Origin of the sequence: Bacillus basilensis (genome assembly GCF_050630465.1) — a bacterium.
GTDB classification, from domain to species: Bacteria; Bacillota; Bacilli; order Bacillales; family Bacillaceae_G; genus Bacillus_A; species Bacillus_A basilensis.
The window spans coordinates 57672-171563 of sequence record NZ_JBNTQO010000009.1 but is presented as its reverse complement, the minus strand read 5'-3'; the positions used below and the strand labels follow the sequence as shown (position 1 = coordinate 171563).

General features: G+C 34.4%; 107 protein-coding genes, 3 pseudogenes and 1 riboswitch (1 of these 111 cut by a window edge). Of the genes and pseudogenes, 26 read left to right on the top strand and 84 right to left on the bottom strand.

What is annotated here, in order from left to right:
* Together ACQVV1_RS18385 and ACQVV1_RS18380 are read left to right on the top strand one after the other, a co-directional pair.
* A partial coding sequence (locus ACQVV1_RS18385; protein WP_431169333.1) for an IS3 family transposase occupies positions 1 to 764 on the top strand: 764 nt, incomplete at its 5' end.
* Between the two features lie 195 nt (positions 765 to 959).
* Entirely contained in the window at positions 960 to 1736 is a 777-nt protein-coding gene (locus tag ACQVV1_RS18380; protein ID WP_242251523.1) for an alpha/beta fold hydrolase, read from the top strand.
* 122 nt (positions 1737 to 1858) lie between these two features.
* Here ACQVV1_RS18380 and ACQVV1_RS18375 read toward each other — a convergent pair whose 3' ends face one another.
* The 5 genes from ACQVV1_RS18375 to ACQVV1_RS18355 form a co-directional block, all read right to left on the bottom strand.
* On the bottom strand, positions 1859 to 2479 hold the full coding sequence (locus tag ACQVV1_RS18375; protein WP_242251521.1) for a YcnI family copper-binding membrane protein: 621 nt from the start codon (positions 2477 to 2479) through the stop codon (positions 1859 to 1861).
* 182 nt (positions 2480 to 2661) lie between these two features.
* Positions 2662 to 4311 (bottom strand): copper resistance CopC/CopD family protein, encoded by a 1650-nt coding sequence (locus ACQVV1_RS18370; RefSeq protein WP_242251519.1) that lies wholly within the window; start codon positions 4309 to 4311, stop codon positions 2662 to 2664.
* Between the two features lie 328 nt (positions 4312 to 4639).
* Entirely contained in the window at positions 4640 to 5059 is a 420-nt protein-coding gene (locus ACQVV1_RS18365; RefSeq protein ID WP_060630450.1) for a VOC family protein, read from the bottom strand.
* A gap of 83 nt (positions 5060 to 5142) precedes the next feature.
* On the bottom strand, positions 5143 to 6501 hold the full coding sequence (gene brnQ / locus ACQVV1_RS18360) for a branched-chain amino acid transport system II carrier protein (protein ID WP_063224234.1): 1359 nt from the start codon (positions 6499 to 6501) through the stop codon (positions 5143 to 5145).
* 234 nt (positions 6502 to 6735) lie between these two features.
* Positions 6736 to 7428, bottom strand: a complete 693-nt coding sequence (locus ACQVV1_RS18355; protein ID WP_063224235.1) for an FMN-dependent NADH-azoreductase — start codon at positions 7426 to 7428, stop codon at positions 6736 to 6738.
* Between the two features lie 293 nt (positions 7429 to 7721).
* On the opposite strand from ACQVV1_RS18355, the gene ACQVV1_RS18350 reads away from it, so the two are divergent.
* The 5 genes from ACQVV1_RS18350 (at position 7722) to ACQVV1_RS18330 (ending at position 14096) form a co-directional block, all read left to right on the top strand.
* The gene (locus ACQVV1_RS18350; RefSeq protein ID WP_431169331.1) at positions 7722 to 8687 is read left to right on the top strand and encodes an arsenic resistance protein; all 966 of its coding nucleotides are present in this window, start codon (positions 7722 to 7724) and stop codon (positions 8685 to 8687) included.
* A 560-nt stretch (positions 8688 to 9247) separates the two neighbouring features.
* Positions 9248 to 10414, top strand: a complete 1167-nt coding sequence (locus ACQVV1_RS18345) for an S-layer homology domain-containing protein (RefSeq protein ID WP_431169330.1) — start codon at positions 9248 to 9250, stop codon at positions 10412 to 10414.
* Positions 10415 to 11077: 663 nt separating this feature from the next.
* Complete coding sequence (locus tag ACQVV1_RS18340; protein ID WP_431169329.1) at positions 11078 to 12229, top strand: S-layer homology domain-containing protein; 1152 nt, start codon at positions 11078 to 11080, stop codon at positions 12227 to 12229.
* 181 nt (positions 12230 to 12410) lie between these two features.
* Positions 12411 to 13616, top strand: a complete 1206-nt coding sequence (locus ACQVV1_RS18335; RefSeq protein WP_431169328.1) for a WXG100 family type VII secretion target — start codon at positions 12411 to 12413, stop codon at positions 13614 to 13616.
* A gap of 21 nt (positions 13617 to 13637) precedes the next feature.
* The gene (locus ACQVV1_RS18330) at positions 13638 to 14096 is read left to right on the top strand and encodes an SMI1/KNR4 family protein (RefSeq protein ID WP_431169327.1); all 459 of its coding nucleotides are present in this window, start codon (positions 13638 to 13640) and stop codon (positions 14094 to 14096) included.
* Between the two features lie 48 nt (positions 14097 to 14144).
* Here ACQVV1_RS18330 and ACQVV1_RS18325 read toward each other — a convergent pair.
* Positions 14145 to 14272, bottom strand: a pseudogene (locus ACQVV1_RS18325) (N-acetylmuramoyl-L-alanine amidase); the annotation flags it as partial.
* 58 nt (positions 14273 to 14330) lie between these two features.
* Here ACQVV1_RS18325 and ACQVV1_RS18320 point away from each other — a divergent pair.
* Entirely contained in the window at positions 14331 to 14639 is a 309-nt protein-coding gene (locus ACQVV1_RS18320; RefSeq protein ID WP_431169326.1) for a hypothetical protein, read from the top strand.
* Between the two features lie 133 nt (positions 14640 to 14772).
* Here ACQVV1_RS18320 and ACQVV1_RS18315 read toward each other — a convergent pair whose 3' ends face one another.
* The 20 genes from ACQVV1_RS18315 to ACQVV1_RS18220 all read right to left on the bottom strand — a co-directional run bounded on the left by ACQVV1_RS18315 (position 14773) and on the right by ACQVV1_RS18220 (position 34559).
* A complete protein-coding gene (locus tag ACQVV1_RS18315) occupies positions 14773 to 15579 on the bottom strand; it encodes a GH25 family lysozyme (RefSeq protein ID WP_431169325.1) in 807 nt (268 codons plus the stop codon).
* Positions 15579 to 16004, bottom strand: coding sequence for a phage holin family protein (locus ACQVV1_RS18310; RefSeq protein ID WP_431169324.1), 426 nt, complete (start codon positions 16002 to 16004; stop codon positions 15579 to 15581). The genes ACQVV1_RS18315 and ACQVV1_RS18310 overlap by 1 nt, the downstream gene beginning before the upstream one ends.
* A 38-nt stretch (positions 16005 to 16042) precedes the next feature.
* Positions 16043 to 19909 (bottom strand): phage tail spike protein, encoded by a 3867-nt coding sequence (locus ACQVV1_RS18305; protein ID WP_431169323.1) that lies wholly within the window; start codon positions 19907 to 19909, stop codon positions 16043 to 16045.
* Positions 19906 to 21396 carry a distal tail protein Dit gene (locus ACQVV1_RS18300; RefSeq protein ID WP_431169322.1) on the bottom strand — a complete coding sequence of 497 codons (1491 nt, stop codon included), beginning with the start codon at positions 21394 to 21396 and terminating at the stop codon, positions 19906 to 19908. Before ACQVV1_RS18300 ends, ACQVV1_RS18305 begins: the two co-directional genes overlap by 4 nt.
* Before the next feature lie 14 nt (positions 21397 to 21410).
* Positions 21411 to 25262, bottom strand: a complete 3852-nt coding sequence (locus ACQVV1_RS18295; protein WP_431169320.1) for a phage tail tape measure protein — start codon at positions 25260 to 25262, stop codon at positions 21411 to 21413.
* Positions 25263 to 25483: 221 nt separating this feature from the next.
* Positions 25484 to 25801, bottom strand: a complete 318-nt coding sequence (gene gpG / locus ACQVV1_RS18290; RefSeq protein WP_042513010.1) for a phage tail assembly chaperone G — start codon at positions 25799 to 25801, stop codon at positions 25484 to 25486.
* Positions 25802 to 25851: 50 nt separating this feature from the next.
* The gene (locus ACQVV1_RS18285; protein WP_431169319.1) at positions 25852 to 26460 is read right to left on the bottom strand and encodes a major tail protein; all 609 of its coding nucleotides are present in this window, start codon (positions 26458 to 26460) and stop codon (positions 25852 to 25854) included.
* Complete coding sequence (gene gp17 / locus ACQVV1_RS18280) at positions 26461 to 26820, bottom strand: tail completion protein gp17 (protein ID WP_431169317.1); 360 nt, start codon at positions 26818 to 26820, stop codon at positions 26461 to 26463. It lies immediately after the preceding gene.
* On the bottom strand, positions 26817 to 27254 hold the full coding sequence (locus tag ACQVV1_RS18275) for an HK97-gp10 family putative phage morphogenesis protein (RefSeq protein ID WP_431169315.1): 438 nt from the start codon (positions 27252 to 27254) through the stop codon (positions 26817 to 26819). Before ACQVV1_RS18275 ends, gp17 begins: the two co-directional genes overlap by 4 nt.
* Positions 27247 to 27570, bottom strand: coding sequence for a phage head closure protein (locus ACQVV1_RS18270; RefSeq protein ID WP_001068020.1), 324 nt, complete (start codon positions 27568 to 27570; stop codon positions 27247 to 27249). The genes ACQVV1_RS18275 and ACQVV1_RS18270 overlap by 8 nt, the downstream gene beginning before the upstream one ends.
* Positions 27557 to 27844 (bottom strand): head-tail connector protein, encoded by a 288-nt coding sequence (locus tag ACQVV1_RS18265; protein ID WP_431169314.1) that lies wholly within the window; start codon positions 27842 to 27844, stop codon positions 27557 to 27559. Before ACQVV1_RS18265 ends, ACQVV1_RS18270 begins: the two co-directional genes overlap by 14 nt.
* 20 nt (positions 27845 to 27864) lie before the next feature.
* Positions 27865 to 29037, bottom strand: a complete 1173-nt coding sequence (locus tag ACQVV1_RS18260) for a phage major capsid protein (RefSeq protein WP_431169313.1) — start codon at positions 29035 to 29037, stop codon at positions 27865 to 27867.
* Between the two features lie 37 nt (positions 29038 to 29074).
* Entirely contained in the window at positions 29075 to 29785 is a 711-nt protein-coding gene (locus ACQVV1_RS18255) for a head maturation protease, ClpP-related (protein ID WP_431169312.1), read from the bottom strand.
* Complete coding sequence (locus ACQVV1_RS18250) at positions 29772 to 31025, bottom strand: phage portal protein (protein ID WP_431169311.1); 1254 nt, start codon at positions 31023 to 31025, stop codon at positions 29772 to 29774. Before ACQVV1_RS18250 ends, ACQVV1_RS18255 begins: the two co-directional genes overlap by 14 nt.
* 188 nt (positions 31026 to 31213) lie before the next feature.
* The gene (locus tag ACQVV1_RS18245) at positions 31214 to 32908 is read right to left on the bottom strand and encodes a terminase large subunit (RefSeq protein WP_431169310.1); all 1695 of its coding nucleotides are present in this window, start codon (positions 32906 to 32908) and stop codon (positions 31214 to 31216) included.
* A 1-nt stretch (position 32909) separates the two neighbouring features.
* Positions 32910 to 33413: a phage terminase small subunit P27 family gene (locus ACQVV1_RS18240; RefSeq protein ID WP_000242929.1), complete on the bottom strand. Its 504-nt coding sequence runs from the start codon at positions 33411 to 33413 to the stop codon at positions 32910 to 32912.
* A gap of 129 nt (positions 33414 to 33542) precedes the next feature.
* Complete coding sequence (locus tag ACQVV1_RS18235) at positions 33543 to 33920, bottom strand: HNH endonuclease (protein ID WP_001139457.1); 378 nt, start codon at positions 33918 to 33920, stop codon at positions 33543 to 33545.
* On the bottom strand, positions 33910 to 34164 hold the full coding sequence (locus tag ACQVV1_RS18230) for a hypothetical protein (protein ID WP_431169309.1): 255 nt from the start codon (positions 34162 to 34164) through the stop codon (positions 33910 to 33912). Before ACQVV1_RS18230 ends, ACQVV1_RS18235 begins: the two co-directional genes overlap by 11 nt.
* 18 nt (positions 34165 to 34182) lie before the next feature.
* The gene (locus ACQVV1_RS18225; protein ID WP_431169308.1) at positions 34183 to 34389 is read right to left on the bottom strand and encodes a hypothetical protein; all 207 of its coding nucleotides are present in this window, start codon (positions 34387 to 34389) and stop codon (positions 34183 to 34185) included.
* Positions 34389 to 34559, bottom strand: a complete 171-nt coding sequence (locus ACQVV1_RS18220; RefSeq protein WP_000398646.1) for a hypothetical protein — start codon at positions 34557 to 34559, stop codon at positions 34389 to 34391. Before ACQVV1_RS18220 ends, ACQVV1_RS18225 begins: the two co-directional genes overlap by 1 nt.
* A 126-nt stretch (positions 34560 to 34685) precedes the next feature.
* On the opposite strand from ACQVV1_RS18220, the gene ACQVV1_RS18215 reads away from it, so the two are divergent.
* Positions 34686 to 35066, top strand: coding sequence for a DUF2513 domain-containing protein (locus tag ACQVV1_RS18215; protein ID WP_098229203.1), 381 nt, complete (start codon positions 34686 to 34688; stop codon positions 35064 to 35066).
* Here ACQVV1_RS18215 and ACQVV1_RS18210 read toward each other — a convergent pair.
* The 7 genes from ACQVV1_RS18210 to ACQVV1_RS18180 form a co-directional block, all read right to left on the bottom strand.
* Positions 35063 to 35296, bottom strand: coding sequence for a hypothetical protein (locus ACQVV1_RS18210; RefSeq protein WP_416503500.1), 234 nt, complete (start codon positions 35294 to 35296; stop codon positions 35063 to 35065). The two genes, ACQVV1_RS18215 and ACQVV1_RS18210, sit on opposite strands and share 4 nt — an antisense overlap.
* Positions 35297 to 35670: 374 nt before the next feature.
* Positions 35671 to 36567, bottom strand: a complete 897-nt coding sequence (locus ACQVV1_RS18205) for a hypothetical protein (protein ID WP_431169307.1) — start codon at positions 36565 to 36567, stop codon at positions 35671 to 35673.
* Positions 36568 to 36872: 305 nt separating this feature from the next.
* Positions 36873 to 37379: a hypothetical protein gene (locus ACQVV1_RS18200; protein ID WP_431169306.1), complete on the bottom strand. Its 507-nt coding sequence runs from the start codon at positions 37377 to 37379 to the stop codon at positions 36873 to 36875.
* Positions 37380 to 37737: 358 nt separating this feature from the next.
* Positions 37738 to 38280: a site-specific integrase gene (locus ACQVV1_RS18195; protein WP_001012146.1), complete on the bottom strand. Its 543-nt coding sequence runs from the start codon at positions 38278 to 38280 to the stop codon at positions 37738 to 37740.
* Complete coding sequence (locus tag ACQVV1_RS18190; RefSeq protein ID WP_242253380.1) at positions 38280 to 38762, bottom strand: ArpU family phage packaging/lysis transcriptional regulator; 483 nt, start codon at positions 38760 to 38762, stop codon at positions 38280 to 38282. Before ACQVV1_RS18190 ends, ACQVV1_RS18195 begins: the two co-directional genes overlap by 1 nt.
* 27 nt (positions 38763 to 38789) lie before the next feature.
* Complete coding sequence (locus ACQVV1_RS18185) at positions 38790 to 38960, bottom strand: hypothetical protein (protein ID WP_431169305.1); 171 nt, start codon at positions 38958 to 38960, stop codon at positions 38790 to 38792.
* A 382-nt stretch (positions 38961 to 39342) separates the two neighbouring features.
* Positions 39343 to 39468 (bottom strand): hypothetical protein, encoded by a 126-nt coding sequence (locus tag ACQVV1_RS18180; RefSeq protein ID WP_277930136.1) that lies wholly within the window; start codon positions 39466 to 39468, stop codon positions 39343 to 39345.
* Positions 39469 to 39731: 263 nt separating this feature from the next.
* Here ACQVV1_RS18180 and ACQVV1_RS18175 point away from each other — a divergent pair, with 263 nt between their 5' ends.
* The 3 genes from ACQVV1_RS18175 (at position 39732) to ACQVV1_RS18165 (ending at position 43341) form a co-directional block, all read left to right on the top strand.
* Complete coding sequence (locus tag ACQVV1_RS18175) at positions 39732 to 40640, top strand: NTTRR-F1 domain (RefSeq protein WP_431169304.1); 909 nt, start codon at positions 39732 to 39734, stop codon at positions 40638 to 40640.
* 54 nt (positions 40641 to 40694) lie between these two features.
* On the top strand, positions 40695 to 42290 hold the full coding sequence (locus ACQVV1_RS18170) for an NTTRR-F1 domain (RefSeq protein ID WP_326042345.1): 1596 nt from the start codon (positions 40695 to 40697) through the stop codon (positions 42288 to 42290).
* Between the two features lie 265 nt (positions 42291 to 42555).
* Positions 42556 to 43341, top strand: a complete 786-nt coding sequence (locus tag ACQVV1_RS18165) for a sulfotransferase family 2 domain-containing protein (protein ID WP_242253377.1) — start codon at positions 42556 to 42558, stop codon at positions 43339 to 43341.
* A 129-nt stretch (positions 43342 to 43470) separates the two neighbouring features.
* Here ACQVV1_RS18165 and ACQVV1_RS18160 read toward each other — a convergent pair whose 3' ends face one another.
* From ACQVV1_RS18160 to ACQVV1_RS18115, 10 genes are all read right to left on the bottom strand, one after another.
* Positions 43471 to 43926 carry a nucleoside triphosphate pyrophosphohydrolase family protein gene (locus ACQVV1_RS18160; protein ID WP_242253375.1) on the bottom strand — a complete coding sequence of 152 codons (456 nt, stop codon included), beginning with the start codon at positions 43924 to 43926 and terminating at the stop codon, positions 43471 to 43473.
* A gap of 15 nt (positions 43927 to 43941) precedes the next feature.
* A complete protein-coding gene (locus tag ACQVV1_RS18155) occupies positions 43942 to 44367 on the bottom strand; it encodes a hypothetical protein (protein WP_242253373.1) in 426 nt (141 codons plus the stop codon).
* A gap of 11 nt (positions 44368 to 44378) precedes the next feature.
* Positions 44379 to 44633: a hypothetical protein gene (locus tag ACQVV1_RS18150; RefSeq protein ID WP_242253372.1), complete on the bottom strand. Its 255-nt coding sequence runs from the start codon at positions 44631 to 44633 to the stop codon at positions 44379 to 44381.
* 14 nt (positions 44634 to 44647) lie between these two features.
* Positions 44648 to 44821, bottom strand: coding sequence for a DUF3954 domain-containing protein (locus ACQVV1_RS18145; protein WP_000805171.1), 174 nt, complete (start codon positions 44819 to 44821; stop codon positions 44648 to 44650).
* A gap of 25 nt (positions 44822 to 44846) precedes the next feature.
* Positions 44847 to 45041 (bottom strand): hypothetical protein, encoded by a 195-nt coding sequence (locus ACQVV1_RS18140; protein WP_326042347.1) that lies wholly within the window; start codon positions 45039 to 45041, stop codon positions 44847 to 44849.
* Positions 45042 to 45056: 15 nt separating this feature from the next.
* The gene (locus ACQVV1_RS18135; RefSeq protein ID WP_242253369.1) at positions 45057 to 45860 is read right to left on the bottom strand and encodes an ATP-binding protein; all 804 of its coding nucleotides are present in this window, start codon (positions 45858 to 45860) and stop codon (positions 45057 to 45059) included.
* The gene (locus ACQVV1_RS18130) at positions 45829 to 46545 is read right to left on the bottom strand and encodes a DnaD domain protein (protein WP_431169303.1); all 717 of its coding nucleotides are present in this window, start codon (positions 46543 to 46545) and stop codon (positions 45829 to 45831) included. The genes ACQVV1_RS18135 and ACQVV1_RS18130 overlap by 32 nt, the downstream gene beginning before the upstream one ends.
* Before the next feature lie 209 nt (positions 46546 to 46754).
* On the bottom strand, positions 46755 to 46919 hold the full coding sequence (locus tag ACQVV1_RS18125) for a hypothetical protein (RefSeq protein WP_242253365.1): 165 nt from the start codon (positions 46917 to 46919) through the stop codon (positions 46755 to 46757).
* Positions 46919 to 47185 (bottom strand): helix-turn-helix domain-containing protein, encoded by a 267-nt coding sequence (locus tag ACQVV1_RS18120; protein ID WP_063224929.1) that lies wholly within the window; start codon positions 47183 to 47185, stop codon positions 46919 to 46921. Before ACQVV1_RS18120 ends, ACQVV1_RS18125 begins: the two co-directional genes overlap by 1 nt.
* Before the next feature lie 40 nt (positions 47186 to 47225).
* Positions 47226 to 47450, bottom strand: coding sequence for a helix-turn-helix domain-containing protein (locus ACQVV1_RS18115; RefSeq protein WP_326042349.1), 225 nt, complete (start codon positions 47448 to 47450; stop codon positions 47226 to 47228).
* A gap of 185 nt (positions 47451 to 47635) precedes the next feature.
* Between ACQVV1_RS18115 and ACQVV1_RS18110 the strand changes: the two genes are divergently transcribed.
* Positions 47636 to 47986 (top strand): helix-turn-helix transcriptional regulator, encoded by a 351-nt coding sequence (locus ACQVV1_RS18110; protein ID WP_242253362.1) that lies wholly within the window; start codon positions 47636 to 47638, stop codon positions 47984 to 47986.
* Positions 47987 to 48249: 263 nt separating this feature from the next.
* Here ACQVV1_RS18110 and ACQVV1_RS18105 read toward each other — a convergent pair whose 3' ends face one another.
* Both ACQVV1_RS18105 and ACQVV1_RS18100 read right to left on the bottom strand, forming a co-directional pair.
* Positions 48250 to 48405: a hypothetical protein gene (locus tag ACQVV1_RS18105; protein ID WP_000791796.1), complete on the bottom strand. Its 156-nt coding sequence runs from the start codon at positions 48403 to 48405 to the stop codon at positions 48250 to 48252.
* Positions 48406 to 48431: 26 nt separating this feature from the next.
* Positions 48432 to 49628 (bottom strand): AimR family lysis-lysogeny pheromone receptor, encoded by a 1197-nt coding sequence (locus tag ACQVV1_RS18100; protein WP_242253360.1) that lies wholly within the window; start codon positions 49626 to 49628, stop codon positions 48432 to 48434.
* Between the two features lie 769 nt (positions 49629 to 50397).
* Here ACQVV1_RS18100 and ACQVV1_RS18095 point away from each other — a divergent pair.
* The gene (locus ACQVV1_RS18095; protein WP_242253358.1) at positions 50398 to 51507 is read left to right on the top strand and encodes a site-specific integrase; all 1110 of its coding nucleotides are present in this window, start codon (positions 50398 to 50400) and stop codon (positions 51505 to 51507) included.
* 130 nt (positions 51508 to 51637) lie between these two features.
* Here ACQVV1_RS18095 and ACQVV1_RS18090 read toward each other — a convergent pair whose 3' ends face one another.
* Together ACQVV1_RS18090 and topB are read right to left on the bottom strand one after the other, a co-directional pair.
* Entirely contained in the window at positions 51638 to 52885 is a 1248-nt protein-coding gene (locus tag ACQVV1_RS18090; protein WP_242251517.1) for a DUF4153 domain-containing protein, read from the bottom strand.
* A 271-nt stretch (positions 52886 to 53156) separates the two neighbouring features.
* Positions 53157 to 55301 carry a DNA topoisomerase III gene (topB, locus tag ACQVV1_RS18085; RefSeq protein WP_431169302.1) on the bottom strand — a complete coding sequence of 715 codons (2145 nt, stop codon included), beginning with the start codon at positions 55299 to 55301 and terminating at the stop codon, positions 53157 to 53159.
* 333 nt (positions 55302 to 55634) lie between these two features.
* On the opposite strand from topB, the gene ACQVV1_RS18080 reads away from it, so the two are divergent.
* Positions 55635 to 56180 carry a hypothetical protein gene (locus ACQVV1_RS18080; protein WP_431169301.1) on the top strand — a complete coding sequence of 182 codons (546 nt, stop codon included), beginning with the start codon at positions 55635 to 55637 and terminating at the stop codon, positions 56178 to 56180.
* 181 nt (positions 56181 to 56361) lie between these two features.
* Here ACQVV1_RS18080 and ACQVV1_RS18075 read toward each other — a convergent pair whose 3' ends face one another.
* The 3 genes from ACQVV1_RS18075 to ACQVV1_RS18065 all read right to left on the bottom strand — a co-directional run bounded on the left by ACQVV1_RS18075 (position 56362) and on the right by ACQVV1_RS18065 (position 61757).
* Positions 56362 to 58056 (bottom strand): SH3 domain-containing protein, encoded by a 1695-nt coding sequence (locus ACQVV1_RS18075; RefSeq protein WP_431169299.1) that lies wholly within the window; start codon positions 58054 to 58056, stop codon positions 56362 to 56364.
* Positions 58057 to 58694: 638 nt separating this feature from the next.
* Positions 58695 to 60350: a multicopper oxidase family protein gene (locus ACQVV1_RS18070; protein WP_309260011.1), complete on the bottom strand. Its 1656-nt coding sequence runs from the start codon at positions 60348 to 60350 to the stop codon at positions 58695 to 58697.
* 117 nt (positions 60351 to 60467) lie between these two features.
* On the bottom strand, positions 60468 to 61757 hold the full coding sequence (locus tag ACQVV1_RS18065; protein ID WP_242251474.1) for an aminopeptidase P family protein: 1290 nt from the start codon (positions 61755 to 61757) through the stop codon (positions 60468 to 60470).
* Between the two features lie 221 nt (positions 61758 to 61978).
* On the opposite strand from ACQVV1_RS18065, the gene ACQVV1_RS18060 reads away from it, so the two are divergent.
* Positions 61979 to 62971 (top strand): F510_1955 family glycosylhydrolase, encoded by a 993-nt coding sequence (locus ACQVV1_RS18060; protein WP_242251472.1) that lies wholly within the window; start codon positions 61979 to 61981, stop codon positions 62969 to 62971.
* 15 nt (positions 62972 to 62986) lie between these two features.
* Entirely contained in the window at positions 62987 to 63706 is a 720-nt protein-coding gene (locus ACQVV1_RS18055; RefSeq protein WP_242251471.1) for an urease accessory protein UreH domain-containing protein, read from the top strand.
* 52 nt (positions 63707 to 63758) lie between these two features.
* Here the strand turns inward: ACQVV1_RS18055 and ACQVV1_RS18050 are convergent, their stop codons facing one another.
* Positions 63759 to 64676, bottom strand: coding sequence for a hypothetical protein (locus tag ACQVV1_RS18050; protein WP_431169298.1), 918 nt, complete (start codon positions 64674 to 64676; stop codon positions 63759 to 63761).
* 244 nt (positions 64677 to 64920) lie between these two features.
* On the opposite strand from ACQVV1_RS18050, the gene ACQVV1_RS18045 reads away from it, so the two are divergent.
* Complete coding sequence (locus tag ACQVV1_RS18045) at positions 64921 to 65151, top strand: DUF896 domain-containing protein (protein ID WP_063224254.1); 231 nt, start codon at positions 64921 to 64923, stop codon at positions 65149 to 65151.
* A gap of 47 nt (positions 65152 to 65198) precedes the next feature.
* Here the strand turns inward: ACQVV1_RS18045 and ACQVV1_RS18040 are convergent, their stop codons facing one another.
* From ACQVV1_RS18040 to ACQVV1_RS17995, 10 genes are all read right to left on the bottom strand, one after another.
* Positions 65199 to 65681 (bottom strand): CcdC family protein, encoded by a 483-nt coding sequence (locus ACQVV1_RS18040; protein WP_242251469.1) that lies wholly within the window; start codon positions 65679 to 65681, stop codon positions 65199 to 65201.
* 234 nt (positions 65682 to 65915) lie between these two features.
* The gene (locus ACQVV1_RS18035; RefSeq protein WP_000358520.1) at positions 65916 to 66311 is read right to left on the bottom strand and encodes a cytidine deaminase; all 396 of its coding nucleotides are present in this window, start codon (positions 66309 to 66311) and stop codon (positions 65916 to 65918) included.
* A 33-nt stretch (positions 66312 to 66344) separates the two neighbouring features.
* Entirely contained in the window at positions 66345 to 67646 is a 1302-nt protein-coding gene (locus ACQVV1_RS18030; protein ID WP_242251468.1) for a pyrimidine-nucleoside phosphorylase, read from the bottom strand.
* 36 nt (positions 67647 to 67682) lie between these two features.
* Complete coding sequence (locus tag ACQVV1_RS18025) at positions 67683 to 68864, bottom strand: NupC/NupG family nucleoside CNT transporter (RefSeq protein ID WP_063224257.1); 1182 nt, start codon at positions 68862 to 68864, stop codon at positions 67683 to 67685.
* Positions 68865 to 68966: 102 nt separating this feature from the next.
* Positions 68967 to 69638, bottom strand: coding sequence for a deoxyribose-phosphate aldolase (deoC, locus tag ACQVV1_RS18020; protein WP_001017444.1), 672 nt, complete (start codon positions 69636 to 69638; stop codon positions 68967 to 68969).
* Between the two features lie 307 nt (positions 69639 to 69945).
* Positions 69946 to 70893, bottom strand: coding sequence for a DNA-binding transcriptional repressor DeoR (deoR, locus tag ACQVV1_RS18015; protein ID WP_063224258.1), 948 nt, complete (start codon positions 70891 to 70893; stop codon positions 69946 to 69948).
* Between the two features lie 783 nt (positions 70894 to 71676).
* Positions 71677 to 72714 (bottom strand): serine hydrolase domain-containing protein, encoded by a 1038-nt coding sequence (locus ACQVV1_RS18010; RefSeq protein WP_309260263.1) that lies wholly within the window; start codon positions 72712 to 72714, stop codon positions 71677 to 71679.
* A 645-nt stretch (positions 72715 to 73359) separates the two neighbouring features.
* Positions 73360 to 75150: a helix-turn-helix transcriptional regulator gene (locus ACQVV1_RS18005; RefSeq protein WP_242251467.1), complete on the bottom strand. Its 1791-nt coding sequence runs from the start codon at positions 75148 to 75150 to the stop codon at positions 73360 to 73362.
* Between the two features lie 4 nt (positions 75151 to 75154).
* A complete protein-coding gene (locus ACQVV1_RS18000) occupies positions 75155 to 75745 on the bottom strand; it encodes a sensor domain-containing protein (protein WP_242251466.1) in 591 nt (196 codons plus the stop codon).
* A gap of 771 nt (positions 75746 to 76516) precedes the next feature.
* Positions 76517 to 77677: a serine hydrolase domain-containing protein gene (locus tag ACQVV1_RS17995; RefSeq protein WP_098296498.1), complete on the bottom strand. Its 1161-nt coding sequence runs from the start codon at positions 77675 to 77677 to the stop codon at positions 76517 to 76519.
* 567 nt (positions 77678 to 78244) lie between these two features.
* Here ACQVV1_RS17995 and ACQVV1_RS17990 point away from each other — a divergent pair.
* The gene (locus ACQVV1_RS17990) at positions 78245 to 80275 is read left to right on the top strand and encodes a serine hydrolase domain-containing protein (protein WP_242251465.1); all 2031 of its coding nucleotides are present in this window, start codon (positions 78245 to 78247) and stop codon (positions 80273 to 80275) included.
* Between the two features lie 355 nt (positions 80276 to 80630).
* Here the strand turns inward: ACQVV1_RS17990 and ACQVV1_RS17985 are convergent, their stop codons facing one another.
* The 5 genes from ACQVV1_RS17985 to ACQVV1_RS17965 all read right to left on the bottom strand — a co-directional run bounded on the left by ACQVV1_RS17985 (position 80631) and on the right by ACQVV1_RS17965 (position 87519).
* Positions 80631 to 81257, bottom strand: coding sequence for a LysE family translocator (locus tag ACQVV1_RS17985; protein ID WP_063224263.1), 627 nt, complete (start codon positions 81255 to 81257; stop codon positions 80631 to 80633).
* Between the two features lie 234 nt (positions 81258 to 81491).
* On the bottom strand, positions 81492 to 82571 hold the full coding sequence (nheC, locus tag ACQVV1_RS17980; protein WP_431169295.1) for a non-hemolytic enterotoxin NHE subunit C: 1080 nt from the start codon (positions 82569 to 82571) through the stop codon (positions 81492 to 81494).
* Positions 82572 to 82689: 118 nt separating this feature from the next.
* A complete protein-coding gene (nheB, locus tag ACQVV1_RS17975; protein ID WP_242251462.1) occupies positions 82690 to 83898 on the bottom strand; it encodes a non-hemolytic enterotoxin NHE subunit B in 1209 nt (402 codons plus the stop codon).
* Positions 83899 to 83929: 31 nt separating this feature from the next.
* Positions 83930 to 85090, bottom strand: coding sequence for a non-hemolytic enterotoxin NHE subunit A (nheA, locus tag ACQVV1_RS17970; protein WP_431169294.1), 1161 nt, complete (start codon positions 85088 to 85090; stop codon positions 83930 to 83932).
* A gap of 602 nt (positions 85091 to 85692) precedes the next feature.
* On the bottom strand, positions 85693 to 87519 hold the full coding sequence (locus tag ACQVV1_RS17965; protein WP_242251458.1) for an APC family permease: 1827 nt from the start codon (positions 87517 to 87519) through the stop codon (positions 85693 to 85695).
* A gap of 144 nt (positions 87520 to 87663) precedes the next feature.
* Positions 87664 to 87810, bottom strand: a riboswitch (cyclic di-AMP (ydaO/yuaA leader).
* Between the two features lie 140 nt (positions 87811 to 87950).
* Between ACQVV1_RS17965 and ACQVV1_RS17960 the strand changes: the two genes are divergently transcribed.
* Positions 87951 to 88079 (top strand): hypothetical protein, encoded by a 129-nt coding sequence (locus ACQVV1_RS17960; RefSeq protein WP_255446740.1) that lies wholly within the window; start codon positions 87951 to 87953, stop codon positions 88077 to 88079.
* A 54-nt stretch (positions 88080 to 88133) separates the two neighbouring features.
* Here the strand turns inward: ACQVV1_RS17960 and panE are convergent, their stop codons facing one another.
* Entirely contained in the window at positions 88134 to 89078 is a 945-nt protein-coding gene (gene panE, locus ACQVV1_RS17955; RefSeq protein WP_242251456.1) for a 2-dehydropantoate 2-reductase, read from the bottom strand.
* A gap of 175 nt (positions 89079 to 89253) precedes the next feature.
* Here panE and ACQVV1_RS17950 point away from each other — a divergent pair, with 175 nt between their 5' ends.
* Positions 89254 to 90729, top strand: a complete 1476-nt coding sequence (locus ACQVV1_RS17950; protein ID WP_242251455.1) for a hypothetical protein — start codon at positions 89254 to 89256, stop codon at positions 90727 to 90729.
* Between the two features lie 227 nt (positions 90730 to 90956).
* Here ACQVV1_RS17950 and trhO read toward each other — a convergent pair whose 3' ends face one another.
* Positions 90957 to 91916, bottom strand: a complete 960-nt coding sequence (gene trhO / locus ACQVV1_RS17945; protein WP_063224270.1) for an oxygen-dependent tRNA uridine(34) hydroxylase TrhO — start codon at positions 91914 to 91916, stop codon at positions 90957 to 90959.
* A 494-nt stretch (positions 91917 to 92410) separates the two neighbouring features.
* Here trhO and ACQVV1_RS17940 point away from each other — a divergent pair, with 494 nt between their 5' ends.
* Complete coding sequence (locus tag ACQVV1_RS17940) at positions 92411 to 93706, top strand: Nramp family divalent metal transporter (RefSeq protein ID WP_242251453.1); 1296 nt, start codon at positions 92411 to 92413, stop codon at positions 93704 to 93706.
* Between the two features lie 58 nt (positions 93707 to 93764).
* Here the strand turns inward: ACQVV1_RS17940 and ACQVV1_RS17935 are convergent, their stop codons facing one another.
* The 3 genes from ACQVV1_RS17935 to ACQVV1_RS17925 all read right to left on the bottom strand — a co-directional run bounded on the left by ACQVV1_RS17935 (position 93765) and on the right by ACQVV1_RS17925 (position 96463).
* Positions 93765 to 94625, bottom strand: a complete 861-nt coding sequence (locus ACQVV1_RS17935; RefSeq protein ID WP_242251452.1) for a M23 family metallopeptidase — start codon at positions 94623 to 94625, stop codon at positions 93765 to 93767.
* A gap of 82 nt (positions 94626 to 94707) precedes the next feature.
* Positions 94708 to 95775, bottom strand: coding sequence for a HAMP domain-containing sensor histidine kinase (locus ACQVV1_RS17930; protein WP_242251451.1), 1068 nt, complete (start codon positions 95773 to 95775; stop codon positions 94708 to 94710).
* Entirely contained in the window at positions 95765 to 96463 is a 699-nt protein-coding gene (locus ACQVV1_RS17925) for a response regulator transcription factor (protein ID WP_242251450.1), read from the bottom strand. The genes ACQVV1_RS17930 and ACQVV1_RS17925 overlap by 11 nt, the downstream gene beginning before the upstream one ends.
* A gap of 142 nt (positions 96464 to 96605) precedes the next feature.
* Here ACQVV1_RS17925 and ACQVV1_RS17920 point away from each other — a divergent pair, with 142 nt between their 5' ends.
* Positions 96606 to 97136, top strand: coding sequence for a GNAT family N-acetyltransferase (locus ACQVV1_RS17920; RefSeq protein WP_063224275.1), 531 nt, complete (start codon positions 96606 to 96608; stop codon positions 97134 to 97136).
* A gap of 117 nt (positions 97137 to 97253) precedes the next feature.
* Here ACQVV1_RS17920 and ACQVV1_RS17915 read toward each other — a convergent pair whose 3' ends face one another.
* The 6 genes and pseudogenes from ACQVV1_RS17915 to ACQVV1_RS17890 form a co-directional block, all read right to left on the bottom strand.
* A complete protein-coding gene (locus ACQVV1_RS17915; RefSeq protein WP_242251449.1) occupies positions 97254 to 98387 on the bottom strand; it encodes a TIGR04053 family radical SAM/SPASM domain-containing protein in 1134 nt (377 codons plus the stop codon).
* A 290-nt stretch (positions 98388 to 98677) separates the two neighbouring features.
* A complete protein-coding gene (locus tag ACQVV1_RS17910) occupies positions 98678 to 100708 on the bottom strand; it encodes a class I SAM-dependent methyltransferase (protein WP_431169292.1) in 2031 nt (676 codons plus the stop codon).
* Between the two features lie 344 nt (positions 100709 to 101052).
* Positions 101053 to 101433 carry a BA_1872 family lipoprotein gene (locus tag ACQVV1_RS17905; protein WP_000838924.1) on the bottom strand — a complete coding sequence of 127 codons (381 nt, stop codon included), beginning with the start codon at positions 101431 to 101433 and terminating at the stop codon, positions 101053 to 101055.
* A gap of 68 nt (positions 101434 to 101501) precedes the next feature.
* A pseudogene (locus ACQVV1_RS17900) lies at positions 101502 to 101719 on the bottom strand (DUF4176 domain-containing protein).
* 76 nt (positions 101720 to 101795) lie between these two features.
* Positions 101796 to 102005 carry a hypothetical protein gene (locus ACQVV1_RS17895; RefSeq protein WP_431169291.1) on the bottom strand — a complete coding sequence of 70 codons (210 nt, stop codon included), beginning with the start codon at positions 102003 to 102005 and terminating at the stop codon, positions 101796 to 101798.
* Positions 102006 to 102527: 522 nt separating this feature from the next.
* Positions 102528 to 104156: a peptide ABC transporter substrate-binding protein gene (locus tag ACQVV1_RS17890; RefSeq protein ID WP_431169290.1), complete on the bottom strand. Its 1629-nt coding sequence runs from the start codon at positions 104154 to 104156 to the stop codon at positions 102528 to 102530.
* A gap of 422 nt (positions 104157 to 104578) precedes the next feature.
* Between ACQVV1_RS17890 and ACQVV1_RS17885 the strand changes: the two are divergent.
* Positions 104579 to 104659 (top strand): annotated as a pseudogene (locus ACQVV1_RS17885) (hypothetical protein); the annotation flags it as partial.
* A 64-nt stretch (positions 104660 to 104723) separates the two neighbouring features.
* The gene (locus ACQVV1_RS17880; protein WP_431169289.1) at positions 104724 to 106112 is read left to right on the top strand and encodes an alpha/beta hydrolase; all 1389 of its coding nucleotides are present in this window, start codon (positions 104724 to 104726) and stop codon (positions 106110 to 106112) included.
* A 202-nt stretch (positions 106113 to 106314) separates the two neighbouring features.
* Here the strand turns inward: ACQVV1_RS17880 and ACQVV1_RS17875 are convergent, their stop codons facing one another.
* The 7 genes from ACQVV1_RS17875 to ACQVV1_RS17845 form a co-directional block, all read right to left on the bottom strand.
* Positions 106315 to 107640 (bottom strand): bifunctional S-methyl-5'-thioadenosine deaminase/S-adenosylhomocysteine deaminase, encoded by a 1326-nt coding sequence (locus ACQVV1_RS17875; protein WP_242251444.1) that lies wholly within the window; start codon positions 107638 to 107640, stop codon positions 106315 to 106317.
* A 53-nt stretch (positions 107641 to 107693) separates the two neighbouring features.
* The gene (locus ACQVV1_RS17870; RefSeq protein ID WP_431169288.1) at positions 107694 to 108053 is read right to left on the bottom strand and encodes a YunG family protein; all 360 of its coding nucleotides are present in this window, start codon (positions 108051 to 108053) and stop codon (positions 107694 to 107696) included.
* Positions 108054 to 108080: 27 nt separating this feature from the next.
* A complete protein-coding gene (locus ACQVV1_RS17865; protein ID WP_242251440.1) occupies positions 108081 to 108524 on the bottom strand; it encodes a GNAT family N-acetyltransferase in 444 nt (147 codons plus the stop codon).
* A 236-nt stretch (positions 108525 to 108760) separates the two neighbouring features.
* Positions 108761 to 110275 carry a succinyl-CoA:acetate CoA-transferase ScpC gene (scpC, locus tag ACQVV1_RS17860; RefSeq protein ID WP_242251438.1) on the bottom strand — a complete coding sequence of 505 codons (1515 nt, stop codon included), beginning with the start codon at positions 110273 to 110275 and terminating at the stop codon, positions 108761 to 108763.
* A 127-nt stretch (positions 110276 to 110402) separates the two neighbouring features.
* Positions 110403 to 111047, bottom strand: coding sequence for a LytTR family DNA-binding domain-containing protein (locus ACQVV1_RS17855; protein WP_242251437.1), 645 nt, complete (start codon positions 111045 to 111047; stop codon positions 110403 to 110405).
* Positions 111048 to 111258: 211 nt separating this feature from the next.
* Positions 111259 to 111948: a 5'-methylthioadenosine/adenosylhomocysteine nucleosidase gene (locus ACQVV1_RS17850; RefSeq protein WP_242251436.1), complete on the bottom strand. Its 690-nt coding sequence runs from the start codon at positions 111946 to 111948 to the stop codon at positions 111259 to 111261.
* Positions 111949 to 112071: 123 nt separating this feature from the next.
* Positions 112072 to 112995 carry an alpha/beta hydrolase gene (locus tag ACQVV1_RS17845; protein ID WP_242251435.1) on the bottom strand — a complete coding sequence of 308 codons (924 nt, stop codon included), beginning with the start codon at positions 112993 to 112995 and terminating at the stop codon, positions 112072 to 112074.
* 207 nt (positions 112996 to 113202) lie between these two features.
* Between ACQVV1_RS17845 and ACQVV1_RS17840 the strand changes: the two genes are divergently transcribed.
* Positions 113203 to 113892, top strand: partial view of a DODA-type extradiol aromatic ring-opening family dioxygenase gene (locus ACQVV1_RS17840; protein WP_098557105.1) — the 5' portion only. It continues 72 nt past the right edge of the window; 690 of the gene's 762 nt are visible here — the first part of the coding sequence; the start codon lies at positions 113203 to 113205; its stop codon lies beyond the right edge, outside the window.

The window sequence follows — 113892 nt, the reverse complement described above, 5'->3', positions numbered from 1 at the left end:
GGATAAAGCGACACGCAGTGCCTTCTAAAAAACAATTAGCGGACACTGAATTCAAGAAAAAAATATTGGAGTGTCATGCAAAACTAAGAGGGATTTATGGATATAGAAGAATACAAGTGTGGCTGAAAGCCACATATAACCTTCATTTGAATCATAAGCGTATCCAAAGATTGATGAATGAATTAGGTATCAAAGCTATAATTAGGAAAAAACGACCTTATTACGGAAAAAAAGAGGCGTATGTGATTTCAGAGAACCATCTAAATAGAGACTTTCAAGCTTCAAGACCAAATGAGAAATGGGTAACTGATATTACCTACTTAATTTTCAATGGACAGCGCTTGTACTTATCCGCCATTAAGGATTTATATAATAATGAGATTGTTGCCTATGAAATCAGTCGTAGAAATGACTTAAAGCTTGTTTTAGATACACTTAAAAAGGCAAAGAAAAAACGAAATGTGAAGGGAATCCTCTTGCATAGTGATCAAGGATCCCAGTACACATCTCGTCAATATAATCAATTACTTAAAAAATATCAGATGAAGGCAAGTATGTCTCGAAGAGGCAACTGTTGGGATAATGCTTGCATGGAAAACTTCTTCAGTCACTTTAAGGCAGAGTGTTTTCATTTAACCTCCTTCCGTAAAGCGAATGAGGTTAAACTTGCCGTACGCAAATATATACATTTTTATAATCATCAAAGATTTCAAAAGAAATTAAATAACCTGAGTCCATATAAATATAGAACTCAGGTTGCTTAGTTGCGCTTTTTAAATACTGTCTACTTGACAGGGGTCACTCCATTTGTAGGCTCTTTCTTATCATTTCATGAGTAAAGTCACTTAGAATTTTAACAGATGAAAATTTTTTATTGTATGATGATAATTAAGTAGCAAAAATATTATCTCTAGTACAGATGGGTGGATTTACAATTCCAATTATAAGGGGGGAGTTATATGGTTTTACACTATAAAGAATTTGGAGATACAAGTTCTCCACTTATGGTTTTTATTCATGGGGGCGGAGTCAGTGGATGGATGTGGGACAAACAAATTAAACATTTTACTAACTTTCACTGCCTTGTTCCTGATTTACCTGATCAAGGAAAAAACAGAAATAAAGATCATTTCTCAATACATTTTAGTGCTAAAAAAATCATTGAACTAATTGAAGAAAAAGGACAAGGTAAAACTATTATAGCAATTGGGTTTTCATTAGGTGCTCAAGTGTTAATTGCGATGCTTAGCATGAAACCTGACTTAATCCAATATGCTATGATAAACAGTGCCTTAGTCAAATCCATTCCTTTTGCTAGCACATTTATAAAATCTATTGGGCTAACCTACCCTCTTATAAAGAGTAGGACGTTTTCGAAAATACAAGCCAAATCAATATACATAGATAAAGAATACTTTGACCACTATTATCATGACAGTTGTCAAATAAGTAAAAATACCTTCATAAGGATGCTAAAAGAAAACATGTCGTTTACAATACCAAAAAACTTTGAGAATGCTAATGGTAATATATTAGTAACTGTTGGAGAAAACGAAAAAAGAATCATGAAAGACTCGTTGACTGAAATCCTTGAAAGTAATCCCAATTGCACAGGTGTTATTATTTCTAAAATCGGTCATGGAATTTCTTTAGCGGACCCTAAGTTATTTAATACTTTAATTGAAAACTGGCTAGAACATGATTCCGTGCCGGAAGACGTAATGACCATCAATTGATTTCCACGTATCAATAAATTTTGTTATATAGTGACTACAACAATGTTGCTATCCTCATTTTACTAATCCCTAAAACTAATAAAAAAGGTCTCATTACTTTCAATGAGACCTTTCAATGTTACTTATTTTTTACGACGTACTACAAAAACACACGTACCTACCGACGATACAATCGCCAAAATAGATAAAACAATTGCTATTACTTGTACATTACTAGTACCTTCATTCTTTTCTACACTAGACACTTCACCATGTTCTCCTGTTAATGACGTACCTTTTGCAATTGTAGTAAGTGAATGCGGTTTTTCAGCTTTTTCATCGCCTGTCCATTCAACAATTTCTCCGTCTTTATATTGTTGATATGCATCCCAAGCTATTTTTTGTTCTTTATCCGGATTTTTAGCGACGAAAGTAAATCGCTGGAACTGACCAGGTGAAATTCCTTCTCCTGTTGCTTCCCATACTACAGTTTTCACTTTTCCAGCATTATCTTTTTGCTCTTCCACTTTCCATCCTGGCACTGGTTCATACTGTTGGAATTCCACACCAGACGGTATTTTCAGTGTAACTTTTGTTGTTGCTATATTCTTTTCAACTGGTACTTTTATCGTGTAAGTCTCCCAAGAGCCAATGTCAGAAGTTGCTGGCTTCACAGTTACGTGCGCACTAACAGGTAACGAAAACATTCCCATTGCAATTATTGTTGCGATCATTATTGTTCCTAATTTTTTTATACGTTTCATTTTCTATTTACTCCCTTTTATCTATAATGCCTCTTTACCCCGCTATTCGCCGGGCAGTATGACCCCTATTTCAAAATTCAGCGAAGGCAAAGAAGTTAGGCGGGGATCAACTGCCCGTAAAAGCACAATTGGGGCGGGCTAATAATCAGTGGGGGATACCCCCCACTGATTAAAGTTTCACTTTATCTGCCACCTACAATAAATTTATAATCTGTATCAAAGCTATCAAGCGATTTTGTTAATCCGTGTACTTGTATATTCCAGTTACCTGTCATGTTAATATACATACCTTCTGCTTCATATTCTCCCGGTGAAACTGCCGAAACTTTAAATGATCCTTTTCCCATATTCATATCTAACGATTGAGTCGTTAGTGTAATTTGCTCCATATCAGTAACAGGTTGGCCATTCTCATCCTTCACAGTAACATGAAATGTATTCTGTCCTACCTTATTAGGACTCACATTTAGCGTAATTTCATATCCATTATCTACTTGTTTACTCTCTGTAAAAGGTCCAGTAGGAGGCATCGGTGGTGTTTGTACGTTTGTCATAAAAGCTACGATTACAAAAATGATAATTCCAATGATAAACTCTACTTTCAACGTAGCGCCTAATCCTTGCTCCGCTCTCATTTTCCCTTTCACATAATGAACAATTCCCAATATCCCCATGAAAATGAATAAAAGTATCTTTACTAATAAAGCTAATCCATACTTTGTATCAAATAACGAGTGGATTGTTGGAATAAAAAATGTACTGTTAAAAAGACCTGTTATTAAAATCACGATGACAGCACCTGTTGCCCACGGTGAAAAACGCTTAATCATATCCCAATACATATTCCACTTGTTATCCTCTTTACGTAAAAGAAGAATAATAGATGATAAACCACCCACCCATAATGAAGCTGCGAATAAATGTAGAAAATCCATAACGACAGCAATATCTTTAAACTTTAAACCATATGCGTGACTATTAAAGGCTTTCATAACAAGTATCCCGATAAACAATAGCAATGGAATGCTCCATACTTTAAACGACGAAAGCTTCTCACGCTTCATCGCAAAATACGAAGCGATTATAAGTACACTTATAAGAGCCATTTGAGTAATCCATACATAACCAAAAACAGAAAGCTGTAACGTTTCTTTTAATAATAAAGGATTGAATGCTTCTAGCCATGAAACATCAGCATTTATTTTCGCTTGCAGTGGTAGATTGAATAATAAACTAACGAATATACCAATTAATGAAATCCATATTATTTTTTTACTTCTTAATTGAACTTCTATTACGTTCCCTTTATACATAATAAGATTAAAGAATAGAACTCCTATAAATAGTGAGAAACTTGTATATAAAATTCCACGTTCCATAATCATATCAATTTGCGGGACATACCCCATCTCTTCTACTTGTACATCGTCTGCTCCCACTTCAGCTAATCCAATACGGAATGGAATAACTCCTTGAATTGGATGTCCATCAGCTGAAATCACTTTCCACTGAATAGAGTAGAGACCTTTTTTGAGATTCTCTTTTAATCCAGCTTCTAATAGCTTTTTATTTTTTTTATCAATATGAGCATCTTTTAAATCGACCCTTTTACCTGATGTATCTCTCACGTACAATATATTAAAACTTGAAACTTGTATGTCCTCATCGAATTCGATTTTCACAATAGATGGTGCTTTCTTCAATGTTTCATTTTCAGCAGGGTTTGATTTCACAACGTACGCATGAGCAGATGCACTTTTCGGTATTAATATGATAAGCACACACGCAAGTAATAGCCATGCCCCTAACCTTCTCATTACTTTCACAATCATTTCACTTCTTTCTTCCTCATTGCTATACTTTTATTACATCTACTTCCAAATTCAATCCATCGGCGAAATATTAACTTGATTAAATATAAACTTCTATACAGTATAACTCTTTATTTCTCTCTCACCTCTAAACTTCTAATATAATAGTAACTACCTTCATAGATACTACTTACATTTTTAAAGCCGATTGTTATTATATCATAAAATATATTTACGTAAGTTCCTGAAGAAGAAAAGTTATCGTGAATCATTTGTGAAGAAAGTGTGAAATACATAAATAAAAAGGTATTACGTTATTATGTAACACCTTTTTAAAAATATCTTTCTTCTATTTCTCTTCCGGATAATCACAATACTCTATGATTGTTCCCTCTGTATCCGCTGGGTTAAGATAGATTAATCTTCTGCCGTGTTTATTAATTCGAAGTGTATGCTCTAACGTTCGAATTCCTTGTTCTTTTAATTCTTCTAAAGCTATATCTAAATCATCTACACGATACGCAACGTGATGTACACCTTTACCTTTTTGTTTTATAAATCGGGCAATTGGTGAAGTAGTGTTATTTGTCGGCGCAAGTAATTCAATTCTATCTCCATCCACTTCAAGAATAGCTACTTCACTTTCCACACCCGGTGCTTCACTTACGTAACGATCTATTAATGTCCCTAACAATACCTTTTCATAAAAACGTATCGTACTATCTATATCTCGAACTGCGATTCCTATATGATCAATTGTTTTTTTCATTTTATTTCCCCTACTACTTTATTTTCTTTCATTATTAATAGTAACAAAAAAAGCTATAGAAACAAGTTCTATAACTTTTTTACTTAACCTATTTTCTTATTCGTATTTGCTGCTGGTTGAATTTGATTTTTTGGTTTTAAAACGCTAATGCCATATCCGATAAATCCACCGATAATCGCTGGGAAGATCCAGCCTAATCCTACTTCCTGCATCGGAAGGAATTTAGTAAACACTTGGCTTACTACTTCAATGTTAACTCCAGCTGCACTTAATCCATCAAATAAGCTGATAATAAATGTTACGATTAAGCTCACTTGATAAACTTCAGCTCTTCCTTTGAATAATGAATGGAAGAATGTTAAGAAAATCAATACGATTGCTAGTGGATAAATTGCTGTTAATACTGGAACAGAAACTGCGATTAATTGTGTTAATCCTACGTTTGCAACAATTGCACTAAATACACATAGCGTGACTGCAATTGCTTTGTAAGGAACATTTGGGAATAACTTATGGAAGAATGAAGAACATGCTGATACAAGTCCTACACTAGTTGTTAAACAAGCTACTGTAATCATTAATCCTAATAATACTCCACCATATGATCCAAAATAGTAGTTAGAAACTTTCGCTAATACTTCTCCGCCGTTCTCTAAATGTCCAAGCTTTGCAACACTTGAAGCACCCATATAAGAAAGAGCTGTATAGATAATTGCTAAAATAGATGCTGCAATGATTGTCGCTTTTGCACAAACGACCATAATTTGCGTTTTCGTTTTCGCACCTTTTTCTTTAATTGCATTAATGATGATGATTCCGAATACGAATGATGCAAGCGTGTCCATCGTTAAGTATCCTTCTTGGAATCCTTTAAAGAATGCGTGTGATGTATAAGCTTCAACTGGTGCTTGCATTTCTCCAATCGGGTGAATAAAAGCAACGATTACTAAAATACCGATGAATGTTAATTTAATTGGCGTTAAGATTTTTCCAACAATATCGACAATTTTCGCGGGATTTAGCGAAAAAAAACAAGTGATGCTAAAGAATACAATTGTGAAAAGAATTAAAGGTGTAGAACCTAATCCCTCTGGCATAAACGGCTTAAGACCAATTTCATAAGATACATTTCCTGTTCTCGGTATTGCAAATAACGGACCGATTGCTAAGTATAAAACTGTTGTAAACACAATCCCGAACACTGGGTGAGCACGACTTGCTAATGACTGTAAATCATCTTTACCTGAAAAACCAAATGCTAGTACACCTAGTAACGGTAATCCAACACCAGTTACTAAAAATCCAGCGTTAGCAATCCACACATTCTCTCCTGCCGATTGACCAAGCATTGCCGGGAATATTAAATTTCCTGCTCCAAAAAATAGTGCAAATAACATTAATCCAATAACTACTATGAACGAAAACGGTACTTTATTCGCCATAATATAACCCCCATTCAAATTTCCTTATCTCATTTTCCATTTTTAACTAATTGAATTTTCTGAATATTTAATTCGATTATCAACTATTCTTGAACTCATTATAGTTTGATATATAATATTTTGCAATACTATTTTCAAACTTTTCATTTATTTTATAAATATACATTTTTTAACATAGAAATAGACTAAAAAACCAACATGGTCATCCATGTTGGTTTTTACATTTACTATTAATTAAAATTTCGCCGCTACTTTCTTAACGTTCTCTAAACCTTCTTCAACAATTTGTTGTGAGCGATCTGGATATTGATTGTGTCCTTCAATTACAACTGTCTCTGGATTTGTAATTCCCCAGAATCCAAGTACAGTTGTTACGTAATTCACTGCCATTTCCATAGGAGCCATTTGTTCTGAAGAGTAATCTGAACCACGTGCACCTAATACAACTACTTTTTTACCACCAGCTAAACCTTCTGGACCATTAGCTGTATATTTAAATGTTTTTCCAGCTTGAGATAAGTATGAAATATATGTGATTAATGGTGCTGGTACTGTAAAGTTCCATAGTGGGAACGCAAATACAACTTTATCAGCTTCTAAAAACTGATTTAAATATTGATCTACTGTAGCAACAGCCTTCTCTTCTTCAGCTGTTAACTCCATACCTTGACTACGTTTGTATCCACCTGAAATAGCGACATTTCCGTAATAAGGAAGATCTAATGCAAATAAATCTAACTCTGTAATTTCTGTATTCGGATTAGCTTCTTTATAAGTACTTACAAATGTTTCATACATTTTTGAACTAATTGCTTGCTCCGCTGGACGATCGTTTGCTTTTACAAATAATACTTTTGACATTGTTTTATTCCCCTCTACTTTTGTATTTTCTTCTTTTTTACCAAATAACGAGCTAAATAATCCCATTTTCTTCACCTAAACTTTCTTATCATATTCATTATTCATCATCATAAAAATTCTTATTCTAATAAAAAGTTCCAATTGATACCTTAAGTAAAGGTAATTAAAACTTTTTGTTATTTAATTACCTTATGTAAGTGATTGTAATATATCTACTTACTTTAGTCAAGTAACTTTGAATATAAAATAATATCTCGGATTAAAAACATTAACCGAAACTCAATTGAACACCAAATACCTCTATATTACTTGTATAATAAACTTAGAAAGGAAAATTCATATTTAGAAAGGTTTTACTCATGAGCACTATAGAAAAGATTCAAACTTTTATTATTCTTTTTGCTGTTACATGCGGCATCATACTCGGGCAATTTAATTTCATACATATGTATTCAGAGCAATTTATTGTCCCCTTCTTATTTTTCATGCTATATGGATTATTCCTCAGCATACCATTGAAAGAAATAAAAAATGGATTTCGCAACTTAAAATTTGCTGGAACAAGTCTTACTATTAACTTTTTATGGACACCTTTACTCGCTTGGGGATTAGGAGCACTATTTCTTCCGGATCACCCAGCGCTTTGGATTGGATTTATCATGTTAATGGTTACTCCATGTACAGATTGGTACTTAATCTTTACTGAAATAGCGAAAGGAAATGTAGCACTTTCTACTGCGATTTTACCGGTAAATTTAATTTTGCAAGTACTACTCCTTCCAATTTATTTATTTTTATTCGCTGGTGTCATGAAGACTGTAGCGGTTTCTGTTTTAGTAGAAAGTATTATTATCGTAATCGTCTTACCATTTTTACTTGCACACGCTACAAAATTCATTATGAATAAATTGCAAAAAGCTGAAACACTTGAGAATAAACTCATTCCGTTTTTCAGCTCTATCCAAATTGTATTTTTAAGTTTAGCAATAGTAGCGATGTTTGCATCACAAGGGAAATATTTACTACAAAATATGAATGTCGTTTTATTATTACTCATTCCTGTTCTATTGTTCTTCATCATTAATTTTGTACTAGGACAATTTATCGGTCGTATTATGCGTTTATCTTATAAAGATACAGTAAGTCTAAACTTAACAACATTAGCAAGAAACTCGCCTGTTGCACTCGCTATTGCCATAACAGCTTTTCCAGACGAACCACTTATCGCTCTTGCGTTAGTTATTGGACCATTAATAGAACTACCAGTACTTGCTTGTGTGTCACAAGTGTTATTACTTATTAAGAAAAAAAAGCAATATACATAATAAAAAAACGTCCTACTTTGGGACGTTTTTTTATTTTCGAGAACTTATAGAAGTAACGATAATTATCGGCTCTAAGGATTTTATACGTGATATTAAGTCTATTTTTATTAGCATTTCGTATAAGTGTGATTTAACTGATTAAAGCTATTTTCAAAGACGACATATCAGCGATAAATTATGTCTATTTTGTATAGGTGTTAGCAAGTTCGTTTGCAAACTTGTTAGCACTTTTTATAACTCTTCGATTACATAAACCCTCACAAACATAATAGCTCCAATTAATTTTCATTATAAAAAAGGCTTAGCTAAGTAACCGAACTATTCTCTTGTCAAAAAATCACTTCACATGCATCTGTTCTTCATTTGCAATTACATAATATGTTTTTTGCTGGATATTGTGGATAGCTATCATAGTTCACTTGTCATCCATCTTAATATCCAGTTATCGCTAAATATTGATTTAATTTGCAAACCTAAATATAATATTAATTGTTATATTTTTATTTATTAATAAAATAAGTTAATTAATTTGTCAAAAATTAATTAAAAGGAGCTCACTAATGAAATTCAAACAAATTATTTTAGCAGGCGCTGTTCTTGCTACATCAACATTTACCTCTTTAACAAATGCACAAGCTGAGACTGGATTTCGCGATGTTCCTTCAGATCACTGGTCTTATAATGCAATTATGGATTTAAAAGAGAAACAGATCTTTGCTGGTTATGGAAATGGTATATTTGGTTTTGGTGATCCCATCACACGAGGTCAAGTTGCTAGATTGTTATATAATTATATACAACCAGTGACTGATCCTACTGCCCCTCCTTTCAAAAATCCATTCAATGATGTGAAAGGTACTATGTTTGAAAAAGAAATTTTAGCGATTGCTAGAGCTGGAATTATGAATGGATATGGTAATGGTAAATTTGGCCCAGATGATACTTTAACTCGTGAACAGTTGGCTGCTGTATTAAAAAAGGCTTTCAGATTAAGAACATCATCTATAACTACATTTGAAGATGTTGAAAAAAATTATTGGGCTACTGACGCAATCAGTGCACTTCAAGAAAATAAAATTGTAGTTGGAACAGGAAATAATATGTTTGAACCTAAAAAAATTGTAACTCGTGAGCAATATGCACAGTTTCTATATAATGCAATTAATTTTGTAGAAGCAAAACCTGAATTACCACCGTTTGATCTCCCAAGCTCTATGATTACAAGTGAATTTCATTACGACAGTAGTAGCTGGATAAACAGTTCACCGTTGCTACTAAAATCTGTATCTAAAGAAGCTCAAAATCTAATTACTAAAATAAACAAGAATTATAATGAAGATTTCAAATACGAAAGCGTATATATCAGCGGCGGCCAGATGGGCGATGGTGAAAGGGTAGAATTACTTTCCTCTAATCCTAATTTAGGAAAGATTTATGATTATGGACAAGGGCAACTCTATTTAGTAGGTGAGAATGAAAATGATTTCATGATTACATTTATAATTGATAAAGCTACTGTAGAGTTAGCAAAAAATTGGATTACTTTAATAAATCCAGATTTAAATCTAGATAAAGAAATTAACGATATTGTTGCATTACCTTTCAAAAATTCAGGCGAGCGAGATTATCACACAAACTTAGATAAGGGTAACTACAAAATGGAGTTAAGCACAATGCCTGCATCAAATGGTTATGAATCAATATCCATAAATGTTAAAAGAAAATAATTAATAGATAAAAAACAAGGTTCTCATTGGAGACCTTGTTTTTTTGTTTCAATTCAAATATTTATAGTATCACTTATGCACATCTAACCATCTAATAAAATTTCAAGTTGAGAGCTTGCAAGGTTTATTGTTAATTCATTTGGTGTTTTGTACGACTGGATTCAATTTGAGTGCTAATTTTAAGTTTGATGAATTAGTGAATATAAATTAAAGAGACCGTCCCTAAATGGGATGTTTTTTCTATTTACGTCTTACCTTACACTTAAACAACTATACTCTTTTGTTCAAGCCTCCCTCTCACTCTTCGCATAACATGTACTAAAAAGGAGGTACGTGATTTTTATGTCAAACTATTATTACGACCGTTCACATAAGTGCTACCGGAAGAAACATAAAAAATGCGACTGTGATTGTCATTGTGAACCTCGCTACCGAACGTTAACATCAGGTCCTTTATTCCATAATGCTGACACTGATTTCATTCAAGTTTCTGTACTTAATCAAACTTACATAGTATGCCTTTCCTAGTAGTTATGGATAGTAATCGAAATTTTTTGTAATCTATCTCAATATCCATTTACAACTAAATATTGATTTAATTTACAAACACGAATATACTATTAATTATTATATTTAAATTTAATAATTAAAAGGAGCTCACTAATGAAATTCAAACAAATTATTTTAGCAGGCGCTGTTCTTGCTACATCAACGTTTACCTCTTTAACAAATGCACAAGCTGAGACTGGATTTCGCGATGTTCCTTCAGATCATTGGTCTTATAATGCAATTATGGATTTAAAAGAGAAAAATATTGTGGCTGGCTATGGAAACGGAATGTTTGGTTTTGGGGATAATATCACACGAGGTCAAGTAGCTAGACTGATATATGCCTACTTGAAACCAGCAGAAGAACATAATGCACCAAATCCTTTCACTGATGTCAAAGGACATATGTTTGAAAAAGAAATTTTAAGTCTTAGTAAAGCAGGTATTATGAATGGTTTTGGCGATGGAAAATTTGGTCCAGATAATGTTTTAACACGTGAACAATTAGCTGTTGTATTAACAAAGGCTTTTAACTTCAAAGCGACATCTACTACCACTTTCAAAGATGTAGATAAAAATTACTGGGCGACAAATGCTATTAGTGCATTACAAGAAAATAAAATTGCTGCTGGCACAGGGGATAATCTATTTGAACCTAAAAATATTGTAACTCGTGAGCAGTATGCACAATTTCTATACAATGCAATGAATAAGGTAGAAGTTAAACCTGAATTAACACCTTTCGGTATACCTAGCTCTATGATTACAAATGATTTTTATTACAACAGTAACAATTGGAAAAATGCTTCACCAGTGCTAAAAAAATCTGTATCTAATGAAGCGCAAAATCTAATTACAAAAATAAACAAGAAATATAATGAAGATTATAAATATGAAAGCGCATCTGTCAGCAATATGGGCCTTCCTGAAAGTGTACAGTTACGTACTTCTAACCCTAATTTGGGAAGGATTTATGATTTAGGACAAGGACAGTTCTTTGTAGAAGGTGAAAATGAACATGATTTCTATATTACGTTTATAATTGATAACGCAACTGTTGAATTAGCGAAAAATTGGATTACTTTAATAAATCCAGATCTTAATCTAGATAAAGAAATTAATGATGTTATAGCAATGCCTTCCAAAAAAGCAAGCGGGCGAGATTATCACACTTACTTAGATAAAGGTAAATACCAAATCGAGTTACACACAAGGCCTCAAACAAAAGGCTATGATTCATTATTCATAGGTATTAAAAGAAAATAATTGATAGATATTAAAAAAGCCGCCCAATAGGACGGCTCTTTTTACTTCATGTACACATAGGGTTTATTTACAATTAAGCAGATTTTACTTCACATAAATATTATTATACTAATCTAAAATTTCCATATTTACATTTTTTTCTTTTTATCTCATAATTTAAATTGGGTAAGGGAGGAAAAAAATGGTTCAGATCAAAATAACACCTGAAATGCTAGAAGAAGTGGCTAATCGTGCAAATAATACCAGAATCGCATTAGAATCTATACATAAGAATTTATGTAATGAAATAGATCATTTGTGTTTTCAATGGATTGGTGCCTCTAATCAACAATTCGTTCAAATGTTCAATGATGCGAGACCAAAAGCTTTTACATCTATCAATTCAATTATACAAGTAGAAGAAGATTTGAAACGAATTGCCGAAAAATTCCGCAACACAGATAATCAAGATGTTACAATGGAAGAAGGTGCAATGTGTGGTAAACCCCCTGAAAAATCTACAATAAAAAAGGTTTGGGACGGTATTGTAGAAGGTACGGGACAAGCTGTTGAAGATACAGTAGAAGGCTTTAAGGCACTTGGTAAATGGGAGACGTGGGAAAACATGGGGAATGCTGCCCTACACCCTATTGATACCCTTAGTACCATGTATAATGTATTGTCAGATTCATTTATTAATGATGTAATAAATGGTGACGCAGAAAGTCGTGCAAAATGGGGAAGTTATGCTTTAACTCAAGTTGGTTTAGGACTTATTGGTGATAAAGGAATAAGCAAAGTCACTACACTCGCAAAGGGTGCGAGTGTAGCAAAATTCTCAGAAGGTATTTCGCATTTTACGAATAAATTGCAAATGGGAGATCGCTTTGCATATGCTAGCGTTAGTGAGTTTAGAGATATTCCAAAAACTTCTTTTAATTCTTTAGAAGAAGCACGTAATACATTTATGTTTGCTGACCCTGGTAATTTAAATACACCTAGATTCCAAGAATATCTTAGCCAAGTAGAAGAAATAACAAGCAGAAAAATTCCTGAAAATCAAAGAGAATTGCTTCAGGAAGCTTTAGAAAAGAATGCTTATGAACGATTAAACAAAGAAGAAGTAGATCAAAGAAGGGCTGAGTTCAATACTATAAAAAATAAGCTGATAGCTGAATGGGAAAAAGAAACAGGCCAAACATGGCCTACATATACGGAGGAAGTTATTTCGAGAAGAGGTAAAGTATCACGGAGAATTGATAAACCATTTGATGCACATCATTTTATTGAAAATGCACATGGCGGGGAACATGAATGGTGGAATATGCACCCAGCTAAATACCCTGATGAACATCAAGGTGGTATACACGCTAAGGACAGTATCTCAAGAGAAATTTTTAAAAAGTAATTAACGGAGGTAACGAAAGCTATGTTTGATTTTTTGAAAAAGTATGTTGTAGCTAATGAAAGTGTAAAATCTGACCAAACACCTATTTTCTATCCTTTAAAAAGTGAGGAAATAGAAGAGGCAGAAGAGTTGTTAAAAATGAAATTCCCTAAAGAATTAAAAGATTTTTACAAGGAAATTGGTTATGGTTTTTTAGAAGCATCAGATAGGTTCTTTTTTAATAGATTTATGGACCCATTTTCGGTTTCTGATTTTCGTTTAAGGGAAGATATTTATGAATACAACCCCAATATAGATGGTGTTGATGATGAAGAATCGCTGGTTTTCTTTGAAGTAACAGAATTGAATTTTTTAACAATTAAATTCAAAAAAGAAAATGAATTAGGCCAATGTCCTATTTACTCGAGTTCTACAAAAATAGCGGATTCTTTAGAGGAATTTATAAATAAAATGGTTGAAAATCCTGATTATTATATTTAATCTTTTTAAACAAAGAGAGAGTCTGCTCAATATAAGCAGACTCTCTTCCTACTTCACATGTACATAGGCTTCATTAGTTGTTACATAGTATGTTTTCCCTTTGCTTTTGTGTAGACAGTTACTTTCACATCAATCGTAAATTCTAAACCTGCATCTACTGAGCCAATGATACCTTTTGATGAGCATTTAAAAGTTCCTCTTGATAAAGTTTTTAATTAAGGAGTGTTGAGAACAATGGGGAGATATCCACTAATAGCAATGATAAAAGAAAATGAGGATAAAGAAAATGTGATTTACAGTTTTGGTCCAGATACTGAATCTTGTATGTTAAATCCAGAGCTTTATAGTAGATGGAATTTTAAAGTTGCAAAGAATGCAACTAACCGTGTGGAAGCATTTATTTTACTAGATGATATGCCTGAGAAACATATTTCCTTGTTATATAAATGCGTTCACAAAATATATGCTCACATAGAAGAAAATGGTGGTATAGAAAATATGAATAACATTGATTTTCCGGAATATTTAGAGTTTATTGTTTAATAGATATCAGCATTAAACGTTGACATAATAATTATAAGAAACCGACTCTTTTATGGGAATCGGTTTCTTTGTCATGCTGTTACTAAATTAATATATGTTTACATAGGCCTCATTAGCTGTTACATAGTATATTTTACTTAACCTCATACCACCAACCTTTACGGTCAAGGTATCCTTTCATTGCATTAAGTTGTGTATCTGATGTTGGCTCAGAAACAAAATATGTTAATCCATCAGATTGTAATTTAAAGTTCGCTGTCATTTTAACAGATGTTAAAGCTTGCATAACATCTTGAACCTCATACGGTGAAAAAGCACCTGATTGGATGATGTTTTGTTTAGGTTCCTCCGCTTGTACTTGCTCCTGTTTCTGTTCTGCTCCAGTAAACCAAGATAAAGACTTACTACCGATTAATTCATTTAAATCACACTTACCGATACCAGGTACATTTCCTGTTTCTGTGTACTGCCAAATATCACAAGGATATGCTGGCTTATTGCCGCCATACCGTGGAATCCATACAAAATCACATTTTACATTTGCCATACCAAAAGGCGCATACATATGATGACCAACATATAAACCAACTTTCTTAGCCCCCAATCGGTATAACTCATCGATAAACGCCTTTGTACCTGCTCTCATATCGTTCATTGTTTTTACTTCTACATCAGCCACCCAAACCGTGGCGCTCTTGTCACCGCGACTCCAGAAGTCTTGTGCTTCCTTCTTCGCATCAGCAATTGAAACAAATCGGCAAAATGCATAGTTACCAAAAGGAATGTTATGCTGCTTCATTGCTTGTACATATCCTTTATACAATGGATCTACGTAATTTGATCCATCTTGTACACGAGCAATAACAAAATCCAAGTACTGTTTTGCAACTGGCCAGTTAATGTTACCGTTCCATTTTGAAATATCTACGATTTGTCCCATTATTGATTCGCTCCTTTTTTCTCCGTTTGTTTTTGTTTCCCACCTAAAATTTCAACCGCATTGGTTAGAGCTGAAGGTAAAGGGATTCCAATACGACCAGCATTTTCTAACAATGAAAGCAATTCATTCCCGATGAAAAAGAAAATCGTTGCTTCACGAATTGCACTGTTTGTTCCCATAATTGCATCAGCTTGAGTAGCTGCTGCTACCAAAAGAAAAAGCACCACCTTTTTGGCGATGCCTTTAAATCCCACTTTACTTTTCAACTCCCCATTAAATCCTGCTGCGAATACTCCGGTAATATAGTCAATTGCCGCCATGATAACAAGAACTTTCAACGTTGTATCCCACCCTCCCAAAAAGTATCCGCAGAAACCACCAAATGTAGCTATAAGTGCTTTCAGTAATACATCAATACGATCCATCTTTCCATCTCCTTTTTAGGCAATAAAAAAAGACCAGCTTACGGCTGCTCTGATTTCTCATATATTAATTTTTGGACTAATTCTTCTAACGTTGCAATCTTGTTGTTCATTAATGTAATTTCTTCATTATGTTTTCTCTCCATTTCTTTTAATTCCGCGTTTTGATTTTCTTCAAGCTCCTGTAAGGCTTTGATTGTAAGTGATGCGTATGAATACAAGTGAATCCCTTTCCCACTTTCATCAACAAACGCTTCATCGCATTCATCCACAATTAGCCCGTAGTATGTTTTAATATCTTCTGTTGTTAGGGGTAGATCGTTAGGAGCTTTCTCTTCTCTCATCCGGTAAAGTTCGTTTACAGCATTCTTATAATTAAACTGTCTGATTCTAAGATTTCTAATTTTTTCTAAGGCGGAAAAAGAAATATCACGGATATTAGATTTATACTCCCTTAATGAAGGAGTCATAAAATTCCCTTGAACAGCGCCCCATCCATTTTGAGTAACAGATGATTTCAGTTGGATAACTCCTGTATATCCTGCTGCACGGCTATTACGTAAAGTGATATTAGGTAATCTTAAATCAGAATCTGTACCATTATCTTCAACGACTAACGAAGTTTGATATAACCCAGTTTTTCCTCGTCTAAAATACCAACTCCCATTCCCAGCATAAAAAACATGGTAATCATTAGCATTTAGAACACTTAGTCCGTTCCTTTGCAATTCCCAGTACACAGATTTTTGGACTGTACCATCAATTATGCCATCGCTAATACCAATGTTCGCATAAGCCCCTGACCATCCTGCACCTGCTTGAGACATAAATAACGTGCCTGCAGGAGCGTTAGTCTTTTCATCTGACCCTAAGATAAAAGTTGGTTGTACTGAACCATCTGTTCTTCTGTAATGTCCTAGAAATGATCTAGCAATCCCTTTTTCATAGAGACGTATAAATTGGTCATCTAAGCTTACGTAGTTATCTGTATTTGATGTTCTAATTTGGCAACCACTTAGCAATCCAGCTTTAATCCACTCAGCATTAACTTTACCAACTAAATCTATTCGTGCAGCATTTAACCTAATGTTTTCTTTACTCATGTTAATGGCTGCTATTACATCATTTTCTTTTACAGATATACTAACGCCCTTTTCTGTTAGCTGAAGGCGCGACTCCATATCTCTTACATAAGAATCTGTAGCAAATTGTCCATCTGCTTGCGTCTTTGTATATACTTCTGTCTTTTTTGCTGCAGCATTGATACCCTGTTCGTTAATAGTAAAGCGGTTATCGATTAGAGTCATTTTTTGATTAAATTGCTCAGTTGCAAGCTTATTAGCTAATTCGCCCAATAAATCTTGTTTATTTTTATCAATTGTTTGTTTCAACTCAGGTATCTTAAACCCAGCAACATAATCCTCTACTTGTTTAAGCTCAACTTTTGCTCCGATTGCTGTTGCCTGTTGTTCAAGTTTTGTATTTGCTTCAGTGAGTTTCTTCCCTTGGTCTGATACTACATTATTTAAATTACTTACTGTAGAAGATAATCCAGTTGCTGTTTGCTCCACAGTACTCATGCGTTTTTCAAATCCAGCTTGGCTATTTTGGACATTTGTTACAGTGGTTTTTACACCATCCACACTTTTTTCAATCTCGGTTGTTTTCTTTGTGAATTCACCAGTTGTTACTTGGTTTTCTGGAGCTGGTGTCCAATCCTGCGGCTTGTTCCCTTTATACAGAGCAACCCATTCTACAACGGCTTTTGTAGTATTACTTGGATAGTTATATAAACTTAACTTTCGTTCATTTCCACTTGTAGCCGCAACAGCTTTGAACGTTACATAAGTTATTCCATTAGCATAAACACTTGTTGCATATCCAACATTATTTGAACCGCCATTCTGCCAAATCCCAAATTTCTGACCTTGTGGGGCACTTCCCTTAATCACAAAAGTATATTCCTCACCAGCAAAGAAATTTTCAGTTAGAGAATATTGATTGATTAGATATTCTGTTTTTTCATATTTAACATTTGAATCTAGTAAAAGGTTGCGCCCTCCAGCTCTATCGTTATTAATCTTTGTTTCTACACTTGTTAACTTCTCACTGATTTTCCCAGCTTGCTCTTTAATTTCAGTTGTTGTCTTAGTTAATTCACTTGTTGTTTGCTGTACATCAGATATCGTCTTTTTTGTACCTTCTACAGTTGATTCAACCGTATTTAATTTACTACTAATTTCATTATCTTTTTTCGTTAACGACTCAATAGAAGTTTTAAATCCATCTGAATTTTGTTCTATTCGAGTCATTTTTTTATTAATATTGCCTTGTTCGTTTTGCACATCAGAAATTGTGCGACTAACACCTTGTAAGCTTTCCTTCACTTCGTTAAACTGTCCTGTTGCTTGATTCTGTGCTTCTTGAACCTTTTGATTTAACTCTGTTTTTGTGGACTCAATATCTTTATTAACCTGATCTAATGTTTCTTTTTTTACAGATTCAACATCGGGTACAACCGATTCCCACGCTGTACCTGTCCATATTTTTAAAATGCCGGGCTTTCCGTTACTAATATCACGCCAAAGCGTTTTAAAAGGTTTCAGTCCTGTTGTCGGTGGATTCTTGGATTCTATAATTTCAACGGTATTATTTTTAATATTCTCTTGTACTTTTTCAGCTAGTGCTTTTGCTGCTTCTGATTCCTTCTTTGCATTACTAGCTGTTTCATTAGCATCTTGAACCAATTTATCTAGTTGATCAATCATTTCTTGTTTATTACCAAGCGAACTAAGAATACGATTGTAAATCTTTCTTAATTCTTCATTTTGATTAACTATCTCACGATAATCGCCGAATTCATATTTATCTTGCGTAGGATCTGTAAAAGATTCATCTCCAGCTATTACTCGCGCTTCAAGATATAATGCTGGTGTAAACCCTGTATCTTTAATTTTGATTGTGTCGCCTTCGTTAATTAATTCGTGTTCTAGGCCGAAAATACGACCAATCGATTGTGCTTCCACTTCATAAGAGATTGAGGAATTGACACGCTTTTTCAATTCTATTTCCATAAGCGTCAGTAGACGTTTTGGAGTCATGTCTAATTCTTCTGTTTCTGGTGTATAAAAACCAAATTTATGTTGTCCATGTTCATTCCATCTTTGAAACGCATCTGCATCTACGATATAGGGTAGACCTTTATTAATGCTTTCAATAGTGATTACTTTGTCACCTTCACCTTTTACAAATCCAATTAAAGCAGTGCAAATATTACGTGTATGTTCAATACGCGTAACACCGACTAAATCTTTTCCTAATTCTATTTCTTTGCCTGTATCATGCCCACGTTTTTGAATCATATCTACATACCAACCGATGATTCTTGAACCTTTAATCTCAACACGATATCGAATTTCCAGTTTAAATAAAGATGCAATCTTCTTTAAAAAAGTGAGTGGGTCAACATATTCATCGATGGTCATTGTATGAAATCCAGCATATTCAGTAATTCCGCGTTGCCACTTCATACCTAAGAGTGCTAAATCAATAAACTCATTAACTGTCTTACTCTCTATCCGTTGTGGTTTTATAATCCCTGATTTAGCAATTTGAATCCAAGCTCCTGAAGCATATGTGGTAATAGATCGTGTATCGGAATTTTTTTCAGTCTCTGTAATAACATATGGCACGATTCTTCCATCGCGAACTTCTTTCAAAACAAGATTCTGTTGTTGTAACGTAATTGCATGGTCCGTTCCGTCAAAAGCGGTGAAATCCAACATGTCAACATTATTTTTAAGTTCCCAATGCCGTTTGTCATCCCAATAATCCTCTGGCTGGATAGCTGCGACGATTTGATCCGTTTTAAAATCCACAACATGCAAAATCCCGCTTGGTGTTCTCATCTAAATCTCTCCCTATAACTGATTGTTGCGTTTACATCTGGCGGCATAATATCGATACGATTGTCACCACGTATTATGACAGGAAAATTACTAAAGATTTCTTTTATATTGATTGCATTCTTCCCGTTGATTGTGACAAGACTTTTCTCAGTATCGATAACAATTTTATCTCCAGTATCAAAGATATATGGTTGTGCATTAGATGGAACTTTGTTTACCTTCCAAAATTTCAAATCATCAATTTGTATTTCATTAACAGGCTGGTGATTATCCCACTTGCAAATCGCAATCATAACTTGTGCAATTTTACGTTCTGTCATTGGATTTCCTGTTTCATCAATCCAACGTTCTACAAGCGAAGCGCCATCTTTTTCTGTACCATCTATAAACTTAGCCACATATACAGACCACACCTTCCCCCGCCTAGCGATACGCAAACGCCCTCGAAATTGGTTAAATGTAGTCGAATAATACCCACTTGTATCAACTAATTTCCGAAAACTATTGGGTGTTCCGCTATTTCCAATTTTCATATGTGCCCTTGTAATTTCGGCAGTTGCATATAGATCATTCATATTGATGCGGGCTACCACATTACTAGCCTCATCTAGAAGAAGAACTTCAACACGACCCATTTCACCTATATTTTTGGACTTCAAAGTCATCCATGCCTCCATTTCAAAGTCTTGTAATGGGCCGCCCGGAATGTTTTTCTTGGCTATAGCACCGTAGAATCCTACCTCTTTTCCGTAATCTTCACAATACAGCGCATAGCCACCCCGCGATTTAAAACTCCCTGTTCCTTTCATATCATCGAATTGTCCAGTAACAGGTGTCCATCCTATAGGAGTGGCCATTTCATCCCACATGACTCTTTCTCGTTCTTGTACCGTGGTTTCTTCCACAGTCAGAGGGTAGCCAATTCTGAAATAATCACGATTATTCGGATACTCTCCAAACCATACATCTAAAAAAGTACTTGGTTTTTTCACCGTCATTTCAATTAACGCTGGAGCTTCTACACTTCCTTTATTAGTAAAATAAGAAGTTGTTTCTGTAGACCACTTTTGCGTAAATTTGTGAGTATTTGTTTCCCCTAATTTATACGGCATTGGACAAACAAAAGTAATAACACCTCTACCTCTATTGACTATTTCGTCCAAATCGACAGAACCATCTATTAATGCTAAATAAGTCCTGTCTAACTCATCATCAAAAATAAGTTCAGCGGGTTGCTCTGTATATAACCAATCCGCTAAATCTTCTTTTAACTTTTGTAAATCTGCCATATCTTTTTTCGCTTTAATAACAAGAGGAACGTCAATGCGACGTTCCTCCGTTTCTGTATTAAGTAAAAGAGCCCCTGCGCGATGAGGGACTCTTACTAATCTTCTTTTTACTGGAGCCCATGAAGGACGTTTTCTTCCAACTAGCATTTGAATATAATCTTTTCTAATATTATTAAAAGTAAAACTAAGTTTCCCCAACGTGCTCACCACCCTTAAAATTCCTCTCTTCTTTTTTGTTCACGATCTTGAAGCTTTGTAGTATAGGTGTAACTTCCGTTTGCAAGCTCTTTTCCATCTAAAACATTAGTCATGTTTACGGTTAAATTCAGTTCTTGTTCTCCACCTGGTCTATTTGGGAATATTGTTTTCGCCATAGATGGATTGCTATTAGATAATTGCGGTTGCGCATATCCGTTGAAGTCGCTAAATGTATTACGTGGGATACTATGTTGATTCGTTTGGAATCCGAAATCAAAAACAGACGGCATGTTCCCCATTTGTTTCTTAACGGTTCCAACTACATTTTTGGCTGCATCGACAACAAACCGCTTCCCTTTATCCATACCAACGCCAACACCTTCTGGAACCGCACTACCAACTGGAATCATCACTTTAGATGGACTGTTAATCTCTAGCGCTCCGGAAATAGTCTTTTTAATCTCTCCTGCAATTTCTTTCGCTTTACTATACAAGCCTCCCGTTGCACTATCTAACCCTGTTTCAAGGCCTTCTATAATTGATTTACCAATGGAACTTAGATTTATAGAACTGAAAAATTTTTCAACTGTATTCCATTTTTCTTCAATACCATTCTTTATTTCTTGCATTTTATCTGTAACAGCTTTTTTCTTTTCCTCAAATTTTCTTGAAACTGTATTTTTTATCTCCTCTACCTTGTTACTTGCAGAGGTTTTCATATCTTCATATTTATTGGTAACATCCGACCACATTTCTTTCATTTTTCGAATAACATCGTCTTTCATAACTTGATATTTCGATTTTACTTGGCCAGTTTCCCAATCTACCTGATTTGCATGTTCACCAGCTTGCGCTTTTGCTTCACTCACAATTTCTTTATGCTTATCTTGAGCTGTAGAAACTGTACTATTATACTGACGTTTTGCCTCTGCAATGATTGCGTTCGCTTCATCAGCAGTGATTGTTTTATTTTCATCACGCTGGCGAATGGCCTCTGCAATTTTTTCATCACGGGTCTTTTTCGCATCTTCAATAACTTTATCTCTTGCTTTGGCGCTATTCTCTACAACTTCCGCTGCCTGTCTAGCTGAAATTTCACTAGCCTGCACACGCATATTTTCAAGAATAACCTTTTGCTCCATTTGATTTTTAGACATATGCTCAACAGCAACTCTGTCCATTTCATCCTGTAGTGCTTGTAAAGAAATACGTTCAGACGTTGTTAATTCTCTATTTTCCCTAGCGGCTGTTTGTAGAATTTCTTTAATTTTATTTTCCTTTTCTTGTGTCTTTAGCTTCTCTTGTTCATAGTGCTGATTTAACTGTTCAATTCGTTTGTTCTCTTCTTCAGCGGTTAATACATACGAATCAGCAAAGAACTTTTTAAGCCCTTCAATTTCTTTTTGCTGCCTTGCGTTGGTTTTTTCAATGATTGTATTAGCTAATTTGTCATATTGACCAATCAACTTCTGCGACTGTTCTTCTGTTATTACTTCATGATTCAATCTAATTTCAGTTAACTTTTGTCTAATACCATCGGACAGCTTGAAATACTCACCAAGAACCTTCTTTGTTGAGGAGCTTACTTTCCCTTCTGTATTTGTAGCAAAGCGATCTACTGAAGCGATACTGTCTTCTGTTGCTTTTTGATATGCTTTATATGCAACAACTCCAGTCCCGATAAGAGCGGCTGCTATTAAACCAACAGGCCCAAGAAGCACTCCTAATGCACTTCCTAAAAATCCAACCGCAGCACCAGCAAGACCCGCAGCGCCACCAGCAATTCCTAATGATGTTGCTAGCGCTCCAATCCCTGACATAACCATTCCAACTGCCGCTAAAACTACACCGATTGCAGCGGCTACCGCTGTTAAAGCAAGAACAATACCTCCTGTAATTGCAATGGCCTTTTGTACTGGTCCTGGTAATGAGTTAAATCCATCCACAAGTTTTTGTAATCCAGCAACAAAGGCACTAACCACAGGGGCAAGCGCGTCACCGATTGTCTTTTTCATTGTGGAAAATGCCGAGTCTAATAATGTAATTCGTCCTTGTAGAGTATCAATTTTAGTCGCCGCAACATCTGCTGCCGTAACTTTAGACATAGAATCCCACATCTCGTTAACACCTTTTGCTCCTTCTTTAAAGAGAATAGTCGCACCACGAACGGCATCCGAACCAAATAACGTTTCTAAAGCCATACTTCGTTGTTGGTCTGTTAAATCTTTCATGGATTCATGAAGTGTACCTGAAATATTTTCTAGACTTTGAATATGCCCTTGTTGATCGTAGAATTTTGATGATAAAAAAGCTGAACTTGTTGCTAATTCGCGGAATGTGGTATCGCATTTATCATTCCATTTCGTTACTCCTTCAGTTTTCATTACATATTGTTCTAAAGCTACTTCTATATCCCCTACATTTCTGGAAGCTGGTTGAATACCGTTTTTTACTAAGAAATCAAATCCAGCTTGTGCATTATAAGTAATAAGACCCAAATCTCGCATTTTGTTATATGCTTCTTTTGTAGACGGATTTAATCTCATTAGCATTGTTTTTAAAGATGTCCCTGCATCAGAACCTTTTAAACCGTTTTGAGCAAATACCGCTAAAGTTGTAGCTGTATCTTTAAACGTCATTCCGGCTCCAGCTGCTACTGCTGATGAAGCTGAAAGTCCATATTTCAACTCTCTTACATCAGTTGCGGAAGCATTAGCTGCACCAGATAAAATATTGGCTGCATCCGCAACTGAAAGATGGTCTGCTTTAAATGCATTCAAAGCTGTGGAAGCAATTTCGGCTGCTTCACCTAACTCTAATTGCCCTGCCGTCGCTAAGTTAAGGGCACCCGCCAATCCGCCGTTAATAATATCTTGTAAGCTAACACCAGCCTTTATTAATTCCTCGATACCTTGACCTGCTTGAACACTGGAGTATTTTGTTGTCTCTCCCATATTAACAGCCAATTCACTTAACTTTTTCATTTCTTCGCCAGTAGAACCCGATACAGCTTTCACATTAGCCTTTTGTTGTTCAAAATTCATTGATTCTTCCACAGCCGATTTTAAACCCCGACCTATTGCGTAAGTCATACCACCAAATACCAGGCCGATCTGCATTCCAGCATTTTGCAAATGATTACCTAATGTCTCCATGCGATTACCGAAGTTCAATAGGCGATTCCCTTGCTGTTCTAATTCACGATTTGACTGCTGTAATCCAGTTTCAAATCGATTCAGTTCAGCTGTTGCCCGATGAATTTGTTCAGCGTATCTTTGTGCTGATTGACTCGCTTCGCCTTCTTCTGTTTTAGCACGATTATAAGCTTGTTGAAGTTCCCTAATTTTCTCTTTTTGTTTATCTATCATACGAGATAGCACATCAATTTTCGCTCGGGTCTGTTCAGATGCATTGGTATATCCATGCATTCCTGTTGTAACCGCTTGGAATTCAGCTTGTAAAGACTTCAATGAGTTATTTAATTTATCCAGTGCTGTTTGTTGTGCCTGACGATTCACTTGTTTGAGTTCATTTTCAAATCTATTTAAATCAGCAACTGCCTTATTAACTTGCGAAGCATATCGTTGAGTTGCTACATCATTTTCACCTAATTTAGCCTTATTTTGATCATAGGCTTGTCGTAATGCTTTAACTTTCTCTTTTTGCGCATCAATCAGCCTGCTGAGCGTATTCATTTTCGCTTGCGTTTGTTGACTAGCGTTAGCAAAACCACCCATACCTGTACTCACAGATTTTAATTCGTTCTGTAATGTTCTGACTGCACGTCCTGAATTCGCGATACCTTGTCGGAAGTTTACATTATCAAGGGAAAGCCTAACGACCAAATTATTCATTTCATTTGCCATAGTCTCACCCCCTCATTAAATAATGTTTTCTGCCAGAACTTCTATTTCATTAGAGCTTGCATTTTCCCTATTTGAATTACCTTGTTCACGACTCTTTTGATTCAGCTTTAAATAATGCCAAATATCCATTTCATTATCGATATGGTGATGTTTATACCCTTGACGTAATAAAGAGAGGTAGAGCTCGTCCATAAACTCACTGAACGTTAGCCCTCCTCCCTCTACGCGTTTGGGTTTTCTTCTTCTCCAGATCCAGTACTACCCCCTGCTGCTTCCACTGTTTCATTTATAATTGCGTTAATTACATCTGAAGTTGTCGATAAGAATTTACGGGCATCAACACCATCCCAATACTGATCTAATGTAAATTGACCGTCATAAACTTTCACCACGAATTGAACCATTTTATCCATATCTTCTGGACCAGGATTGTTTGGTATTTCAGCAAGTTCCGGAGCCTGACGAATAAGGCGGGCTGGAATAAATTCCGGCATATTAAAAGTTTGTTTTTCTTTATTAATCATTAAGGTTAATTTCATAGTTTTTCCCTCCTAAATTTAATAAAAAGAGAGAGAGCTTTTGCTCCCTCTTACTTTCCTGCTGGTGGTTGTGCCACAGGTTTCTCATATACCTTTTTAAACCAATTATCTCCGATAGCTTTTGTAAACGTAGGTTCATCTTCATCCGCTGTGAATTTAGTTCTATCATCAAAATCACGTTCAATAAATGAACCTTTCAGTTTAGTTGTTTGGAAGTTTGGCTTATCTTTTTTAGTTTCAGCTTCTTCCTCTTCTTGTGAAAGTTTCCCTTTTAATAACCAAACATATCGATATTTTCCATTAGCCTTTAAAAAGCGCCATCCAATTGCTAAATATGGCTTTTCTCCTTCTCGTTTTTCGTCTAATACACCATCTGTAACTTCTGGAAATCCCTCAATGTCTGCCTTTGTTGATAATGACAATCCTCGAACTTCAATTTCAACCTCAACCTCACCATCAGACTCGGCAATTTCCGATTTTTTATTATCGCTCCACATAATCTCGGTAGCTACTTTTTTAGATGTTTTAACCTTTACTGCACCTTCCATTTTTTTAACCGTACTGTAATCAATACCTGTTGCGTCATCTTTCAATGACTTTGCATAAACAAGACTATCTACACCGACAGTTGAACTAATTTTAATAACTTCTCCAGTCATCTATAACTCCACTCCTTTCGCGAATCGCATCGCGTAATGAAAAATTTTCGTATCCTCTTCATATAAATCAGCAACCTTATAACGTGAGAAACCAATACTTTTCATGACCTCATTCACTTTTTGGTGGATTGCTGTTGTACTACCTTTTGACCAAATATCGATTTGGAATGTGATTTCACTTTCGCTTTCATAATTATCTGCAAATCCATCTGGCCTATTGTCTAATTCAAAAAACGTAGTACGCGGAAACTCTTCAGCATTTTTGGCTTTACGATAATACACACGTTTTCCACCTAATAAAGAAACAAGCTCCTGATTATTTTCAAGAGCTTGTACAATTTCAGGGCGTAAATTTATCATAAATTCAGCCCCATTTCATTCTTCAAGATATCTGTCATAGCACGTACCGCATCCGCTTTAGAAGCGTTAAAACCTGGTTCTATAAATGGATGTGCTGGCATTTTAGAAGTACCCCACTCTAAAAACTTTCCATAGAAATATGGAGAACGGTCTGCTTTGTCTATTCCAATCTTGATCGTTTTCACACCATTTTCCATTCGTGCCTTCGTAACTCGTATATTATCAAGCAAATGTTGGCCTGTACGCCAAGGTTCACTTTTGGACGGTTTCTTAGGACTTGAACTCTTTGGTTCACTTCTTTCCGCAATGGCTTTTCGAATTTGCTCACCACCAGCTGCAAGGGCTTTATCTTCAACCTTTTCTCCACGTAAACCCATCTGCTCTAATTCAGATATCAGGCGATCAAAACCTAAAAAATCAACACCATCAGCCATTCATTCCACCACGCTTCCACATGATTGATAACGTGTGTTTTTCAGTTGGAATAACCGAAATAATGTCATAAATTACGTTCTTATACTTAATCTTCATATCAGCATTCACATCTGTGCGAAATCGGATTTCTGTTTCCCCCTGAACTTCGCTATTAGCTGCGGCTGCTTCAAAATATTTTCTTCCCTTTAAAAAAATAAAAGAGCCCCATACAGTAAAGGAATCTTTATAACCCTCTATTGGATCACCGTCAGGGTTCTTTGCATCCTCGTCTATTACTTGGAACGTAAGACGTTTATCTAATTTACCTGGATTCACTTGAATCACCACCAGAATACTGCAACTGAACTAATATCGACTGCAAACTAAATGCTAATTGCTCTGCTTTTCCAACCGCTTCCCGATTTTCATGCCAATGGGAAATTAAAATACGAGCCGCTAATTTAGAAAGCTCGCTTTTTAAGTCCACATTTTTACTTGTAGCATTTTTTATATATATTTCAGCTGCTATTACGAAAGATGTAATGAGATCGTCCTCCTCATCACCATCCACACGAAGATACTTTTTCGCTTCCTCTAATGTTAGTACCAAGAAGGACACCTCCTGCCTTATTAAGCTCCTGTTTTAGGCGTAACAATAATTTGTCCGTACACAACTGCTTCTGTATCCCATGGCGTAACATCTTCACGCTCGATTGCTCGGAATTCAGAAGTATTTGTTCTCCAAGCGTTTCCACCTTCTGTAGTCATATCGATAGATAATTGTTTTCTATCCCAAAGAATGATGGCTTCTTTTAAATCACCAACAATGAAAGGTGCTTTCCCATCTTTATCTGTGGCGATTGTCTTATTAGACAAAGTAATAACCGGTTTTCCTGACAACAAACTACGTGTTGGATTTGTTGGATCTGGTTGAAGAAGCGGACGACCATTTTTATCTTCTAATTGATCTAAGTAATTGAATCCATCTTGGTTAGTAAAAATATTAGCACCAGCCGCAAATGCCGGGTCTAATGTAACATTTAACGCTGTTTTAATGCCTTTATAATCTTTAAAATCAACCTTTGTCAATTTGTTGAGTTCTTGTAAAATCAGATAGTTTCGAGTTGCAATAGATTTTTTGGCAATCCATTGGCGTAAATATTCTTCTAAAGCTTGATCTGTATCATCTAATAAATCATTTGGTACTGGTAAGAATCCTGCGTAATCTTCAATAGCATAAGATAAACGATCGAATTCAGGAGAAGCAATTTCTTGCATTGCATTTGGTTTACCATACTCAGATAATGGGGCAAAAGGTGTAGATGCTGCACGTTTTTCTAGTGTACGAGCTCCCTTGTTTGTTGATACCGGTTGTACATTTACATATTGTTCTAAGCTATCAACCGTTTGTTTTAATTGATTAATAGTTGTCGTAATATCTTCTGGAACAATATAGCCGCCATCTTTACCTGAATTCTCAGATAAGGCCGCTTTGTATTCCTTCATAACGCTTGCTTCTTCATGACTTAAATTTTGACCACGGATAGCTTTCATAAATACTTCTTTGTACGATGGATCTTCATTTTTAACTGATGATGGAGGTAAAACTCCTGCTTGTGAATTTACAGGGTCAGAAACTTGAATTTGCATCATTGCTAGATAGTTATCTAATTCATTTTTAGCATTTTTCGCTTCCTCAATTTTTGCTTTCGCCTCTTCATATTTACCGCTATTGTTAAATTCTTCTGCTTTCGCTTTTAAGTCAGCAACTTTTTGACGTAATTCTTGTTCACGCTTATCCATTCGATATTTCCTCCTTGTTTTCACACAAAAAATAGACCTATAACTCTAACAGGTCTAGTGCATTTTGTATTTTTAATTGTTCATTATTGTCCTTCTTTGGAATAGAAGGAGCTTTTGCTACTACTCTACTTGGTGTTTTTTGATATTTATCAAAATAATCACTACTACAAGCCGCGACTTCTTTTGCTTCCACAACTTCAATATTGAAGTATTTTTCAGCTTCTTCACCACTTAACCAAGTCTCAGCATCTACTAATTGTTGAATTTCTTCAATTTCAACGCCTTCTTTTAAATTCTCTTTGTATACATTCATGATTCCTGATTCGATGTTATCAAGGTCCTCTGCTGCTTTTCGGAAATCAATTGCATTTCCAGCTGCATATGTCCAAGGCTTATGAATCATTAAGAATGCATTAGAAGGAACAACAACACGATCACCAGCTAGGGCGATTACAGAAGCAATAGAAGCTGCAACACCATCCACATAAACAGTTTTTTGTGCTTTATTACGCTTTAGCATGTTATAAATAGCTAAGCCAGCAAATACAGAACCACCACCACTATTTACATAGATATTAAGGTTACTTTTATCATCCAGTTGACCTAAAACATTTTTCACATCATCCGGCATAATATCAGAATCATCCCATTTCCAACCTGTATTGTTTATGATGTCACCATAGATAAATAGGTCTGCTGACGATTCTGTTTGATTTTTAATAGTAAATACGTCCTTAATCGTCCTCACCTCCCTTCTGTAGCGCCCTTCCATTAGCTTTTGCTAATTGGTATTCATCGGCAATTTCAATAGATACATGGTTTAAGTCAACGCGGTGTTTATCACCGTATTCCCCAATCCCGTCCATGTCTTCCAGTTCCAACACCTTATTAATCGAAAAAGCACCAGCATCGAGCATAATTTTGTAGAATTCTGCTCTTGATTTAGAATCAGCACGTAATAAGCTTGTCAGGTTAAACTTTAGATAATATCGTTTTTGCTCATTAAACGAAAATGCTTTATAAGAAAATTCTTCTTCATACTGTATAAGAATTGGACTCAAAGTATTTTGAATAAAATCTAACGCCTGTTGTTCAATATTGGAGAAAGTAGCGCGATCTAACTCATTAATCATGTGCAAAGGAATATTAAAGATGTTTGCAATCTCACCTTTATCAAATTTCATACCCTCAATAAATTGAGCATCTTTTAAAGGCATCCCAACCTTTTCAAACTCTAAACCAGCATCTAAAATGGCAATCCTTTGAGCATTATTTAATCCTGTATTTGCCTCTTCCCATGCATCACGAAGTACTTCTTTCGCCTCTTTCCCTAGTGCTTGTTGCGTTTTTAATATCCCACTATGCGCTGCACCGTTTGTAAAAAACTTACCTTTAAACTTTTGGGCTGCCTGTGAGCTACCTATTGATTCTCTTGCAATTTGAATAGGTGGTTTCCCCTTTAAACCATCTGTAGACAATGTAGTAAGATGAATAATGTCATCATCAGGTATTTTTATAGGTGTACCGTCTGGCAAACTAGTAAAATACCATAGTTTATTGGTTTTCAGATCCACAGAGGGCGTTGTAACAGCCGGATTTAATACCCATAACTCTTTTGGTCTACCATCCATACCCCAATGGATATTGATATAGGCGTTACCCCATGTATTACGATGTGTTTCAATTAAATGCTTAAATTTAAATGGACTTTGATATGGATTGGGGCGTCTTTCTAATACAAAAGAAACTTGATGTGCCTTATCCCGTTCTCTTCCCTTCGTTGTCTTTTTAAATGTTTGAAAAGGAAGCATAGCTACACTATTCGCAAGTATGTTAATGCATCGGTAAACTGTTGGAACACTTAAAGATGATTCAACAGTTACCTTCTCACCGCTCGCGGCTTGATAGCCAAATAAACTTTTAAACCAGGGAGATGGATTTTTTAAATCCGTTGTATCCTGATTTCTAAATAAATGCCGAAAAATCAAAAGTTTCATCTCCTTTCTATCTTCTGATCATTATCACCCCCAAAATCGTGAGAATAATACCTAACAGATACCATCCGTAAATTGGATTAATAAAAAAAGTTGTCCCTACAATAATGGACAACCCTGAAATAAATAAAATATCTTCTAAAATACTAAAAAAGAACCTTAAAAACCGCATGTAATTCCTCCTAGAATGAGAAATCTTGACTTAAAATATATGAGTTTAAATCCATCTCACCTGAATTGAGCATGCATCGAACATGTGAGTTAATAACAGCCGCTATCGGGTCGATTCTCTCTGTTGCTTTTGACTTGTCCAACATGATGTTTTCGTTGGCATCCTGTTTTGTTATAGCATTACTAACAGCCCAATTTAGCACTGGATTATTGTTGTGAATGACTTTTTTCTGATAAACTTGTTCACGAAAATCCTTTGTAGGACCTGATAAAGTCGCCATTCCTTGACGTATTTCCACCACTGTATATCCTTCTGCTTCCATGTCTTGCATGAATTGCGTAGCATTCCAAGGGTCAGCACATATTTCTTTTATTTTAAATTTATTCTCTTTTTCCATGGTTTTAATATGTTTTTTAATATATTCATAATCAACTACCGCACCAGGTGTTGTTGTAATCCACCCCTGCTGTATCCAAAGATCATACGGAACTTTATCTGTTTTTCTTTTCTCATGCAAAGTATCTTCCGGCATAAAACTATGACTAATTACAATATACGTATCATCCTTTTTAAATTCAAAATCTACACTTGTTAAGTCAATTTTTGCTGATAAATCGACACCTACTGTGCATTCTAACCCTTTTAATTCGGATAATTCCACAGTTTCTTTGCAATCTTTCCATTTTTGCATATCCATGTAGCCATTTTCTTTCATATCCACCCATCTATTCATGTTTTTCGTGAGATAATTACGCATTTTCTCAGGTACATCAAGGGCTGATTGAAGTTCTCCTTTTAAGAAAGTACGTCCTTCTTCATAACTACATAGAATTGGATTTGCTTTCTCCCACACTTCTGCATTCGTAATCTCATCATCTTTATCTAATTCATTAACCATGACAAAGTATTCTTCGTTTTCAATATCAATATTAGGGTCCAAAATCTTAGAAACATATTGATACTCAACACGATAGCATGGATGACTTAAATTGAAACCAGCTGTCGTTATAATCATCATAAGTGGATTCGGACGAGCACCTGAACCTGACACTAGAACGTCATAAATTTCAGAAGTAGGATGTGCATGATATTCATCAATAATTCCGCACTGAACATTCAGTCCATCACCAGATTTCCCAGCATCTTTTGATAGTGCTGAAATAAAAGAATCAGTTTTAAGATGTTCAATTTTCCCATACGCAATATTAAACTTTCCTTTTAAATCTTCACATCCATTCATTTGTGCTTTAATTTCATTCCAAACAATTTTACTTTGTTCCGTTTTCGTAGCTCCAATGTATACTTCCGACATATTTTCACCAAATGCCATTGCTTCATAAGAACCTACACATGCTAAAGATTGAGACTTTGCATTTTTACGTCCAACTTGCCAATATGCTTTTTTAAATCGCCTTAATCCCGTGTTACGATGAACCCATCCGTAAATATTGCTAAATACAAAAATTTGTATCGAATGTGGTTCAATTCTCTGACCTGCTAATTTTCCTTTTGTATGTTTAAAAAGAGACATCCACTTTAAGAAACGAAGCGCTTTTTCCTCCTTAAAAACATATGGAAAATCTTCAGAACCTTCACGATCAATATCTCTTAAAAATCGTTTACAAGCCTGTTTATGCTTCTGACAAGCAACAACTTCATCATTTAGTACATCATCACAGTAGTCCAGCATCCATTGTTTGATCATGTTATACGTCAAACTCCTTTTCTACATTTGTTTTCGGACCTTGTTTTATATTTGGAATGACAATTTTCGCTCTTGCACTCGGTGTAAGACCAAACTCAACAGCCAAAGCCTTCATTTGTTCATGCAATTGCTTTTTCTTTGTAAGTAATGGATGTGGAACTTTATTGGTTTCAGCTGCCTTATTGGTATATTCAACAAGAAGTCCTTCTTCTCGGATAATTTTGGTGCATTCAACATAGTCAGAATAAGCATCGCAATACGTTGCCAATGCATTCACATCTATGTTTGTGATAACGTCTAGCTCTAGTAATTCACCAGCAATTCTTCTAAATTCTTTCTTTGCAACTGAATCTAACCACGTTGGCGGCTTTACCTTGTCCTTTTTTGCTTGTAACTGTTTTTCGGCTTTTAATCGCTGCTCAATTTCATCTTTTGTCAATCGATTTGTATTACCTTCTAATAAATGCAAATGAATCGGCTTCGCTTTCCTTCCTATGAGAACCACCTCCCTCGACTGAACCCCCTTTTATAGAATAAAACGAACTTTTTATACGGAAAGCTAGGCGGCGGTCTCCAGGGAGTCGCCTTTTGCTTTTTCATGGTGGGGGCATGTTTATGATTTTTTTCTTTCGAATTATTTTTTATTTTTCTTCTCATCTTCTTTTGTTTTCTTGTTATGGCAAGCATGACAAAGCGTTTGTAAATTTGATGGTTCTAGTCGTTTCGACCAATCAACACGTATAGGAATGATATGATCGACTACATCACCTATCTTAATGATGTCCTTACTTCTACATTGAACACATAGCCCATGATCTCTACGGTAAATAAGCTCACGCATATCCTTCCACAATCTTGAATTGTAGAATGAACGTGAGCTTTTGTTTCGAATATGTTTGTCGTAATATCTTACGGTTTCTTTTTCCTTTTCGATGTGTTTAGCACAATACTTATCCCGCGTCAGTTCATTGCAACCTAATGACTTGCACGGCTTAAATGGTTTACTTGGCACCTTCCATCCTCTTTCTTAACCGTTTCATTTCATCCTCAATGCTAAGATTCTTCTTATTAATCCGTTCGTGGTACTTAGCAATGTCCGCTTGATACCTACGAATCTTATCGTTCACATATGCAGCAACATGTTCATTTTTACAATGAGGACAAATAAAGAAACACTTCTCAATTCTTTTTGGAAGTTGCTCTAGTTGTGGTTGCATATCGTAATCCTTATTACAATTAGAACAATAGACTTGCATCTATCATCACTCCCTATTCTAAACAAATTCATCCATTGCCTTACCAAGCAAACTAATCATCGCTTCTCTCTTTTGCTTTGGTGTTGTATTATCTTCCAGCTCGTTAAAGATTGGAATTACACTTTCTAATTTCTGTTTATCAATACTTTCATTTACAAGGTCCTGTCCTAACATTGAAATGAATGTACCAATTGCAACCGCTTGTTCTTGTTTTGTTAGTTTCATTATTCGTCACCCTTTTCGATTAAATGCTCCAAACCTTCTAACGCTTCTCCACCATTCACGCATATCACCACATTTCTTAAAATAGTAATTACATCATCTAATGATTGAATTTTATTTGGACCAATCTTATATTGCTTTAAAGGTTTAAGTGTCACTGTTTTACCTTCCATCATTCATCCTCCTTCAAAATAAAAATTTCTAATTAAATGCTTTGGTTACCAATTGTTTTCCTATTCTATAATTTGTAGGATTACCTTCTTTTTTGTCGAATTTGTAGAATGTAAGGAGGTGATAACATGAAATTAAATCAAGATTGTATTCGTTCTATTCTTTTGGAACTAGAAGAAAAATTAAACCTAGGTCAACACATTCATCTTCATCAATTAAAAGAATTTAATACTTTTAACAAATACGGCGAAAACGAATCTATATACGCCATTTTAAAACTTATAGAAGCTGGATACATAAACGGCTCTTACCAGTTTGATGGAGATGAAATTTATGCTCTAGGAATAGGATCGATTACTTTTTCAGGGCATGAATTCCTAGATACTATTAGAGACTCAAAAGTTTGGGCTAAAACAAAAGAACTTACTAAAAAGTTATCTAGTGTTCCTTTAAGTGTACTCTCAGCAACAGCTGTAAAAGTGACAACTGGTTTTATAGGATTATCTTAACTATGTTCACCATTTAAGTAACCGTGTTTACTTAGAAACCGTTCAAATTCTTCTAAAAATATCTTGTACTTATTTGGCGAATAATCATTACTCATAAAAGTCAGTTCAAGGTTGAGCTGACTTTTCATTTCGGTTCCTATAGTTGGATTGTCAATAGAATACCCTTTCACCCAAACTGCTGTATGTGTATCCAATTTTTCTGTCAAAACCGGCCTATGGTATGCCGTCATATAAACCATCCTCTCCAAAATAAAAAAGCACCCAAATGGATGCTTTGATTTATATTATTAATTCAATTACGGTACGTGAAGTTTTAAATTTCTTCCAATCACCTAATAATGATCTGCTGATATTCATCATCAAGATTAAGTAACTGGAAGAAGAGCAAAAGCTCTCCTTAATAACGGTACCATTCAATCGTTACCATCTGCTGGTTTCGGATTTTATGTGCGCCATTATGAAACCGTCTAGACAACATATAGATTATAAAGGAATCTTTATGAGTTGTGTTTTCCGCCACTTCTCACAATACAAATATATCACGTTGCTTCCAAAACAACCGGCACACTTACTGCCAAAAAGCGGTCACGACTCTGCCACTATTTTAATTTCTAACAAGACTCGTATCAAAGTATTTTATTACTAATGTAGATTTGAGCAATTGAAACAGTTTTAATATATCTGTCTTAGTAATTGCATCGTAATCATGGAAACCATGTGCTATTGAATTACGATTAAGTTCTTGACATAATTCATTTGGAACACCAACAAACGTTTTATGTAACATCCGAATTACCGAGAGTGAAAAAACTTTAATAAATTGTTCTTCTTCTATCTCGCTATATTTTTCAGGATTAATTGCTTTAGTAACCTTAAATATTATTGGTTTTTGTCTAACTGATACCATATCTGCATTTATGTTACCATCACCCCAAGTTGCAAGAACATGTTCAAATGCGGCAAACAATGGCATAGCACATAATTTATAATATCCTCCTTTAAATGCTTCATAAGTCTCTTGTATTAGAGTTGCATGAAGTTCATACATAGGATCTTTGACTATCTCTTCTACGTATGAATCAAGATTTTTACTAACATATTCTGATATATGTTCTTGATTCATCTCATCCTCTTCAACTACATTGAGAATTTCAAAATCTAGACACCAAAAATTCTCTTCATGTTCTTTTAATAACATATCAATTTCCTTTATTCGCTCTGCTGCTGTATCACTAATTGATTCCCAATCAATGATGTTCATTAGCCCTGCTATATGCTCATTCATCTCTGAAAAAACACTCATGTTTTCTATAAAACTATCATGTATCTCTATAACAGTTGGATGTATCGCTCTTATAAGATCCATAGTACTTTGCTGTATATCAATAATAGCTTGTATACTCTTGGTTAGCTGAGTTCCTTTTTGCACCTCTTTTCTTACTTCTTCTCTTAACCTTTCTTTTATCTTATTGCGCTTATATTCTTCATCACTTTCTCTCATTATTCACACCCCTTTCTTTAACATTCTATCATTCAAATAAATTAGGATGTAATTTTTTCATCCACTTACCCATATCTTATATTGTGTGTAACTGCCCCCTTCGCTAAATCCCTTAGTATCATTGATTTCATTTAACTTTCTATTTTGAGTTACACAGTACGAAAATTATGAGTAACTGTATAGGGATACCACCAGCATTTTGCAAAATAACCTACGCTATGCGGAAAAATAAAATAAGCTGCCCATGTGGACAGCCTATTTACATAATTATCGTTAGCGGAAGTTATGGTAATAAATTTGTTCTACTATGTTAGAAAAGGGAATCTAGCTGCTTCAAAGTGTATAAAACTTTGGCCAGGTACAGTAATACCATCTGCCGTAGCTTGTGCAAGAATTTGCACGCTATCATTTTTAGATAATTGTGTAATAGTAGAAACGCTTAAGAGATTACTTGTAACAGTTACTTCTTCACCAAAAAAATCATTATCCGCCGCTGCGGCTCTTTCTCTGTTTATATCAATAAACATTCTTAAACTATAATTTGAAGGAACATTTGAGCTAAAACTCAAACTTGCAATAATTAAATATATTCCATTCTGTTTTGGAGTAAAGGTCGATGTAATTGGATCATATTCATTGTTTAAATCAAATACTTTATTTGGATATACAATTTGGGTCAAATCAGCAGGCCCTACATTTTGTGTAGTTGATGCATTAAAAGCTCTAAACGCTGATTGTAGTACAGATGGTTCTGGAATTGGAGGAAATGCACAAGGAGGCCAAGGAACGTAGCATCTATTTTTTGAAAACAAGAATAATCAATCTCCTTTTTTTGTAAGATTCAATATATTATATGTAAAACGAGCCTTTTTTTCTTGTGTGTTTATCCATGCTTGTCCAATAAGCATGAATGATGTATACCATATTCATGTGAAGTTAACATAACGTCTCATTATCGGTAGCAAGGAAAAGGGAGAAAGCTGTACTCTCATCAAGGAACCTTCTTTTTTTGTTCTATGGATCTATTGATTTTTTTATACATTCCTATCCTAGCGCGATTTTAGGGTTCTTATTTGTTACTGAAACTGTATAAAATCTTGCATACTCTTAACGTGGATCTTTTCCAAAATGCTACAATACCCCTAGATTTTAAAAAGAAAAAAGGAATGATTAGATTTTAAACCTAGTCATTGCTTTATCCATTGCATCTTGATTTACACCAATATAACGTAACGTGACCTTCTCTGACGAGTGATTGAATATCTCCATGAGTAATGCTATATTTTTCGTTTGCATGTACATATGGTACCCGTACGTCTTTCTTAGTGTATGCGTTCCGATTTCATCTAAGCCGAATTCTGCCGCTGCTCCACTTAATATCTTATATGCCATGCTACGACCAATCGGACGATTCCTACCTTGTCTGCTTTGTAATAAGTACTCATTATCTTCTCTTTCTTCAATAAACCATTTAAGTTCTCTTTTCAGTGCTGCAGTAATTTGTATTCGTTTCTGTTTCCCTGTTTTCTTTTCTCTCATAGATATATGACTACCTTTGACATCTCCTACCTTCAGTTTCAAAATATCAGAGATTCTCAGGCCTGTATTGATTCCCATAATGAAGAGAATATAATTACGCAAGCTCTTTTCCTTAAAATAGTCTTTCAACTGCTGTATTTGCTCTGGATCACGTATTGGCTGAACAAAATTCATTACTCATTACCCCCAGTTTCTTCAGTCTCATAAACTTCTAATCTAAGAGCAAAAGCAAGTTTATAAAATATTCGAGCCTTAACACGTCGATAAGTACGCTCACTCATGCCAATTTCGTTATATACCATATAGTCACATACATCTTCATCTTCTAAATAACGCTTAATGATGATATTTCTTTGATCCATTCCTGCACGCCCATTACCCAAACGACTAAGAAACTGGTCAATACGAAATGACGTTTGCTTAATCCACTCTTCTCGTTTACTTTGCTGTATATTAGCCATCGCTACATCTTCTAATGGCTTTCCTACATCATTTGTAGGTCCGTGATATCTAATTTCATAAGAAGGAGTGACTTTCATTTCTTCACGCATCATTCCAAACTGTCTATATAAACGTACGCTTTCAAGAACACCTTCTAATTTTTTCTGCGTTGCTACTCTATCAATTTTTGGCAAGAAAGATAATTGTTTAGTCATGTAAGACCACTCCTTTTCATTTTTAGATTACTTTTGTCTTAATGCTCCACGTCTTCGTTCATAACGTGGTCCATGAATCCCCATTAAACCTTCAATGTCACGAGTGCTTAACTTCTCTTTTCGCTTTTTCCTAGTTTTCTTTTTCGTTTGATTCGACTGTTTTTTCCACTCGCGTAATTGGTCCTTTAGTGCCTTCATATTTCTCCCTCTCCCTTTTCAAAATAAAAAGGACACCTATTCCTAAAACAGATTTAATTGCTGCTTTAATGAATTGGTGTCCTCTAGTTTTCTAGCTGGACTATATTCTTTTTTGGGGTAATATTGTAAACTTTTAATTAGGTGCTCATATATTAATATTGAATGACAACTCATAGGACATTGAGCTATCTCTCCAAGGGCACTTTTCGCAGTGCTCTTTTTATTTGTTATTCAAACTTTAAAATAACCATTTTGTTACATTCCTTGCACTTTTAAATAAGGCAAGCATATGTTATAGTATTATGTTTCATCACATTCCTTTTTTTCAAGAGTACATATCGAATGTGTACTCTTTTTGCATTACGCTAAAATGAAATTTTTATTAAAAAACTTTGATTATACGTCCATATCTTCTAAGGAAAGTTAATACTGTTTCCATCTCCTTAGCTGTACGACTTACCAAGCAATCGATTGCTGCATCTTCTGGTAGATATCCTTTTTCTTTCATTATTCATTCTCCTTTTCTTCTAAATAAAGTTTTTACCATAAAAGTAATTGTTAAATATCTAATGCATATGCATTATAATTGGATAGGTATTGTGTATTGGCATTAAGAGGAGCACCCTGTTCAAGTGCTTCTCTTTTTTTATAAAATAGTGTTTTTATTTACTAGAGTGGATTTTATTATTTTGTACAAGCACTCTTTCCTTTTGTCCAATAAAATATAGAGATATCTTAAAGAAGAACTTAACTTAAAAAGGTGGTGATTTTTTGATTAAAAATCGCATTGTAAATGGAGGATTCGAGACGGGAACTCTTTCTCCATTTATTGTAAATAACCCCTCTTTTGTTTCTATTAATAGCTCTAACAGTCATTCTGGTGTTTACAGCGCTAAATTATCTGGAGGTTTAGCTACCGCTATTATTGCTCAAGCGGTTCCAGTATCCCCAAATGAAACGTTCGAACTTTTTGTATCCATTTCTAAAGTCGGACCATTTCCTAGCCCTTTAATAGCTATCAATGTCCAATATTATAATGGCAATACTTTTTTGGGTGACGGCTTAGTTACTTTTATACTTTCTAATCGTATCCCCGATAACAACGAAAAAGATTGGTTAGAAGTTTATGGGACTACTTCTCCAGTGCCAGCTACAGCTAATACAGCATCAATAGTTATCGCTAAGTTCCCCGAATTAGGAAGTGCTGATGTATTTATTGATGATATATCCCTTCTATCCGTCGAACCACCGCAATCTGCATTTAGAGCTGAAAAAATATTTTCTCAAAACGTTACAGAAAATAGTGATATACCAGTTAGTTACGAAGATCAAATATTTGATTTAAACGATGAGTATAATCCACTTACATCTACATTTATCCCTAAACAGGATGGGGTGTATTTTATTTTTGCAATGGTCGATGCACAGCTTTTTGGATTCGATCTTAGTCATATAGCTATATTAAAAATTTACGTAAATAATATTCTTACATTAAGCAGTAAAGGCGTTTATTCAGTTGGCCTCCCATCAACTCCTACTTTAAGCGTCTCTGGAGTCCTACATTTAAATGCAGGAGATGCCGTTATCGTACGTTATATTTCTATTTCCTCAGCTGGTATTATTGAGGGATTTCCTGACTCTTCACACTTTGAAGCTGCTAGATTTCCGTCTCCACTATAAATAAAACAAGTTTACTTTCATTAAAAAAATTTAACTTTAAAAGATGGTGATTTTTTGATTAAAAACCGCATTGTGAATGGAGGATTCGAGACGGGAACTCTTTCGCCATTTATTGTAAACAACCCCTCTTTTGTTTCTATTAATAGCTCTAACAGTCATTCTGGTGTTTACAGCGCTAAATTATCTGGAGGTTTAGCTACCGCTATTATTGCTCAAGCGGTTCCAGTATCCCCAAATGAAACGTTCGAACTTTTTGTATCCCTTTCTAAAGTCGGACCATTTCCTAGTCCATTGATAGCTATCAATGTTCAATATTATAATGACAATACTTTTTTGGGTGATGGCTTAGTTACTTTTATACTTTCTAATCGTATCCCCGATAACAACGAAAAAGATTGGTTAGAAGTTTATGGGACTACTTCTCCAGTGCCGGCTACAGCTAATACAGCATCAATAGTTATCGCTAAGTTTTCCGAATTAGGAAGTGCAGATGTATTTATTGATGATGTAGCCCTTCTTTCCGTGGGGCCTACTGGATTGCCAGCACCTGAAACAACCTGTTTCCAAGATATAGAAACCACACTCCAACATTGTATAGGACGTTTCGTTGCTCTTCGTCTTTCGGGATGTAGTGATTCGATTCAAGGTCAAATCTCTAGTGTCGGTGGAGGAAGCATTGTTTTTATTTCTAATGAAGGAACAAGTGTCATTTCTATTTGTGATATTGTTTTAATTACTTCAGTTCCTCTTGGCTATGTCGTAAACAGCGGTAGTGGCTCTGTATCAATCTTTAGTACTTTAACCAATACAGTCATTGCACCACCTATACCTGTTGGTGCTCTCCCTCTCAATATTGCGATATCGCCAGACGGTACTCACGCCTATGTTACTAATGAATCAAGTAATGATGTATCTGTTATTAGTACTATTACTAACACAGTCATTGGAGCACCCATACCTGTTGGTTCTAATCCCATTGATGTAGCTATAACACCAGATGGTACTCGCGCCTATGTTACTAATGCATCTAGCAATGACGTATATGTTATCAATACTATCACTAACACCGTTATTGGAGTACCTATACCTGTTGGGAATAGCCCTAGGAGTATAGCTATAACGCCAGATGGTACTCGCGCCTACGTTGCTAATTTCTCTAGCAACGACGTATATGTTATCGATACTATCACTAATACCGTTATTGGAGCACCTATACCTGTTGGTACTGGTCCTAATGATATAGCTATTACGCCAGACGGTACTCGCGCCTATGTTACTAATACATCTAGCTTTAATGTATATGTTATCGATACTATCACTAACACCGTTATAGGAGCACCTATACCTGTTGGTGATGAGCCTAGAGATATAGCTATAACACCAGATGGTAATAGTGCTTATGTTGCTAATTTCCTTAGTAATAATATATCTATCATCAATACTCATACAAACACAACCATTGGAGTACTTTTTGCTAATCTCGGTCCAACAGGCATAGCCATAACACCAAACGGTACCCGCGGCTATTTTACTAATCTAATTAGCAATGACGTATATGTTTTCGATGCTATTACTAACACAATTGTTGGGGTACCTATACCAGTTGGTACTCAGCCCTTCGGTATAGCAATAATGCCAAACTGCATTTAAACTTTTTGAACTCATATAAAAGAATATAAAAAGTTTATTGCTACAGCTAGTAAACACTTTTGTGGACATACACTTACTTCCCCTTAAGAGCACTATTTGAAGGTGCTCTTAAGGGGCAATCTTCTACCAAATAACGCTTTTATTTTAAAATTATATTGTTTTAAACTATCTATTCTACTTCTCTTCTCTTCTCTTCTCTTGATCATATGCCAAGTTCTCTATTCATACACTAAACATAAATGGCATAACTGAATGGAGGATAACTATGTCTTTTGCGAATATTATTAAATACGGACGCGTTCCCCTCTTTAATTCTAACCTCCCTTTAATTTTATTTTGGAGTCAAAAAAGTGGCTGTACCTCTCTTGCACATTGGTTTTTTTATCAAATAAATTTATTTAAACAAGCTATAAAATACAATTCTTTCATCCATAATTATGAAAATGAAATATACAAAAACTCCTCGGACTACTTTATTGAATTAGCTGCAGCTTTATATTCAAAAGAAAAAGATACCTATAAGTTAGTAAGAAACCCGTATACAAGAGCTGTAAGTTCATTCTTCTCATTAATTGCTCCCCCTTACATAGAAAACCCAGCATGGAATCCTATTCGGAATTTTTATTATGGTAATGAATTTTGTAATAAACCTATTTCATTTAAAGTCTTTCTCTACTACTTAAAAGCACAAATGATAGATTTAGAACAAGTAGATCCACATTTAATGCAGCAGTATGAACCAGGTGAGGAGGAGTTTGTTACAAAGTATATCTACATTGAAAATTTCTCTACTGAAATTGTGCGCCTAGAACAAATATATCAACTAAAAACTTCTCCTTTACACATACTAACCAAATCATGGCATCATCAGAAGGACAGGGCGATTTTTAAAGGGAATTTTGCAGATGCGGATATTACTGATCCTTTATTCCCACGCCTCCCAACATACGATAGTTTTTATGATCATGAAACTATCCAATTAGTACAAGATGTTTTTAATAAGGATTTCAGCACATACAAATACCCATTAACACCTTTAAAAAATACGTGATTTTCTAATTGCAGTTTTATATTTTACAGAGTAACTTAAATTCACCTATTTAAGTTTCCTCATAAAACTCTCGTAGTAAGTTGGGACACTGGAAGCAGTGTCTTTTTTTAATAAAATTCAAATTTGGTCTTACTTCACATCGACACGTGCTTGGCTTGCTTCCCGACTAAATCCATCAGGATATCTTTTAGTTAGTTTTGCAATGTTCATTTGAGCAATGTCTTCTAGGGTATACCCCATTTCATGAGACATAATTGAAATGTAATACAAAATATCACCTAGCTCTAAAGCGATTTTATGCGTGTTCCCATCTTCTTCTCCTGGGCAATGGGCCGGATCAAATCCATGACCATGGAAAATTGCTTTTTTTACAATGTCCGCAATCTCACCAGATTCTCCTGAAAGTCCTAATGCTGCATTTAAAACACGTCCACCAAAATCCTGATTTGTATTCCATGTACGTAATGCCGCTTCTTGATATTGAACTAATTCACAAATTTGATTGTTGTTCATTACAGCTAGTCCTTCCTTTGATTTATTGATTAATTTAGTTACTTCCATAACACCGTTGTTCATTGCTTTCATCTTCATTCGCTCCCTCTAACTAATATTTTTCTTTGTTCTTTTGATCTTAGGTTTCGTAGTAGCTGCTTTTATCGGTTCCCAGCCATAACTCAATCTAGATCTGAAAGTACTTACACTTATGCCATTGGATTTAGCAATCTTAACAAGTTCCTTCCTGTCAATTTGTTTACGCGTCGGAATCCTTGCCGCATCTTTAGGGTCCCAATCATTATTTACTCTGCTATAAAAAGTACTTGAATTAACTCCATTTTCTTCAGCTAATTTTAGCCATTTATTGTGTTTCCCTTCACCCATATGCCAATATGTTCTTGGTGGTGTAGTTAATGCTTCTTGCAATTCCCAACCGTATCTGTACATCCTCATGTAAAGAACCCTTCTACTAATACCGTTTGATTCAGCTTGCTGATATTCCTCATCAGTCAACCAACGATTGAAAGCCATCACTTTACCTCCTAATCTAGTTCCAGAAATTCAGCTCTGGTACGATTCGAATGAGTTACCCTAATCTTCTGAATACCTTTACCGTGCTCTTCTATTGTTGCGTCCCAAGCTTCGTTTTCATTTTTAGCATCAAAACAATCCATCTTTTGCCGTTCCTCTTTATCATAGAAATGTACTTCATAGCTTGGATTCAAAAATTTTTCACTGGTACTTATCGCATTGTAGTCGAAACTACCTACAACATCATCAATAGTTAATTGCTTCATAATCGCATCCCCAGTTATTTAATTTTTTCAGTGATTGTAGTTGATACACGATCAACTTTCCCGCCTTGCCAAGTAATTACTTGTTCACCAAATCCTGTTACTGGAGGATTCAGCAGAGTAACCTCACCGTTTTTTACTACATAAATTTTATTATCCGTAACATCGATTTCAACTTTCGTAGGCTTCATACGACTGAAATCCCCCTTTTTCTTGTTAACTAGCTTTTTGTTGTTTGTTTCTTTCTAATTCTTGTTTCATTGATTCAAATTTTATTAGCCACGCTTGCCAACGCTTATCGTTTTCCGCTTGCTGTCGCTTTGCCACTTCACAATTACAACCGTTCGTTTCAATTACACCCGGATAAGTTTCTTTACGAACAATCCCTGTATCATGACATAATACGCACATTTTTATTTCCTCCTTTTATGCTTCGATAAACCTTTGTAAACGTTGCTTCGCTATCTCTCTTCTATAGCTAGCGGCTTCATTTTTTACTGTTAGACTTGTCTCAACCATTCGGTCATATGAACGTTTCCCAACTTGGTTTTTCAGTTCTTTGGGTTCTAAATTACTCGTATATAGAGTAGGGAGTTCTTTTCTATACCGACCATCAATAATATTGAACAATTTTTCTTCTACCCATTCCGTAGTTTTTTCTGCTCCAATATCATCTAATATAAGTAAGTCGCATTCTAAAAGAGCTCTCATGATTTGAGTTTCGTTTTCCTTATTTTCACTATTGAACGTACTGCGAATGCGTTGTAATAATTCCGGAACACTTTGAAATACTACGATGTACCCTTTTTTAGAAAGCTCATTTACAATCGCGGCTGCTAGGTGTGTTTTACCGTTACCAGGTTCTCCCCAAATCATTAACGATTCCCCGTCCCATTCTTTAAACGTTTTCACGTATTTCGTCGCGACTTTATAAGCTGTCTCTGATCCATTTCTATCTAGAAAAGATTCAAATGTACTTTTGGAGAACCTTTCTCCTAAGTTACTAATGCTGAACAACTTTTCTATTTCTCTCTTCTTAGCAAAATTTTGAGCTTCACGTATTTTGGCTTCTTCACGTTCTACAACACACTCACATGTAGGAAGTATTTTATTTTTAATACGTAACTGCGGAACTTCTACAGTAATTGCTACGATATATTTATTACAATGTTCGCATGTATACCCTTCCGTTTCTTCACTACAAGCCGATGTATTCACTATCCGAGTCATCACTCTTCCGATTGATTCCGACACGTTTTTTCACTCCTTTATTTCGTTGATATTCCGTTTCTAAAGCATCCACATCTTTTAAGGTCTTCACGTTATTGTTAACCCACTGTTTTAAAATGCCCTCAGCATAATTCCATTTCTTCTGCTGTTTCAAAGCACGTTGCATAGCTGCTTGTACAAGTTCTTCGTTTGTATCGTTTACCCACTGTGAAATACTTTCGGCTATGAATGAATTTAAAATACCGAAATTATTTTCATAGAAAGAGAAGATGCTACTACTTTGTATATTAGTATTTTGTTTATTAGTACTTGGTTTTTTAGTACTTAGTAGTGTTGGATTTTCCACAAATGGAACTTCCACTTGTGGTTTTTCCATTTGTGGATTCTCCACTTGTGGAACTTCATAAATAATCGTCTCCCAGTTAGTTATCTTTCCCTTTTCGTTTTTTACAGGAAATCTTCTAACGTAACCGTATTTTTTCAGTTCTTTCATTCCTACCCTTAAACTATCAATTCCATCTTTTGCATGAGTAGATATTTCCTCCATGTAAAACACCCAATCATCTGGTAACGATAAAATGTAAGCCAATATCCCTTTTGCTTTCCAACTTAAACGTTCATCTCGAAGACCTGTGTTATTAATGGTTGTGTAATTTTTACTTTTATTTACTCGAAATGTTGCCACCTGTTTACCTCCTCGTACAAACTGCAACATATGCTTGTCCACTTTTGATGATTCGTTGAATTTCATAATGTGAATAACCATTTTTGAAATACTGCTCAATTATTTGTTTCAACTCATCTTTGCTTTTGCTAAGCCCCAAAATTTATTAGGTAATAGCACCTGATATTCAATTAAATTCATGTACTATTTCCCTACTTTCCGTGGTATACTTATAAAAATTTATTTTTTCTAACAGACCCACTGCCATGGGTCTTTTTATTTTGCTCTATATCACTCCAAGCCCATTTTCTTATTGGCTCATAAGTGACATAAAGTAGCCATGAACCACCTGTGATTGACAATCCAAATATAGCTAATGATATTGTATCTTCCACTAGTTCACCTCCTTTTGTGTTTCAAGCCAAGCTTCTAAATCCTTTTGCAAGAAAAGAAGTTTACGTCCTTCTCTTATTACTGGAAACCTAGGGTGATTTGCTAATTCGTACATTCTACAAACAGCAATGTTGAGGTAAGCTGCCGCTTCTTTTACTCGCATAACCTTATTTGGTTGTGATTGTTGTTGTAAGTCAGCTATTGCTGATCTAATTTCCTCTCTTACAATTTCGCGAATAGATTCTTTAATAAATTGTTCTAAACCCATTTTCTTTCACTCCTTTTAAATAAGTTTCATACAATGAAACTTATTGTTTAAAAATTTTTTCTTGTTCCTTAAATAATATAGTTGTTTCCTTTCCCAATACTTTAGATATATTAACTGCTACATCATAGTAAACCCTTAAATTCCAGTTAATTATTTTATAGCAGTATGACTTCGATATCCCGACCCTTTTAGCTAGTTCATGATATTTAAGTCCAGATTCTTCAAATGCTTTTTGAAGTTCTGTTTTAGGCGTATCGGTTTGCATCTGATCACTCCCTTCTGATGCTTACAAGTCCATTATATGTTTCATTGTATGAAACTTCAAGTGTTTTTTATAAAAAATTTCAGAACAGGAAACTTTTTTGCTCTTTACGTTTCTTGTCAGGAAACTTTATAATAAACTTAATAGGATTTAGGATTACCGAAAAATCTTAATAAGGGGAGTTTTTTATGGATATGAAAGATAGAATAAAACAAATTCGTTTAGAACATAAAATGAACCAAGAACAATTTGGTAAAGAAGTAAATCTCACTAAAGGTACCGTTTCAAAATTCGAAAATGGAAAAGCGTTCCCAAGTCGTGAGACAATAGAAAAAATAGCGAAAAGATTTGCTGTTCCTGTGAATTACTTATATGGAGAAAATAATGAAGTAAATCAGGATGAGAATAAATACGAGAAATTTAAAGAGATTATGGCATGGCTAGAACCTCTTCCAAAAGATAAAGAAGATATGGCATTAGACCAGATGTTAGCTATCGCTCAAGCTCTGAATAAGCATCATAAGAAAATGGAAAAATAGCCTCTCGAATTAGGATCGGCTATTTTTTTTAATCTCCTCAATATATTCCTCTAATTTTTCAGGAGCGAATTCCTTAACTGTATTTAAGAATAGCATTACAATTTCTTCTTTTGTCACCACTAGTTCCCCCTTGCATCCTGTTATTTATACGTAGACTTTCTAAAAGTGGAAAGTTTTTGTCGTTCCAATTAAAATGTTTCCATTCCCTTTAAAGCAGAAATGACACTATCTATTAGATAGTGTCATTTCTTGCATTTATATAATTATCCGCCTCCAGGACCTGGATCAATCATGTATAAAGTTGTTTTTTTCTCTTTAGCGCTTTGTACTTTATCTTTTTCTGTCACTTGAAAAGCTGTAATAGAAAGACAAGATACAGCCATAATAGATAACACTACTTTTACAAGCTTATTTTTCAAGTGTTTCACCACCTTTTATGTATAGTTTAATTATAGCATTTCAATGCTTCTTTTGGTAGAAACATATAGAAGAAATCACCTGATTTAGAAAAACTTTCAATAGATAATTCTAAGTATTTTTTCCCTTCTTTCCCTCCAACCGCGAGCCCCATATAGTACAATTGAAAACTACTAAGATATCCGTTGTTATTTTTTAAATTCTGTAAAATTTTAATTGCTTTTTCATTCTCACCTAACCTGACATATAAAAAAGCTCTCTCAGCTGCATCTAAATCTTCAAAATTAATAGTATGTAAATCTTTCTTATGGTGTATTCTTAAAAATAAAAGTGTATTAAGTACTTTTTCTCTCCTTATTTCTAGTTTCTTATTAGCTGGATTACCAATAACTTTTAGTGATTTTTCCATATACTCTTTAGCTTTCTGATAATCAGAGAAAACATAACTTTCTCCAATTTTACAATACGCTACTGCCTTAGTACTGACATAACAATTTGTCTCATCGTTTATTATGTCAAAACATAATTGACGAGATTCTTCTAACTTATTTTCATGGAGATTCACAAAAATCTCCATTTCTTTTATTCTTAATAAAAATGAATCTCTTAAAGTGTGACATTTAATTTTTGTAATATCGGGTAATAATTGTTGAATATATTCATTAACCATCTTGTAATTACCTAAATCAAAAAAAGAATATATTGTGTTTAGAATCGAAATTATAACAAGTTCATTATCAGTATATTTTTGATTTTTCCTCATTTTATCAACTTTCTCAAAAAACATCTTAGCCGTAATCTTATTTTCACTTCTTTCTCGCAATGTTTGGTATAAAGGAACCAAGCTTAAGTTTATTCTTAATGTTTTCGAAATACCCTTTTTCTTTTCTGTTTGGTTGCCCTTAAATTTATATATCTGTTGAATAATCATATCTTGAAGTTCATATTCTCCAAACATGTCTAACACTTCTAATGCCAATTTTAAATTTTTATGTGAAAGTGTTGGTATGCACTCTTTGATGCAGTTTCTTCTGAACTTAATATCTTTAGGCTTATATAACCTAAGTGAATCTACAAAGTGCATAAAATCAAATTTAACCTTTTTATTAAAATAACTATTTACAGTAGTATGGGTTACTTTAAAACGCGTCGCTAACTTCCTATTTGTATAACCGGATGATTTTAGACTTTCTTGCATATCATTAAAATCCAATAAAACTTGCACAATTTTTGTCCTCCTTTTGGACAAAAGACACGTCATCCCTAGTATTTTACATTTACAGAGAAACGTGTCATTATATCTAAGTTGTGTGTTATACTAATGTACGAAGACTTATGACAGGTGTTTTCCCTACTGTGGTTAGGGAGACAGTATAAGGGTGTTGCAGCACTACTTACACAGTCATGGGTCTTTTTTATGTCCGTTTTTTAGTTATTTTCATAATATCACAAAAATTAGGAATTTTAGTTATGTGTCAATCTGAAAATTATTGAGAAAGTTTAATAATTAATATAAAAAAGTATTCTTTTATATTGTAAAACAATAATATCCCTTCCCCCCTCTTTAATTACAATATACTCATATATATTGTGATATAAAAATTATAAGGAGTACATTAAATTAATCAGATTGACTTTAGTACTATACAATCACCTGTTAATTAGTTATACAGGCAGCTATTATGTTCCTTGCTATCAGAGTTACTTTTGGATTAGTTTATATCTTACTATTAAAAATCCATGCACCAAGATGGATAGCTAGTATTTTAGCAACCACATGTACTATTACAGCTATTTATCAAACGCTTTTAATTTTATTTTCATGAATACAGCAAAGAAGAAGCCCTATGGCTCTTTTTTTATTCCTTAATAACAATCTAAATATGGTAAAATATATCCATCGCTGATATGTCCAAACATGTAATTTTCATAGCAGCAAAATTACAACTAGGCTTATACAACATGATTCAAAATAAAATGAAGGAGTGTTTTAAGTGAAAGGACATATTCGAAAAAGAGGAAATAAATATTGTATTGTGGTCGACATTGGACCTGATCCAGAGACAGGAAAAAGAAGACAAAAGTGGTTTTCTGGTTATAAGACAAAAAAAGAAGCACAGGCTGATGTTGCGAAGAAGATTACAGAATTAAATGAAGGAACTTTTATAGAACCGTCTAAAGTTATGTTAAAAGAGTATCTAAATCACTGGCTAGAAATTAAAAGTATGAGTATAGAAAGAAGTACTTTTGTTGGTTATAGGGCATTTATCAACCAACATGTTATACCTAGTATAGGGATGGTTGCACTCCATAAATTAAATGTTATGCACATTCAAAAATGCTATAAAACTGCGATAGATAAAGGTATTGCAAACAATTCTATTCTGCTTATGCATAGAATATTAAAGAGCGCTTTAAATCTGGCTGTAAAGCAAAATATTATTTCTCGAAATCCAGCTACGTTTGCTGAGATACCGAAAAAAGAAAGAACCTCTATCCAAACTTGGACAGAGGAAGAAGTAAAAAAGTTTCTTTTGCATTCACAAGAATCACGATATCACATTGGGTATCTACTTGCAATAACTACAGGTATGCGTATGGGAGAAGTTCTAGGCTTACGATGGCAGGACGTTGATTTTGAAAAACACACCGTTACAATAAACCAAACATCTGGCCATGACAATAAAATCAAAAAAACAGCAAAGACCAATTCATCAAAGCGTACTATTCCTGTACCTAAAGAAACTATAGAATCCTTAAAAAGACATAAGATTTTAATTAATAAAGAGAAATTAAGGTTTGGCTCTGCTTATCAAGATCAAGATTTAATTAATTGTAATGAGTTTGGAAGAATTATAAAAAAAGCGCATTTTAGAAAAAGTTTCATTAGAGATACACACAAAGCGGGTATAAAAGAAATTAAATTCCATGATTTAAGACATACACACGCTACTATACTATTGAAACAAGGAGTTAACCCTAAAATTATCAGTGAGCGATTAGGTCATACAGACATTTCAATGACATTAAGTGTGTATTCGCATATTTTACCGAATATGCAAGAAGAAGCTGTTAAAAACTTCGGTAAAAGCATCTTTGGATAACTTATGTTTGCAAAATGTTTGCATTTTATAAAAACAAGTCAAACAAACGCTGTTATATCAAGGTTTGTTTGACTCAATATCTTATATACGTGATAGAAAATTAGCTTGTCGTTACATTTACAATGTCTTTCTAATTAAACATTATAGGAAAAGTAAATATAACGAAAGCTGCCCAAAGTCCGTAAATTGGTAAATACTTCGTAACGGCATCTTGGATAGCTGTTGGTCCTGATTTGTTTTGCAAGAAACGCATATAGGAAAACATAATCCAAATTAAATTTGCCCAGATCAGTATGTTTACCCCTAAAACAGCAAGTCTATTAGGTGTAATCCCGTAAGAAGAAAGTCTGAATATGATGGCTGACAAAGCCACAGTGTCAATAATAAGCGCAAGAACAATTAAGGCAAAATTTATATAATCTGAAATGTTCTTTTTCTCATCTGAGTCACTCTCAACAATAGAAAATATGGTAACAGCCAATACGCCAAGGAGTATTCCGTTGAAGGCCATTAAGAAATTGCGGTCCAAGAAAGGATTTTTCCCGACCCATATAACCGTTATAAGATAGATTAGTAACGTAATCAGGACGAGAGGACTAAAAATTTTAGATATGTATGGTGTAATATTTTTAGCAAGTTTAAGATTCATTGATACTAAATATGCAGCCACAATAGCGAGAGCAGCAGCACCAAATAAAACAACATTACTAAAATAGAATTCTCCTATATCCAAGTCAACAAAGCTAAATAAACGCATGGTGAATACTGCTAGAATTATTCCGCTAACTGCCATGCTGGCGTAGAGAAGGGCATATTCCAAATTAAATTTAATATAAGCTAATCTTGTACTACCTTTTGAATATTCATTTCCTGTAAACGCAAGCCCTACCAAGACCCATAAGAATATAGGAAGATGTAAATAAGCAAGGATAATACTGTCTTTATAATTTAATGGCAACGTATTAAGATATATCCCGGAAATTAGGAACAATGCTATAAGGGAATAAATAATACTTTTTTTTGGCGTATTATTGTAGATAAAATAAGCGACAATAAAGGGAATTACACCAAAAGCCAGGTTAATTGGAGCAATTGCTTCTTGTTCGACAAAGTAGAAAATGATTCTGGTGCTTATCCCAGCCAGAATAGCTAACATGCCCATGAATAAGAAACCTTTTTGAAACAACGACTTTTTTTCCGTATTTGCCGTCTCCTTGAAATGTAACCTTTCATACCAAGCACCTAGAACCTGAGAATCAGGGTTTTGAGCCCATGCTTGTGAGAATGATTTTTTAAAAGCTTTCGGGTCTTTTCTATACATCTTCTCCAACTCATGAGGGTTGTCAATATTTTCAATAATCAAATTGTGATTGTTCATAGTTTTACCTCCTCTAATAAAAAAACAGCGTTGTTACCTTTTCTATCAAAAGCTCCTCACTAATTTAGTACGATATTGATTCTAATACATTATTTATTGTTTTACAATAAATAATTATCAAATATAAAGAATATTTTATTGTATATTTTATTTTTAATAAAACTAAAAAGTACTCCTTATGCAAAAAAATACCCTATAGAATAGACTTTTTTAAGCGTCTATTCTATAGGGTACAATTTAACTATCATATTGTTTTATTTGTTGAAACAACTTAATTCTCAAACACAAAATTAATTTTATTATCTTTCCACTCTAACTTCGCATCAAACGTTTTCTCACCTTTTTTAAAACCTTTAATTAAATCGGTCTTTTCATCTTTTAAGAGCTTTGTCATATTCTTTTGCGAAATTGTTTTACTTAATATCTTCTTCGAGATGGTGAAATCACATTGTGTCGTGTTGTAATTAGAACAACCATAAAACGTTGATTTATCAATTACATCACCATCACATTTTTTACAGCTACCAACCTTTTTACCCGTTGTAAATTTCGATCCTTTTCGCTCAATCGATTCAACATGTAATCCGGTGAAATCCCACTTCTCAGACATTTCAACCGCATCTTCAATAATTTTAGCTGATAACTTTTTCGTCTGTTCCATAAATGTAGCTGGTGAAGCCGTGCCTTCACCAATTTCCGCAAGGCGCTGCTCCCATTTTGCGGTCATTTCTGGTGAAGCTAGTATTTTGTCACCGATTGCGGTAATTAATACTTTTCCTTTATCAGTCGCATACACTTGGTTTTTTTTCACATCTATATATTTACGGTCTTTTAGCATCGTAATAATACCTGCACGAGTTGCTTCTGTACCTAAACCTTCTGTTTTCTTTAATACTTTCTCCAGCTCTTCATTCTCTAAATACTTACCAGCTGTTTTCATTAACGTAATAAGTTGTCCTTCTGTATAACGCTTCGGTGGTTGTGTTTTTCCTTCTTTCACTTTCACCTTTACAACTTTTCCTTCTTCACCTTCAGCTACAATTGGAAGAATTGTTTCGTCATCTTTATCGTCTTGGAAAATAACTTTACGCCATCCTTCTTGAATTTGCTGTTTTCCTTTTGAAATAAATTCAGCACGTTCATCTACAAGCGTTACAATCGTTGTATAGTCAAAGATTGCAACTTCATAATGAGCTGCAATAAGCCTTCTTACAATCATATCGTATATTTTCTTTTCATCACCTGATAATCTACTTGGATTTGTAACTTGCTCTGTCGGAATAATTGCGTAGTGATCTGTTACTTTCTTTTCATTCACATAACGCTTATTATTCATAATCGATTCAACTGGAGCCGGTAATAAACCTTTATATTCATCAAACTGACTTAACTTCTGTAAGATATCAGGGAATGTTGCCGCTTCACCTTGTGTAACATAGTTGGAATCTGAACGAGGATAAGAGACAATCCCTTTTTGATATAGTGCTTGCGTTATATCAAGCGTCTTTTTCGGTGAAAATTTAAATGCTTTATTTGCCGTTGCTTGTAGTGATGATAAGTTAAATAAAAGCGGAGGCTGAAACTCTTTACGCTCCGTTTTCATTTCCTTTACTACCGCCGGTTTTCCTTGGCAAAATGCCGCAATTTTATTCGCCATATCAGGGTCTTTTAAGCGGGATTCACTATCCTTCTCCCATTTCCCCTCATACTTCTTTCCTTCTATATCAAAGGTTGCGAATACTTCCCAAAACGGCTCTGACTTAAAGTTTTCAATTTCCTTTTCGCGCTTTACGATTAATGCGAGTGTCGGTGTTTGTACACGACCAGCGGAAAACACATCGTTCATTCCTTTTTTCTTTAGCAAAATACTAAAGACACGTGATGCATTCATACCAACGACCCAGTCCGCACATGACCTTGTATACGCCTCATAGTACGTATTAATTGTAGCTGATTCATCAAGCAAGTTTTTAAATCCTTGGTAAATAGCTTGCTTCGTTAAAGATGAAATCCAAAGACGCTTCATCGGCTTGTGCACGTTACAAAGATTAATAATGTTTCGTACAATTAATTCCCCTTCACGCCCAGCATCGCCCGCGTGAATAATTTCTGTTACCCCAGGATTATGTAACAGCTGTTTCACTACATTAAATTGTTTATACTTTGACTTTGTTACTTCAAATTGAAAACGCTCTGGAATCATCGGTAACGTATTAAGTGACCACTTTTTCCACTCTTCGTGATAATGCTCTGGATTACATAACTGCGTCAAATGACCAATTGCCCATGTACAGTACGCTCCATTTGGAAATAACTCATTTGCTTCTACTTCTAAATATCCATCTTTCCGGCGATATTTAAATTGTGAAACAAGAGCCAAACCTTGATCTGGTTTCTCGGCAATAATTAATTTCATTTTATAACTCCCTATCTGTATTCCAGTGTTACTTTCGTTGTCTATATGTTTAGAAGCGATGATAAAACAACAATCTTATTTATCATTCGCGGGTTAATCCCCAAATGGGATAACTATAATATTATACGCTTATTCTTTATTGCTTCACAATAGAAACTCATTATATAACACTTTCTTTCACATGCTCACAAATAAAAAAAGACGCAAAAAAAATCAAACGTCTCTTTGCTTATATTCATGAAATTGTGCAGATAATATGCAGATATAAATAAGCATAAGTACTCTCCATATGAACATATGATGAAGTGAACGATAGAACAGGGAGGTATCATGATGTTTGCTTATACATTAACTGCCTTAACACTTTGTTGTATCTCGATTATTATTACATCATATATTTCTAAACGTGAGGGTACCCTAATGGAGTATATGGTATTTATTATGTCTTTTAGTATGAGTATCGGTTTAAGTATAGGCTTTTATTTAGGTATTCTATTTAAAGGGGAATTACTATATTCTACTTTGCTTGCTATTTTAATTAGTGGATTTATCGGCTTTTTAGTCGGTCTACGTTTTCACCTGTATACTGCTTTAGAAGGAATGTTCTCTGGGGTAATGGCAAGTATGATGGGAGCAATGATTACAGAAATGTTAAACGCTCAACAAGCCCATAATATACTATTCATTAGCCTCTTACTTACTATAACAATAACTATGTCATGTATAATTCAGTTTTTATCAGAAAGTTTTTCTGCTGTTATTCAGCGACGTTTTCCATTATTACTCTCAATTGGTGTAGTAATTATCCTGACTATATTTGTAACGTTCCCAGAGCATATCCCGCCAACCTCTTCCACAGAAGAACAACATAAACATTAGCAACTATAATCGATCCCCTCTACTATTTCATCATAGTAGAGGGGATCGATTTCATTATTTTTATTTCTTAACAGATGAAGATAAAAAACACTTTGAATCGTTAGGCCAAAACTTCTAAATCTATGAAATTCTCTTTGCTTGAGAAGATATACAATTCCATGTTGAAATAATAAATTTTCAATTAACCAATATATATTTTTGGATCCATAGCATTGCTCTTCTGTGCATTCCATTCACCTTTATGGATTTCAAAATGTAAGTGCTGTCCTTCAGATTGTCCTGTATTCCCCATTATGCCAAGTTGTTGTCCTTGCTTTACTTTTTGACCAGTAGTAACAGAACGACTCTTTAAATGAGCATATACAGTCGTATAGGTTTGTCCATTAATATTGTGAGAAATAAACACCACATTACCATAGCTTGTAGAATAATAAGAGCGAGTGACTACACCTTCTGCGGCGGCAACAACCGGCACTATTCCTGAAGCAGCAATATCTAATCCGTGATGCATTTGCCCACCACGTTTCTCAAATCTAGAAGTATATCTTCCTACAGCTGGTTGAATAAAGTCATTTGTTGTATTTACCTCTTGGGATTGTCGCTGCTCCTCTGCATCAGTCTCACTTGTTTTTGATAGAAATTTACTTGATACATAACCGTTTTTACCGTTGTAATTAATTTTTCCCCATCCATTTTCTTCAAATAGAACCTGCACTTTTATTCCTTTTGATAATGCACCGATTACACCATGATTTGTACTAGCGCCGCTCCTTACATTTAACACGCTTACGTTAACATAGTAGTCACCAACTGTTGCTCCAGTAGATGGATTACTGGTTTCAGGTTTTGATGGTGTACCTCCTTTAACGAATTTTACAAATTCACTACTTACATAACCAGTTCTTCCATTATGATTAATTTTCAACCAGCCATTTTCAACGCCAGTTACTTGCAGTATTCGTCCGTTTAATACACCACCAATTACACTATGGTAAGTAGCAGGGCCGGTACGCACACGTAAAGAAGTAGCGTTTACAATGTATGTACCGTCAGTTTGAACCGTAACATTCTTTTGTTGTTCATTTGTTTGGTCTACATTTGCATTAGAGCCACTCTTTGAAATGTAATCTTTACTAATATAAGCCGTTTTTCCACTATAGTTAATTTTGACCCACTCTTGAATTTCACCAGTTACTTGAACAACTTGTCCTTTATGTATAGAGCCTAAAATCGTATGGGAAGTACTTGGACCTGTACGAACGCGGAGGGAGGATACGTTAACTTTGTAATCCCCACTCGCTACTTGAAATTTTCCATTGTTATTGTCGCTTCCATTTGAGCTACCGTCTATTACAAATTGACTGCTTACATAACCTACTTTTCCATTATGATTAATTTTTAACCAACCGTTTTCTTCCCCAATAACTTGTAAAACTTTCCCTTCATACACGCGCCCCATTATTGCACTAGACGTATTTGGCTGTGTGCGAACACGTAATACATTAGCAGTTACAGTTTTACTACGACTCATGCTTACATTCGTCTTCGCTGATACACTATTTTCCGAAACAAATTCACTACTTACATAGCCAGTTTTTCCTTTATGATTAATTTTCAGCCAACTGTTTTCTTCTCCAATAACTTGTAAAACTTCTCCTTCATACACGCGTCCCATTATTGCACTAGACGTATTTGGTTGTGTGCGGACACGTAGAGCATTTGTATTTACTGTTACTTGATTTTCATATTTTACTACATCAGTAGATTGCTCATGCTTCATGCCTTTTTGTATAACAGTATTTTTCGCTTGAGCAGTACTAATAAATACACTTCCTGTAACAGAAGCTACTGCTACACTAGCTAAAATCTTTTTCATAAGTATAAAACACCTTCCTATAAACACATTCAAGTATCATTATGTTTTTATATTAACTTCCATTTCTTTTCTTTCTAACTATTCAGCAAAAGTATCCTTTTATTATCCATATTGAATTTTTATTTATCTTCCACCATCTATATCTAGTAATAAAGAAAAGTTAAATTCATCACACTCTGAAAACCCTCTCATTCTTTCGATTCAACACTACATATTGTAGTTTAAATTCCGAAAAAAATATCGCCAAATAATCACCTATAATTAATACTACAAAAACAAAAAAAGCATAATTTAAACCTTCTTCATTTAACTTATACTTTTGCTTAAATATTCCCTTTCTCCTTTCACACTACGAATTGTAGTACAAAATAAAAGAAAGGTCAAATATAAGTATTCAGCCTTTTAGAACTACAATATAATACATTAAATTCAGCCACTTCTAATCAAAAAACACTATGTTTTTTAATTCTTAAATAACAAAAACATTCTCACCTTATAAACTCTTTCTACAAGATAACCCCCTCATATTATCTAAACTTTTATAAAAATAATATTTCCAATTCACAACATGACATATAAAAGCAGCCACCTATTAAGATAACTGCTTTACATCATTAATAAACTACATGATTTTCACATTATTCTGGTTTATTAGGAATATTAGGGTTTGGAACATAATCAGATTTATAATCTGTATATTTCACTTCCGTTACCATCCCTGCTGAAGCATGATGTAGGTCGTGACAGTGGAACATCCACTCACCCGGATTGTCTGCTACAAAGGCGACTTCATATTCTTCACCTGGTTTTAAGTTCAAAGTATCTTTTACAATTGGAGAACCTTCTATCGGTTTTCCATCTTTACTCAACACCTGAAAGAAGTGACCATGTAAATGCATCGGGTGATCATCCATTTTAGAGCGATTTACTAATTTCACTTTTACTAAGTCACCTTTTTTCACTGGAATTGGATCAATATTCGGAAATACTTTTCCGTTAATTGTATATATCATTTCATTTCCATTCATTTGCGTATTCAAGTCCATATTATATGAGGCAGTATACTGCTGCTCTAGTGTGAAACTACCTAATTTTTTCTCGCCATATTTCGTCATATCTAATTTTGGTAGTTTTTCTTTTTCATTTGCTGTGTCTTTCATCTCTTTACTATCTTCATATTCAATAATGGTTTTCATTCCTTTCGCACCTTTATCTACCGAATGATCTTCAACATACCATTTCCCAGGATTGTTAGCAGTAAATTCAACATCATAACGTTCACCCGGTGCAATTGAAATTACTTTGTCTTTTATAACTTTTGGATCATTAATTGGTTGGCCATCTGTTGCAATTACTTTTATATCATGACCGTGAACATGTATATCATGCGATAGATAGCCAGCATTAACGAGTCGAAGACGAACTTTATCTCCCTTATTCACTTTTAATGGCTCTACTAAATCACCACTTTTTCCGTTAATTGTGAATAAATCATACATACTCATTTCATGACCTTCCATCTTCATCTTTCCATGGTCCATGCCTGCCATATTGCCAGAGTCTTTTTTGTTCCCGTCCATGTCCATACCGGAATGATCCCTGCTGTTCTTATCATCATTCTTTTTCGCATTTTCATTATCCTTACTAGATTTATTACCGTCTACTTTTTCTGTTTTTCCTTTTGACATTTCTTTTAACTGTTTATTTATCTCTTCTTTATCTGTTATCCATTCATCTAACATTAATGTGTAATCTTTATCATACTTTTCATTTGTATCTTCTACAACTAGAGCACCATATAATCCTCTATCTAATTGATTTACAGAATCTTGATGTGAGTGATACCAGTACGTTCCTGGTACGTTCGCTTCAAATTCATAGGTGAAACTTTTTCCAGGTTCAACCGCATCTTGCGTCACACCTGGAATTCCATCCATATTATTTGGGACAGGATACCCATGCCAATGAATAGATACTGGTGCAGATAGTTCATTTTTTAATGTCACTTTCACCTTTTCGCCTTTTTTTACCCGAATTTCTGGACCAGGAGATGAGCCATTAAATGTCCAGACTGGAACAATAACACCGTTACTTAATTTTTGCTTTTCTTCTTTCGCTATTAAAGTAACTTCTGGTCCTTTTTCAACTTTCAATGGTTTTATAGCCGTTTCAGTCTGTGGTGTTTTTTTATCATTCATATTTTTATGATCGTTTGTTGTATTTGTGGTCGCAGAACATGCAGCAATTAAAGATATGACAGAGACTGTAACTGCTGTTAACAAAAATCTCTTCATGGAAACCGCTCCTTTTTCTTTTTCAAAATCATTATAAAAAATGATTTTCAAGAAAATATGGAGATATGCAATGAGCTAAATAAAAAGACGCCCAAAATTGAGCGTCTCTTCTAATTATTATTTCGTAACAACTTCATCTTCTTTTACATTTACATTTACATTATTTTCACTCATAAACTCTTCAATTTCTTCCACTTCTCTAATGATATCTTTTGACAAGTTTTCGTATCCGTCTTTCGTTACAAGAATATCATCTTCAATACGAATTCCAATCGATTCTTCTTCAATATAAAGCCCAGGTTCAATTGTAATAACCATGCCTTCTTCTAATACTCTATCTTTGTATGTCCCTACATCATGCGTATCTAAACCAAGGAAATGGCTGACACCATGATAATAATATTTAGACAGTTCCTCATCTTCTTGTATTAAACCAACTGCTTTACACCCTTCTGCGAGTACTTTTTTAGCATGCGCATTTAATGCAGCGAACTTTAAGCCTGGCTTAATAATCTCTGTTGTTTCTTTCAATGCTTTTAATACGATATTATAAATTTGTTTTTGGCGACTCGAGAATGTTCCATTTGCCGGGAATGTATAACTAATATCAGCGTTATAGTAATCTTTTTGAGCGCCTAAATCTAGCAGTACTAAATCACCATTTTGAATTTGTGCATCATTATCTTCATAATGAAGAACTGTAGCATTTTTCCCACTTGCCAAAATTGTATTGAACGCATGATGCTTAATGCCAGATGATTTTAGTGTGAAATCAAACTGAGCTTCTAATTCATATTCCATCATGTCTGCTTTTACATGCTTTAACACATTGTAAATACCGTCTTTCGTTACAGCAATTGCTTCTTTAATAATTTCAATTTCTTCATCTGTTTTAAACACTCGCAATTCACAAATGTTCGGATATACATTACCAATTGTTACGTGTGGATATTGTTCTCTTACATGTTTAGCAAACGCTAGCGTTTTTGTCTCTGTACCATTCCACTCACGACGTTCTAAATCTAAATATAGATGTTTCACATTTTCTGTAAAAAGTATATTTGACATTGTTTTTTCAAAGCTATCTAAATATACAACTTTTTTTATACCTGAAATTTTCTCTGCTTCTTCGTTAGAAACTGTTTTACCAACCCATTTTTCCATTACTGGATCTGACTTTTCAATGAAAAGTATTTCTTCTACACTATTTCCAAACTTTTTCAACATGAAAATAACATTTGGTTCATCGATTCCTGTTACATAGTAAAAATTTCGATTTGGCACAAATTTATAATGTGCATCCGCTGACATATGAGGTGCTTGTCCAGCAAATAAAATAGTAATAGATTCATCTGGTAATGTGTTTACTAATCGTTCTCTATTTTGAGCAAAGAATGTTGATTTCATTATAATCCCCCTAGCGTTCTATGTATGCTTGTAAATCTAATTATCCAATACAATTATTCTATTATTGTTATAATTTTTCGTCAATTAATAGTACTCATAGAGACAGGAAAATTTTCATTATTAGGGCCCCTTTTAAGCTAAATTATGCATACCACTCCACAATTTCTTGACATTTATTCCATATACTTAAAATCTCATATATAGGAAAGGAGCCTACAAATTTGAAGCATTATGTGGCAACAGGATTAGCAATTACTTCTTTATTAATCATTTCAGGATGTTCTAGCAACGCCGAAACAGCAACAGTAAAGAAAGAAACAATACAATCTCAGACAAAAAACACAGAAACAGTAAATACGATTCCGCAAAACTTCTATAAAGAGATTACATCTGGAAAAATCGAGCACATTCACGGAATTGGCTTTGTAGGAAATATGCCGGGGATTTCTATCGCAACCCACAGTGGTATAAAAGTTTATCAAAATGGAAAATGGTTAGAAACTGCTAAACAGCTACACGATTATATGGGCTTCCAGGCAACGAGAAATGGATTTTTTGCCAGCGGTCATCCTGAACCAGATGCAAATTTAAAAAATCCTTTAGGATTAATGAAAAGTTCTGATGGCGGTAATACTCTTGAAAAGCTAGCGTTTTACGGAGAATCTGATTTTCATAACCTCGCTGTCGGATATAATACGGAAGCAATTTATTTATACAATGAGCGTCCAAATTCTAAATTACAACAAGGTTTTTATTTCAGTACGAACAACGGACAAGATTGGAAAAATAGTAAGTTAAAAGGTCTTTCAAGTACGATTCATTCCTTTTCAGTACATCCGGATCAATCTAGTGTAGTCGCAGTAAGCGCTAAAGACGGCGTATATTTATCTACGGATTCTGGAAATACATTTGAACTATTTTCTAAATCAATTGAATCGACCGCAGTTACATTAAGTAATGAAGACATGATATATGCCTCTATCAATAAGCAAAATGAGCAATCACTAACGAAAAAATCAATTGCTACAAACGAAGAAACTAGCATACAAATTCCATCTTTAGACTCTAAAGATACAATCATGTATATATCACAAAACCCTCAAAATTCAGCTGAAATCGTATTTGCTACAGCGAAAGCAAGTGTGTTCCTCTCTACAGATGAAGGTAAAACGTGGAAGCAACTTACTAAAGAGGGCACATTCCAATTTAATTAGAAAGGTGAATATAACGTGTTTTCAGCAATTAGTGAATGGAGTTATCAACTCATGTCTCCTTTAATGGCTATCGCGAATACTACGAAATCAATTCCTCTTTTATTTGCGTTTTTATTAGGTATAGTAGGTACCCTTGCTCCTTGCCAATTAACAGGAAACATTAGTGCTATTACACTTTATAGCAATCAATCTTTACAAAAGGGATATGCATGGAAACATATACTGTTATTCATTTTAGGAAAAATAATAGCTTTTACGACACTCGGACTATTAGTATGGTTTTTAGGAAAAGAGATTCAGCAAATATTGACTTTGTATTTCCCATGGTTAAGAAAAATGATGGGACCTTTATTAGTTTTAATGGGGCTCATGTTGGCAGGTATTATAAAAGGTATAAATTTCTTCTCTTTCAAATTTATACGAAAACAAAATGAAATTGGTTCATTTTTACTCGGATTCTTCTTTTCCTTAGCTTTCTGCCCAACTATGTTCGTTCTATTTTTCGGAACATTAATCCCGTTATCTTTCTCATCTAATTATGGATACTTGTTTCCAACATTCTTTTCGATAGGAACTGCTCTCCCTATCGTTATATTAATGTTTATCATCTCCTACCTTGGATTAAATGGGGCACTACTTAAAAAGAGCAGAAAAGTAGGAAAAAACATTCAGCTTATAGCAGGGGTACTACTCATTTTAGTTGGACTTTATGATATATCTTTATATTGGGTATAAATAAAAAAGGTAAGTTCCAGTGACTTGAACTTACCTTTTTTACAAATTATATTTAACTCTTCTGCATGCCCTTTTGCTTCATCTCCCATTTTTTATACAGTAGTACTGCACCAAATAAAAATACCCCCGCAACAAATGAAGCTACTGGTAACATCTTTATCGTTTCATCAGGAAATACGAGCGGCAATAATGGAAATGCATACGCTGCTGGAATACGTACACCGATAATTTTTAATAATATAAGCATCAATATCATATTTAATAACGTAACTATAATCCATGAATTAATTGTAAAATACAATACCGTTCCAACAGTTGCCGATATAGTTAGTACTACTATTTGTTTAAAAGCCATTTTTTCATTATACATCGGCTTTTGAAGTGATTCATACACAACAACTAATATTGGTGGAATCACTGCCAATTGTTCATAACCAGTTATCCAACATAAACTGATCGACACAAAATTTAGTATGAGAAATACAATCATATATTTATATTGAATATGCACTTTTCGCTCAATACCGTTGTTTAATTTAAATATAAGAACACCAAGCATTAATATAAATGTTAAAGCGAATACCGCGATAACAAATGACCATTCCGTCGCATTTGTTACTAATGGTAATAAACCTGTCGCAATAGATGGTGCTAAATTAGATTGAATTACACGTAAAAACAGCATCATAAATACAAGCGTTATGCTTACTTTCTCTAAATAGGCTATATCCATTTGATTAACCATAAAACCAATCACAGCTGTTATTGACGGTGCAATAAAGATTTTTTCTGGCTGCCTTAACCAACCTGGCTCACGATACGCCCATAAAGCAATTGCCATCGCTGCTATTTCCGGCAAAATGACTTCCGGATCATTCAATAACACACCCGCTGTTACCATAGCTAAAATAAATAAAATAGCAATCGTATATGAGATGATTGTTTCTTTTTTTGAAATTACTGCATTCATTATTACATACTCCTTTTTGCTTATTACTTTCATAATGTAAAACAATATACAATACCCTACTAAGGTATTGTATATTGTTATCTTTTCTATTTCAAGTATTAGTAAGTTATTTACATCTTTTCTCAACCCATACCCTTACAAAAAAGAAATTTTTATAGGCGTTGACACTTAATGAGAGATAGGTTACAATAACTATACATTAGTAAGTAGCTAATGTAATTAAATTTAACTAGAGGTGAAACAAATGAAAAACATTTTATTCCGTATTAACGAATTATCAAAAAAAGAAAAAGCATCTGGATTAACAGTTGATGAAAAACAAGAACAACAAATGTTGCGTCAAAACTATACACAAACATTTCGTGGAAGCTTAGATTCCATTTTATTAAACACAAAAATTGTTGATCAACATGGTCTTAACGTTACCCCGGCGGCATTACAAGATGCTCAAATACGTTTAAAATTAAGCAAATGAGTTCCGCGCTAAAGAATTTCAATAAAACATAAAAAAAGCTGGATTTCCTATATAGAAATTCCAGCTCTTTTTATGTTCTTTTCCAATTTAATATATGAGCGATACATCGCAATTCTCCACGATATAATCATCGCAAATGCGAGTAAGTAAAACATTCCGCTTAACTCTGCTAAATCAATCGATTGACTTAAATATAATTTCAATGCTACTCGTACAGCTAATAATCCGACTAAAATAAATATAAATGCTTTTGACGGTTTCATATATATTTGTTCATCTCTTATTTCGAACTTTGTTGTTTTAATAAGAAATATAGAGAAAATAAGCCCTGCGATAATTACCTCTACTATTTCTAACGATGTTAATCGAAACTCCGGTAAAAAATACATTATGGTGCCAGTACTCATAAAAAGTGGCGGCAATATTATTTTCTTTTTCGTTACCGGCTTTTTTGCTGCCTTCAAGCGAAGAAACATTACTCCAACAGCTATACAGACTGCTACGATACTTGATAAAAGTGCTAAACTCATACTCCCCACCCCTATCTATTTAAAAGATTTTTCGAGCAAAATCATAAACAAATAATGAAGTAAATGCTGCATTATATAATTTCTTTATTCTATTCCTCCTGCTGTAAATTTTATATATTCGCTGCAATCATTTTACGCAAAGTATATGAACGGAATATGAACAAAATATTACACTCAATTTCTGAAAATAAAAAAGCCATTCCACAATTATAAATTGCGAAATGGCTTTTTAACTTATTTTAAATCTTCAATTGAGAAAGCACCTGGCAGTAACTGCTCAACAGTTACTTCTTTTTCATCGCCTTTTACATTCGTTAATAATACAGGCATTTTCGGATCACAGAATTCAGCAATTACTTGTCTACAAGCACCACACGGTGAAATCGGTCCGTCCGTTTCGCCTGTAATAACTAAGTAACTAAAATCGCGCTCACCTTCTGATACTGCTTTAAAGATCGCTGTTCTTTCTGCACAGTTACATAAACCGTAAGAAGCATTTTCTATATTACAACCAGTATAGATTTTACCTTCTTTCGTAACTAACGCTGCACCAACAGGAAATTTTGAATACGGAATATATGCTTTTGCTAACATCTTATTTGCTTCTTCAATATATTTTTTCTTATCCATATTATTTCCCCCTCAAAGTAAGTGTAATGATGATTAGTCAGTAATAACTGTATGAACTAATGTAGGAGCTACTGCTGTTTCAGCGATAGAAATGTTCTCATAAATTTTAGCTTTTACATCTTCTACATTTTCACGATTTGCGTAAATCGTTACGAACGGCTCGCCTTCTTTTACTGCATCGCCCACTTTTTTACGTAACATTAACCCTACAGCTAAATCAATTTCATCTTCTTTTGTTGCACGGCCAGCACCAAGTAGCATAGCTGCGATACCGATTTCATCTGCAACAATGTTAGAAATAACACCTGAAGTTTTAGCAGGTACATCAATTACATATTTCGCTTGTGGCATTTTTTCTGGATTGTCTACAATCGAGCTATCTCCGCCTTGATTGCTTAAGAACTCTTTAAACTTCTCAGTTGCTTTTCCGTTCTTCATCACTTCAATTAACATTTCACGCGCTTCTTCTAATGTATTTGCCTTTTTCGCAAGTACAACCATCTGACTTCCTAATACGAGTACTAATTCTGTTAAATCTTCTGGCCCTTCGCCTTTTAACGTATCAATCGCTTCTTTCACTTCTAGAGCGTTACCAATTGCAAAACCAAGTGGTTGTGACATGTCTGAAATAACAGCCATAGTTTGACGTCCTACATTATTTCCGATACGTACCATTGCATGTGCTAATTCTTTTGCATCTTCTTCTGTTTTCATGAATGCGCCAGCACCTGTTTTCACATCAAGTACGATTGCATCGGCACCAGCTGCAATTTTTTTACTCATAATTGAACTTGCAATTAGAGGAATAGAGTTTACTGTTCCTGTTACATCGCGTAATGCATAGATTTTTTTATCTGCAGGCGTTAAGTTACCAGTTTGTCCAATAACAGCTACTTTGTCACGGTTTACAATATCAATGAACTGCTCTTTCGTAATTTCAACGTGGAATCCTTCTACAGCTTCTAATTTATCGATTGTTCCGCCTGTATGTCCTAAACCACGACCAGACATTTTTGCTACTGGTACATCTAAAGCAGCTACTAATGGTCCTAATACTAATGTTGTTGTATCACCAACACCGCCAGTTGAATGTTTGTCTACTTTAATTCCTTCAATTGCTGATAAGTCGATCGTTTCTCCAGACTCCACCATTGCCATCGTTAAATCTGCACGCTCACGATCTGTCATATCTTTAAAGAAGATTGCCATTGCAAGTGCACTCACTTGATAATCAGGAATACTTCCGTCTGTATATCCATTAATAAAGAATTTGATTTCTTCAGTCGTTAATTCTTTACCGTCACGTTTTTTCGCAATAATATCTACCATTCTCATTACAATCACCATTCCTTTTTATATTATATGAATCTATTAAAATAATAAGCCCACGATTGTTGCTGATAAGAAACTTACTAATGTTGCACCGAAAAGTAATTTCAAACCAAATCTTGCGACTACATTCCCTTGCTTTTCATTTAAGCTCTTAACTGCTCCTGCAATAATTCCAATTGAAGAGAAGTTTGCAAATGAAACTAAGAATACAGATATAATCGCTGTCGTTCTATCTGAGAAATTAAAGTTTCCTTGTGCTAGATCTGTCATAGCGACAAATTCATTTGATACTAATTTTGTTGCCATAATATTTCCGGCATTAACAGCTTCATGCCAAGGTACACCCATAATAAATGCAAATGGCGCAAATACATAACCAAGGATTTCTTGGAATGAAATACCGATTACACCTTTAAATACTGCATTAACGAATGCGATAAGAGCAACAAAACCGACTAACATAGCTGCTACTGTAATCGCAACTTTAAATCCATCTATAATGTATTCCCCTAATACTTCAAAGAAGGTCTTCTTTTCTTCTTCTTGTACTTCTAACATATCTTCTTCTTCAGTAACTTCATAAGGGTTAATAATAGAAGCAATGATGAAGCCACCGAATAAGTTAAGCACTAAAGCGGTTACAACATATTGCGGTTTTAATAACACCATATATGATCCAACGATAGACATCGAAACAGTAGACATTGCAGATGCACATAATGTATACATTCTTTTCTCTGGCAATAATCCTAGTTGCTTCTTAACTGAAATAAATACTTCAGATTGTCCTAAAATCGCAGAAGCTACAGCGTTATATGATTCTAGTTTCCCCATTCCATTTACTTTACTTAATGCTAGACCGATAGATTTCACAATAATAGGTAGCACTTTAATGTGTTGCAAAATACCTATTAAAGCTGATATAAATACGATTGGCATTAATACACTTAAAAAGAATGAAAACTCTTTTTGATTTACTAATCCACCAAATACGAAATTCACACCGTCAGCGGCATATTTTAATAGCTCTCCAAAACCATCTGCTATTCCGCTAATTAATATATTCCCGATACTTGTATTTAATAATAGAAACCCCAAAATGAATTGTAATATAACCATCGTTATGATTGGGCGATATTTGACTTTCTTTCTATCATTACTAGCAAGCCAAGCGATACCTAAAATCAATACGAGGCCAAAAACACCGATTAAGTATTTCATAAGCCGTTTCCTCCCATTCGTATCCGCTTACATTTGTTTCAATTGTTAAAGCAATAGATACACTTTACTTTGTGTATCTATTGCTCACGACTTCATTAATGATTAGTAGTTATCTGTAGCACCTTTTGCATCATTTAATACGATTGCAACACTAGCACTAGCTCCAACGCGAGAAGCTCCAGCAGCTACCATTTTGTCTGCATCTTCACGTGTACGAACGCCACCAGATGCTTTTACACCAACGTTTGGTCCAACTGTTTTACGCATTAATGCGATATCTTCAGCAGTTGCTCCGCCAGTTGAGAATCCAGTTGAAGTTTTTACGAAATCAGCACCAGCTTTTACTGATAATTCACAAGCGCGTACTTTCTCTTCATCTGTTAATAGGCAAGTTTCAATGATTACTTTTACAAGAGCTTTTCCTTTTGCTGCTTGTACTACTTCATAAATGTCTTTTTCAACGAATTCGTTGTCGCCATCTTTTAAAGCACCAACGTTGATTACCATATCAACTTCAGTTGCACCTTTTGCGATAGCATCTTTTGTTTCAAATGCTTTTGTTTCAGTCGTGCTTGCTCCTAATGGGAAACCGATTACAGTACAAACGTCTACATCATGTCCAGCTAATTCTTCAGCAGCTAGCTTCACCCATGTAGGATTAATACAAACAGAAGCGAATTTATATTCCTTTGCTTCCTCGATTACTTTCATAACATCTTCTTTTGTAGTATTAGCTTTTAAAATTGTATGGTCAATTAACTTTGCAATATTCATTATTATCACTCCTCATATCTTTTAACAACTTCATTCTAACTCTTAGTTGAACAAATGTAAATACACTTTTGAAATTTTGTTCATTCTTTTTAAAAAGGAATTTTCTTATAGTAAATAAAGTGCATTCTAAATAAGAAACACTTCATATATAAAATCAAAATTTTTATGTTAACAATGGTAGTATGTATCTCAATATCCATAATTATTTTTAAAAAGGAAATTTGTGTTCAAAAAAGACCTCTATAATTCATACATAACAAAATAAAAGGCTTTCTCAAGATTAACATCTTGAGAAAGCCTTTTATTTCTAACCTTTTTGATAATGTAACAGTTCTTTTGCTGTATGCTGATCAATAATTAAAACATTTGCATACCCGCCACGTAACGCACCATCAATTGCTTTTATTTTTCTATTACCACCTGCAACTAAAATAGAGCGTTTCTTTAATTTCAGTTCCTCTAACTCAATTCCAATTGTACGCTGATTAATCTCTTCGCTACTAATATTTCCATCTCCATCAAAGAAACGTGAACAAATGTCACCGACCGATTGTTTTTTGAGTAAACTTGTTTCATCCTGATCGAAATAACCTAATCTGAATAATAGTGCTTCGTCTCGCACTGTTCCTACAGTAAAAATTGCAATATTCGCTTGTTTCCCCATTTCGATAATGTGATGAATATGTCGATCCTGCTCTACTAATTCTTTTGTCACTGCATTATCAAATATAACTGGAAGAGGTAAATTTCTTGGCGTCGTTTGAAAAGCATCTGCAAATAAAGCTATCGTCTCATTCGCATATGTATTTACACTCGAATGACTAATACCGCCTTTTAACTGGACAACTTCTACCCCTTTTACATGTTGCGGTACGATTTTTCTAGCGATTTCATACATCGTCATTCCCCAGCTTACACCAACGATATCACCGTTTTTAACCGTCTTTTCCATATACTCAGCTGCATATTTACTTATATACTCTGTAATCGTTGCATATTCTGGCACTGGAGAAAATACGACATGTGCCTCTAACAAGCTGTACTTTTCTTTCAATAAATTCCCAACGTTATCTAAATCCGCAAATGGATCGGCTATACTAATTTGAACAAACCCTTTTTCTTTCGCGTACTTTAATAATCTCGAAATCGTCGGTCTTGAAATATTTAATTTATTAGCAATTTCTTGCTGACTATAATCTGATTGATAATATAACCTCGCAACTTCAACGCTTAATTGTTGTTTATCTTTATCCATAGTAACTCATTACATATCCTTTCCTGCATTTCCTTTTCGTTACAAGCATTATACAGCTTTATGTAAGAAATTTCGACTACCGAATTTTATCTAACTGAACTTCTATTACACTTATTATATACAATGAAATCTTATTGTGTAGATTTACAAACTCAATATAAATACACTTGAAACATATAAATCGATTTATATGCAATTCATTCTTTTTTGCTTTTTCTGTAGTAACGATAACAAAGCCATTCAATAACAAACATTAAATATCGTTTATGGAGCTTCCTTAATGTACGGTAAAACCAAGTTTATTAACATAGAAATTCCTTAGCGTGCGAAATTTGCATTTTGATGGTGACCCATTCCCATCAACTTAAGAACCGAAACAAAGTGAACTTTTGTTTAAATAAACTAAAAAAACCTTAAAACACTTTTTCTCCTTAAAAATGAGAACGCCAAATAAACTTAGGTAGGTATTATTTTTCAAAAAAGATAAACAAGTTATCAGGCAGGTAAGCAACACCGAAGGAATCTAAGAAAAGCTATTACCCCCCACAACGCAAACTTTGTATTTATTATGTCCCTACGTTCTTATTAAATAAAAATGAGAATGCAGGGATACTCATTTTGTAATATTACCGCAACAATCGTATTGAGTATTCCTAATATTAAAAATACCAATCTGATTCTAAGGTCATTTCCGTTTTTTGATTGGATTTTGAGAAAGTGTAAGGTAAATTCTTTTAAACAATATAAACCAAATCCAAATACTGTATTCTAAGATCTATTTTTTTACTTTTCTAAAACAATTTCTGCTATTTTATTAGCATATTTTTTAGAGTCAAATTCATCATAGTTACTTAGTACCGCAACAGACAAATATTCTTCTGGAAAACGCATGAAGTGTGAACGATAACCTGCCCAACTTCCTGAATGTTCTAAGTATCGACAGTTAAAACCTTTTGCAAGCCTCAGCCCAAAAGCATAATCTTCATTGTCAATAATTGTCTCTCCAGTTGGAGAAATTTTCGGACCTATTTCGCTCATTCTTTTAACGAGGTCTTTTCCACCAACGGTACCTGTCGTTAAATTTTCTCCCCATTTTACCAGGTCTTCAACTGTTGTATGAACTGCCCCATCTCCTGTATGTTCCCAAGGGCTTTCATAGATTTTATATGTTCCCTGCTCATTCTTCGAATATCCACTAGCAATTGCTACAGTAGTTGGATAGTAATCCACAATTGTTGTGGCCCTCATATTTAAAGGACCAAAAATACAATCCTTTGTAAACTGACATAGAGACTTGCCACTTACCTTCTCTATCACTTGTGATAATAAAAAATACCCTGTATTGCTATACTCAAATTTTGTGCCAACTGGGAACCTTGCGATTTGATGACCATTAAGGTGTTTTAGCGATTCTTCTACAGTTAATTTGTCAGTATATTTAATATTCTCTGCTTCAGCCAATTCCATATAATCAACTAGTCCACCAGTGTGATGAATTAGTTGTCTCAATGTTACAGGTTCAGCATATGCTCCTATAGAAGGGACAAACTTTACAATTGAATCATCTAAACTTAATCTCCCCTCTTGTTCTAAGAGTAATATAGAAAATGCTGTGAATTGTTTAGAAACTGAGGCTACATTAAAAACGGTTTTGGTAGTTATGGGTAGATTTTTCTCTATAGAAGCTAAGCCAACTGCACCCTTATAAGTTACTCCGCTATCTAAACTAGCAATATATGCACAGCCAGGAGCTTTTGATGAAAACTTTTTTAATAATTGTTTAATCGATGTATGCGTCTTTTCATTATATGTATTATTCACCTCAATCACATGCCCTTCCCTTTAAATGATTAGAAATATATTAACCTGTTATCTTTTCCAATTACACATCTTACTTCAATTCAAAACGACTTATTTTATATTTGACTACAATCAAGCACTATTATACTAATTTCTTTAGTTTCTAAATTCTTCTCTTTATAGAGAGCTTTAATTTAGTGAGTATTATTATCCTCGAATTTACAGAAATTCCTCTTTCAATTCTAAAATTAATTACTCATGGCAACTTAATAGATATTTTCTAAATTGGGTCAATAACATCTATATTACAGATGTTATTGACCAAAACACCTATCTTGCTTTCAGATTTAGGACCGATGTACTAGCGAATATAAAAACTATTTACCAGACCTCTGTGAAAATAGTTTTGAATAAAATATTCATCTACCTTAAACCTTGTTTCAATTTCAGTTATAGTCTACAAATTTTATAGTCATCGTCTATAGTGTTTTACTTTTTCGATAAGAAAATCCGAATAACCTTTTTAAACAACTTTATTCACAAAAAAGCAGTGGCGTTCCAAATCTTTATTTTTCATTTTAGTTTCAAATGTAGGATTGGGTAGTAATGCCCTGTATTATCTGTAAGTTCCCCATTGACTTCAGCTAACTAGTTCAAGTGAGAGAGTCAAGAAAGTAATCCTATATCTTTTGCCTTTTGTACTGCATCTTCTCGATTTTTAACTCCTAGCTTCTCATAAAGATTGGAGGCGTAATTTCTTACCGTTCCGTTTGACAAGTAAAGTGTCGAAGCTATTGTTTTATAACGGCTTCCTTGTGATAATAGTTCCAAAATCTCTAATTCTCGTTTCGTTAATCCATACTCTTTTCCATCTGATCGTGATTCAAATAATCCTGTTTCTTCATTTTCTTCCCACATTCTATGGAACAAGTCATGAGTAATCATCGTGCCTCCTCGATAGACTAGACGAATTGATTCAGCTAGTTCACGCGAATCTATGGATTTCAATAAGTATCCATCCGCACCATTTCGTATGATTTCTTTTGCCCTTTCTGTATTCTGAAAGGTTGACAGAATGAGTACACGAATGTCCGGCCATTTTTCCTTAATCACTTTAGTCGCATGAATCCCATCTAGATTTGGCATCTCTAAATCCATTAATACTACATCTGGTTTTAATCTCTCACACAATTCCAAAGCCCGTTCTCCATCTTCAGCCATTCCCACTACTTGTAAATCCTCCTGTCCATCCAAAATTGTATGAAGACTTTCTCGGATAAAAGAATGATCGTCGACAATACACAGGCGGATTTGTTCATTAGAAAGTTGTACTTGTTTTGGTAAAACACATGAAATTAATGTCCCTTCCCCTTTTTTGGAATAAACAATGACTCTTCCTTGCAACTGACTTACACGCTCTTTCATTGCAGTTAATCCAAAACCATCCTTCCATTCTTCTGCCCCACAGCCATTATCCTGTACATCCAATCTTATCTGTTGTGGTTCAAAATGAAGTGACACAATGATTTCTGTGGAATGCCCATGGCGAACAGCATTTGTTAGTGATTCCTGCAAGCTCCGATATAGTGTCATTTTTGATTGTTTAGAGACCATATACTCTTCCCCTATTATTTGAGTACGTACATTTACTTTTACATGTTTCTTAAATTCGTCTGTCAATTGTTGTAATGTGACAGCTAAGGGAAGCGATTCTTGCGATAAATCCAATTGATGTAAATACAGCCTTACTTCTTCCATACTGTTACGGGCCAATTGTAATAATGAATCGAGCTGTTGCTCTCCTTCTTTAGACTTTAATTCCATACGTAATGTTTCCATCCCCATAATAATTGAAGTATAGGAATGCCCCATCGTATCGTGTAAGTCTTTTGAGAGCCTGTCACGTTCCTCAAGTAATGTAATCCGCTCAACTTGGGATACGTATTGTTCCAATACATGTTTCTGGTTTCGAATAGTTTCACTTTGACGGTAATTAATAGCCAGTAAACGAAAGAAAGAGCCCATAGCAAAAGCTAAACTGAGTTGTAGGATGATTGCCCATAAATCTGTTACTTTGGAAAATATCGCAATAAGCAATGGGAATAAAATAATTGTGGTAGGACCCGACCAACGGTAAGATTTATGAGCACTATTTGCCGCAATCATAAAAGTTGGCATTAAAAAAGTAAGATACGCTGACGGAAATAATAAAGTTAAATAGAAACACACTCCGCCAAATAATATTATTTCAGTAAACAAATAATAGCGATAACTAAACATTAAACAAATCCAAGGTACTGAGAATGAAACTATTTCCCAAAGAATAATGATCCAAAATGGTACTGTCAAATGATCTTGTTGTTGGATAGTCGTTGATATCAATGATAGCCAAATAATAAAACGTATACAAAGTAAGGTCCAATCATACCAAAACCATAGTTTCAAAGTCTTAAACAAATTATCACTCCTTTATAGCTTTAAACATGGAACGCGTGTACATTCCAATAATTTGAACTAAGCAGTTTCCAATAAAATTATGTATCACGATGAGAATGAAACCAACAATCATGACAAAAATTGCTGTCTCCCATGAATCCACAGCTATGCCCAATAAGTATATATTAAAATATCGAAAAAGTAAGGGTGTAACGATACATACTAGTGGCATTACATACAGTAAAACAGCACATATAAGACTCATTATTCCGACCAAAAATTTCTGCATGAGCCAAAAAATAGCCCTCCAGTTGCTATTATTGAGGATTGTATCTCTCGCTTTAATCCATTTATCTCCCTCCTCTTTTTTTCTTGGTTCGAATAACTCTATCGATATATCTGTATAAACCTTTGTCTGAATACGTTCATACTGAACAAACGTGTGAGTTGTTTGCAGCACCCATGCTAATAAGGGAATACCCAAAAAGATAATCGTCATTACTAATGCAAATGTAACGCTGATCAGATAGAAACAAAAGTAAAAAAAACCGGATACAAAGGTAAATAACAAGAAATAAAAATCTTGCAAAGTTTTTTGAGCTAATGCTTTCGTCATTAATATCTCTCCTCCTCTTTCATTGCTAATGCGTTAAAAGCCACTCTTTTATTCTAAGTATTTTTCTGTCAAATACGGTAGTGTTAAAATGTCATGGTTTGTATGACATAACTATCAATACAGCCTTATTCCACTCAACTTTTGTTATCCTTTATAAATATGACAAAAAGTTCACTATCGAATATGATTCGCCACTTGCTATACTCTGTTCATACGCTAATTCTTTATGCTAAAGATAAGATTGTACTCCCGATTTTATCTTTTTTCTTTGCAAATTTTTTGATATAAAATAGGAATCCTTATAATAAGGATTCCTGAAAGAAACGACGTGTCATAATCAATTCCTTGATTTCATGCATCATACGTATAAATTCCTTGGTTCCACATTTCATCTACTAAATAATACGTAGTAATAGATTTTAAGAGATAAAATTTTTTTGTATTTCCAAATAAATCTATACCTACCCTTGTTATTCCAGTAACATATCTTAGGTGCTTGCTGCATATAAAATTATTATGCTTTTGAATTTCACCTCCCTACTTCAATAAAATAATCATGGTTACCTAGTTGTGGAGGATAAAAAACCTTGATTAACTTCTTGTTTCTTTACAGTGAATAATTCTTAAACACTTATTGTACTTAGTTTATATTTGTCCTTATTTTCATCATTTTATCGAAATACTAGAACGTCAGTTTTTGTTGAAAATGATATAATGAGTCAGCTGTTCAAAAATAAACTATGACAAAGTTTATCCGTTTTTCCTTTTTGCCTACTTGCGAAATTCAGCAAGTAAAATATTTTTAAAAGGATCAGGACTATTAGCTATGCGGTTATTTAAGTTGATTGCCAATGTATGCTTTCCTCCAAGTGTGCCTCCAGCAAGAGTAGAAAAACCTGGAGAGCCACCTGTGTGTCCCCATATCGATACACCGTTTGGAAGTTTAGTTTCATAGATTCCAAGACCATATCTGCCGATTTCAGCAATTCCTGTAGGAACTGTAGTAAGCATTTGTTTTAGTTGCTGTTCCTTCAGTAATTTTCCACTAAGCAAGTAAGAGAAAAATTTGTTTAAGTCATCAGCAGTAGAAATTATATCTCCATCCGAGTTACCTGGGTAAGAATACGTAACGTCTTTTGGTCCACTTGCTTCATCTAGTTGGAAATATCCACGAGCATGATTGGTACCTGGGATAACAGTTGAATTACCAGGTAGGAATGTATTCGACAAATCGAGCGGTTCAACAATCCGATTTTCAACCTCTTCTGCATAGCTATTTCCAGTTACTTTTTCAATAAGGATACCCAGTATTACGTATCCCGTGTTTGAATAAGACCAGCCCTTGCCTGGAGCAAAGTCTGGGGGAAGAGAAATTCCCATCTTTACTAATTCTTCAGCCGTATATATTTTTTTTGTATCCAAAATATCATAGTCTTTTGACTTTAAGTATTCGGCAATCCCACTTGTATGATTCAATATCTGCCGAATCGTAATCTGGTTACCATCATATCCGTTTCCTTGAATGACACCAGGCAACCATTTTTCGATGGAGTCATCTAGATTCAAGCGATTTTCTCCAGCTAATTGAAGTAGAACTGTTGCAATGAATGTCTTCGTCACACTGCCAATACGAAAGCGATAATCTGCTTTCATTGGTTTCTTCGTTCTCAGATCCGCTACCCCAGCAGCATAACTCCACGTTTTTCTATCCTTTGAAATTTTAGCGAGTATTCCAGGGTATCCAAGTTGTAGTGTATCCCGCATTGCTTGCTTAACAGAAGTACGATTTTGTTGGGTACTTATTTGTAACGAACTAGATACATTTTGAGTGGGCTCTGCTTTTACAATTGAGGTTGGCGTTGTATATAATAGAGAACTTCCAGTCATTAAAAGACCTAAACCTGTAGATGTAATCTGACAATGCTTTTTCATAAAAATATTCCTCTCCTCTATTCATATTTTATTAGTAATTATTTGCTGTTTTATACTAGTCACACAGCTTTCATCTTTACCGAAGACAAATGGACAAGAGTTGATTTGCAAGTATTTTACTCAGTATTATTTTCACGAACGCTATTGAATCCTAACAAACGGTAAATCCCTCTTTTTCCACATGTATGTTAATCCTAAAAATTACTTCTTTTCCTTAAAACAATCTCGTTACTGGTTTATTTTTCATAAATATGTCATACCTGTTTCCCTTTCATGCCTCTCTACCTTTTTATCATACGCAATGAAAATCTCCCCTCCTCATTTATTAATAACTGCTCTTTGATACTAAGTGTTTTTCTGTCATACACAGTAGTGTCAAAATGTCATGATTTTTATGACATAACTATTAATACAGCTTTATCGACTCAATTTTTGTTCTTCTTTATAAATATTACAAAAACTCACTACCTACTATGACTTGCCTCTTGCTACACTCTGTTCATACGCTAACGGGTGCTAACTCGTTTCGCTAACAAAAAAACAAATCAATTAAAGGAGCGTACAAAAATGAAACAAGCAATTAACAAACTGGGGATTGTTGCAGTTCTTCTTTCTTCTTCAACAATGATTTCTGCGTGTTCCCAACAATTATTAGAAGCTGAAAAATCAAAACCATTAGCATCCTCGACTAATATTCAAATGATGGAAGGACCTAATAATAAAAAAGAAATAGAATCTTTTGCTGACCCGTTATTTGAAGAAAAAATGAAGAAGTATAATGTGAACGGTTCTAGTTTTGTCGTCGTTCATGATGGAAAAGTCGTTGTCAATAAAGGATATGGATATGCCAATAAAGAAAAGAAAATCCCCGTCACTAAAGACACGGTCTTTCAAATCGCTTCAGTCTCAAAAACTTTTACTGCTTTGGCTGTGATGCAGCAAGTCGATAAAGGAAAGCTTAAACTTGATCAAGACGTACAAAAATATCTTGGTGGAATAAAAATCCCTAATCAAACAGGGAAACCTCTCACCCTGTTTGATATGCTCACTTATACTAGCGGGGTAGATTTTCCGGACCTCACAAATATAACTGGACCCGAATACGTTCATAATAGTATACCAATGAAAGAATTTTTCTCTAAACATATGCCAACGGTGATACGGCCACCAGGGGAAGCTTATACGTATGACAACGTCTCATTTGCGCTCGCAGGGTTTGCAGTAGAGAATGCTACTAACACCCCTTTCTCGAAATATATGGAAAAAAATATTTTCAAACCATTAGATATGAAATCCACGAGTATGAGCTTTACGCCTGACCTTCTCGAAAGAATGGCTACACATTATGGTCCCACTGGTGATCCGATTCCAACAAGTGGGAGCGGTTTAAGGGATACGCCACAAGGAAGCATTTTATCTACTGCGGAAGACATGTCAAAATACATGATTATGCAACTACAGAAAGGAACGTTTAAAGACAAAGAAATTGTAAGTAAAAAAAGCATAGATATGATGCATGCCTATCAAGTTTTTGATGATAAGACAATCCCTGTTGCGACAATTGGATTTGAAACACCTTTTAATAAATTTGCTAACGGTCAACACGTTGTAATGAAAGGTGGAAGTATGCCTGGACATCAATCACTGCTGATTTTAGTGCCTGAACAAAAAACAGCATTCTTCATGTCTTACAATAATGATTCAATGATGAGTATAGACATATATGAAGCTCTCATGGATCACTACTTCCCTGCTAAGAAGAATGAAGTAAAAACAAGTTATCTTCCGTTAGAAGAAAAAGAAGCTCATAAATACTTGGGCTTATTCCAAAATACGCGTTTCTCTGCAATTCGCACTCATTTTACTTATGAAAATGGGAATTTGGTCATGGAGGGTGGAACAACTGGAAAACAAATTCTGAAAATGATTCATCCGTTGTTATTTGAAGATTCGGAAGGCAACAAAGTTGCTTTCAAAAAGAATTCAGCAGGAGAAATCACATATTTTCACTACACCTCTCCTAAAAGCTTTGATTTTGTAGCAGATGCTCAGAAAATTAACAACAAACTACCTTTTGATGACGTGCCACCAAAGAGTAAATATAGAAGTCACATTGATAATCTTCATGCTCTAAATATTATGGGTGCTAAGACAGATAATCTATTTAATCCGATGGACACCATGACACAAGGAGAATTTGCGGATATGCTGTTACTTGCTCACGGATGGAACGGTTTTCCAGACGAATCCAAGGAGGCAAGGGGAAAAATGATGAATGGAATTCCAGAGTATAACCATGCTACTCCGATTACCCGACAGGTCGCAGCAACCATGATTCAAAACGTAAAGCAAATTCAAGATTTGAAAATGATTCAAACTGATAAAACTATTAAAGTTAAATTACTTGATGCCGCAGATGATTGGGCAGTCCAATCTATTCAAGCACTTGCCTCCCAAGGAATTCTAGACCCTGATACTTCCATCAATGCTGATGGGTCCTTTATGTTCCGTCCGAAAGATCTGTTACTGCGTCAAGAAGCAAGTGCCTTGCTGGATTTATCTTTTGATTATTATGCACTGCCTATCAAACGACAGTAGATATTCATCCTAAATTGAATCAAAATAATTGGATGATGGTATCTCATCAGCATCAGGTAAAGAATAACAAGAAATTCAACTTTATAAGAGCTTTCTGGAAACGGTAACGATTTGAAACATAACCTGACACACTTGTAGTTTTTGCATTTAAAGAAGGAACCTATCATGAAGTATGATAGGTTCCTTCTTTGTTATATAAATAATTTTAACTTTGATATAAGAGGTTAATAATGCCAATTATCCGAGAAAAAGATCAACTTCCCTACCTTAAAACCATTATAAAATTGTGAAATAGTAGCTTTAGAATAAATGAAACGAGAAATAACCGCCATTATTTCTCGTTTCATTTACATATTTATTTTTGGAAAAACAATCTAACTCCAAATACTAATAGTACTGCGCCCGTAATACCCTCTATTGTACGGTTCACTCGTTCTTTTCTTAAAAAAGTTCTTAATTGACGTATGAGTGAGATATAAAGTAAATACCATATTGCTGTCAAAGCCGTAAATGTGACTCCTAACAAAAGAAATTGAAGGAAATGATTTTGATTACTCACAATAAATTGGGGTAGAAAACTAAGGAAAAACACAGCCGTTTTTGGGTTTAAAATTGCCGTAGTAAATCCTTGTCTAAAGCTTTTAAGCGTTCCACTATCCTTAGCATTCATTTCCACTGAAACTGACAAATCTTCTTTTTTAGAAAAAGCACTTTTAATTGACTTTACAGCTAAGTAAATTAAATAAAAAGCCCCAGCATATTTTATAAATATAAATAACATAGAAAATTTCATTAGGATGGCAGAGAGTCCTAGCGTCGCCATTATTGTATGAATCATCATTCCAGACATCGTTCCTAAGACCGTCTTTATTCCACCATTTTTACCATACGATATAGTATTTTTTGTAACTAGTGCAAAACCAGGGCCAGGCATTATTATAATTAGCATTGCTGTAAGGATAAATAATAAATAGTTTTCCATGTTCTAATATTTCCTTTCCAATTTTTAGTTTTGCTTACAGTATAGCTTTTTTCATTAAAACATTACATATAAAAAGCTTGATCAGAAGTATATCTAGGTTATTAATATCAATTTGGCTAAACATTCCCCCAAAGCCACATTGATAAAACACAGGGCAAACTTATATATCAAATTATAAGCTCAACTCTCACAAAAACAGGATAAAAAAAATAAACAGCAGAACTAGTCCACTGTTTATTTCACCACGCCTTCATGTAATTTTTCTGTATAATCTTTTACATCTTTCCAGCTATCTTTCGCTGTATTCAAATCTTCTTTTATAAACGTAAATTCTTCAGGACTGATTCCTTTTACGTTTTGTAGTAAATTATTATATTTTGCACCTACTGTATACCATTGATTTGATATATTTTGCAGTGCTGTAATCGCTGCATCAATTGTTTCTGTCATGTTTGTTGTTTTATTTTTTACATCAGTCAAAATTACGACTTCTGCTTGTGCTCCCGAAATTCTATCTTTTAAATTAGCTATTTCTCTTTCTGCATTTGCGATATCTTTTTTCGCAATCGCAATCATCGGTCCGCCAGCAAGACATGTTATTAATGCTACGCATAGTACACCACCAGTAATGACCATATCATTACTCTTTTTGATTGAATCGTTATATGTATTAATTTGTTGCTCTAGAGCTGGAATACCGGCATTCGTACTTGCCAAAATCGATGTTAATTGATTTGTATCCTCTTTAAAGCTATTTGTGTCTTTCGCCATTCTATCGCGAAAGGCTTTCAAATTCCCTAATAATACATCTACCTCATTTTGATTCTTTACAATATCCGCATACAATTTTTCTAAATCCGCTTTTAACTTTACGCTATCTTTTTGATCAATCGCAATTAGCATACTATTATAATACGCTTGAAAAGTATTATTGTAATTAATAATATTTTGATCTGTTTTCATAATTTGCGGCTTCATATGATCTAACCAATACGCCGCGTTAATTTTTGCATCTCTTTGGTGCTGAATCATATTCCCTTTAAACTCACTATTAATGGAACTTATTTTGCTCAAATCAGTCTCTTGTTGATTTTGAATTAATTTTGCATATGAATCCATTGCGAATATGCTCGATGTCGTTTGTGCCATTACATCTTGGAATCCTGCTGGTCCGAGAGAATAATTTTTGGCATTTTCTTGTAACACCTTTACATGTTGTTCTGCTGCAAAAGGATGTAACGGAAATGCATTACTCGTTGCTACTCCAGCAATCATTAACGTTAAAAGACATTTTTTATAAAATCTTTTCTGCATACTTTTCACCTATTTTCTTTATAAGGATATAAAAAGCTCCTGCTCACTACTGAACAGGAGCTCTCTATTATTTAAAAATCTCTTATCTATACGTAATGCTATAACCGTTTAATTGTTATTATGCTTTTTTCGTATCTACTACTTTAATATCTTCAGCATAGATCTTTTCTGCATAGTCTTTAATGTTTTTCCAGCTATCTTTCGCAATGTTTAAATCTTCTTTAATGAAAACAAGGTCGTTTGGACTAATTGATTCTACATTTTGAAGTAAAGAATTGTATTTTGATCCCATTGTATACCATTGATTTGATATATTTTGCAACGCTGTAATTGCAGTATCAATTGTATTTGTTAAATACTCAGTCTGTGTTTTAATGTTCGTTAACCCAGCTACTTCTAATTGAGCAGTTGTAACTTGTCCTGTTATTTTTTGAATTTCAGCTTGTGCATTATCAAGTTCTTTCTTCGCTAATACGATACCAGCTGTACCACCGCCTACAGCTGCTGCACCACCTGCAATTAATGCGACTCCTAGCGGCGTTCCTGCACCTGTAGCAATAACTACTGCACCACCGATAATTGCAATTGGCCCTAGAGCTGTCGCAACTGATGAACCGATAATAATTGCATTATATTTACTAATCGCTTCATTGTACGTTGTAATTTGATTTTGCAGAAGCGGAATTCCAGCATCTTGACTAGCTAATATAGATGTAATTTGATTCGCATCTCCCTTGAAGTTTTGCGTATCCGATGTCATTTTATTTCTGAATTTCTTCAAGTCTTCTACTAACTGATCTACTTGCGCTTTATTTTCATTAATACTACTTGATAATCTAGTTAAACCTTTCGTAAGAGTTGCTTTATCCTTTGCATCTACCGCAGTAACTAAAGTATCATAATAGTTTTGGAATTTTGTATTGTAGTTAATGATATTTTGATTCGTTGAAATAAGCTGTGGCTTTAATACATCTAACCATTGCTTCGCATTTCCTCTCGCTGTATCCTGGTGCTGAATCACTTTCCCTTTTAAAGCCGCATCAACAGACGATACATTACCAAAGTTAACATTCCCTTGTTTAATAATTGTTAAAGCGTACAGATCCATTACTAATGCGTTTGAACCTGTTCTTTCCATTGCATCTTTTAAGCCTTCTGGTCCTAATGAATATTCTTCATAGTCATTATAAGCTTTTGCTACCGCGTGAACTGGAGCTTGTTTCACTGTACTTTCAGCTGCATACGTATGGGCCGGCATAATATTTCCTGCTGCAAATACTGCCATAAGTGCTGATAGAGCCATTACTTTATAAGGTTTTTTTGTCATTTTTCTTCTCTCCCTATATCGTTACTTATTTTTAATGTACTTCAACGTTTGTAACGTAATCTTCAAATTGATTCGTTTGTTTATTCATTTCATCACTAACTTTTTTAATTTGATTGAAATGTTTTTGAAGTAAACTACTGTCTGTATACGTGCCTTCTTCAACATTCTTTTGAATTTGGATCATATTGTTGTTTAAAACTTTCCAATCCGTTAATAACGCTTCTAAAGTTGTAATTTGACGATCAATTAATTCTGTAAAGCTACTTACTTGATCTTCAACGAATGTAATTTGTGTCGCCTCGGCTTCAGTTTGTGATAATTTTTGAATAAGTGGTAGTAGCTCTTTTTGCTTTTGCTGAATGCGAAGAGCTGCTTCTCTCGTTTGACTATCTGCAGCATTTACAATTTCATTACTTAAAGTACCGATAGAAACGAAATCGATTGTTTTCGTCTGCGCAGTTTGATTTGTAATTGTAAACACTTGTTTACCAATATTAATAGAACCTTTAATAATTTCTTGGGGTCTATTCAAAATAGTCGTTAATTCAGCTTGAATTTCCCCTTGAATTCTTTTAATATCTTCTCTTAATTTCACAATATCTCCACTTGATCCTTGCAGTGTTTTTATTGCTTCATCAGCTTTAATTGATAAGTTGCTACTATCTTTGTCTAATACCGTTTTAAATCGATTTAACTCTAATAAATCTTGCTCCATACTCTCTTGGATGCTTTGTACTTGCAATTGTAATTTTCCATATGCACTTGTAAAATCTGCTTTTGACTGTTCATCTTCATTTATGTTTCCTGCTAGTTCATAGAGCTTACTATAATAACTATTAAATCTAGTACTATATCTCATCATCTCTTGATTTAAGTCAATTAGCTTCGGATTATATTCATCAATCCACTCTCTTACATTTGCCTTTGCAAACTTTTGATGATTCGTCAAACTACTCATCGCATTCACCTTAATATCTGGCTGTTGTAAAATAACTAGTCCATATGCTTGTATAAGTGGTGACTGTGATCCTAACATTCTAATTGAATTGGATAATGTATTTGGAGCAATTACATTTTGTGCATATACTGTTTTCACTTCTGTTTGCCCTTCCTTAGTGTAAGCGCTTACAGGAATAAAACAACTCGTAGATACTGCTGTAACCAATAACCCTGTAATTAAAGTTTTTTTCACTTTAACTCCTCCTATGTATTAGCAACTATTACTATCGCATTTTATTATTCTATTTTCTTGCACATAGTTTGAGATGGTTAAAATAGAGAACGTTCTCACCGCGATTCACGTACGAACCATCTCTCCTAATTTTTATTGCCACAGTACTTACTTATTGTTATAAAACATTTCATAACTTTTCACATATGCTTAGTATGAATAACACTGCATAAATTTTCTGTCGGATCTCATTTTCCACATTGATACAGTGAATATATTACATAAAAATATTATTCATTTTAAACTAAATAACGTAAGTAAATATGAAATTCCGTTTTGTTTTCATATAAGTTTTGTACTGTAAGGTCATTTAAACACAGCTATTTATCTATCGTAAAGAAGTATTTTCATTCCCTTTATTTTCAAGCTTTCCTGTCCTTATTTCAAAATATAATCCGCTTCACTTTTACAATTGAAATATCCATATATCACAACAAAAACCTCTACTTATTCATAGACACAAAAAATATATTAATATAACTTTCAGACCCATATGCAATTATGCATAGTGTATACACAAAAAGGATAGCTTCACTTTCGTAAAGCTATCCTTAAAAACCTTCTTATTTTTTCAAATGATATGGAACTGTCGTAATAACAACATTTCTTTTATAGAGTAAATACGCACGAATGAGTAAACTAGACTGATTATGAAGAATGTTATGCCAACCTTTTTTCGGAATGAACTGTGGTATAACTACAGTAACCCGGTAATTTGACTCACTCGCTTTATATTGTACTGTATCAATAAACTTTGTTAGTGGCTGAATAATACTTCTATAATGAGAATGTAAGGTAACAAGCCTTACTTCAGGTTGCCACTTCTTCCATTTCTCTTCAAATTTCTTTTCCTCTTCTCTGTCAAAAGCAACATATACAGCAATAACTTGATCTGCCGAAAGAGCCTTCGCATAGTTCAATGAATTTTCCACCACATGAGTCATACCAGCTACAGGAACAACAATTACATTTCCCTCAATTGGAACAAGTGGTTCACAAGTTTTTAAACTTAATTGATCACCCACCGCGTCGTAATGCTTCTTAATTCGATGGAACAAGAAGATGATGGCAGGTAAGAAAATAAGGATCGACCAAACTTGTGCAAATTTAGTTAAAAAGAACATGCTCATTACGATAAAACTAATAACTGCACCGATTAAATTAATCGTTAATCTCAAAGCCCATCCTTCTGGTTTTTCACGAAGCCATTTTAATACCATCCCAGTTTGAGAAAGTGTGAATGGAATAAATACACCTACTGCATATAACGGGATTAAATGTTCTGTTTGCCCTTGGAAGGCTACAATTAAAATAATCGAAGCGATTCCAAGTATAATAATACCGTTTGAGTAACCTAGGCGGTCTCCTCTAATCGTAAACATTCTCGGTATAAACTTATCTTTTGCAAGGTTAACTGCTAATAACGGAAATGCAGAATATCCTGTGTTAGCAGCAAGAATTAATATTAAAGCTGTTGTACCTTGTATGAAATAGTACATGAAATTACGTCCAAATGTTTGTTCAGCAATTTGAGAAACAACTGTTACTTCTTTACTTGGAGTAATTCCGTAATAATAAGCTAAGAAAACAATCCCTGAAAATAACACTGCAAGTAATGCTCCCATTGCAAGCAATGTTTTCGCTGCATTGTTAGGTGCAGGATCCTTAAAGTTTGGAATTGCGTTAGAGATCGCCTCTACACCTGTTAAAGCCGAACTACCCGATGCAAATGCTCGTAACAGTAAAAACAAACTAATTCCTGCAACCGGCGTTCCAATTGGCGTGTGTAAAGTCGGTGAAACGTGTCCCGTTAAAATATTATATATCCCTACACCAATTAATATAAATAGTGCTAAAACGAATAAATAAACAGGATATGCTAAAACGGAAGCTGATTCCGTTACCCCTCTTAAATTTAAAATAGTAATAAATATAACAAATATAATCGCAATGATTACATTATGTGCATGTAAACTAGGAAAAGCAGATGTTAGCGCATCTGTACCAGCAGACACACTTACCGCAACCGTTAAAATATAATCGACTAATAAAGATCCTCCAGCAATTAAGCCTGGGTTCATCCCTAAATTTTCTTTTGATACAACATACGCGCCCCCGCCATGCGGATAAGCAAAAATAATTTGTCGATAAGATAAAATAAGGGCTGTCAATAATACTAATACCCCAACAGCTATCGGAATAGAATACCAATAAGCGATTGCTCCAAGACCTGCTAAAGCAATTAATATTTGCTCTGGACCGTAAGCAACCGATGATAAAGCGTCAGAAGACAAAATTGCTAACGCCTTCGTTTTATTGAGCTTTTGTTCTCCAAGCTCAGTTGATTTTAACGGTCTTCCAATTAAAAATCTTTTAATAGATGAAACCACTGCTGTCCACTCTCCATTAATTTTGTACGAACTTTTCTGCTAGTTACAGCGGATAAACTATTTCTTCAGAAAACAAAAAATGTCTACAAGCCATAACGAAATAGACTTGTAGACATTATATTTTTTGTCGCACAAGCTCCACCTTCCTTCTCAATATAACGCTTACGAGGTTAGCTGTCGGATTCGGGCCTATGAGTAGCCCTACCTTTTTCAAGGATTCACCCCATTGGATTAAGTATTAATCCATAAGAACGGGTCCCCCGCACCATGCGGTTTCAGCGATTTAGAAAATTGAAACTGTGGATTATAATACTCCTTTATTTTCAAAATGTAAACAAAAATTTTGAAAAAGAAAAAATTTAAAATGATTGCGCATAATCCGCCGATAAATATACATAATGAATACTAAAAAATCGATAAAGGAGACCCATATGTCTAAAGAAAAGAAGCCTATTTTTTCCGATTCCTATTTAGATGCGTTAGCAAATGAAATTAATCAACTATACAGTAAACGTGAACAGGAAATAAATTTGACAGATAGAACGAAAAGAAATAAATAAATTGTCATAAAAAAGAAAGCAATACACTTATATATTGCTTTCTTTTTTATTTTTTCATACATCCAATTCTATTGCTGATCTGTTAAAGGTCATTTCTTCATACACTTTCAAATTTTGATATACTGCTTCTAATAATGGTGCTTCTATAGAAAATTGTTCTGCTACATCTAGTAAATATCCTTGTAAGTGCTTTCCTTCTATAGACGAACCTTTTTCCATATCCCGCTGCATCGATGACTTCATGTCATATGAAATTTTATCAATTGTTTTCATATGTTCCTTGGAAATCTCATCCTTAACTGGTGCCCCAATATATCTCATAATTTGCACACATTCTTCAAATAAGCTTCGGATAAAATCACGTCCACCTTCACTTTCACGGATTGGTCCTATTGGTGCACGCATTAATGTTGTCACACCTGACATTACAGTAATAAATAAATATTTATGCCACATATCTTGCGTAATATTTTCACTTAAAACAAAACTAGATTTCGTATCTGCAAATGCTTTAGAAATATGCTTTATTCTCTCTGGATCTTGAGACTTAATTTCTCCAAATACAAGTCTGTTGGCAGCGCTAGTTTGTACAATTTCTCCTTGATCGTTTAACGTCGTCTCGATAAAGCATAAACCGCCAATTACTTTTTCCTCGCCGAATTCTTTTTGTAATAATGATAAATGAGCGATACCATTTAACAATGGAATGATTACAGTATTTTTACCTACAAACAGCTTCAAATCTTGAATTGCCTCGTTTAAGTGATACGCTTTTGTTGAAAATAAAATAACATCAAATGGAGAAGTTCTATCTTCTTTCGTTATTAATTTCGGTTGGAAGGAAAAATCCCCGTTCATACTTCGGATTACAAGTCCTCCTTCCTCTAATTGTTTTTTCCGTTTACTACGAACAAGAAACGTAACATCTTCTCCCTTTTCAACTAATCGGCCACCAAAAAAGCCTCCGACGCCACCAGCTCCTAGTACTAAAATACGCATACAACATCCCCCTTTTCAAAATATAATCTTATACCTTTTAGTATACATAACATTATACATGTCCCCTACTAAATAAGCTGAATTTTCATTCTTTATATAGTATAAAACAGTGGTTATTTTCAAATGAATTTGGGCATGTTGTTTTTATAGCACATATGGAAAGGAAACAATGTAAATGGAGGCAATACAAACAATCGAGGAAAAAGATGTAACAACAGCTATATTTCAATTTATATTCCCGTTTTCTTTTAAAACTGGATATGAACAAAATATGTTCCCTTTCTTACAGAAAAATGATTTTCGCCCTTTTCGACTCGATCATCTTGAAAATGAAAATACATACTACGGAAAGTTTCAAGTTTCACATCAAAATATGGAAGCATACTATCTTTCATTTACAAATAAAATTCTATTTCCTCATTCAGCGCATCAAAAAGGATTACAGCGCTATTCTAAAGACCTTAATTCAAATGGATATTTAATAACAAATCTTATTTCTGTTCCATTCAAGATTCATTCTATTGACATAACACTTTGTCCTTATGAACTTGGCTTCTTAACCATTCGGACAGAAGTAGAAACAGCTCCAAAAATGTCATTATCAGAAGCAATCGAATTTGCCGCCCGCTTCCGTGTACTTGAAACTAAAAATGATACAAACGAAACGATTTGTATTGAGTGTAATGGAAAAAGATATTCCCAAGTGGAAAGGTTCATTTTCGGTTATTTATTTCATGGCGTAACAGACTTCTTTGAGAAGAAGAGATTAAGAAGCTCTTACTTTCAAACCTTTCCATTCTTTGAAGACCAAAGAATGTACGTTCAAACATTATTATCTATAAAAGAAGATATGGAACTTAATGAAGTGGATGTTTATCGTACTTCCAGTCTTTCCGGGTTAACAAGTGATGGTAGAGCATATGTGAGTGCAAATAATCTTCCTTATATTCATGATTATTTAAAACAACACGCTTACCAGAGATGGGCACCCAATCGCTATTTCATAATGGAAGAACATATTTTCACATGTGTAACAAATGAGGGAGAACACGAAATTACTAAACTTGCCAGTCAAATGTACGGGGAATTTTATTACGCTTTGTTATTAAATCTATTTCATAAAATCGTTTTATTAAAAATGGCAAACGCTTATGCTGAACTAAACATTGAACAAGATACAAATGAAATAGAGAAATTAATTTATTCAATCAATTCATTTACAGCGAATTACTTTTCTTTAGAGCTAGTATCCCAATCACAGAGTGAAGATATTTTCTTTCGCTTAAGAAAACTTTTTAACATCGAAATTTTATACTCGAACGCAAAACAAAATCTTGATAGTTTGTTTAAATATCAAGAAAATGTCGCTTCAAAAAAAGATAGCCTTTTGTTATTAATTTTAACCCTCTACTCTGTAGTAGGCCAAATGTTAGGATTTACTATGATTGATCTTTTAAGAAACACCGATTCAAACAAAATATCTTCGCCCCTTGAATTTTTCGCTCTTTTAATAGCAATTAGCGGTATAGTCATTTCACTTATTTTAGGTGCACAAGGGTTATATCAATGGGGGGTACAGCATAGAAGAAGAAAAGCATGGGTCAAACAAACAGTGTTATCTGCTGTGAAAGAGAAAGATGATGAGAATTAAAAAAGTTTATTTTCAAATTATCCATCTGTAGCGCGCTTCAGTACATGAAATTTTTACCAGCGATTTTTCAAATATATCAGCGAAACTCGAAATATATCAGCAAAACTCGAAATATATCAGCGATTTTTCGAACATATCGACTTACCGACAAAAACTGACAAAAAGAAGAAGTTACTCCAAAATGAACTTTGGAGTAACTTCTTCTCGTTTTGCTATACTCATTCGACTTACTTTCCTGCTTCGATTTGTTCTAACGCAGCAGCTACTTGTTCTTCAGTTAATTCATGTTGTATTACGTAGCGGTTACGTGGGCTTACACGGCATTCATGAGAACATGCACGTAAATATTTCGCTTCGTTTTCTTCAGAACATAAAATTTTCTTGTTACATTCTGGATTTGAACAGTTTACATAGCGCTCACAAGGTTCACCTGTAAAGTGGTCTTTACCAACAATAACATGTTCTTTTTGGTTTACTGGTACAGCGATACGCTCATCGAACACGTAACATTGTCCATCCCAAAGCTCACCTTGTACTTCTGGGTCTTTTCCGTATGTTACAATTCCGCCATGAAGCTGACTTACATCTTCATAGCCTTCTCGAACTAACCAACCAGAAAACTTCTCACAACGAATTCCACCTGTACAGTACGTTAAAATCTTTTTACCTTCAAGTGTTTCTTTGTTTTCTCTAATCCAGTCTGGTAATTCACGGAATGATTCGATATCTGGTTTGATCGCACCTTTGAAGTGTCCTAAATCAAACTCATAATCATTTCGTGCATCAATGATAACTGTATCTTCTTGTTTCATTGCTTCATAAAAATCTTTTGGCTCTAAATACTTCCCAGTTATTTCGTGTGGGTTAATGTCATCTTCTAGACGAAGTGTAACTAACTCTGGACGAGGACGTACGTGCATTTTCTTGAATGCGTGCCCTTCTTCTTCATCTATTTTAAATACGATACCGTCAAAACGTGGATCGTTGTTCATTGCTTCCATGTATTTCTCTGTTTGCTCTACAGTACCAGAACAAGTTCCGTTAATTCCTTCTTTAGCTACAAGGATTCTTCCTTTTAATTCAAGTGAATTACAAAATGCTAAATGCTCTGCCGCAAATTCTTCAGGATTTTCAATTGTTGTGTACATGTAATATAGTAATACTCTGTATGGTTTTGTAGTTGCCAATGTATTTCTACCACCTATCTAATTTTTAAAATCATGTATAAGTTAACGTTCATATCAAAACATATATAATAAGAAAATGTATCCAAAGTTTTATGCATCCCATTTTCTTCTCTTTATACTATTTTCTATCAGTTAACAAAAATAAAAAACAAGATTACATACCAAAACACTGTGGTTATGTTGTAATCCCAATATATTATATATCATACAAATTCATTTCCATCAATTAATATGCTGTATTATAGGCTTTATGTTCACATAAATTTCAAAAATAGCCCTTTAATTTATTATCTTCCCCCTTACACATCAACCATAAACTTCCAAAAAGATTTCGTATCTTCACACCATCGATTGCACAAAGTCATATAATTTGCATTAAGGAAACATTTATGTTCAAATGAAAATACACATATTATATTTAAATGTATTGAAATAATAAGTAAGAATAAATACAATAATTTCATCAAGTTAACATTTTAAAGGGGAAAACTACTATGAATAAAGATATATCAAAAGATGAACAAGTCCCTTCTCAAAGTACAACTGTTCAATCAGCGCATTTAGCATTAAGCGGGCAAACGAAAGGCTTAAAAAGACTATTACCATTCTTAGGTCCTGCTTTCATCGCTTCAGTTGCTTATATTGATCCTGGCAATTTCGCCACAAATATTGCTGCTGGATCACAATATGGGTATTTATTACTCTGGGTAATACTCGCTTCTAATTTAATGGCTGTATTAATCCAAACTTTATCCGCTAAATTAGGAATTGCTACAGGTAGAAACCTTCCTGAAATTGCTCGAGAAAACTTCCCGAAACCTGTTTCCATCGGTTTATGGATTCAAGGGGAGCTCGTTATTATGGCGACTGATTTAGCTGAATTTATTGGAGCGGCACTCGGATTGTACTTATTATTCGGGATTCCAATGTTACCAGCCGCTTTAATTACAGCCGCTGGATCATTTATTATTCTTGAATTTCAACGCAGAAGTTTCCGTCCATTAGAAGCTATTATAACAGGAATGATTTTTATCGTTGTTATCGCTTTTGGTGTACAAGTTTTCTATGCAAAACCGGAATTAAGTCCTTTACTTTCAGGACTATTCATTCCAAAATTCCAAGGCGTGGATAGTATCTTATTAGCAGCTGGTATTTTAGGCGCGACAGTTATGCCACATGCAATATATTTACATTCCGCCTTAACGCAGCGCCGCGTAGTCGGAACAAATGATGAACAAAAGAAAAAGATTTTCCGCTTTGAGTTTATTGATATTATTATCGCAATGGTTATCGCTGGAGCAATTAATGCAAGTATGTTAATTGTTGCTGCCGCACTATTCTTTAAAAACGGCTTACATGTTGAAGATCTTGATGTTGCTTTTAATCAATTTAGCAACTTAGTTGGACCTGCATCCGCTGCTTTATTTGGAATCGGACTTTTATCAGCTGGTTTATCTAGCTCTTCAGTCGGTACAATGTCTGGTGACATTATCATGCAAGGATTCATTCGAATGCATATTCCGTTATACTTACGCCGATTTATTACAATGATTCCACCATTAGTTATTATCGCTTTTGGTGTAAATCCAACTTACGCTCTAGTCATGAGCCAAGTCGTCCTATCATTCGGTATTGCTTTTGCATTAGTACCACTTATTATGTTTACAAGTAGTAAAAAAATTATGGGTGCACTCGTTAATCACCGCATAACTACCTTTATCGCTTGGATCATTGCTGCACTTGTTATCGTTTTAAATATTTTCTTACTGTATCAAACATTTGTGGGTTAATAAAAAGGGTATTCCAATTTCAATTTGGAATACCCTTTTTGTTTGAATTACTTTCCTTCTACTTACCACTCATGTATGTCCCTCTTTCTGGCATCATCGTACCTTTTTCAGTTTGAAAATACAGTGGCAATCCTTCCGCAAAAAACATACTTACCTTTGATGGATCCTGCCTTTGATGATGAATATGTAAATGTGGTTCACTTGAACTTCCTGAGTTACCAACTTGAGCAAGAACCTCTCCTTCATTTACATGTTGTCCTTCCTTCACTTTAATTGATCCTTCCTTTAAATGGGCAAGAATCAAAAATGTCCCTGTTTCATCTACTCGTAAATATATGTGATTCCCCGCCATCGACTGAAAATTATCCGATCCAGGAACTAAATCGTGGTCATTATTATTAATAGATACAACCGTCCCAGAAGCTGGTGCCATTACTTTCGCTCCGAATATTCCATAATCCTCTAACTTATTACTTTTTACTTCAGCAGGTGGAATGAGAATATCATATGCCCATCGTTCATTCGGCTTTATAACGTGATAGTTCGTTTCTAACCGATCACCACCCCAGCCTACTAGTGCTCGTTCATTTAAAGGAAAACGAACGACTATTTTAGGGTTCATAGACTGTACATCAGCTGGGTAAGCAAGTCCGCCTATGTTAGCGAACCATCCTAAGGGCCAAGCTCCAATTATAGAAAAAAGCACAATGAAGAGTAGCGTTCTATCTATTCGCTTTCTGAAAATACCTTTCCACACAAATAGTAATACTGATGCTATTAAAATAAAAATTGATACTAGGCTAAATGCTTGTATACTCCACCAAAAAACGATTGATATAACACCATCAGCTAAATAAATTACACTCCAACTTATAATTAAAAAAGCAACTACAATTACTAATACATATTTCTTCCACATGTTGTATCCCTACTCTCATATCTTTGTTCTACATGATACGAAGTGAAAATTACGGCATATAAAAGAAATACTTACGACTTTCTTACATTTCTTTATACTGTGGTAAAACGATAGTGAAAACTGTCTCTTTATCGTTACTACGTACAGTGATATCTCCTTTATGAAGTTCTGCTATACTTCTCGCAATTGCAAGTCCCATTCCTTTTCCACCAGTATGAGAACTACGTGATTTTTCACCCCGATAAAACTTCTCAAAAACGTAAGGAAGGTTCTCATTCGGAATACATTGTCCAAAGTTTTTAATTTCTATTTCAACATTCATATCTCTTTTAGAAACTTGAATAAGAATCTCCTTTCCGTCTTTCCCGTACATAATACTATTACTAATTACATTTTCGAATAACCTCACCATAAGCGCTACATCCATTTCCACATGTAACTCCTTATCACCCTTAATACAAAAGCTCATATCAGCATCATCTAGTTGTGGCACAAAATCAATCATAATTTGTTCAATAAAAGCTTTCATATTTGCTACACTTTTATGTAATTCAATCTCTCTATAATTTATTTGACAATATTCTAATAAATCATCTACTTGATTTTTTAATTCATAACTCTTTCGCTTTAATATACTTACATACTGTTCACATTCTTCTCTATTTGAATGAAGCTGATTTCCTAACAGGTCCACGTAACCGATTAGAGATGTTACAGGAGTTCGTAAATCATGAGAAATATTACTAATCATTTCATTTTTCATTTCCTGTGATTTTTTTTCATTCTCGATAGCCTCTTTTAAACTTTTCACCATTCTATTAACATTCGTCGCTAATTCACCAATCTCGTCATGTTTTGAAATAGGTATATGTATTTCAAAATTACCATTACTTATTTCCTTCACATTCCTATTAATTTCAGATAATCTTTTCATCATTGTTTTTGTCATACATGCAAAATATGTCGTAGTAAAAATCAAAAAAACTATAAAATATAAAAATGAATACTTTTCCTCTAACGCAGTAACATGACTATATATATTTCCAATTAACATTTGAAACGCTATTATGCTTACAGTTGCTAACAAGATGCTACATATGAATGCAATAAAAAATTTAGCTCTAATGCCTTGTAATGATTTAATCTTCAATTTTATATCCGACTCCCCAAACATTTTGAATAAACTTCGGTTCTTTTGGATTCTCTTCAATTTTATTTCTCAATCTTGCGATATGAACCATTACTGTATTATTACTTTCATAGGCTCTTTCTTTCCAAACACTCTCATATATTTCTTCAATAGTAAACACACGATTCTTTGCAGCTGCCATTAAGTATAAAATATCATATTCAGTTTTCGTAAGATTGATTGTTTCTCCATATAACATTACTGTTCTAGACACTTCATCTATTTCTAACCCTCTAATGTTTATTTTCTTTTCTATTTCTTGGACAGCATTTTGATTGAAATATGTATACCTTCTTAATTGAGCTTTCACCCTCGCTATAAATTCAATTGTACTGAATGGCTTCACAATATAATCATCTGCTCCAGTACTAAATCCTATTACCTTATCCACGTCCGATGATTTTGCACTTAAAAACATAATTGGTAAACTATGTTTCTCTCTAATCCTTCTACACAATTCTATTCCATCCATTTGTGGCATCATAATATCCAAAATAGCAAGTTGAATTCTGTTATTATTTATTATTTCTAAAGCCTCTTCTCCGTTATAAGCACTAAAAACTTTAAAACCTTCTTGCATTAAATTCACATGAACAAATCGAACAATATCTTTATTATCATCTACAATTAAAATTGAGTATGTCTCCATATGTAAACCTCTTTTTGTAATTTATTCCACAATCAATTTTATCATATATCAAAACCATACTTCCCTCTTGAATAATCTTTATTTTCAGACTAAATTATATAATAACAACACATTCTAGTTTCAGAAGAAATGGAGTGAAAGTATGTTTCCTATATTGAAAACCGACCGACTCATTTTACGAGAACTTACCGAAGAAGATGCACCGAGTATACTACAATGCTTTTCTAATACTGATGTACTGCGCTACTATGGCCAAAAACCATTACAGGATGTTGATCAAGTGAAACAAGTCATTCATAACTTTAAGTTGAGTTACCATGCAAGGAGCGGTATAAAGTGGGGAATCGAATTAAAAGATAAGAAAGAACTCATTGGAACAATCGGATTTCATGATTGGTCTTCCGAGCATAAACGAGCTAATTTAAGTTATGCCTTTTTCCCTGAATACTGGGGAAAAGGATATGCGACTGAAGCTGTTTCTGAGGTTATATCATACGGTTTCCATACCATTCATTTAAAGCGTATCGGGGCCATTGTATTTCTTGAAAATGAGGCTTCCAATAAAGTTCTATTAAAATTAGGTTTTGAAAAAGAAGGAGTTCTAAAAAATTATATGTATCAAGATGATATCCCCTATGACACGAATTATTATTCTTTATTAAAATCGGTTTAATAGAATTCATGTGTAAAAAACTTGTTTCAGAACAACAGATATAGGTAGTAAATTTTTAATGAAGGATGCGAAGTACTATACATTATAAGACATTAAAAAAGGGATATGGGCAAGCTCTTACTCATGTCCCTTTTTTACGTTCTTTTTCTGTTTTCGCAATGCTTTTGGAATGTATACACAGAAAGGTTCGCTTTCCATGTAATCCCCCGTCATTGCATATGCTCTAGAACGAGATCCCCCACAAACATATCGAAACTCACAAACACCACACTTCCCCTTATACTTGTCAGGATTACGAATATTTTGAAAAACAGGGGAGTTTCGATAGATTTCAGCTAGCGATGTTGTTCTGATATTCCCGGTTTTAATCGGCAATAACCCACTTGGATATACATCTCCAATATGAGAAATAAATACAAAACCGTTTCCATCATTCACCCCTTTTGGAGCACGCCCAAGCCCATCAACTCGCCCAGTCGTCCCATTCATCAATACATCCTGATATTGAATGACCTGATTTTCCTTTTTATGTTCTTTCATTTTTTCTTGAATCACAACACGTCTATAGTGCTGACCAGCTGTTGTTTTAATATCAAAAGAAACCTTTTTACTAAGCTGATATAGCCAATGGAATACCCTTTCATGTTGGGCTGGTGAAATCATATCTTTTTCCTTACCTCGCCCTGTTGGAACTAAGAAAAATATACTCCAAAGTACACATTCTAATTCTTCTATTAACATTGCCATCTCTTCAAGTACATCCACATTATAATTAGAAACAACAGTATTAATTTGAATAGGAATTTTTAATTCATGCAAATAACGAATCGCATTCATCGTTAATTGAAATGAGCCTTCTGTCCCTCTAAAATGATCGTGTATTTCAGCTGTTGGTCCATCTAAACTAAATGCCCATCTAGCAAGTCCTACTTCTTTTGCTTTTTGAATCGTTTCTTTCGTAACGTTCGGAGTAGCGCTTGGCGTCATAGATACTCGAACACCTTTTTTCACTGCATATTCCGCAATATCATATACATCTGGACGCATTAATGGATCTCCACCAGTAAATACAAGCATTGGATTTTCCATTTCATATATATCATCGATTAGTTTTTTTCCTTCTCCGAATGTTAGCTCTAGAGGATGACGATGATACTGTGCTTCTGCACGACAATGCAGACATTTTAATTGACATGCTCTTGTCAACTCCCATATTACAATAAATGGATTTTTATTAAAATCACGATTCATCAAGATTAACCCCCCCATCAATTGATATTCTAATTGTAAAGTTATATATGTATTTATGGTGTGAGATGCATCACATATCATACTCTTCCTGCCCTGTTGTTGATCTAATGTCTCTACCTTCCTCTTCAACAATTACAGAATCTCTTTTTTTCAATATAAATACCCCTTTAGACTAAATTATCTAAAGGGGATAAAACTATACAACTTTTTATAAACATCGCGGCTTTCTTCAACACATCAAATTTAAATTAAGTTTTTTAAAATTGTATTTTTAAAGATTTTCAACAGCATTACCTCTTTTCTAAAACCATAAAGAACGTACTATCTGGCAGCGCAACTGCATTCCCAGACTCATCTGTAAAATCGATTTTCTCGCTAAAATGATTTGTATATCCATCCTGCAAATAGTTCATAGCTTGAACAATGTTTACTTTATCTCCAAAAATCCCCTTTACGAAATCCTTATAGTCGTTTGGTGTAAAGATTCCAAACTGCTCCTGCACTTCATGAACGAAGGAGTCCTCGCCCCAAGTATACGTATATAAAAACTCCATTGCATCATTAACAGGCATTTTGACTGTATTGTCTGCAAGTACCTCATAATGGATTATACGCCCCTTAAATTCTTGGACATACTGCTCTAAGAACTTCATTCCGCCTGCATCTTTAAAATGAATCACCCGCATTAACCTTTTATCTTCGGTCATGATGCCATCACGAATGATAATACGACCTCCTGGCTTTAACACCTCATAGGCACTCTGCAACCCTTTTTTAATTACTTCATGATTGAATTTCTTACCTTCATACTCGATATAAGAGAACAGCTCATGAAGGATAGAAGAATATACAATCGTATCAACCGATTCTTTTTCAAACGAGCTGCTTAAGTTGATTGCATCCCCTTTAATGACGTCCCAAGAACGCCCCTCGTTCTGCTTCTTCTTTTTCAACGTATCAATCACGTTTTCGGAAATATCGATACCGTAGATTCGTTTATCCTCGTTCTCTTCTTCGATCATGTCTAACATGACACCACCACCGGCTCCGACATCTACAATCGTATCTCCCTTTATATAATCAAGAATAATTCGTTTATCATCAGCTGAGCTATTCATATGCTCCAGATACACTTCTTCGTTATGGAATCTATCATATGCATCCTTACGTAATCCGAAGAAATCAAACAGCAATACATTTGCCCGAGCATGCATCATATCTATCTTTTCTGCCTCTACACAGAAGGTAATTAAAGCCTCACCTACAGCAGAAAACTGAAACGACACATACGCAGTCTTCATATCTTCATCGACTTTAACCTCAAAAGAAACATGTGTTGTATTCGGCTTCTCGTTCTCACGGTACTCCCGTAGATACTTCTCAATAACCCGCTTACGATACACATTGTCCTTTTTCTCGCCTTTGAAATCATAGTGCAACTGCTGCATCAATTTCTCGAAATGTATATGCTGAACCTTTCTAGTGCCTATCTCGTTCTTTAACATAACAAAAACTGTCCAAATATCCTCAAAGCTAAGAGCATGCATAGACGGTTCTACATACCACAAATCCTTATCGGATAAGAATGTTTGAACGTCACCCTTCTCGCTCCCCATAACTATATCTTTTTCAAATGCTGACTCCTTATGTTTTGGCGTGAGTCTATGTATGCGAGAAGTAAACGGCTCCACATAACCATCAAATAGACCATCAATTGTAATCTTCACATCGTTCTTTACTTCAATCCACAAGGATTTTGATACGCCCTCAATAATACATTGGTTAAGATAGTATAGAATCTCTTTTAACCTAACGTCCCCGTACTCTTCTTTATACGTGTTAATCAAATCAACATGAGAGCCCAAACGAGCCTCCCCGCGTATATACTGCCCGATTAATCCATGTATTCTAATTAAATCTCGAACAAACAAATACTCAGTAGAGTTTAAATTTGTCTCTATACGTTCGTTAAACTGAATATCACTAAAGATATCAGCAGAACCCTCGTTATGTACCAATAGATTAATCCCGCTTTTCTTCCATTGCTCCCGCTGTTTTAAAGATCCTACCTTTGCAAGCTCACTATACGTTAGTACCCTTTCAATAATACGATACGCTTCTTCATCTAAAGGCAACCCATCTAACACTTGCAGCGTACGGTGTACATAGTACAACACCGCATCTGTTTTTAATGCACCAAGTACTTGTACATTCTCATAGTTTTGATGTATCTCCTCTGCCTCGATTAGATGCTTTAACCACGTAGGGAGAGCATCAGAAATCCCTTTAATGTATGTATTTAGAACTTCAATGTTTTTCAACTTATTTACCCCCATATATAATCAATATCTGTAGTTAGTTCTGAGACACCTTCTCCAAAAAGAGCGTCACCTTATGTCCCTCCCCCTAAATGCTACTACTTGCTTTTTACCATCTACACCTCTTTCAAATACAAATGCATCAAACCCAGTCTTTTTATTATGTAAAAGAGAGTTATCAATTTCGTTACTAACATGCCAAGGTTGTAACACATTCTTTTGTTTATCTCTTATTTTATCTTCATTAGGAATTTCGGAGGATCACTTCTTAAATTGATAAACGTATGTTGTAACAGAATCCACTGAAAATTGAAACGGCAAGCGGGTGCACTCCACTTGCCGTTTTTTCATAGCTTAGTATGTACTTGAATTTCTTTTGCTTTCTCTTTTTCACCCTTCACGCGTACAATTAAATCATATGATCCGGATTTTGGCGCTTCAAAAGAAAGCAAGCCTTCTTTTTGAGAAGTAACTTCTTCTTCATAAATAACCTTATCATCTTTTGTAACTTGCAATAAAATCGTACCTTCTTCAACGGCTGCTTCATAAGGGATTTCCACATTTCCTTTTTCAGCTTTAAGCGTTTGTACATCGTAATACCCTTGCAGGGAACCAATTTTCAAAGTCGTTTCGCCATTTTTTTGAACCTTTGTAACTTGTGTTGCTGTATTGCACGCGCTTAACAATACAACAAGAGTGAGGATCATAAATAAACGTAGTGATTTCATAGAAATTCTCCTTTTTTATGTATATGAATTAAGATTCATTCTTTAACTATTTCAAAAATACCAACATCTTAAAAGAATCGCTGCTTTTCTTCAATTTCTTTTTTAAATAATTTTTGAAACTCTAATTCTGTTTCATTAATAAAACCAAGATGTAACACACTAGAAATATCTTCATAATTCAAAAAGAAATTGCACTCTGAAGAAATATTACCACAAGGGAAATAACAACATACATAATCCCGTGTTTTTTTGTTTCAGAATCCATCCGTCTTCTTCCTTAAACCATTAATGGATGTTCTCAATCTTTAAACATTACAACAGATCCTATTGGAAGTAATTCTAACTCTAAATTTTGTCCCATCTTATTTCCCACCTCTTAAAATAGCTTTTTTTACAATAAAATAAGTTATAGAGAATAGTAAAAAAGCTCCAATTGTACCGAAAGTTGCAATTGAAATTTTCCCTGCTAATGATTCATTTGGATCTAATGCATTAGGTAAAACTGTCCCAAAAATTGCAATGCAAGCTAATATAATCATAAAATATTTTAAATTTTTCACTTTCTTATTCATACTAATTTTCCCCTTTATTCCTTAACATTAACTTCTAAACCAAATCACCGATATCCCCAAATTAATATCCCTCCAAGTATTATACATACCAATTAATTCATATAGAAAAAGCCCGGTTCCAATCGAACACTTAAGCTCCTATCATTTTTTATAATACTCAAATAATTACAAACAAACTTCTCTATCAATTCATCTTAATACTCCAAATTACCTTTTAAGTATACCAAGGACAAAATATATAATCTAATATTTTTTTTATATAATTAAAAACAAACATGGTTACAGCAAGAGAATGCTTGTATGCTGATTTGTACTACATTCCCTTATTCCATGTATGCTATATTTCTATTCTTCTTCCGATATTAAAACCCTATAAAGAATAGCAACCATATTCAAGTAACTTCTTATGAATACGTACCTACAATTTTGCATTTATCTTCTTTATATGCCGGGAACACTACCAAAGGATTTCCCTGCCCCTCTGTAAAAAACCTTACTTTTAAAAAGTAAGGTTTTTTGTATTTATTCATTAGCGATATAAGCATTCTTATAAGTATAAACACCACCAAATTGATGCTTTTCAATTCCCTTTACGTAATCCTTTTGTACATATGCTGAACCAATATGATACAGCGGTGCTACAGCTGCATCTTCTAATAATATCTGCTCAGCTTCTAGCAATGCTCCCCATCGCTTCTCTGGTTCTAGTACAAAATCAGTTTTCGCTTTCTTTATTAATTCATCGAAACGAGAATTAGAGTAATTCATTTTATTATTCTGATTACCCGTCGTAAATAGCTCTAAATAACTAATTGGGTCTTTATAGTCAGGTCCCCAATTTGCCATAGTTATATCGTAATCACCTGTTTGTTCTAACTGTAATTTTTGCTTAAATGGCTGTTGTTTAATTTGTATCGTTAATCCATGCAAATTCTTTTCTAAATCACCTTTTATATATTCTGCCATACGTTTTGCATTATCTTGTTCAAATGTTAAAAACTCGAAGTTTACTTGCTCTACTCCAAGCTCTTTTTTCGCTTCTTCCCAAATCTTTTTCGCATTTTGTAAATCGTATGAAGAAAGATCTCCGTTTTCTTTTCTAAAATCTTTACCAGTCTCTTCATTTACATGACCAACTGGTACAAGTCCGCTTGCAGATTTTGCCCCGTTATTAATAAAGTGAGCAACAAAGTCCTCTTTATTTAACGCTAATGAAATAGATTGACGTACCTTTTTATTTGCTAATGCATTATTTTTTTCATTAAAACGTAGCATAGCAATTCCAGGATCACTCGACATATGTAATTCCTTATTCCCTTTATACTTGTCTACAAATTGAGAATTAATAGGCACCCGGTCCAAATTACCAGCTTCGTATAAATTAACAGCCGTCATTGTATCCTTTACAATTTGAAAATTTATTTCATCTAATTTCACTTTCTTTTGATCCCAATATGTAGCATTCTTCTTTAGTTGAAACTCTTGTTCATGCTTCCATTTTTCTAATACAAATGGGCCATTATATATGAGATTACTAGATTCCAATGCATAATTCTTTCCTTGTTCTTTCAGAAATGATTCATGCTGTGGTAAGTATATAGGTAGTGCTAACAACTGTAAAAAATAAGGAATTGGCTGTTCTAGTTCAACCTCTAACTTATAATCATTTATAACCGTAACCCCAAGTTCATCATGAGGCATCGTTCCCTTATTGATCTCTTTCGCATTTTTCACATAAAAGAGCATGGACGCATATTGAGACGCTGTTTCAGGGGTAATTGCACGTTTCCATGCAAACATAAAATCATTTGCTGTTACATTGTCACCATTTGACCATTTTGCATCTTTACGCAAATCAAATGTATATTTTTTACCATCTTCACTTCTTTTAAACGATTTTGCTACCGCTGGAATAGGCTGATCTTGATCATCTAATACATACAACCCTTCAAATATGTTTTGCATAACGTGCGCTGACGTACCATCCATCGTTTTCGCAGTATCAAGAGAAGGAATTTCTTCTGATACTGTTACATTTAATACTTGTTTTTTTGCCTCTGCATCACTTTTATTTTCCTTATTATTACAAGCTGTTAATAATAAAGATGTAACAAGTGCCATTACCATTAAATGGCTCTTTTTTAGCTTCATGAATTGTTCTCCTTAAATATAAAATATTATAAAGCGTAATATATTATAGCAGAAATACTAACAGAAAGATGCGACATTCTTTTGAATATTTATTCGTTCAAGAAAAAAGCTACCTTTCTAAAAAGGATAGCTAAAGATTGAATGTATAATCTGCGCTGTAAGCTCAAGTATTTATAACAAATCTCCTATTGTATACCTCCCTTTTTGCTTTAACTTTTCTTCTGTTTCATATAAATCCCCCCATAATTAACTTAATAGGCGTATAGGGTACAGTTTGGTTGGGATATCTTCGTATCTCCATTCAGCAATGCCGTTTTGTTTTTTGGAATCCAGGTCAAGTTATACACTTAAGGATTTTGTAAGAATCAAGTAAGAAAAACGAGAACTTTGTTTCGTATAGTCAAAATATAATGCGAAGGAAGAAAGAGAGATTAGGAGTTGCTAGAGCGATTACGACAAAACCAGAACTGTTGGTTTTAGATGAACATATCAATGGTTTAGACGTTTTTACAACAGAACCTTAATTATCATACCTGTTTTTTACCATCACATATTGGAGGTTAAAACATGAATAAAAAAAAGAAAATACAAAAATCAGTACTTTCCTTTACCCTACTCTTTTCTTTAGGTATTTCATCTTTTCCGCTTACAACAACAGCTATTCACGCAGATACACGTGAGAAACAACCTGTAGAAAAGAAACGAGTCTCTTTAACAGAGCGTACATCATTATTTCTTGAATATCTCCAGCAAGGTAAGTATGCAGAGGCACTTCAGTTAACGTCTGCTGCTTTTCAATCCAAGTTTACAGCAAACACATTACAAAACTGGTGGATACAAAGTGGCTGGAGCGGGATAAAAAGCATGGAACCCCCCTTGATAAAAGAACGAAACCTGGTCCATCAGACGGTGGAAATTTCAGGAACTATTGAAGGAACTACCATACCATTACTCTTTAAATTCACACCTGGCGGGAAAGTAGATGAAGTTGGGGTAAGGACGCCTCCTGAATCTTATATTATCCCGCATCCTAGATATGATCAACCTGCTTCCTATCAAGAACGTGAAATCGTCATTGGAAATTCTACCTATCCGTTACCAGCCTCATTAACAGTTCCAAAACATAAGCCTGGTGAAAAGGTACCCGTAGTTGTTCTTGTTCATGGTGCTGGCATCCATGATCGCGATAGTACATATCTGGGAACAAAAATCTTACGAGACCTTGCGGTGGGCCTTTCATCCAACGGAATTGCAGTGTTGCGCTATGAAAAACGCACCTTAGCACACACATTAAAGATGAGTGCAGAACCTGTTACGTTAGACCGTGATACTACAGATGATGCCATACATGCAGCAAAATCAGCAGCGCAGCAGGAAGGCATTGATCCAAATAACATTTTCATTCTTGGACATAGTCTAGGAGCTGGCGCAATGCCGCGTATACTAAGCAGATCACCTTCCTCACTTGTTAGAGGAAGTATCTTACTCGCACCACCTGCACGCCCATTGACTGACATTGCCATTGATCAGAATCAATACCTAGGGGCACCAAAGGAAGTAATCGATGAACTAAAAAGACAGGTCGCTTTTATCCAAGATCCTACTTTCAATCCTGACCATCCTCCATCTGGCTACAATTTTGGGTCGCCTCATTTTATGTATGATGTTTCTAGGTGGCGTCCAGTTGAAGAGGCAAGATCACGAAAAGAGCCTTTACTGATTCTGCAAGGAGCACGCGATTATCAAGTAACAGTAAAAAATGAATATACAAAATGGCAGGAAGGGCTTTCAAACCGCAGGAATGTTCAGTTCAATGAATACCCAAAATTGAATCATTTCTTCACGGAGGGTGATGGGGAATTAAGTCTTCCTAGTGAATATGAAATCCCTGCTAATGTTCCTGAGTACGTCATCCAGGACATTATTAAATGGGTCAACGAGACAAAAAATAAGTAGCATCAAAATACTTCATATAATCATTATTACGTAAAGGATTTTTTGAAACTAGTGATTTTATCTAAATCATTCTCTTCTGTTTTATTAATCAACACTGATAAAAAATCTATCCTTTCCCTCTTTTTATCAATGTCGACACATAAAAAAAGTTCACACACAAAAACAGGATGTGGAGAAGACTTTCTCCACATCCTAAAAATACCTATCTTTGCAAACCTCGTTTATATCGACTTGCTTCAAATATAATACGCTCTTCATCTAACGTTTTACATTCGCCATTCCAAACGACACGTTTTCCGTTAATAATTACATCGCTTATATCTTTTCCACTTGCAGCATATACAAGGTGTGATAACACTTCATCCGCTGGTTGTAAATGCGGCTTATTAGATGGGTCAATCGTAATAAAATCAGCACACTTTCCAACCTCAAGTGATCCTGTTTGTTTCATACCGATTACTTCAGCAGCTCCTTTAGTCGCAAGTGAAAGGGCTGTTTCAACCGGTAACGCTGTTGCGTCTTGGTGAATACCTTTTTGTAATAATGTTGCTATGCGCATTTCTTCAAACATATCTAAATTGTTGTTAGATGCCACACTATCTGTTGCAATTCCTACTTTCATTCCTGCTTCTAGCATCGCTTTTACATTCGCTATACCAGATCCTAGTTTTAAATTACTATTCGGATTATGAGCTACTCGAACATCATTTTCTGCTAAAAATGCACGCTCATCTTCATTTAATACTACACCGTGTGCAATAACTGTTGGTCGTTTAAACAACCCGCAACTTGCCGCATACTCTACTGGACGTTTTCCATATTGTGCTTCAATATCACGTACTTCACGCTCTGTTTCCGAAAGGTGAATATGAACCATCGTTTGATTTTCTACTGCAATACGTGCACACTCTTCTAACAGTTCTGTACTGCATGTATATGGACTATGTGGTGCAACCATCGTAGTTAACATACCACTTTCGTTATAGTAACGCTTCACATATTTCTCAGCTTCTTCAATTGCTTTCTTTTCATCTTCTTTCGTTCCAAAGCTAAATAAAGTTCTTGAAACAGCAGCTCGCATTCCGCTCTTTGATACCGTTTCCATAATTGCATCTTGATCTACTCCAATTGGATTAAACATATCAGAGAATGCTGTTGTACCACTTTTCACCATTTCAAGTAATCCTAATTCCGTACTAGCGACCGCAAGCTCTGGAGTAAATTGACTTTCAAGTGGCCAAATTCTCGTCTCAAGCCACGGCTGTAATAACATATCGTCGCCAATACCTCTTAAGAGACTCATTACAACGTGTGTATGTGTATTTACAAGCCCTGGTAAAACCCACTTTCCTTTCATGTCAATTACTTCATCTACTTCAAAATTATTAGCAAATTCCCCGCTATTTACATCTATAATTTGATCATTTTCTACAATGATATATCCATTTTCTATCACTTCATTTTGTTCATTCATCGTTACGATTGTAGCGTTTACATAAGTTGTTTTCAAAAGTATTTCCCCTTTCAACTCTATGAAGTTCCCTTTAATAAGTTACCACCATTATAGTAACTTATTAAAGATTAAGAGTCAAAAGATAATTTGAATTCTTTCGTTATCTTTTTCTTCAAAATGCTATATTGTTTTTCATTTGTATCTGCAAATGCTTCTTCTCGCTTTGATTCTACATCCGTATAATTCAGTTTTTCATTAAATCGAGCCTCTGTAAAATCAAAGCGCTGACCATCTATACAGTTATAAAAGTGCCACGCCTCTCTTACTTTTGTCTTTTTAATCTCTCCTCCGTATATGTCTTGAACGACTAGAGCTGTAACACCACATTGTCCCTTTGCTGGATTTTCAATTGGCCACTTTGAGCTTGTTTCAATCGACCACGATCTTATTAGTGCTTCACATATTTGCTTTCTCTTTACATTATCCATTCTCATCTTCTCCTGCTATTAATAGTTTTACACATCATATTTCAAAAGAGGCAGTAAACGACCCTTAAAAACAGTGGATGGTGTCTCTCCTATTAACTCTGCTCCCATTTTCAAGTAATATCCTTTTGCATTTGGATCACTATCAATCGTAAAACTTTTTAACCCTAGTTCATTTGCTTTTTCTATTACAAACTCCCAAAGTTTTTTCCCGTAGCCCTTCCCTTTGTAACGAGGATGAATGTATAGGAAATCGAGAGCTTTATCATTGCGTAAAAATGAGAAAAAACCAATCTTCGTATTATCATTTTCTAAAACATATACAAAATTATTATTTATATACTCTTCTGTAATTGTTAAATCTTCCTTACAAGCAAGTATGAATTCTTCGCTATAATTCCACGTTGCTTTTGAATGTAGTGCGAGTTCACTTAATTCATTTGCTTCACTAAATAACGCTTCTCTTATCTTCATGATTCTTTCTCCCCACCTTCGATATGTAAACTACTAAATTGATTCGGAAAGCACTTCAAAAAACCTTTTATTTTTATAAATTAGAGATTACTTTTATAAATCTTTATTATAATCAGTACGGTTTGTAACAATTTTTTTAAAGAAAAAGAACGCCATCTCTGAAAATTGGCGTTCTCTTTTTCTAAATTTCATCTTCAAACTCAGTCTTTCGTTTTTCTATTTCTTACGATACACACCTATACAGTTTCTACTACTGCTTCGAGCATCGTTCCATTTTTAGCATAATTCGTATGCCAAGAAAAAGCTTTCTCTAAAATATGAGGAGTTTGTCCGCCTCTTGTTTTTGCTTCCTTGTAATAAGCTCGTAGCTGATCACGATACATTGGATGTGCACAATTCTCAATAATGAGTTCCACTCTTTCACTTGGCGCAAGTCCTCTTAAGTCAGCAAACCCTTGTTCAGTGACAATAACATCTACATCATGTTCCGTATGATCTACATGAGAAACGAAAGGAACGATACTTGAAATGTTACCACCTTTCGCAATCGATTTAGTAACAAAGATAGCTAGACGGGCATTTCTTGCAAAGTCACCAGAACCACCGATACCGTTCATCATTTTTATACCTAAAACATGAGTAGAGTTTACATTTCCATATATATCTAATTCTAAAGCAGTATTAATCGAGATTAATCCAAGGCGACGAATGATTTCAGGGTGATTTGAAATCTCTTGTGGGCGCATCATTAATTTGTGACGATATTTTTCAAAGTTAGAAAATACTTTTTGCATTTTCTCCTCAGAAAGTGTGATTGAACAGCATGAAGCAAAATTGACTTTTCCAGCATCCATAAGATCAAATACCGCATCCTGTAAAACCTCAGAATACACTTCTAAATCTTCAAACTCGGAATCTAACATTCCATGAAGAACTGCATTAGCCACTGAACCAATTCCCGATTGTAACGGTGCTAAACGATTTGTTAATCGGCCCACTTTTACTTCTTCTCGAAGGAACTCTATTAAATGCTGTGCCATAATAACAGTTTCTTCGTCCGGAGGAACAATTGTTGATGGCGAGTCTAGTTGGTTCGTAAACACAATCCCCTTCACCTTTTCAGCATCGATAGGAATACCAATCGTTCCAATTCGATCATTCGTTTTCACAATTGGAATTGGAAGCCTTTCTCCTTGTTTACCTGGTTCATATAAATCATGTAGTCCTTCTAGCTGCGCGGATTGTGCCATATTCATTTCAATAATGATAGACTTAGCATTTAAAGAAAACGCTAAAGAATTTCCTATTGAAGTCGTTGGAATAATCATGCCGTCCTCAGTAATCGCAACCGCTTCCAAAATAGCAAAATCTACATCCATAACGTCAGCGCGAAGTAACTCTGCTGTATGAGACAAGTGCTGATCCACAAATAAAAAGTCTCCATTATTAATCCCTTTTCGCATAGTCGCATCTGCTTGGAAAGGCAATCTTTTCCCTAAAATTCCTGCTTCCGCAAATAATTTATCTACATCAGAACCTAAAGAGGCACCAGTATACACATTTACTTTAAAAGATTTATCATTCTTAACTCGGTTTACAAGCGCAAATGGGACTGCTTTCACATCACCTGCACGTGTAAACCCACTTAAGCCTAAAGTCATTCCACTTTCAATCCATGAAGCTGCTTCTTCAGGTGTAACTACGTGATCTTTCAGACGTTGATCCCTAATTCTATCCAAATTATTCTCCATATGTAATCCCTCTCCCTGTGAATATTCATAATTATTTTACACTTTAACAGTATCCAAATAGGGATTTCAGTATACAATGCCGAAAATTCAGATAAAACAGCGAATCTAGGTTCTAAAGCAGAATAATTTAGAATCCTAGAAGCTTACGAAAATAACTGGCGTATGATTGACTAACTGGTACCCTCTCTCCGTTATCCATCGAAAGTACAAAAGTAGAATGCGTATCAGGATATATCGCTTTAATATGATTTACATTTACAATAAAGGAACGGTGGCATCTAATAAATGAATCTTTCGGAAGCAAGTATTCGAATTCTTGTAGCGAGTATTTATGTGTTCCTGTTAACTCTTCTGTATTCACATACGTCTTTTTATCTTTCGCCTCTAAATACATGACCTTTGAAAATGGAACCGGAATCCAGCCATCTGTTGTTTTTAAAGTAACGACTGACTTTCCATCCGATAAAGCTGGATAAATAGCCGTCACGCACCCTTCAAGCTTTCCATTGTTTGAAAATGGTACGGCCATCCCATGATAAGGAATACCAAAAACATCCCGATTAATAAACTCAGAAGTTTTTTGGTTCGTCACCATTGCTTTATGAGCAATCGTTCCTTCCTTAATAGGATCCCCGGTGCTTATCTTTAAATCAATTCGTTTACTTGGCCGATAGTATATATATTCTTTCGTATTTGATACAGCAATTGAAATTTCATCTGAAAATAATTCCCCAACAACATCTAGTAGTAAACCTAATGTTTTATCTTCCATTCTATTAACACCTCATTCACTATTATACTACTATTATGAATAGACAGCTGTTGCCGTGTATAAAAAATGTGATTAGAAGTTCATCTTATAATATCGCAACTACAACTTTCAAAGCTATATCACATTTTAAAAATAGTTTCCTCAACTATTACTCCATTACCTTAAAAAACCTCACTTCAAAAAGTGAGGTTTCTTCTCATACGATATTTCTTTACTGTTTCACTAATGCTAATAACTTCTTAACAAAATGAATGGAATGATGAGAAGCAGAAACACAATTATCTTCAAACACTTCTATGCCAGACGCTTCTTCTGTATCTGTTATTGATCTCACTGCTAAAAACGGAATTGTATTTGCATAACAGACGTGAGCTATACTTGCAGTTTCCATATCTACACAAAGTGGATTGTATTTAGAGATTATTTCTGTACGGCCGCTTTCACTAATAAACGCCTCCCCAGTAACAACTTTTCCAAAATAAATATTTTGGGTAAATTGAGTGTTCTCAATCACTTCACGGCTCAATTCAAGAAGTGTACTATCTGTATTAAAGTACACACTTTCCATCCATGGATGATATTCAGTTAAGATCTCTTCATCAACATCGTGATATGCTATTTCTGTTGAAATTACTGTATCTCCAATTTTCAATACTTTATCAATCGCTCCTGCAACACCTGTTACAATAATATGAGTTACATCAAACTTATCGATTAATATTTGAGTTGCAATAGCTGCGTTAACTTTACATACACCACAATACAATGCAACAACTTCCACATTTTCATATTTCCCACTATGAAACGTTAACATCGCAAGGTTCGTTATTTCCTTATTAGTCATCTCTTCAATAAATGGCATAATTTCATCTTCTGATGGGCCGATAATTCCAAATTTCATATATTCATCTCCTTGAAACTATTTCTATATTTGTTTGAAGCAATTAAAAAAAACACTTTGTCCTTATCTCTAACGAATATATAAATACAAGCCCAAACTACAAACAGTTTGAGCTTAACTTTCTTATCTACTATGCGCATCTAACCACGAAAGCAAATCTTTAAATACTTCATCTCTATTCACTTCATGGAACATTTCATGTCTTCCATTTTCATACAAACGTAGTGTCACGTCTTTCACACCACATTTTTTATAGTTTTCATATACTTCTTTTACGCCTTTCCCCATATCTCCAACAGGATCACGGTCTCCAGAGAATATATGTATTGGAAGATTGCTTGGCGTCTTCTTGTATTCTTCTAGTTTATTTACTTCTAATACACCAGAAAATAATTCTCGATAGAAACTCGTCGTACAAATGAATCCACATAACGGATCCGCAATATATTTATCAACTTGATTATTATCTGAAGATAACCAATCAAAACTTGTACGATTTGGCTTAAAGTTCGAATTAAAGTTTCCGAAAGATAAAAAGTTTAACATCGGACTTTTCGTTTTTGCCCCGCGTAATTTCATTTCGATTGTTGCTACTTTATGACCAATGACTCCTAAAAATCCTGGACTCCCACCAGTTCCTGAAATAAGAAAACCATCATATAATTCGCCTCGAAGTTGCACTGCTCGTCTTGATAGAAAAGACCCCATACTATGACCAAGTATAAATAGTGGACATGTCTGCTCTTCTTTTATCATTTCCGAAACAAAGACCACATCAGACACAGCCTGATTCCATCCTATATCCGGTTCAAAATGACCATAATCTTCTTCTCTTTTTACTGTTTTCCCATGACCTTTATGATCATGCGCATAAACCCCATACCCTGCTTCTAATAACGCATCAATAAAGTCAGTATAAACACCTGCATGCTCTGTCATACCATGTGCAATTTGAATAATCCCTCGCGGATCTCCTTCTGGTAACCACTTGCGTAGATAAATTTCCGATCCATCCAATGCCGTAACGAAACTTTCCTGTACGTTCATTTCGTCAGCCCCCAAATCTTTTATGTATCTATTAAAAAAATGAATATACATTCATTTTTCTTATTATGTATTATATGCAATTGCTTTCATTATGACAAATGCCGCACTTTATCGATTAGCTGTCAAACTATTATGTTGACGAATAGGAAATAAAATTATATAGTTACTTACATAAAGTAACTATTATATTTTTAGGAGGTTTCTATTATGATGCCATCATTATTTTTAGCACATGGTTCACCAATGCTCGCTATTCAAGATACAGATTATACACGCTTTTTAAAAACACTTGGAGAAACATATAAACCGAAAGCAATTGTTATTTTTACTGCTCACTGGGAAAGTGAAGTATTAACGATTTCCTCCTCAGATAACGAATATGAAACAATTTATGATTTTGGAGGTTTTCCTCCTGAGTTATACGAAATTAAATATCGCGCAAAAGGTTCTTCTAGCATTGCATCTATGCTAGAAACAAAATTTAAAAATAAAGGTATTCCAGTCCATCATAATATGACGAGAGGTTTAGATCATGGCTCATGGACACTTCTGCATCGTATGTATCCAGAAGCGAATATTCCTGTCGTACAAATATCAGTTAATCCATTTCTTCCTGCAAAAGAACAATTTAAGATTGGAGAAGCATTAAAAGGACTTGGGCAAGAAGATATTTTAGTAATCGGTAGCGGTGTTACCGTTCATAACTTACGAGCTTTGAAATGGAATCAAACCACACCCGAACAATGGGCAATTGAATTCGATGATTGGATTATTAAACATATGCAGACTACTGATAAAGATGCATTGTTTAATTGGGAAAACAGTGCGCCTCATGCACAATTAGCAGTTCCAAGAGCAGAGCATTTTGTTCCTTTATTTATCGCTATGGGAAGTGGT

Bases quoted from the DNA above. Each gene is read 5' to 3' on its own strand.
- ACQVV1_RS18380 (WP_242251523.1), top strand. From the start codon at position 960: ATGGTTTTACACTATAAAGAATTTGGAGATACAAGTTCTCCACTTATG.
- ACQVV1_RS18375 (WP_242251521.1), bottom strand. From the start codon at position 2,479: ATGAAACGTATAAAAAAATTAGGAACAATAATGATCGCAACAATAATT.
- ACQVV1_RS18370 (WP_242251519.1), bottom strand. From the start codon at position 4,311: ATGATTGTGAAAGTAATGAGAAGGTTAGGGGCATGGCTATTACTTGCG.
- ACQVV1_RS18365 (WP_060630450.1), bottom strand. From the start codon at position 5,059: ATGAAAAAAACAATTGATCATATAGGAATCGCAGTTCGAGATATAGAT.
- brnQ (WP_063224234.1), bottom strand. From the start codon at position 6,501: ATGGCGAATAAAGTACCGTTTTCGTTCATAGTAGTTATTGGATTAATG.
- ACQVV1_RS18355 (WP_063224235.1), bottom strand. From the start codon at position 7,428: ATGGGATTATTTAGCTCGTTATTTGGTAAAAAAGAAGAAAATACAAAA.
- ACQVV1_RS18350 (WP_431169331.1), top strand. From the start codon at position 7,722: ATGAGCACTATAGAAAAGATTCAAACTTTTATTATTCTTTTTGCTGTT.
- ACQVV1_RS18345 (WP_431169330.1), top strand. From the start codon at position 9,248: ATGAAATTCAAACAAATTATTTTAGCAGGCGCTGTTCTTGCTACATCA.
- ACQVV1_RS18340 (WP_431169329.1), top strand. From the start codon at position 11,078: ATGAAATTCAAACAAATTATTTTAGCAGGCGCTGTTCTTGCTACATCA.
- ACQVV1_RS18335 (WP_431169328.1), top strand. From the start codon at position 12,411: ATGGTTCAGATCAAAATAACACCTGAAATGCTAGAAGAAGTGGCTAAT.
- ACQVV1_RS18330 (WP_431169327.1), top strand. From the start codon at position 13,638: ATGTTTGATTTTTTGAAAAAGTATGTTGTAGCTAATGAAAGTGTAAAA.
- ACQVV1_RS18320 (WP_431169326.1), top strand. From the start codon at position 14,331: ATGGGGAGATATCCACTAATAGCAATGATAAAAGAAAATGAGGATAAA.
- ACQVV1_RS18315 (WP_431169325.1), bottom strand. From the start codon at position 15,579: ATGGGACAAATCGTAGATATTTCAAAATGGAACGGTAACATTAACTGG.
- ACQVV1_RS18310 (WP_431169324.1), bottom strand. From the start codon at position 16,004: ATGGATCGTATTGATGTATTACTGAAAGCACTTATAGCTACATTTGGT.
- ACQVV1_RS18305 (WP_431169323.1), bottom strand. From the start codon at position 19,909: ATGAGAACACCAAGCGGGATTTTGCATGTTGTGGATTTTAAAACGGAT.
- ACQVV1_RS18295 (WP_431169320.1), bottom strand. From the start codon at position 25,262: ATGGCAAATGAAATGAATAATTTGGTCGTTAGGCTTTCCCTTGATAAT.
- gpG (WP_042513010.1), bottom strand. From the start codon at position 25,801: ATGAAATTAACCTTAATGATTAATAAAGAAAAACAAACTTTTAATATG.
- ACQVV1_RS18285 (WP_431169319.1), bottom strand. From the start codon at position 26,460: ATGACTGGAGAAGTTATTAAAATTAGTTCAACTGTCGGTGTAGATAGT.
- gp17 (WP_431169317.1), bottom strand. From the start codon at position 26,820: ATGATAAATTTACGCCCTGAAATTGTACAAGCTCTTGAAAATAATCAG.
- ACQVV1_RS18275 (WP_431169315.1), bottom strand. From the start codon at position 27,254: ATGGCTGATGGTGTTGATTTTTTAGGTTTTGATCGCCTGATATCTGAA.
- ACQVV1_RS18260 (WP_431169313.1), bottom strand. From the start codon at position 29,037: ATGGATAAGCGTGAACAAGAATTACGTCAAAAAGTTGCTGACTTAAAA.
- ACQVV1_RS18245 (WP_431169310.1), bottom strand. From the start codon at position 32,908: ATGATCAAACAATGGATGCTGGACTACTGTGATGATGTACTAAATGAT.
- ACQVV1_RS18230 (WP_431169309.1), bottom strand. From the start codon at position 34,164: ATGCAAGTCTATTGTTCTAATTGTAATAAGGATTACGATATGCAACCA.
- ACQVV1_RS18225 (WP_431169308.1), bottom strand. From the start codon at position 34,389: ATGAAACTAACAAAACAAGAACAAGCGGTTGCAATTGGTACATTCATT.
- ACQVV1_RS18220 (WP_000398646.1), bottom strand. From the start codon at position 34,559: ATGGAAGGTAAAACAGTGACACTTAAACCTTTAAAGCAATATAAGATT.
- ACQVV1_RS18215 (WP_098229203.1), top strand. From the start codon at position 34,686: ATGAAATTAAATCAAGATTGTATTCGTTCTATTCTTTTGGAACTAGAA.
- ACQVV1_RS18210 (WP_416503500.1), bottom strand. From the start codon at position 35,296: ATGACGGCATACCATAGGCCGGTTTTGACAGAAAAATTGGATACACAT.
- ACQVV1_RS18205 (WP_431169307.1), bottom strand. From the start codon at position 36,567: ATGAGAGAAAGTGATGAAGAATATAAGCGCAATAAGATAAAAGAAAGG.
- ACQVV1_RS18195 (WP_001012146.1), bottom strand. From the start codon at position 38,280: ATGAATTTTGTTCAGCCAATACGTGATCCAGAGCAAATACAGCAGTTG.
- ACQVV1_RS18190 (WP_242253380.1), bottom strand. From the start codon at position 38,762: ATGACTAAACAATTATCTTTCTTGCCAAAAATTGATAGAGTAGCAACG.
- ACQVV1_RS18185 (WP_431169305.1), bottom strand. From the start codon at position 38,960: ATGAAGGCACTAAAGGACCAATTACGCGAGTGGAAAAAACAGTCGAAT.
- ACQVV1_RS18180 (WP_277930136.1), bottom strand. From the start codon at position 39,468: ATGAAAGAAAAAGGATATCTACCAGAAGATGCAGCAATCGATTGCTTG.
- ACQVV1_RS18165 (WP_242253377.1), top strand. From the start codon at position 42,556: ATGTCTTTTGCGAATATTATTAAATACGGACGCGTTCCCCTCTTTAAT.
- ACQVV1_RS18160 (WP_242253375.1), bottom strand. From the start codon at position 43,926: ATGAAAGCAATGAACAACGGTGTTATGGAAGTAACTAAATTAATCAAT.
- ACQVV1_RS18155 (WP_242253373.1), bottom strand. From the start codon at position 44,367: ATGGCTTTCAATCGTTGGTTGACTGATGAGGAATATCAGCAAGCTGAA.
- ACQVV1_RS18150 (WP_242253372.1), bottom strand. From the start codon at position 44,633: ATGAAGCAATTAACTATTGATGATGTTGTAGGTAGTTTCGACTACAAT.
- ACQVV1_RS18145 (WP_000805171.1), bottom strand. From the start codon at position 44,821: ATGAAGCCTACGAAAGTTGAAATCGATGTTACGGATAATAAAATTTAT.
- ACQVV1_RS18140 (WP_326042347.1), bottom strand. From the start codon at position 45,041: ATGTGCGTATTATGTCATGATACAGGGATTGTTCGTAAAGAAACTTAT.
- ACQVV1_RS18135 (WP_242253369.1), bottom strand. From the start codon at position 45,860: ATGACTCGGATAGTGAATACATCGGCTTGTAGTGAAGAAACGGAAGGG.
- ACQVV1_RS18120 (WP_063224929.1), bottom strand. From the start codon at position 47,185: ATGGGTTTAGAACAATTTATTAAAGAATCTATTCGCGAAATTGTAAGA.
- ACQVV1_RS18115 (WP_326042349.1), bottom strand. From the start codon at position 47,450: ATGCAAACCGATACGCCTAAAACAGAACTTCAAAAAGCATTTGAAGAA.
- ACQVV1_RS18110 (WP_242253362.1), top strand. From the start codon at position 47,636: ATGGATATGAAAGATAGAATAAAACAAATTCGTTTAGAACATAAAATG.
- ACQVV1_RS18090 (WP_242251517.1), bottom strand. From the start codon at position 52,885: ATGAACAATCACAATTTGATTATTGAAAATATTGACAACCCTCATGAG.
- topB (WP_431169302.1), bottom strand. From the start codon at position 55,301: ATGAAATTAATTATTGCCGAGAAACCAGATCAAGGTTTGGCTCTTGTT.
- ACQVV1_RS18080 (WP_431169301.1), top strand. From the start codon at position 55,635: ATGTTTGCTTATACATTAACTGCCTTAACACTTTGTTGTATCTCGATT.
- ACQVV1_RS18075 (WP_431169299.1), bottom strand. From the start codon at position 58,056: ATGAAAAAGATTTTAGCTAGTGTAGCAGTAGCTTCTGTTACAGGAAGT.
- ACQVV1_RS18070 (WP_309260011.1), bottom strand. From the start codon at position 60,350: ATGAAGAGATTTTTGTTAACAGCAGTTACAGTCTCTGTCATATCTTTA.
- ACQVV1_RS18065 (WP_242251474.1), bottom strand. From the start codon at position 61,757: ATGAAATCAACATTCTTTGCTCAAAATAGAGAACGATTAGTAAACACA.
- ACQVV1_RS18050 (WP_431169298.1), bottom strand. From the start codon at position 64,676: ATGAATGCAGTAATTTCAAAAAAAGAAACAATCATCTCATATACGATT.
- ACQVV1_RS18045 (WP_063224254.1), top strand. From the start codon at position 64,921: ATGAAAAACATTTTATTCCGTATTAACGAATTATCAAAAAAAGAAAAA.
- ACQVV1_RS18040 (WP_242251469.1), bottom strand. From the start codon at position 65,681: ATGAGTTTAGCACTTTTATCAAGTATCGTAGCAGTCTGTATAGCTGTT.
- ACQVV1_RS18035 (WP_000358520.1), bottom strand. From the start codon at position 66,311: ATGGATAAGAAAAAATATATTGAAGAAGCAAATAAGATGTTAGCAAAA.
- ACQVV1_RS18030 (WP_242251468.1), bottom strand. From the start codon at position 67,646: ATGAGAATGGTAGATATTATTGCGAAAAAACGTGACGGTAAAGAATTA.
- ACQVV1_RS18025 (WP_063224257.1), bottom strand. From the start codon at position 68,864: ATGAAATACTTAATCGGTGTTTTTGGCCTCGTATTGATTTTAGGTATC.
- deoC (WP_001017444.1), bottom strand. From the start codon at position 69,638: ATGAATATTGCAAAGTTAATTGACCATACAATTTTAAAAGCTAATACT.
- deoR (WP_063224258.1), bottom strand. From the start codon at position 70,893: ATGGATAAAGATAAACAACAATTAAGCGTTGAAGTTGCGAGGTTATAT.
- ACQVV1_RS18000 (WP_242251466.1), bottom strand. From the start codon at position 75,745: ATGACGAAAGCATTAGCTCAAAAAACTTTGCAAGATTTTTATTTCTTG.
- ACQVV1_RS17995 (WP_098296498.1), bottom strand. From the start codon at position 77,677: ATGAAAAAGCATTGTCAGATTACATCTACAGGTTTAGGTCTTTTAATG.
- ACQVV1_RS17990 (WP_242251465.1), top strand. From the start codon at position 78,245: ATGAAACAAGCAATTAACAAACTGGGGATTGTTGCAGTTCTTCTTTCT.
- ACQVV1_RS17985 (WP_063224263.1), bottom strand. From the start codon at position 81,257: ATGGAAAACTATTTATTATTTATCCTTACAGCAATGCTAATTATAATA.
- nheC (WP_431169295.1), bottom strand. From the start codon at position 82,571: ATGCAGAAAAGATTTTATAAAAAATGTCTTTTAACGTTAATGATTGCT.
- nheB (WP_242251462.1), bottom strand. From the start codon at position 83,898: ATGACAAAAAAACCTTATAAAGTAATGGCTCTATCAGCACTTATGGCA.
- ACQVV1_RS17960 (WP_255446740.1), top strand. From the start codon at position 87,951: ATGTCTAAAGAAAAGAAGCCTATTTTTTCCGATTCCTATTTAGATGCG.
- panE (WP_242251456.1), bottom strand. From the start codon at position 89,078: ATGCGTATTTTAGTACTAGGAGCTGGTGGCGTCGGAGGCTTTTTTGGT.
- ACQVV1_RS17950 (WP_242251455.1), top strand. From the start codon at position 89,254: ATGGAGGCAATACAAACAATCGAGGAAAAAGATGTAACAACAGCTATA.
- ACQVV1_RS17940 (WP_242251453.1), top strand. From the start codon at position 92,411: ATGAATAAAGATATATCAAAAGATGAACAAGTCCCTTCTCAAAGTACA.
- ACQVV1_RS17935 (WP_242251452.1), bottom strand. From the start codon at position 94,625: ATGTGGAAGAAATATGTATTAGTAATTGTAGTTGCTTTTTTAATTATA.
- ACQVV1_RS17925 (WP_242251450.1), bottom strand. From the start codon at position 96,463: ATGGAGACATACTCAATTTTAATTGTAGATGATAATAAAGATATTGTT.
- ACQVV1_RS17920 (WP_063224275.1), top strand. From the start codon at position 96,606: ATGTTTCCTATATTGAAAACCGACCGACTCATTTTACGAGAACTTACC.
- ACQVV1_RS17915 (WP_242251449.1), bottom strand. From the start codon at position 98,387: ATGAATCGTGATTTTAATAAAAATCCATTTATTGTAATATGGGAGTTG.
- ACQVV1_RS17905 (WP_000838924.1), bottom strand. From the start codon at position 101,433: ATGAAATCACTACGTTTATTTATGATCCTCACTCTTGTTGTATTGTTA.
- ACQVV1_RS17895 (WP_431169291.1), bottom strand. From the start codon at position 102,005: ATGAATAAGAAAGTGAAAAATTTAAAATATTTTATGATTATATTAGCT.
- ACQVV1_RS17890 (WP_431169290.1), bottom strand. From the start codon at position 104,156: ATGAAGCTAAAAAAGAGCCATTTAATGGTAATGGCACTTGTTACATCT.
- ACQVV1_RS17880 (WP_431169289.1), top strand. From the start codon at position 104,724: ATGAATAAAAAAAAGAAAATACAAAAATCAGTACTTTCCTTTACCCTA.
- ACQVV1_RS17870 (WP_431169288.1), bottom strand. From the start codon at position 108,053: ATGGATAATGTAAAGAGAAAGCAAATATGTGAAGCACTAATAAGATCG.
- ACQVV1_RS17865 (WP_242251440.1), bottom strand. From the start codon at position 108,524: ATGAAGATAAGAGAAGCGTTATTTAGTGAAGCAAATGAATTAAGTGAA.
- scpC (WP_242251438.1), bottom strand. From the start codon at position 110,275: ATGGAGAATAATTTGGATAGAATTAGGGATCAACGTCTGAAAGATCAC.
- ACQVV1_RS17855 (WP_242251437.1), bottom strand. From the start codon at position 111,047: ATGGAAGATAAAACATTAGGTTTACTACTAGATGTTGTTGGGGAATTA.
- ACQVV1_RS17850 (WP_242251436.1), bottom strand. From the start codon at position 111,948: ATGAAATTTGGAATTATCGGCCCATCAGAAGATGAAATTATGCCATTT.
- ACQVV1_RS17845 (WP_242251435.1), bottom strand. From the start codon at position 112,995: ATGAACGTACAGGAAAGTTTCGTTACGGCATTGGATGGATCGGAAATT.